Source organism: Arthrobacter sp. TJ-263, assembly GCF_058269155.1.
In genome coordinates, this window is record NZ_JBZCNE010000001.1 from 1,529,194 (window position 1) to 1,640,257 (window position 111,064).

The following is a 111,064-nucleotide window of genomic DNA, read 5'->3' on the forward strand; positions in this document are numbered from 1 at the left end:
GGCACCGACGTCGCGCTGTTCCAGTACGGCGCGTGCATCGCACGTGCGGCGGGCCCGGCTGCCCGCACCTCCGGCGGCGCAGCCGCCCCCCGGTCCCACGCGGTGGCACCGGATCCCAGGACGTGGCATCGGCTGCCGATCGCCACCGGCCTCAAGGACCGCTGCACTCTCGCCATCGCCGAGCCCTACGCCCGGACCGCCGTCGTCGACTACGCGCAGAGCCTGATCTCGGTCGAGCTCAGCAACCAGGCCAGGAACCGGACCGGCGCCCGCGCGGCGTCGGGCCAGTTGCTCGAGGACGTGGTGCGCGGCGCGCTCGCCGGCACCGAGGCGGCGGCCCGGCTCGCCAGTTCGGGTATCGATACGACGCTCCGGCACAGCGTGCTGATCGTCGACGTCGCCTCCGGTCAGCGACGCGCACTGCGGACCCTCCCGCTGCCCGACGGCTGGAACGGCGCCGCCACGGGGCTCGTCGACGACCGCCTCGTGCTCGTCCTCCCCGCCGGGGCGCCCGACCCCGCCGAGCTGAGCCGCTACCTGCATGGCGCCGGGCTGACGGCGCGGGTCGGTGTGGGCGGCACCTACGCGCAGCCGAACGGCCTGCGGTGGAGCTACTTCGAGGCACGCGAGGCGCTCCAGCGGGGCCAGCCCCTCAACTTCGCCGACCGCCTGAGCCTGACATCGCTGCTGATGGCCAGCGCGGACGTGCCGCTCGCCGACCTCGCCGCGGAGACCCTCCGGCCGCTCGAGGCCTTCGACAGCGCGCACGGCGCGGGCCTGCTGACCACGCTGCAGCGCTACCTCGACCTCGACGGCTCGGTGGCCGCCGTCGCCGCGGACCTCGACCTGCACCGCAACACCATCCGCTACCGGCTCCAGCAGGTCGTGGCGCTCACGGGCTACGATCCGGCGGTCACGGCGGACCGCGTGCACCTGTACCTGGCCCTGCGCGTCCGGGCCCTGGGCTGACGCGATCCACCCCTGCCACGGCACCATCCCGCTCGCCGGCCCACGGCCGTGCGATAGTTGACGCACGCACACCGGTCTCACTGTTCTTCGGGGGTATTCGTGACTCTGCTTTCTACCGACGAGGTCGACCTCCAGGAGCTCGCCCGCCAGGCGGTCCTGCAGGAATACCGGCTTCCCTACGGCGAGGCTGGCGGGAAGCCCGTGGAGAAGCCCGATTACGAGACACCGCCTGAACTGCTCAACCTCGTCAAGCTCGCGGTGCGGGTGAGCGGCATGGACGCCGGCGTCATCAACATCATCACCGCGGACCAGCAGCACCAGATCGCCGCCGTCGGAGTGGACGCCGCGGTGTGCTCGCGCGACGACTCGATGTGCTCCAAGGTGTTCACCAGCGGGGCGATCACCGCCCTGTCGGACGCCTCCCTCGACCCGCGGTTCGCCGACAACCCCTTCGTCAACGGCGGCATCGCCCACGTGCGCTCCTATGCGTCCGTCCCGCTCGTGACCGGGCGCGGGGCGGCCCTCGGCACCCTCTGCGTGTTCTCGCCGACGGTCCGGGCGTTCCAGGCGGAACAGCGGGAAGGGCTGGAGATCCTCGCACGGCAGGTCGTGGAGGTCCTCGAATTGCAGTTCAAGACACGTCAGCTCGTCGAGGCCCTCGAGGTGGTGCGGCGCAGCAACGAGGACCTCGCAGGATTCGCGGCGCGCGTCAGCCATGATCTCAAGAACCCGCTGACGGCGATCCTCGGCTACACCGAGCTCAGCGAACAGGACGACGACGTCGCACCCGCCGGACCGGCGGCGCGCTACTTCAGCATCATCCGGGGCAGCGCCAGCCGCATGCTGTCCACGGTGGAGGAGGTCCTCGAGTTCTCCCGCATCGGCGGGACCATCAATCGCCGGGCGGTCCGCCTGAACACGATGATGAACGCCGTGCTGCAGGACGTCCTGCCGCTCAGCAGCGCCTGCGACGCCGTGGTGACCGTGCAGGACGCCGAGCTGACGGTCGATCAGGCGCAGGTCACCGCGCTGCTGCAGAACCTGGTGGCGAACGGCATCAAGTACTCGACGCCCGGGTGTCCCCCGCGCGTCGAGGTGATCGCGAGCGTCGGTGAGACGCAGGTGCTGCGCGTCGTCGACCACGGCAAGGGCATCGACCCGGCGGACCGGCAGCGGGTCCTGGAACCCCTGGTGCGGCTGCACCGTGACGGCGATCCGGCCGGCAGCGGGATCGGCCTGGCGACGTGCGCACGCATCGCCGCGGCGCACGGAGGTTCGATCAGCCTCACGGAGACACCCGGCGGCGGCATCACGGCGACCGTGGATCTCGGGTCCGCCTGACCGGGTTCCCGGGTCCGGCACCCGGATCCTGCACCGTGCTGACGGGCCTGCGGTCGGCCTGCCCGGACGCTAGAGTCCCTGCGCCTGCAGTTCCTGGACCTGGTCCGCGCGGGCGAGCGGGAGGCGGAACGCGAAGGTGGACCCTTCGCCGACGACGCTCCGGCAGGTGATGGTCCCGCCATGGCGTTGGACGATCGCCTGGGAGATGGCGAGCCCGAGGCCCACCCCCGGGATCGCCGCATTGCGGGCTCCTGCGGTCCGGAAGAACTTGGAGAAGACGCCCTTCTGCTCCTCCGCCGTCATACCGCTGCCCTGGTCGGTCACGCTGCACTCCACCTCGCCCTCGACCTCGCGGGCGCGGATGGTCACGCGTCCACCGGCCGGGGAGTACTTGATCGCATTCGAGAGCAGGTTGTCCAGCACCTGGCCGATCCGGGAGGCGTCGCAGAGCGCGACGAGCCCCGGATCGGTGAGGTCCTCGAAACGCACCAGCGGGTTCGTGTTGCCCTGCTCGGCCGTGGACACGCGCCGGCCGACGAGGTCGGAGAAGTCCGTGGGCACCGGGCTGATCTCCGGGGACCCCTCCGCGGTGGAGAGCAGGTCCACCACGAGCTTGTGCAGCCGCTCGGAGTTCCGTGACACCACCTCGAGGCCGGAGGCGACCTCGGGGTCGAGGTCCGGCGTCCCCAGCAGCAGTTCGAGGTAGCCCCGGATCGCGGTCAGCGGGGTCCGCAGCTCGTGCGAGACGGTCGCCACGAACTCGTCCTTCGCGTTCAGGGCGGTGACGAGTTCCGTGACGTCGTTGAACGTCACCACGGACCCCTCGCGGTCCCCGGCCTGGTTGGTCATCAGCCGGGACGACGCCGAGAGCACCCGCTGTCCCGGTCGCTCGCCCCACCAGAGGAGGTAGTCGGAAAACACATGGCCCTCCGCCGCGCGCCGTGTCGGCCGTCGGGCCGCCGGCAGATCCGTCTCGCCGTCCTGCTGGAAGATCCGCAGGGCCGCCTCGTCGGACTCACCGGTCCCGCCGGCGAGCGCGCGGAACTGATCCAGCTTGCGGTTGGCGAGGACCGTCCGCCCGGCCTCGTCGACGGCGGTCACACCGATGTCCACGCTGTTGACCACGGTGTCCAGCAGCCGTTCGCGGCGCGCACTCTCCTCGAGCAGCACCCGCAGGGCGCGGTCCTTCTCCTCCACGACGGCCTGCTGCGCCATCATGCTCGCGGTCATCACGCGGATCGTCACGCCGATGGCGAGCATGATGAAGGGCAGGAGGAAGGACTGCGTCAGTGACTGCGACGTGACCTCGACGTCCGTGACGAAGACCGGCGCCCAGACGATGCCCAGCGAGGCGAGGAAACCTGCGGCGAGGAGGGCCCGCGGATACAGGCCGGACGCGGCGAGCCAGATGATGGGGAACACGGTGAGCAGACCCACCCCGGTGATGACCGTGCCTGCCCCGTAACGCATGAAGCCGATCGGGACGAAGTCGAGCAGCGGGATCACGAGGAAGGCGGCGTACGGGAGCCGGTCCCACGGCACGAGGACGCACAGCGCGAGCAGCACGGCCTGCAACCAGAGACCGATCATGAAGGACCGGCTGGTGAAGAGGTCCGAATGGAAGAGCAGGCCTCCGACGAGGATCAGCAGGACCGTGAGCGAGAGGGGCAGCTGGCTGAGGATCACGCGTGACCGCAGCGTGAGTTCGTGGAACTGCCTCGTGTCGAGCGTCAGGTAGGAGAGCACTCTGTCCATCTGATGGCCGCGCCCCCTGGTGCTCGTCGAACTCGTCCGTCGGAATGAACGGGGCGATTCCCGCCCGCAGCGAAAGAATAACGCGGCAGCCCCGTGATTCCGGGGCGTGAAAGACGGTCGACCCCTCAAGATCGCCTCAAGTTCGCCGCAACAACCCGGTGATTCGGGCGAAGCCGTGTGCCGCGTCCGGAAGGCCGCGCACCGTAGCGTTTAATGAGTACCATGACTGTCGCCCCGGAGATCCGCCGTGCCCTCGTTGTCGAGGACGACGTCGATATTCGGGGCCTGCTCGTCCAGATCCTGAAGCGCGAGGGCTTCGAGGTCACCGAAGCCGCGACCGCGCGCGAGGGGCTGCGCCTGGCACGCGCGGGTGCCGATCTCATCACCCTTGACCTCAACCTGCCCGACGGCGACGGCGTGGAGATCTGCCGCGAGGTCCGCACCTTCTCCGACGCCTACATCCTCATGATCACGGCCCGCACCGACGAGATCGAACGCCTCACAGGCCTCGAGACGGGCGCCGACGAATACATCAGCAAGCCCTTCAGCCCCCGGGAGCTGGTGGCCCGCATCAACTCGCTGTTCCGCCGCCAGAGCCACCAGTCCGCCGTCGACGTCGCGAACGCGGACGAACGCCAGCGTGCCGCCGAGGTGCAGCAGAACCTGCTCCCCCGCGACCGCCTCGTCCTCGACAAATTCGAACTGGCCGGGCGCTTCAGGCCGTCGAGGAGCGTCGGCGGTGACTTCTACGACTGGTACCCGACGCCGGACGGCCTGCACTTCACCGTCGCCGATGCCATGGGCAAGGGCATGGGCGCGGCGTTGGTCGCGGCGACCGTCCGCGCGATCATGCGCTCCGTCGCGTCCCAGCCGAGCCTCGAGACCGCGTTCGCGACGGCGGCGCGGGCCACGGAGGCCGACCTCGACCACACCAGTTCCTTCGTCACGCTGTTCCACGGCCGCCTCGATGCCGCCAGCGGCGTCGTCGGCTACGTCGACGCCGGGCACGGCCTCGCACTGCACGTCGCGGCGGACGGCACCGTGACCCGCCTGCCCTCGGCGGGGCCGCCCGTCGGTGCGTGGCCGGACCAGGTCTGGCCCGCCGCCACCCTGCGCCTCGAGCCCGGCGATTCGCTCGCGATCGTGAGCGACGGCCTGCTCGACATCTACGAGACGGTCGACCAGTTCACGGAGGCGGTGGCCGGCGTGGTCTCCGCGGCGGCGGGCGCCGAGGAGGCCTGCGCGGTGCTGCTGGGTCTGGCGGATGTCCCCGAGGTCGCCGACGACGTCACGGTCGTCATCCTGCGCCACGCGCGGGGCTGACACTCCCGGCCGGAACCGGGCCGGCAGGACCCGGCTCGCGCCCGACGCGCGCGACGATTCACGAGATCCAGCACATGCCGACAGGCAGCGGAAGAGGGAAGAGCAGATGCAATTCACGGTCCAGGACAAAGGCCATTACACCGAGGTCGCGGCGAACGGACGCTTGAACATGGTCGCGGCACCGAAGCTGCGCAAGGTCGTGGACGAGGTGGTCAACGGGGGCGGGAAGCGGATCGTCGTGAACCTGGCGGACACCAGCTTCATGGACTCCTCGGGCCTCGGCGCGCTCATCGGCTGCCTGAAGCTGGCCCGGCAGTCCGGCGGCGACCTGCGGATCGCCGCCGTCCAGCCGCAGGTCACCATGGTGCTCGAACTCACCAGCATGAACCGGGTGCTCACGCCCCATGCAACCGCCGGCGAAGCCTTCGGCAATGACTGACATCCTGGCACGGCGCACCCTCGAGGAACCCGCGGCGGAGCAGGCCATCGAGGACCTGCACGTCCTCCTGGAGCAGTTGTGGCTGGACGCCGCCTTCGTGCCGGCGCCGGACCAGATGGCCTTCACCACCGCGGTGATCGAGGCTGCGAGCAACGTCGTCCAGCACGGCGTCCCCACGGAGGGCGCCACCCTCCTCCTCGGCGTCGAGCTCACCGTCGCCGTCGAGAGGCTCCGCGCCGTCATCAGCGAGATCGGCGCCGCGCCGCTGGACCCTGTGCCCGACCTCGCGGGACCCTCCGACCTCCCCGGTCCGGACGACGACGCGCTGCTGGAGGACTACGACGAGTCCGGGCGCGGGCTCTCGATGATCCGCGCCCTCGTCACCACCGTGACGGTGGAGCGTGAGGGCGACACCAACGTCTGGGTCCTGTCCCGGGACTCCGGCCAGGGCTGACCCGTCGGCAGCCGGCTCTCCCGGGACTCAGGATTCGGGGGGCCTGTCACGGGAGGGCCGGCCTGCCGAGGAACGCGGCGATGTCCGCATAGACCTCCCGGGACTCCGGGAGGCGCGGGAACGCCGGGAACACGTGGAAGCCGCCGGGGTGGACCTTCATCTCGACGGCGGCACCGGCCGCGACCGCACGGTCCCGGAAGACCGCCGCGTCCGCCATGCAGACGTCGCGCGTGCCCTGGTAGATCCGTGTGCGCGGCAGGACCGCCAGCAGATCGTCCGGTGCGCAGGCAGGGCTGACGAGCGGCGTCCGGGGGTCGTCGCCGTCCGCCCACCACAGCCCCGCCTGCACGCCGCCCGCCACGGAGAGCATCGGATCGACGGCGTCGTAGGCCGGGATGTCGGGGTTGGTGGCGGTGACGTCGAGCCAGGGCGAGAAGGCGACGACACGACCGGGCGCGGGAAGCCCGGCGTCCCGGAACGCCCAGGTCTGTGCGACGGCGAGCGCGCCGCCCGCCGAGTCGCCCATCAGCGTGACGTCCTCGGGCGCCGACGTCGTCAGGACGTCGCGGAACACGGACACGAGGTACGGGAAGGCCTCCCGGTAGCTGCTCTCGGGTGCCAGCCTGTACAGGGGCACCGTGACGGCGGCGCCGGTCCGCTTCGTCAGTTCGGCGATGATCCACCAGTGCGGCCGGGCCAGCTCGTTGATGTAGATCCCGCCGTGCGTGTAGATGATGTGCGAGCGGGTCGCGCCGAGCAGCGGGCGGACCGTGATGGTCCTGATGCCGTCGATCCGCTTCTCCTGGATGGTGTGTGTCTGTTTCAGCGTCCACGGGATGGCGGCCGCCGCCGGGTAGCTGCGGCCCGGGTACTTCGCGTTCACCCAGTCGGTGCCGTCCAGGTTCCTCTTCGTCGGCAGGAGGCCGATCAGCCGGGCCGCCACGCGCATCGCGCGTGAGCCGTCCTTCGCCCTCGGCTCCGTCGTCGTCGTGCCGCCCGCGTCCGTGCTCGTCATGGGCCCAGCCTAGTGCCGGGCCGGCCCGGCCCGTCTGTCATGCTGGATGGGCCCTCCTGGCGCCCGTCCCCCGGGCCCCGCGGGCGCCCCCGCCGGAACGCCGAAGGATGAGATGGATACCGCTTCACACGTGGCGCTCGGCGCCGACCTCCTCGGCGTGTTCTTCTTCGCCGTCTCCGGATCCCTGCTGGCGGCCCGCAAGGGCTTCGACCTCGTGGGGTCGCTCCTGCTCGCGTCCCTGGCCTCGCTCGGCGGCGGGGTGGCCCGGGACCTGATCATCAACGTCCCGCCCGCAGCCTTCACGAATCCCGCCTACCTGGTGCCCCCACTGCTCGCCACCGTGCTCGTGTACTTCGTGTTCTCCGGCGTGGAACGCGGCATGCGCGTCCTGGTCGTCTTCGACGCCGGCGGGCTGGCCCTGTTCTGCATCACCGGCACCCTCAAGGCGCTCGATGCCGGCCTGCACCCGGTCTCCGCCGCCCTGCTGGGTGTTACCACCGCGGTCGGCGGCGGTCTGCTGCGCGACGTCGTCGCGAACGAGGTCCCGCAGCTCTTCGACCCACGGGACATCTATGCGCTCCCCGCCATGCTGGGCGCCGTCGTCGTCACCGTGCTCTACCTGACCGGGACCTTCACGCTCGTCACGGGGACGCTCGCCGCCTCCCTCGTGTTCTCCCTGCGGGTCCTCGCCTGGCGCTACGGCTGGCACGCGCCGCTCGCCGCGCGGACGCGGGACGTGCAGAGGTAGCCCGGGCGTCGGACGCGGCCGCTAGGATGGGGGTATCCCCAACCCCACTCCTGGAGTACTTGTGACTGAGCTGTTTTCCGACAAATTCCGCGCCCTGGTGCCCCAGTACTTCGAGGACGAGTGGGCCGAGGAGGACGGCCTGTCCGACGACGAGCTGGCCGAGATGCTCGAGGGCAAGGACTTCGACCTGCCCCTGGCCTTGCGCGACTTCTACCGTGCCGTGGGTGCCACCGAGGACATCATGGAGGCGTTCCACTTCTTCTGGGATCCCGACGAACTCGAGATCGAGGACGGCTTCCTGCTGTTCCTCGAGGACGAGGACGAGGAGTACACCTGGGGCATGCGGGCGGACCAGCTGGACGTCCCCGACCCCATCGTCTGGCGGCGCAACAACGTCCGCGGCGAATGGCAGAGCGAGGAGGGCACCTTCAGCGAATACGTGCTCGACCTGTTCGAGTGGGTCTTCGAGGAGGACGACGAGGACTGATGCCGTTCGCCCACCACGCGCCGGAGGGGTACCGGTGCCCGTTCTGCGATCTCGCGCGGGGGGACTTCGGCAACCCGAGGAACCTCTGCCGTCCGGGCGACGTCATCTACGCCGACGACCTCGCACTCGCGTTCATCGCCTCGCACGGCTTCGACCCGAACCCCGGCCACGTCCTGATCACCCCGCGTGAGCACGTCGAACTGCTGTACGAACTGCCGGACGACGCCGCCGCCCGCATCATGACGCTGACGCGCGACATCGCGATCGCCATCAAGCTCGCCTGGGAGCCCGACGGCGTCTCGACCCGGCAGCACAACGAGCCGGCCGGCAGCCAGCACGTGTGGCACTACCACCAGCACGTCCTGCCGCGCTGGCACGACGACGGCTTCTACTTCACCCCGAAGCGGCCGATCGTGGACCCGGAGATCAGGGCGCGGAAAGCCGACGAGCTGAGGGCCTTCCTGCCCCGCTGAACCACGGCGGGAGTCGGCGATGCGGGGAACGACGGCGGTGGCTAGACGTCCCGGCTGACCACGGCCTGCGCGAAGCTCGCCAGCGCGTGCTTGACCACGCTGTCCGGGAGCGGTTCCAGCGCGGCCACGGCCTCGTCAGCCCACTGCTGGGCCACGGCCCACGCCTCCTGGGTCTGCGGGTGCTCGCGCACGGCGGTGACGGCGGCGGCGAGGGCGTCGTCGGAGGACAGGTCGCCGTCGACGAGCGCGACGACGTCGGCGGCCGACCGGTCGCCCGCGGCCGCGGCGCGGCGCAGCAGGATGACCGGGAGGGTGGGGACGCCTTCGCGGAGGTCGGTGCCGGGAGCCTTGCCCGACGTCACCTTGCGGCCCGTCACGTCGATGACGTCGTCCGCCAGCTGGAACGCGACGCCGACCTTCTCCCCGTAGGAGACCATGACGTCGATGACCTCCCGCGGGGTGTCCGCGAAAAGGGCGCCGAGCTGCCCGGAGGCGGCCACGAGGGAGCCGGTCTTGTCCGCGATCACCGAGAGGTAGTGCTCGAGGGCGTCCTGGCCGTCGCGCGGGCCCACGGTCTCGTGGAGCTGGCCGAGGCAGAGACGTTCGAAGGTGCGCGCCTGGATGCCGAGGGCCTCACCGCCGAGTTCGGAGACGAGGATCGACGCCCGGGCGAAGATGAGGTCCCCCGTGAGGATGGCGACGGAGTTGCCCCACACCTCGTGCGCGGTCGGGGCGCCTCGGCGGTAGGGGGCGGAGTCCATGACGTCGTCGTGGTAGAGCGTGGCGAGGTGCGTCAGTTCGACGACGACGGCGGCCTGGACCACCTTGGCCCGCGCGGGGTTGCCGAGGTGCGAGGCGAGGATGGTCAGGAGCGGCCGGATACGCTTGCCGCCGGCCTCCACGAGGTGACGGCTCGTCGCGTCGGCCAGGGGGTCCGAGTGGGCGATGGCGCTGCGGAGCTGCTTCTCCACCTCGGCGAGGCAGGACGACACGGACGGTCCGAGCTCCGGGTCCTCGGCGATGAGGGCGAACCCGGGAGGCAGGCGCACGGCGTCGCCGGGGGTGTCCGCCGTGTCCAGCGCGCTGGTCACGCCCGCGCTGGCCCACCCGGAGTCGAAGGATTGTGTCACGGTCTAAGACTAACCAAGTGAGGCGGCGCTTTGCGCACGCAGGTGACCGGTCAGGGACGGCTGGTTGGAGGTGGGGGGCACCAGCGACTCGAGGAGGTGGATGACGCGGTCCTCGAAGCCCCGGCCGCCGGTGTCCGTGAGGTTGGCGAGCATGCGCACCACGAACCGCATGAGGAGGGGGACGGGCATGCCGGTGCGGAGGGCCAGCGACATGACGGCGGGCTTGCCGATCAGCTGCGCGAAGATGCGGCCGAGCGTGAAGTGGCTCCCCCACTGCTCACGCACGTAGGGCGCGTACCCGGACATGACCTGGTCGCGGCCGAGCGGCGAGCCCACGCCCTGCGCCCGCTCGATGAACTCCGCGGCGTACCGGGCGGACTCCATCGCGTAGGAGATGCCCTCACCGTTGAACGGCGACACCATGCCGCCGGCATCGCCGAGGAGCAGGAGCCCGGGGCTGTAGTGCGGAGTCCGGTTGAAGCCCATGGGCAGCGCCGCGCCACGGATCCCGCCCACCATGTTCGACGGCGTGAACCCCCACTCGGCGGGCATGCCCGCGGTCCAGTCCCGCAGCACCTGCTTGTAGTCCAGCTTGCCGAACTCGGCGGAGGAGTTCAGGATGCCGAGGCCCACGTTGGAGGTGCCGTCGCCGACGCCGAACACCCAGCCGTACCCGGGCAGGGGCCTGCCGCTGGCGTCGGGCAGCTCGAGCCAGCCCTCCATCCAGTCGTCGTCCGTGCGGGGGCTGGTGAAGTAGGTACGGACGGCGACGCCGAGCGGACGGTCGTCGCGCTTCTGCATGCCGAGGCTGACGGCGGTCCGCGTCGAGTTGCCGTCGGCGGCGAGGACGACGTCGGCCGTGAAGGTGCGGGTCCCGCCGGTCCTGCGGCCGTCGGCGTCGAGCAGGTTCACGGTGACGCCCGTGACGCGTCCGGCGTCGTCGCGCACGGCGGAGGACACGGAGTGGCCCTCGAGGATCGTGGCGCCGGCGGAGCGGGCATGCCGGGCCAGGGCCTCGTCGAAGCCGAGGCGCGTGCGGACCAGGCCGTAGTCGGGGAAGTCGCTGAGCTCGGGCCAGGGCACCTCGACGGTGCGCTTGCCGGCGATCAGGCGGAGGCCGCGGTTGCGGCGCCAGCCCTCGCTCTCGTCGTGCGGCAGGCCGAGCAGCTGTAGTTCCCGCGTGGCGCGGGGTGTCAGGCCGTCGCCGCAGACCTTCTCCCGGGGGAAGAACGTCTTCTCGAGGACCGTCACCTCGATCCCGGCGCTCGCGAGATAGTAGGCGGCGGTGGAACCGGCCGGGCCGGCCCCGACGATGAGGACCGACATCTAGTCGACCGCCGACGTCCGGCGGCGCAACCGCACCTGGCCCGGCAGGAGCGGTTCCTCGCCCGGCGCTGCGGACGCCTTCGTGGCACGGTGCACGGCGACGATGCCGCCGTTGAGGTTCCGGTACTCGACGTCGCCCCAGCCGCTGTCACCGATCCATGCGGCCAGCCGGTCCTGGTCGGGCCAGGCCCGGATGGACTCGGCGAGGTACACGTAGGCGTCCGGGTTGGAGCTGACCTTGCGGGCGATCGCGGGAAGTGCGCGCATGAGGTACTCGGTATAGGTGGTGCGCCAGAGCGCGACGGTGGGCTGGGAGAACTCCGCGACGACCAGGCGTCCGCCCGGCCGCGTGACGCGCAGCATCTCGGCGAGTGCCTTCTTCGGTTCGTTCACGTTGCGCAGGCCGAAGGAGATGGTGCATGCGTCGAAGGAGTTGTCCGCGAAGGGCAGGTTGGTGGCGTCCCCCGCCACGAAGTCGATGTCCGGGCGGCGTCGCTTGCCCACCTTCAGCATGCCGAGCGAGAAGTCGCAGGCCACGACGTCGATGCCAGCGTCCGCGTACGGCTCGCTCGACGTGCCGGTGCCGGCAGCGAGGTCCAGGACGCGTTGCCCCCGCTCCGCGCCGACGGCGTCCACGACGATGCGGCGCCATCGGCGCGTCTGCCCCATCGACAGGACGTCGTTGACGACGTCGTACTTGGGCGCCACGTCGTCGAACATGGCTGCTACTTCGTCAGGCCGCTTCTCCAGCGATGCACGATTCACCCGCTCATTGTCTCAAAGAAACTCCGATCGCCCGACCGGCGTCCTCCCGACGTGCCGAACCTCACGACCCCGCACGAATGCGGCGCCACGCCGCGGAGTACGCTTGAGGCATCATGAGCACTCCGTCCCTCACTGCGCTGCCCCCTGCGCCCGGACAGTCCCGCGGACTCCGCAGCATCACCGTGGCGCAGGCGGACATGGACCCGCGGACGGGTCTGCTCGAGTACGTGGTCCGCAACGACGCCCACACCTGGATCCGCCGCGGAGGCGGACTGGTGGCCTACGGTGAGACCGCCCGGTTCACGGTCACCGGCCCGGACCGCTTCACGCAGGCCCAGGAGTGGTGGCGCCGCGAACTCGCCGGCGCGGAGGTGCTGGACGATCTCGGCGTCCCGGGCAGCGGCCTCATCGCCTTCGGCTCCTTCGCCTTCTCCAAGACCTCGCCGCACGAATCGCGCCTGATCGTCCCTGCGGTGGTGGTGGGCTGCAGCGAGGGCCGGGCCTGGCTGACCCTCATCACCGACGACGCCGAGGCCGAGCTGAGCGCGGAGGCGGCGGAAGCGGCTCTCGCCGCCTACCTCATGGAGCCCGACGCCGGGCGTTCGCCCGGCCCCGGCGACCGCCTGGGCCCGGGCGTGCTCAGCGAGGACCAGTACCAGCGTGCGGTCGCCGAGGGCGTGAAGCACGTGCAGGCCGGCGAGCTGAGCAAGCTCGTGCTGGCGCGGGACGTCGTCGCGCACCTCGAGACGCCCGTCGCGACGGCGCAGGTGCTGCGTGAGCTCGCGGTGCGGTACGAGGACTGCTGGACGTACGCCGTCGACGGCCTGATCGGGTCGACGCCGGAGATGCTCATCAAGGTGGAGAACAACACGGCCCGCGCCCGCGTGCTCGCCGGGACCCTGGACCGGGCCAACGCCCCGGCCGGCGACCCCGGCTACGCCGACCGCGTCCTCGCGGGGTCCGAGAAGCAGCTCCACGAGCACCAGATCGCGATCGACTCGCTCACCGAGACCCTCCAGCCGTTCACGAGTTCCATGACCTCCCACAGCGAGCCGTTCGTGCTGCAGCTGCCCAACGTGTGGCACCTCGCCTCGGACGTCACGGCGCAGCTCGCCGCGGACGACGACGGCCGGGTGCCGACGTCGCTGGCCCTCGTCCAGGCGCTCCATCCCACGGCCGCGGTCTGCGGCACCCCCACGACGGTCGCCGGAGCGCTCATCCGCGAACTCGAGCACCTGCAGCGCGGTCCGTACGCCGGGCCGGTGGGCTGGATCGACGCCGGGGGCAACGGCGAGTGGGGCATCGCCCTCCGCGGCGCCGTCGTCGAGACGCCCACGCGCGTGCGGCTCTACGCGGGGTGCGGGATTGTCGAGGGTTCGCAGCCGGAGGCCGAGCTCGCGGAGACGTGGAGCAAGTTCCGGCCGATGATCGAGGCCCTCGGACTGTCCCGATGACAGGACCCGGATTACCGATGGGCAACCCCTGTCGCCTGTGATGCACCTCTCCTTGAGGCTAGAATCAGCAGGACCGTCCCCCGTTCCACCCCCGTCCGCCCAAGTGAGGTACCCATGCTTTCCAAGAAATCAGCACTGCTGGCCGCCATGGCCGCCGGCGCACTCGCGCTGAGCGCCTGTGGCGGAGGCTCCGACGACGCCGGGTCCGAGGAGGCGAGCGGCCTGAACCTCGTCTCCGAGGGTTCGCTCACCGTATGCTCGGACATCCCCTACCCGCCCTTCGAGTTCGAGGAGAACGGCGAGTACACCGGCTTCGACATGGACCTGATGAAGGAGATCGCCGCGGGCATGGACCTCGAGCTCTCCGTGCAGGACGTCGGTTTCGACGGCCTCCAGAGCGGCGCCGTCCTGGGCTCCCGCCAGTGCGACATCGGCGCCAGCGCCGTCACCATCACCGAGGAGCGCAAGGCGAACCTGGCGTTCTCGGACCCGTACTACGACTCCCTGCAGTCCATCCTCGTGCCGACCGACTCGGACATCGCCTCGATCGACGACCTCGCCGGCAAGCAGGTGGGCGTCCAGCAGGGCACCACCGGTGCCACCTACGCCGCAGAGAACGCACCCGAGGCGGAACTGGTCCAGTTCCCCTCGGACGCCGAGATGTTCGCCGCCATCCAGGCCGGGAACGTCGACGCCCTGCTGCAGGATCTCCCGGTGAACATCGGCCACACCGAGGACGGCGCGTTCACGATCGCCGAGGAACTGCCGACCGACGAGCAGTACGGCTTCATCATGGCCAAGACCGGCAGCGAGGAACTCGTGGCCGCCGTCAACGAACAGCTGGCCTCGCTGCGTGAGAACGGCAAGTACCAGGAAATCTACGACTCCTACTTCGCGGAGTAGCCCAGCCCTACCCGTGCGGCCCCGGATGTCCGACGACTCCGGGGCCGTACGGGTGCCACCTCCCGAAGGAAGGTAGATCCCCGCGTGAAACGTTCAACCCGCAGACGCCTCACCCAAGGCGTCCTCTACGCGGTCTTCGCCGCCGTCGTCGTCTTCGTGCTCCTCGCCGCCGACTGGGCGACGATCCGGGCGTACTTCTTCAACCTCGACGTGGCCATGGGAGTCTTCCCCGAGATCGTCACGATCGCGGCGAAGAACACGGTCGTCTACACGGCCATCGCCTTCGTCGGAGGCCTGCTGCTCGGCCTCCTGCTGGCACTCATGAAACTCTCCCCTGTGCTGCCGTACCGCTGGTTCGCGACCGGCTACATCGAGCTGTTCCGCGGCCTCCCGGCGCTGCTGGTCATCTTCGGGTTCGCGTACGCCATCCCCATCGCCTTCCAGTGGCGGGCGCCCGGCGGCAATGCCGGTGCGGGACTGATCGCCCTCATCATCGTCTCGTCCGCCTACATCGCCGAGACCATCCGGGCCGGCATCGAGGCCGTCCCCAAGGGGCAGGTCGAGGCGGCGCGCTCCCTCGGCATGAACGGGCCGTGGACCATGCTGACCGTGATCCTCCCCCAGGCCTTCCGCATCATCACGCCCCCGCTGACGAACGAGCTGGTCATCCTCATCAAGGACACCTCGCTCCTCTTCATCGCGGGCATGGCCATCGGCGACCGCGAACTGACCACGTTCTCGCGGGACGCCCTCACCAGCCAGGCCAACGCGACACCCCTCGTGGTCGCCGCGCTGCTGTACCTGGTGATCACGCTGCCGCTCACCCAGCTCGTGGCGAAGCTCGAACGACACAACAAGAGAGGCCGGTGATTCCGGTGGCACATCCAGCATCGGCCGCCGCGCGTTCGACGGTGGCCCCCGCCATCGAGGTCCGCGCCCTGTGCAAGAACTTCGGCACCAACGAGGTGCTCAAGGGCATCGACTTCCACGTGGACCACGGCGAGGTGGTGTGCGTCATCGGGCCCTCCGGCTCGGGCAAGTCCACCCTGCTGCGCTGCGTCAACCGGCTCGAGGAGCCCACCACCGGCACGGTCATGGTGGAGGGCGTGGACATCACGGACAGCGAGACGGACCTCGACGCCGTGCGCACGCGCATCGGCATGGTCTTCCAGCAGTTCAACCTCTTCCCGCACCTGAGCGTCCTGAAGAACCTCACCCTCGCCCAGCAGCGCGCCAAGAAGCGCGGCAAGGCCGAGGCGATCGAGGTGGCCCACCGGAACCTCGCCAAGGTGGGCCTCGCGGAGAAGGCCGACGCCTTCCCCGCGCAGCTCTCCGGCGGCCAGCAGCAGCGCGTCGCCATCGCCCGCGCCCTGTCGATGGACCCCGACATGATGCTGTTCGACGAGCCCACCAGCGCCCTGGACCCCGAGCTCGTCGGTGACGTCCTCGAGGTCATGAAGCAGCTGGCCAGGGAGGGCATGACCATGATGGTGGTCACGCACGAGATGGGCTTCGCCCGGGAGGTCGGCGACCGCGTGGTCTTCATGGACGGCGGCGTCGTCGTGGAGCAGGGCAAGCCCGAGGACGTGCTCGGGAACCCGCAGCACGAGCGCACGAAGCTCTTCCTCTCGAAGGTGCTCTAGGCGGGACGCACCGCGGACGCCACCGCCCGGCGGACGCGCGCGTGGAGGTCCCGGAGCGTCGAGCGCTCCGCCCGGACCTCGAGGATGGAGCGGCCCCTGATGGGCCGCTCCATCGCCGTATCCAGCTCCTGCAGCGTCGTCGCCCGCTCGTAGCGCATCCCGTAGGCGGCGGCGAGCGCGGCGAGGTCCACGGTGTGCGGCGTCCCGAACAGTCGCTCGACGGCGGGGCCGTAGCGCGCCGTCGTCCTTGGGGCCCCGTGCTCGAGCAGCCCGAAGATCCCGCCCCCGCCGTCGTTGAGGACCACGAGCTGCAGGTCGGGCTGCGGTTCGCCGCTGCCGAGCAGCAGCCCCCCGACGTCGTGCAGGAAGGTGAGGTCCCCCAGGAGGGCGCGCGTGGGGATGCCCGCCGCGAGGGCCACGCCAGTCGCCGTCGAGATGGTGCCGTCGATCCCGGCGAGCCCGCGGTTCGCGAAGACCTCCAGCGGATGCCAGTCCGTCGCGGCGACGAGGTCCACGTCCCGGATCGGATTGGACGAGCCGAGCACCAGGTTGCCGTCCGTGTGCTCCCAGACGGCGTCGGCCACATGCAGCCCGGACATGGACCGCTCGTCCGCCAGCAGCGACTGGAGGCGGGCCTCGGCCGCAGCCCCGGCCTCCCGCCACGACCGCAGCCAACCCTCCTCACCGCGCCCGGCGAACGCGAGCAGTTCAGGCAGGGAGTCGATGATGCGCTCGGGACGCCGGCCCTCCTCGAACCAGGCGGCGGGCACGGGCAGGTACAGCGCGTGCTCGACGTCGGCCCGGGCCAGCAGCGCCGTGACCGGGCGGGACAGCGTGGGGCGCCCGAAGACCACCACGCGTGTGATGGCGGGGCCGAGATGCTCCAGGAGCAGCCGGTACGGGGCGACGGCGCTGCTGCCGAACCGCGCGTTGGAGGACGGCTCCGCGAGCAGCGGGAGGTCGAGGTGCGCGGCGAACACCGCGGCGAGCTCCCCCGCGCCGTGACCGGCGACGACGACGGTCCTGCTGCCGGGCTGGGGGGCCACCGGCCCTGTCTCCTCGCGTGGCTCCTCCTGCGGCTCCTCCCGAGCGACCGTGCCGGCGGTGCCGGGGGCGACGGGGGCGACATCGGATCGGACATCGGGTGCGGGCTCCTCCGGGTGGTCCCCGGGCACCAGCGGATCGCGGAAGGCGAGGTTCAGGTGCACGGGACCGGGCGGCCGGGCGGCCTCGCTGCCCACGGGACGACCCACGGCGGCGCGCAGGGCATCCCCGATCGCGCCGGTCGGGTCCTCCCCCGCTCCGACGTCCACGCCCGCGCGTACATGCACGCCGAACAGGCCCGGCTGCACCGTGGTCTGATTGGCGCCGGTGCCGCGCAGCTCGCCGGGCCGGTCGGCGGAGACGACCACCAGGGGCACGGCGGCGTGGTTCGCCTCCATGACCGCGGGCAGGAGTTCGCCCACGGCCGTGCCCGACGTCGTGACCACCGCCGCCGGGCGCTGGGCACCGAGCGCGAGCCCCAGGGCGGTGAAGGCGCCGGACCGCTCGTCGATCCGCACGTGCAGCCGGACGAGCCCGGCGTCCTCCGCAGCGGACAGGGCGTAGGCGAGGGGGGCGCTGCGGGACCCGGGGGCGATGACGACGTCCCTCACGCCGCCGGCCACGAGGGCCCGGACGGCACGCGCGGCCGAGGTCGCGGAGTCGAGGGGTGTCGCTGTTGGTCCGGTCTCTGTGTCGCCCACGTGTGTCACCGTTCCATCCTTCCACCCCGACGGTGACGCGACCCCACCCGGGGGTGGGGTCGCGTCGGGGTGTCAGTGCCTACTTGGCGTCACGGCCGCCCCGGGTCTCGTTCGGGTTGCCCTTGGGGCGTGGCTTGCCGGGCTGCCGTCCGCGCCCCCGGCCCGAGTGGTCCTCGTCGCGGCGACCCTCGGACGCCTTGTAGACCTGGACGACCGACGGGCGCGGCAGCGCGGCGTCGCCCTTGCGGGGGCTGCCGCCCAGGGGCACGTAGTCGGGGAAGAGTGACGCCTGCGCCTCCCAGCTGCCGTCCTCGCCGGGGTGCTGCACCGCCACGAAGACGGTGCCGTCCTGGTCGTGGATGATGGGGCCGCAGGTCTCGGCGTCGCGGGGGACGGCGAGGAACTGCTGCACGCGGCCGCGCTCGGCACCCTCGAGTCCCACCTTGAACAGGCCGTCGGCGAAGCCGATGGCGCTCGGCTGGCCGTCCGTCGAGATCCACAGGTTGCCCGCCGAATCGAAGGCCACGTTGTCGGGGCAGGAGATGGGGGAGACCTTGTCCGTCGGGTAGCCCGCGAAGTAGGTGGTGGGGTTCCGGGCCGGATCACCGCAGACCAGCAGCAGGTTCCACGTGAAGCGGGTGCCGGTGGCATTGCCGCCCGTTTCCGTGAGCTCGACGACGTGCCCGTCACGATTCGCGGTGCGGGGGTTGGCCTCATCGGCGACGGCGCTGGTACCGACACCGCGGTTCGTGTTGTTGGTGCACGCCACGTACACCTTGCCGGTCCGCGGGTTCGGCTCGACGTCCTCGCACCGGTCCATCTTGGTGGCGCCCATCTTGTCCGCGGCGATCCGCGTGAAGACGGACACCTCGGCAGCGGTCATGCCCGCGACCACGGACGTGTTGTCGACGAGCAGCGGCAGCCACTCGCCCACGCCGTCGAACGCGCCGTCGGACGGGAGCGTGCCGGTGCCGTTGATCTCGGCCACGGAGTTGCCCTGGAAGCGGGCGACGTACAGCGAGCCCTCGCTCAGCAGCGTCATGTTGGCCCTGCGCGCGGCAGGGCTGGTGCCCGGCTGGACCTTCTTCGTGGACACGAACTTGTACAGGTAGTCGAAGCGCTCGTCGTCGCCCATGTAGGCGACGACGCGCCCGTCGGCGGCGACGGTCACGTTCGCGCCCTCGTGCTTGAAGCGTCCCAGCGCGGAGTGCTTCCTCGGCGTCGACGTGGGATCGAACGGGTCGACCTCCACGATGTAGCCGAAGCGGTGCTTCTCGTTCTCGTAGCCTGCGTTGCGGGTGTCCCAGCGCGGCTCGTCGATCTCCCAGCCGCGCGCCGTCGGCTTGCTGGTGATGCCGTAACGGCGGTCGCCGTCGCTGGTGCCGGCAGCCACGAAGTAGCCGTTGAAGTTCTCCTCGCCGGAGAGGATGGTGCCCCACGGCGTGGTGCCACCGGCGCAGTTGCCGAGGGTGCCGAGGATGGTGCGGCCTGCCGGGTCGTCCTTGGTCTTCAGCAGGTCCGATCCGGCGGCCGGGCCGGTCACCTCATAGGGGGTGGTGGTCAGGTAGCGCCGGTTGAGCGGGGCGCCCTGGACATAGGACCATGGCTTGTTCCTGTTCCTGCGCTCGAGTTCGACGACGGACAATCCGTGGGCCGCCTTGCCGATGCCGCGGACCTCAGCCGCGGGCGTCGTCGGGGGCACCATGATGTTCTCGTTCGTGTACTCGTGATTGGCGAACAGCACCGCACGGCGGCCCTTGCTCCCGGCGATCTCGAGGACGTCGGTGTAGTCGCAGTTGTAGCCGAACTGCAGCGCCTGCGCGGCGGCGGTCTGGTTGTTCGCGTCGAAGTCCGGTGACGTGCGGAAGAGCGGATCGCCCCACCGGATGACGGGCTTCCAGCCGTAGCCCTGCGGCACGGTCATGTCGTCGACCAGCGCGTCCACGGGCGCGATGGCGTTGAAGGCCAGTGCGTTCGCCCTCGCGCCGCCGGGGGCGGCCTGTGCTGAGCCCGCACCGGTCTGGCCCGCGACGAGGAGCGTGAGGGCACCTGCCGCTCCCGCGCCGAGAGCGCTGCGGCGTGAGAATTCGCGCGAGACGATGTCGCGGAAGTAGTTGTTGCCCGACGTGTTGCAGACGGCGTCGGCGCAGGCGTTGTCACACTTCAGGGCGCACGTGACGGCGCTGCGCTTTCCCTTGGTGTGGCCGAGCATGGGCAGCAGGCGGCGCGCGGTGTCAGTCATGGGGGTACCTCTCGACAGGATGAGCAGTGTTCCACCTCACCCTGTCGAGGGCAGCTGAACAGCCGCGGTGCCCGCCGGTGAACCGCCGGTGAACGGGACCGGAACAGGCATCAGCGCTGCCGGCCCGCGGCGAGCACCCCGTGGCACCGTGCCAGGCGGTCCAGCCACCAGCGCCGCCGGTCCTCGCCGGCCGCGTAGCGTTCCAGCCGCTCCTGGGAGACCTCGACGTCCCGCACCGGGAGGGAGCCGTGCTCGGGGACGAGGGAGGTATCGGTGACATCGCCGGCCATGAGCGAGACCGTGGCGAGGCCGCACGCGTACGGGAGTGCCGGGAGCGCGGCGGCGAGGGCCACCCCGGCGCGGATGCCCACGGAGGTGTCGAGGGCGGAGCTGACGACGGCGGGCAGCCCGGCGCGGTCGATGATGTCCAGGGCCCGCCGCACGCCGCCGAGCGGTGGAGCCTTGATGACGAGGACGTCGGCGGCGTCCTCGCGGGCCACCCGGAGCGGATCGTCCTGGCGCCGCACGCTCTCGTCGGCCGCGACGAGGACCGTCTCCCCCCGGCGGCGCAGTTCGAGCCGGACCGTGCGGAGCCCGGGGATGTCCGCCACCGGCTGCTCCACGTACTGCAGGCCGAACCGGCCGAGGGCGTCGAGGGCCCGGAGCGCCCCGCCCACGTCCCAGCCGCCGTTGGCGTCGATCTTGATGCCGGCCCCGGGAAGGAGGCGGCGCACCTCGGCGACCCGGGCGACGTCGTCGGCGAGTGACTGCCCCCGCTCGGCCACCTTCACCTTGACCGCGCCGACGTCCCCGAAGCGGGCCAGCACCCCCTCGACATCGGCGGCACCGACGGCCGGCACCGTCGCGTTCACCGGGACCGCGGACCGCACCGGGTCCGGGAAGCCGTGCCAGGCCGCTTCGAGGGCGCCTGCGAGCCACGGGGCGGATCCGGTGTCGTCGTACTCCAGGAACGGGCAGAACTCCCCCCAACCGGCCGGCCCCCGGACCAGCAGGGCCTCCCGGACGAGGACGCCGCGGAACTTCACGCGCATGGGCACCGAGACGATCCGCGCGGACGCGGCCACCTCCTCGAGGGCCGGTAGGGGAAGGGCGTCCGGCAGGGGCGGGTCCGAGGTGTGCACGCCCTCAGGCTACGGGAGCTGCCGGCCTCCTCGGAGGTCACGGGACGGTGACGGAGCCGGACGCATCGTGTGGAACGATGGACGGGATGACGTCCCAGCGAACCTCCACCGGATCGGCGCGGGCAGCACGCTCGCCGCTGTTGTTCGTGCTGGCCGCGGTCTTCTGCGCCTCGGCGCTCGGCTGGACCTACTGGGCCTTCGTCCGGACCACCAGGGGCCAGTTCGCGGACGAATCCGCCTGGCGCGAGGCCGACGTCGCCGCGCCCGACACGCAGCTCCCGTTCCTGCAGTTCCTCGACACCCTGCCGCTCGTCTCGGTGGTCGTCGCTGCCGCCGCCATCCTGTTCGTGGCCGTGGTGCGCCGGCGGGTCGCGGCCGCGGTGACCGCCGTCGGCGTCATCCTCGCCGCGAACCTGACCACGCAGCTGCTCAAGAACATCGTGTTCGACCGCCCGGACCGGGGCGTGGCGACACTCGCCTTCAATTCATTACCCTCCGGGCATACGACGCTCGCAGCCTCGGCGGCGGCCGCCGTCTTCATCATCGTGACCCCGCGGTGGCGGCCGTTCGCCGCGGCCGCCGGCGGGTCCTATTCCGTCCTGGCGGGCGCGGCCACGTTCTTCAACCTCTGGCACCGCCCGGCGGACGTCGTCGCCGCGCTCCTCGCCGTCGGGACCTGGACGCTCATCGGCGGCCTGATCATCATGCGGACCGGCGACCACTGGAACAGCTGGCACGGCTACAACGCACACTGGGCCTCCTGGCGCGGCTGGCTGGTGGCGTGCTGGGTGCTGGGGATCGGTGGTCTGGCGCTGTCCATGGTGCTCTACCTCTCCGTGCTGGCCCTCGGTCCGGCCCCCGAACCGGGAACCGCCGACGTCCCGCTGTTCTTCTGGTGGGGGCTCACCTGGATCATCGGTGTCGGCTTCACCCTCGCGGGCGCCGCCGGGTGGTTCTTCTCAGCGCAGGCCCGCGTGTCCGCCCCCGCACGCACCGCCCACTAACACCCCCGCCGCCGCCGCGCACGTCCTTTTCGGTGGGTCCGCCGAGCGTTGCCCCGCCGCAGCGGTGGTGCAACGCTGGCCGGACCAGCGACGAGGGAGGCGTCCGATGAGAGCCATGGTGTACCGCGGCCCGTACAAGATCCGGGTCGAGGAGAAGCCGATGCCGACGATCCAGCACCCGAACGACGCCATCATCCGGGTGACCACGGCCGCGATCTGCGGCTCGGACCTGCACCTGTACCACGGCCTCATGCCGGACACGCGGATCGGCCACACGTTCGGCCACGAGTTCATCGGCGTCGTCGAGGAGGTGGGCCCTTCGGTGCAGAACCGCACGCGCGGCGACCGCGTGATGGTGCCGTTCAACGTCTACTGCGGGTCCTGCTACTACTGCGCCCGCGGGCTGTTCTCCAACTGCCACAACGTCAATCCGAATGCCACGGCGGTGGGCGGCATCTACGGCTACTCGCACACCACGGGCGGGTACGACGGAGGCCAGGCCGAGTTCGTGCGCGTGCCGTTCGCCGACGTCGGACCGACGATCATCCCCGACTGGATGGACAGTGAGGACGCGGTGCTGCTCACGGACGCCCTGGCCACCGGGTACTTCGGAGCGCAGCTCGGCGACATCGTCGAGGGTGACACCGTGGTGGTGTTCGGTGCAGGACCCGTCGGGCTGTTCGCCGCCAAGTCCTCATGGCTCATGGGTGCCGGGAGGGTGATCGTCATCGACCACCTCGAGTACCGCCTGGAGAAGGCACGCGTCTTCGCGCAGGCCGAGACCTTCAACTTCGCGGAGTACCCCGACATCATCGTGGAGATGAAGAGGACCACGGACTACCTCGGCGCCGACGTCGTGATCGACGCCGTGGGTGCGGAGGCGGACGGCAGCTTCCTCCAGCAGGTCACGGGGACCAAGCTCAAACTGCAGGGCGGCTCCCCCGTGGCCCTGAACTGGGCCATCGACTCCGTGCGCAAAGGGGGCACGGTGTCCGTCGTCGGAGCCTACGGCCCGATCTTCAGCGCCGTGAAGTTCGGGGACGCGCTCAACAAGGGCCTGACCCTGCGCATGAACCAGACGCCGGTGAAGCGGCAGTGGCCGCGCCTGTTCGAGCACATCCGGAACGGCTACCTCAAACCCAATGACATCGTCACGCACCGGATCCCCCTGGAGCACATCGCCGAGGGATACCACATGTTCTCGGCGAAGCTCGACGGATGCATCAAACCGCTCATCATCGCGGACCCCAGCTAGGAGACCCCCATGTCCTCATCGACGCCCTCCACCCCCTACGTCGCGAACAAGCCCAGGGACATCCCCAGCGCCGAGGCCCTCCGGGCGAGGATCCCGGGCTGGGGCGTGGACCTGGACCCGAAGGACCGGCCCTCCTATCCGCGGGAGGTGTTCGATCCGGCCGGCACCGGTGCCCACTGGGACTACCCGGAGGAGCAGCAGGGCCGGGAGGGCCGTGAACGCTCGATCGAGCACGGACAGCTGACACCGGTCTTCGGGACGAGCGCGCCGCTGCATGGCGTCTCGGGGAGCATCCGGCGGTACGCCTACCGGTACGGCGAGGGGCGGGCCGCCCACTGGCTCATCCTTCTGGCCGGCGACCGTGTGGACGCCTGGGGTGCGCATCTGAGGTCGTTCGCCTCGCTGCGCCCGGACAACCCGGTCACCGAGACGGGCATCCTCGCGGAGCGGCGGCGGCACGGGATCGCGTCGCGCGTCGGCAGGAAACGCGTGGACGTCAACCACCTGTGGATCGACCCGATCGTCGTCGCCGGCCCCTGGGTGGCCGCGACGGCGGGGGCGGCGCTGGCGGCGCGGGCGATCGCCCGCAGGGCGCGGCGCTGAGGCCTGCGGCACCGCGACTCCTCCCACTGCACGACGACGGCGGGTGGGCATGGTCGAACAGTCCCCCTCCCGGCCCTGCTGCACCGGGAGGCATCGCTCGATGCGGCAGGACCCGGACGCCCTGACGCCGCGGGTCAACGCCGGGAACGCACGGGTGCGGCCGACCCAGGGGCCGCCCGCGGGATCCAGTACCAGAGGACCCCGGCCCCGAGGAAGCCGAGGACGGCCGTCGCCCAGATGCCGGCCGACAGGGTGGCCAGGGCGGTCACGAGGGCGAGCAGCCCGGGGCCGGTCATGGTCCCCACGTCCGTGAACAGGCGCCAGATACCGAGGAACTGCGGACGGCCGGGCGAGGGTGAGAAGTCCGCGCCGAGCGTCATGACGATGCCCGAGCCGATGCCGTTCCCGAACCCGATGAGCAGGGCCACCAGGAGCAGTCCGGTCGCGTCCCCGGTGAGCGGCAGGAGCGTGAGCGCGACGCCCATGATGAGCATGCAGGGGACCGCGATCCACCGGCGGCCCCGGACGTCCATGACCTTGCCGGACGGGTAGAAGATCAGCATGTCGATCGCGCCCGACAGTCCGTAGATCAGCGCCGTCGCCGAGGCGTCCAGGCCGATGTTCTCGGCCCACAGCGGCAGGACCGCCTGCCGGGTGGCCCGTACCGCCGCGATCAGCAGGACCCCGATCCCGACGGTGAGGAAGATCCGGGCGTGGCTGCGCATCATGGATCGCACCGTCGGCGGAGCCAGTACGGCCTCGATCGGCGTCCGGGCCGTCATCGCGACCCGCCCCGGGGCGTCGAGTTCGGGGACACGCCAGCTCAAGGCCGCCGCGGCGAGGCTCGCCACCCCGCCCACCCAGTAGGCGCCGTCGAGCCCGAGGGCGCTCATGGCGAGGGCCGCCGCGAAGGGCCCCGCGAAGACCCCGATGCGCGTGACGCCCCCGAGCGTGGACAGCGCGCGGGCGCGGAAGTACGCGGGCACGGCCTCGGTGAGGTAGCTCTGGCGCGCGAGCCCGAACACCGCGCCCGCCATGCCCACCATGAAGACGGCGGCCGCGAAGACGGGCAGCGTCGGGGCCGCGAGCGCGAGGAACATGGCCGCCGCGCACCAGAGCGCCGCTCCCACGAGGGCCTTGCGTTCGCCGAACCGCGTGGCGATCAGCGTCGCGGGGACATTGGTGACCAGGGACCCGATGCCGGAGAGCGTGATGACGAGGGCCGCCGTCGCGACGTCCGCGCCGAGATCGCGCGCCGTCAGCGCGATGACCGGCAGGATGGCGCCCGTGGCGACCCCGTACAGGAGCGACGGGCCGTAGGCCCCCACTGCGATCGCACGGAGGTCGAAGGTTTCCTGGGGCACCCTTCCACACTAGTGGGCAGGGCGACCGCCCGTCGTCCCGGTCTGGACAGCATCGGGCAGGTGCACTATTTTGTCGTACCATCGACCCGGCGCGCCCTACCCCGGCGGGAGTATCGCATGGCTATACCTACCTCAGGCTTCACCGGCAGGCGACAGAACCGGGACGCGAACCTCCCGCCCGGCCAGTACCTCACCGATGGTTTCCCCGTGCTGTCCGCGGGTCCCACGCCCCACGTCGTCCTCGCCGACTGGACCCTGCAGATCGCCGAAGGTCCGCGCACGATGCACCAGTGGACGTGGGAGCAGCTGCAGGCACTCCCCCAGGAGGACATCACCACCGACATCCACTGCGTGACGCGCTGGTCGAAGCTCGGCACCAGCTGGCGTGGCGTCTCCCTCGACACCCTGTTCGAGGACGTGGAGTCCGAGGCCGAGTACGCGATGGTGCACTCCTACGGCGGCTACACGACGAACGTCCCGCTGGACGACCTCCTCGACGGCAAGGCATGGATCGTCCATGAGTTCGACGGCGAGCCCCTCCCGCCCGCCCACGGCGGCCCCGCGAGGCTGCTGGTCCCGCACCTGTACTTCTGGAAGAGCGCCAAGTGGGTCAGCGGGATACGCCTGATGGACCAGGACCTGCCCGGTTTCTGGGAGAGCAACGGCTACAACATGTACGGGGACCCGTGGCGCGAGGAACGCTACTGGTGAGGCGGACGTGGCAGGACGTCGAGGTCAGCGCGGTCCGCCCCGAGACCGTCCGCGCGCGGACCGTGAGGCTCCGCTTCCCCGACGTCGTCACCGGCGTGCCCGGCCAGCACGTGGACCTGCGGCTCACCGCCGAGGACGGCTACCAGGCGGCGCGCTCGTACTCCGTGGCGGCTTGGGTGCCGCCCCGCGAGCTGGAACTGACGGTCGAGGAGCTCGACGACGGCGAGGTCTCTCCCTTCCTCGTCGGCGTCCTGTCGGTGGGCGACCGGCTGGAGGTCCGCGGCCCGGTGGGCGGCTGGTTCACCTGGACGCCGGACCTCGGCGGTCCGCTGCAGCTGATCGCCGGAGGCTCGGGCGTCGTCCCGCTCATGGCGATGCTCCGCTCGCACGCCGAGGCCCGGGCGATCGCACCGGCGCGACTGCTCTACTCGGTGCGCAGCCCCGACCATGTCTTCTACCGGGGTGAGCTCGCCGTGCTCGGGCAGGAGGATCCGCAGGTGACGATCGACATCGCCTACTCACGCGAGGCACCCGACGGCCGGGCGGCCGGCCGCCTCACGCACGACGCCGTCACGGCGTCCTGCTTTCCGCCGGACGAGGCTCCGGCCGTCTACATCTGCGGCTCGACGGGCTTCGTCGAGGCCGTCGCCGCGTGGCTCGTCGAGGACGGGCACGACGCCGGCCGCATCCGCACGGAGCGGTACGGCGGCTAGGAAAGGACTGCCATGGACAGCACGGAGCAGTACCACCCCGACCAGGACCACCTCGACGGCAACGCCCTCGCCGGGGCGCTCGACCAGTTCGTCTCCGACCTCACGAGCGCGGAGTGTATGTGCGCGGGCTGTGGCTCGTCCGGCCCGCTGGCCGCTGCGCTGCTCTACACGAATGCGCCCGGCATGGTGCTGCGCTGCCCTACGTGCAGGGCGGTGCTGCTCTGTCTCACGGACCAGGGCGATCGTCAGATCCTCACCCTCGACGGCGTCCGTCACCTGGTGATCGACACGGACCGAGAGGCACGACGCATCACGTAGCGATCACCACCCGTACCCCGGTGTGCACCGTGCGGAGTCCGATGAAGGTCAGGGTCCCACTACCCCTCCACAATGGCACCCCCGCCTCGATTATTCGAACACCCGTTCGATAATATCGAGTCATGGCCATCACATCGATCACCCGCTCCTCCCGGCCGGGATCCTCCCTGGAGGAGGCTCGTACCGTCCTCAGCGACTGTGCGCTCGGCCTGGCCCAGTACCACCACCTCCTGTCACGGCAGGACGCCCTCCGGTTCGTCGTCGATGTGGAGCAGGTGTCGAAGGTCGTCGATCACCTGCAGGTCCTCGCCGCCCGGGTGGCGGATCACCATGGCCTCTTCTCGGCACAGGGCGGCGGCCCCGGCGCATCCGGTCCTGCAGAAGCTGCGTCGGTGGCGCAGGACCCTGGGGCCACGTCATCCAGCTCGGCCGGTTCATCCAGCTCGGCCAGTTCATCCAGCTCGTCCAGCTCATCCAGCTCGTCCAGCTCGGCCGGTGATGCCGGTCATGGGTTCAGGAACTGTGCGGATTTCCTCCGGGAGACGCTGGGCATCAGCCGTACCGAGGCGAGACGTCGTCTGCATCTGGCGGCGGTCGTGCTGCCGAGCTTGTCACCCACCGGGAACCCGCTCCCTCCCCGGCTGGAAGTGCTGGGGGAAGCCGTGAACTCCTTCGTCATCAGCGCGCGTGCCGCCACCGTCGTGGCGCAGGCGATCGAGCGGGTGCAGTCCTTCGCGACGCCGGATCAGCTTGCGTCGATGGAGCAGCACCTCACCCGGCAGGCGGTCGAGTCCGACGAGGACATCCTCCGCGTCCTGGCGCGCCGCTGGGAATCAGTGCTGGACCAGGACGGGCAGGAACCCACGGAGAAGGTGCTTCGGGCGCGTCAGGGCGTCTTCCTCAAGGGACGACGCCATGGATTGCAGGTCCTGGAGATCGGCGCCACGGACGAGCAGTTCGAACAGCTCGCAACCGTCATGAATGCAGCCGCCAACCCGAGAGGATCCTCGGGGCATGCCGAACACCCGGTCGGCGGCGTAGTACCGGAGGTGACAGACCGGGAAGCACCCGGGTCAGCACGCGAGTCGGCTCCCGGGTCAGCACCCGCTTCGCAGGAGCCGTCGATCGACCGCGGTGATCCGACCCGGGCGCAGCAACTCCTCGACGGTCTGGTCTCGGCCTGCAGTATCGCCTTGTCGACCGGCGGCCTGCCCGCAACGGGTGGGCATCGTCCGCAGGTGATGGTGACCATCGACTACCAGGACCTGATCGGCGAGACCGACCGGGCCGGCGATGCCGTCTTCTCCGGACAGGTCGATGCGCGGACCATCAGGAGGCTGGCCTGTGACGCGGACATCATGCCGTTGGTCCTGGGCGGCGACGGGCAGGTGCTCGACGTGGGACGTGCGCAACGCCTGTTCCCACCACATCTCCGGCGAGCGCTCGTCGCCCGGGACAAGGGGTGCGCGTTCCCGGACTGCTCCATTCCGGCCAGCTGGTGTGAGGCACACCACCTGACACCGTGGTCGCAGGGTGGCGTGACCAGCGTCGACAACGGGGTGCTGCTGTGCTCGCGTCACCACCACGTCATCCATGAGGACCCGTGGACCGTCGAATCGCGTGGTGGCATCCCGTGGTTCACCCCGCCGGCTCATCGACGACGAACCGGCAACCCCCGAAGGAATCTGTACTGGCAGGCAGGGCGTACAGTTCGCGGCGAACTCGCCGCTACACCTGCGGACATCCCGACCCACCAGCCACCCGTTTCCGACCTGACGGATACGGGTGCTGGATGACGAGGGCGGCATGACCCGGGCCGTGTGACGAAGGCGGGATAACCCGGGGCGGACTTCAGTTCCCGCCCAGCCCGGCCACGAGGAAACCTACCCACAGACCCGACGCGGCTGCCGCGAGCGCCGCCAGTGCCGTGCCCGCTCCCGCGAGCACTGCGGCGCCGATGCGGTCCGCCTGCAGCAGACGGACCGTTTCGCTGCTCGCCGTGCTGAAGGTGGTGTAGCCGCCGAGGAAGCCGCCGCCGCAGATCAGGATCCACTCGGGCGTGAGGACACTGACCATTCCGAGCGCGGTGAGGAGACCGAGCAGGAATGAACCGGTGATATTGACGGTCATGGTCCCGATGGGGACCACGCCCCGGAGTGGGGCCCGGATGACGCCGTCGAGCACGAAGCGTGCCACCGCGCCCACCCCGCCCGCGACGCCGAGCGCGAGCACCACGGCGACGCTCACGCCCGTCCTCCGGCGAGACCTGACGACCGACGGCGGACCAGGCTGCCCGCAGCGATCCCGAGCACCGTCGCCCCGAGCCCCACGAGGACGGACACCGCGAGGTACCCCAGTCCCGCCGCAACCCGTCCGCCGCCCACAAGGAGCGCGGAGTCGACGGCGAGCGCGCTGTAGGTGGTGAAGCCGCCGAGGAATCCGGTGCCGAGGAGGAGCCGCAGCCCCCGGCGCCGGCCCGCATCGGGTCCCCTGCGTGCCAGGGTCTCGAGGAGCAGACCGAGGGCGAACGCTCCCGCGATGTTGATCAGGAAGATCCCGACCGGCAGACCCGCAGGGCTCGGGAGGACCTCGGACAGCCCGAACCGCGCGAGGGTCCCGCCCATGCCGCCCAGGAACACCAGCCCGAGGTACCCGGGCCGGAGGTGGGGTGGTGCCTCACCCCGAGGGTGACGGCCGGGGCCCTGCGGATCAGGCAACGTACCGGGCGAGGAAGTCCAGGGTCCGGCCCCATGCGTCCTGGGCCGCTTCGGGGCGGTAGGCGAAGCGGTTCGAGTCGTTGAAGAACGCGTGCCCTGCCCCCGGGTACACCGCGGCGGTGAAGTCGACGCCCGCCTCCGCCATCGCCGTCTCGAGTGCGGGCAGGCCGGTGATCAGGCCCTCGTCCTCCTCCCCGTAGAAGGCGAGGACGGGCGCCGTGATGCGGGACAGCTCCTCGCCGGAGAAGTCCGCGTGACCGTAGAACGGCACGCAGGCGAGCAGACGCGGCTCGTGGACGGCGAGCGAGAAGCTGTAGGTCCCGCCGAAGCAGAACCCGGTGATGCCCACGCGTCCTGCCACCTCGCCGTCGTCGTGCAGGAAGGTGAAGCACGCCCGGACGCGCTCCGTGGTGAGCGCCCCGAACGCGGGATCCCGCAGCGGTGCGAGAAGGGCGCGGAAGGTCGGCTGTGCCTCGTTGCGCGTCTCCTCGTCCGGCCCCATGAGGGCCTCGCCGAGCCGCGCGCCGTCCTCCTCCGCGATGCCGTGATCGGCCAGGAGATCAGGGGCGACGACGAGGTAGCCTTCGCGGGCGAACCGGTCCGCGACACCGCGGGTGTGGGAGACGAGCCCCCACACCTCGTGGATGAGGACGAGGCCGCCCCGCACCGGTCCGTCGGGTCGCGCCACGTAGGCCGAGAGGGGGCCGGTGGTGGTCGGGAGGTCCTGGAGCGGGCTCATCCGCCTAGGTTTGCACGCTTGGTGATGCTGCGCCAACCGCCGGCGCGGTTGTCCGCGATGATGGCCCGGAAGATCTCCCGGAGTGCGTCCTCGTTCACGGGACGATCCTCGTGGAGAGCGATCGTCCGTCCGGTCACATTGCCGTGGCCACCCGTGATGATGCCGTGCGGATCGGGCGCGAGGCCGCCGTCGTAGAGGAAGACGTTGACGTGGTCCCTGGCGGCGAGGAGGGCACACACGTTGCCCTGGAGCACGAAGTAGGGCTGGCGGGTGCGCTTGATCGTCTCCTCGACGTCCGGATCGGCCTCGTGCACCACCCGGCGGACGGTGCGGCAGATCTCCTGCTGCCAGCCGGGCAGCGCGGCGATGTAGTCGTCGATACGGGCATCAGGGGCTCCGGCCATGGGGACAGTCTGGCAGCGCGGAAGAGCGGCCGGAAGGGCCGGTATCCCCTGGGCGTGCGCGAAGTCGGCCGCGTCCGTGGGCGTCGCCCCACGGATGGCCCGGGTCCCGTCCATGCGTCCTCCTCTCCGCCGCTTCCCGCCCTGACCGGTGGCACCGGGCACCGCGGACTACAGTTACCGGGTGCCCCCACCCACCTTCCCATCAGGCGTGAGCCTGCGCCCCTTGAGGGCGACGGACGCGGCCGCTCTCGCACAGGCGTACCGGGACAACCGGGAGCACCTCGCGCCGTGGGAACCCCTGCGGGAGGACGGCTTCTTCACCGAGGCGGGCCAGGCGGAGCAGATTGCCCGGCGGCTCGAAGGCCGGGCGGCGGGCACCGACATGCCGTGGGTCCTGGCGACGGAGGAACGGATCATCGGCACGATGACTCTCTCCGGCATCGTCCATGGTCCGTTCCTCAGCGCCCATGTCGGCTACTGGGTGGCCCGATGGATGCAGGGTCGGGGCGTCTGCTCGACGGCCCTGCAGGACGTGCTGCGGCATGCCCGGGACGAACTGGGACTGCATCGCGTCCAGGCGTCCGTCCTGCCGCACAACACCGCGTCGACGACCGTCCTGCGACGGGCCGGATTCACGCTCATCGGGACGGCGCCGTCCTACCTCCGCATCGCGGGGTCCTGGCAGGACCACCTGCTGTACCAGCGCATCCTGCCCTGATCGGCAGCCCTCCCGGGCCGGCGCCGACCCCGTCCGTTCTTCCGCTTCCCCTTCGGCGGACGGGACGCGAGGACGATCGCCGCGGTGGACGACCTGGGGTAGGTCGCCGTCCGGTGGACCGTGGACACCCTGGGTTGGAAGGGCGCCAGTGGTGGCATCAGCACGCAGACGGTCACCGCCCGGGTGCTCGGCGGACTCCAGCCCGGCGAGATCGTCCCCATGCATGCCGGAGCCCGCCCGGACGACGGCAGCACCCTCGGCGCCGACGCACTGGCCCGGGTCGTCGATCGGATCAGCAGCGTCGGTTACGGCTTCGTCACCCTCGACCAGCTCCTGGGGTGAACTCCCTTCCCGCAGCCCTAGGACCGGCCCCTCGACCGGGGCCAGTAGCCCTCCACCTGGCTGACCGGGCGGACGGACGCCCCATCGGGGTTCTCGCCGTACTCCTTCTTGGCCCGGCGCTGCCGCAGCAGGTCCCAGCACTGGTCCAGGCTCTCCTCGATGCGGCGCAGGCGTCCCTCGTTCTCGTGGCCCCGGACGCTGGTGGCGGCGTTCTGCCGGAGCCGGTGCTCCTCCTCCACGAGGGAGCGGATGGTGGACAGGATGTCCTGGTCGTCCATGCCGGGCCTCCTCACCGTGCCTGGGGGTACCGTACCCGCGAACGCCGGACGGGACCAGAGTTCCCCGCGGCGGCGAGAGGGCGCAGCAGGACCTCCGCCGGTCCTACAGGGCCGAGATGGTCCAGCCCGTCCGGTGGGTCTCCCCGGGCTCGAGGACGATCAGGTCCTCGCCCGTGTTGAAGGCATCCGGCGGGCAGGTCATGGGTTCGACGGCGAGACCGAGGCGCGTGCTCTCCGGCTTCAGCGGCAGGTCGGCCGTGTGGATCTGGACCCACGGGCAGCTCCCGTCCCACACCATGGCGGTCCCGGTGCCGTGGGTCGGGTCGGTGACCCGCACCATGGCACGGCCGGCGGCGTCGCGCTCCAGGTCGGTGAACGCGTGGTCGATCTGCACGTCGCCGAGCGCGTGGGCCGTCCGGAAGTCGAACGGCGTCCCGGCGACGGCCTCCTTCGCCACGGGTAGCAGCCGGTCGGGCGTGACCGTGAGGACCGTGGCCGCGGGAAGTTCGAGCACCCAGGCGTCGAGGGGCGACGGCCCGGCGACGAGATACGGGTGCGGGCAGACGCCGTAGGGCGCGCGCCGACCACCGGTGTTGAGGGCCGTGACGTCCGTCCTGAAGCCCTCACCGCTGACGCTGAAGCGCACTTCGAGGGCCACCTCGAAGGGGTAGGCCGCGACCGGCTCGATGGCACACGCGAGCGTGACGGAGGACCCGGTGTGCTCCACGAGCGACCAGGGGACGTCGAAGACGAGCCCGTGGAGGGCCGCGCCGCGCTCGGGCTCGTTGATCGGCAACTCGTAGTGGGCACCGTCGAACGCGTACCGACCGTCCTCGATGCGGTTCGGCCACGGGGCGACGAAGGCGCCGCGGAAGTTGGGCATCGCCTCCTGTGCACCGAATCCGACCACGAGCGGACGGCCGTCATGGGTGAGTTCGCGGACGGCTGCGCCGAGCCCGAGGACGACGGCCGTGTACCCGCCACCCTGGATCCGGTATTCGATGGGAGCCTGGCGGTTCATGCGAGGGCTACGGCCGTCCAGGAGACGGGCGGGAGCGTGATGGTGACGGCGCCGCCGTCGAGCTTGGCGGAGGTGTTCGGTCTCATGGTCACGCGGTCGGGCTCCTCGAGAGTGTTCCGGGCATATACGTCCGTATCGTACAGCGACTCCGCGGTCACCCCGGTGATTCCGGGGAGCGCCGCGACATCGATGGTCACGGTCGTCTCCTCGGTCTGCGACCGGTTGACGAGGAACACGGCGGTGGCACCCGTCGCGTCGTCGTGCGTGGCCACGGCGTCCACGAGGGGCACGACGCCGTACTCGCCGGTCTCATACGTACCGGCGTCGAGCTTGAGCTCGAGGACCGAGCCCCGCGCCAGCTTCGAGGTGATGGAGAACGGGAAGAAGGTCGTCTGGCGCCACGCGGGACCGCCGGGCTCGGTCATGATCGGGGCGATCACGTTGACGAGCTGTGCCAGCGATGCGGAGGTGACGCGGTCCGCGTGCTTCAGCAGCGAGATCATCAGATTGCCGAACACGACGGCGTCCGCCACCGAGTAACAGTCCTCCAGCAGGCGCGGGGCGACGGGCCAGTTGTCGAGTCCCTCGATCTTGTCGACGTTCTCGAAGCGGCTGATATACCAGACGTTCCACTCGTCGAAGGAGATGTTGATGGTCTTCGTACTGCCGCGGACTGCCTTCACGTGGTCGGCGGTCGCGACGACGGACTCGATGAAGTGGTCCATGTCGACGGCGGACGCGAGGAAGGAGCCGAGGTCGCCGCCCTTCTCCTCGTAGTAGGCGTGGCAGGAGATGTAGTCGACGTCGTCGTACGTGTGCGAGAGGACCACGCGCTCCCACTCCCCGAAGGTGGGCATGTGCGCGCTGGAGGAGCCGCAGGCCACGAGTTCGATGGACGGGTCGAGCTGCCGCATCGCCTTCGCCGTGCGGGACGCGAGCTTGCCGTAGTCCTCGGCGGAGCGGTGGCCGAGCTGCCAGGGGCCGTCCATCTCGTTGCCGAGGCACCAGATCCTGACGGCGAACGGATCGGGCCGGCCGTTGGCCATGCGCTGGTCGGCGAGGGCGGTGCCCTTGGGCAGGTTGGAGTACTCGAGGAGTTCCAGGGCCTCGAGGGTGCCGCGGGTGCCGAGGTTCACGGCGAGCATGAGATCGCTGTCGACCTTCCGCAGCCAGGATGCGAATTCGTGCAGGCCCACCTGGTTGGTCTCGGTCGAATGCCAGGCCAGGTCCAGCCGCGTGGGGCGCTCCTCACGGGGCCCCACGCTGTCCTCCCACCGGAAGCCCGAGACGAAATTGCCTCCGGGGTACCGGATGGTCGAGACACCCATCTCGCGGACCAGGTCGATGACGTCCTGCCGGAAGCCCTCGTCGTCGGCCGTGGCATGCCCGGGCTCGTGGATGCCGTCGTAGACGTGGCGACCGAGATGTTCGACGAAGCCGCCGAAGATGTTGCGGTTGATGGGCCCGACTGCGAAGTGGGGGTCCAGCGTGAGGCGTGCGTTCTGCATGGGGCTGCTTTCTCTGGTGGGTGTCGTGGCGTGGAGAGGCGTGCGGGCTACTTGAGCGAGCCCAGCGACAGCCCGCCCTGCCAGTACTTCTGGAGGGACAGGAAGGCGATGATCAGCGGGATGATCGAGATGAAGGCACCCGTGGTGATCAGGTTCCACAGCGCCTCACCGCCGCTGCCGGCGTTCGAGAGCGCCTGCCAGCCGTTCAGCCCGACCGTGACGGGGAGCAGCAGCGGGTCGCTGAGGACCGCCAGCGGCAGGAAGAAGTTGTTCCAGGTCCCGACGACGGAGAGGAGGAGGACGGTGACGATGGCCGGCCGCAGCAGCGGCAGGGCGATTTGGAAGAAGGTGCGGATCTCCCCCGCACCGTCGATCCTGGCGGCGTCGAGCAACTCGTCCGGCACGGCTTCCTGGGCGAAGACCCTCATGAGGTAGACGCCGAAGGGGCTGAGCAGGGACGGCAGGATGACGGCCCAGATGGTGTTCACCAGGCCCACCGAGCTCAGGAGCACGAACGTGGGGATGACCAGCGCGGTGAGTGGCACCATGACCGCTCCGAGGAGGATCCCGAAGAAGGCTCCGCGGCCGCGGAAGTCGTACTTGGCGAAACCGTACCCCGCGAGGACGGCGAGGATCGTCGCTCCCACCCCTCCCGAGATCGCATACAGGAAGGAGTTGCCGAGCCAGCGCCAGTAGATGCCGTCCTGGCGTTCGAACAGGCCCTGGATGTTGCTGACGAAGTGGAACTCGTCGTCGAACCAGAGCGGTCCGCCGCTTCCTCCGAACAATCCGGCGGTGTCCTTGGTGCTTGCGACCGTCAGCCACCAGAGGGGGGTGATGAAGTAGATGACGAGGATGAGCAGGAAGATGTGCGAGCCGATGCGTGAGCCGCCGTTGCGGGCCCGGTTCCGCGATGCCGAACTGCGGGCCTTCTGGCCGCCCTGCCGGTGTGGAGTGTCTGTGACGAGTGCCATGGCTTATTTCAGTCCGCTCTGCTTGCGGGTCAGGAAGAGGAAGATGAAGGAGAAGACGAAGACCACGATCCCGAGCGCGAAGGAGATCGCGGAGGCGTAGTTGAACTGGCTGTAGGAGAAGGCCAGCGAGAACGCATACATGTTCGGCGTGTAGGACACCGGGATGGCTCCCTGCGCCACTCCCCTCAGGACCTGCGGTTCGGTGAAGAACTGCAGGGTGCCGATCAGGGCGAAGATGACCACCATGACCAGCGACGAGGAGATCATCGGGATCTTGATCCGCCAGGCGATCTGGCGGTCGGTGGCGCCGTCGAGCACCGCGGCCTCGTAGATTCCCGGATCGATGCCGCGGAGGGCGGCGTAGATGATGATCATGTAGTAGCCGGCCCACTGCCACGTCACGATGTTCACGAGGCTGCCGAAGATGTTGTCCTGCGAGAGGAACTCGGGCGCTGCGAGTCCGACGAGGTTGAAGAGGTCCGCTGCCGGGCCGAAGCGGGGGCTGTAGAGGAAGCCCCACATCAGGGCACCGATGACCACCGGCACCGCGTAGGGCACGAAGATCATCAGCCGGGAGAATTTCGAGGCCCAGGTAGCGAGGTTGTCGAGGACGAGCGCAGCGAGGAGGGCCACGATCATCTGCGCGGGGATCATGATGAGGGCGAACTTCGCGACGGTACCGAGTCCGCTGAGGAAGATCGGGTCGGTGAACGCCTTCACGTAGTTGTCGACACCCACGAAGTCGGTCCCGCTCGCGAGCGTGTTGGTGAACAGGCTCATCCTGAACGCGAAGAGCAGCGGCAGGATGAGGAAGCTCAGGAAGATCAGGGCGAAAGGTGCGACGAAGAGCCAGCCCCATCGCTGCCTGCGCCGGTAGTTCCGGTCGGGGCGGTGCTTACCCTGCTGTGATGCCTCGGCGCTCTGGGACGACGTCGGCGCGGTAGTCGTAGCCATGGAAAGTCCTTCTCGGGCTGGCGGATGTCACGGTGGGTGGGTCCGGGAAGGACCGGGAGGGAAGGTGCCCGCGCGGGACGCGGGCACCTTCCCGGCTGACTACTTCAGGGTGAAGCCCTGCTCGGTCGCGTACTGCTCGAGCGATGCCTGGAGATCGTCGAGCGCCTGGCCCGAGTCCTTCTCGCCCTGCACCATCGCGTAGATCTGCTCGGTGAGCTGGTCGTACGCGTAGTTCTGGAACGGGCTGAAGGTGGCTCCCTCGTAGCCGGCCGCAGCATCGAGGAACACGTCCTGGTTGATCTGCTGTCCGCCGAAGAACTCGTACTCCTTGGTGGCGAACTCGTCGGACTCGAGAACCGGTGCATAGGACGGGAAGAGCGCCCCCGCGTCCACACCGAGGTTCATGCCTTCCTCGTTGCCGAAGATGCCCATGGCCACCTTGGCTGCCAGCTCCTTGTCCCCGGCCTGTTCGGTCACGGCGAAGGTGGAACCACCCCAGTTCACCTGGACGGGGTTCGCTGCGTCCCACTGCGGCAGCGGAGCTGCACGCCAGATCGCCTCGGGATCGGCGTCGGACAGGCCCTGCAGGTATCCGGGGCCCCAGGCCGCCGCGAGGTAGACGGCGTAGGAGCCGTCGACGAGCTTGGTGTTGTAGTCGGCGGTGAAGGCGTCGTCGGTCGCGACGAGGCCGTCCTTGACGAGGCCGTCCCAGTAGTCGAGCACCTTCTTGGCGCCCTCGTCGTTGACCTTGATGCCGATCTCCTGCGGGTTCGCGGAGTCGTACACGAAGGGCTCGGAACCGGCCTGCGCGAACAGTGCCTGGTTGAACGCACGCCCGTTGGTCGGGAAGTCGGCGATGACGGCTTCGCTCCCGGATTCCTTGAGCGTCCGGGCCGCAGCCTCGAACTCCGCCCACGTGGTGGGCACCTCGATGCCGGCGGCGTCGAAGATGTCCTGCCGGTACAGCATGCCCATGGGTCCGCCATCGACCGGGATGGCGTAGACGGCGTCACCGCTCGAAGCGTCCTCCCAGGCGCCTGCGGCGTACTGGTCCTCGACCTCGTCGGCGCCGTACTCCGTCAGGTCCACGAGCGCGTCGCGGATCGTGAAGCTGGAGAGGACCTCGGACTCGAGCTGGATGACATCCGGGGCGCCGGAGCCGGACTCGATCGACGTGGAGAACTTCGTGTACTCGTCGTTGCCCTGACCCGCGTTCGTCCAGCAGATCTGGACGTCGTCGTTGGCGTTGTTGAATTGGTCGACCACCTGGTCGAACGCCGGGTACCAGGCCCAGACGGTCACCTGGGGAGCCTCGGTATTGACGATCGTGTTGGTGCAGGACGCGGCCTCGGAGCCGCCTCCGCTGTCGCTTCCTCCGGAGCAGCCGGTCAGTACTACGGCGGCGGCTGCGATGCCCGCCGTTGCCAGGTATGTGGCCTTCATATCTCTTGCTTCCTCTCGCGGTGGCATTCCACCGTGGTCCGCCCGGGGTGGCCGGTCCAGGTGCTGCAGGGAGGAGGATCGCCGGGGCACGAGGTGCCGAGCCCGCTCGAATCTTCCTTGATCCGGGTCCTTCCTCCTGCCGATCCGCCCGATCGGGCGGGTATCTGCGAGAGTCGGTTCCGTCATTTACATCGTTGTAGGTAAACGATGTAGAAACTATGCAGAGTAGCTCGGGCCGGTGTCAAGCATTCGCGGAAAAAGGCACACAGGCCTCAATGTGACCGGGCCAGCGCGGAGGACTCCCGCTCGATGACCTGGAAGTGCGCCTCGAACTCGCGGGGCGGGACGCCGCCGACACGTCCCGAGATACGCTCCTGCAGCACCCGCACCGCGGTGTCCGCGATCTCGTCCCTGCCCGGATCGATCGTGGACAGCGTCGGCAGCGAGTACCTGCCCTCGTCCAGGTCGTCGAAGCCGATCACCGCGACGTCGTCGGGGATCCGCAGCCCCGCCTCCTGCAGCACGCGCATCGCACCCAGCGCGAGGGTGTCGTTCATGCCGAACAGCGCATCGAATCCGACGCCGGAGGCGAGCAGTTCCCGCATGGAGGTGGCGCCGTTGGCCCGGTGCCAGAGTGTCGTGTACGCGACGAGGTCAGGATCGAACGGGATGCCTGCCGCGTCGAGAGCCTGCCGGTAGCCGCGCAGGCGCAGCCCGGCCGATCCGATCACCTCGCCCTCGTGGCCGCCGACGACGGCGATACGGCGCCGGCCCCGCGAGATCAGGTGTTCGGTCGCGGCGCGGGCGGAGTCGACGTTGCTCATGGTCACGTGGTCGGTGGGCCCGCCGAAGATCCGCTCCCCGAGCAGCACGAGCGGGAAGTTGACGTTCAGGTGGTCGGCGTCCTCGTTGGACATGCCGAGCGGGCTGAACAGCAGTCCGTCCGTCATCTGCAGCCGCGGACTGGACAGGATCTCGAGCTCGCGGGAGCGGTCGCCGCCGGTCTGCTCGATGAGCACCTTCAGCCCGCGCCGTTCCGCAGCCTTGATGGTCGAGTCGGCCAGTTCCGCGAAATAGCTGAGCGACAGCTCGGGGACGGCGAGCCCGATCACCCCGGTGCGGCCCGAGCGCAGGCTCCGCGCGGAGAGGTTGGGGCTGTAGCCGAGGTCGGCGATGGCGTCCATGACGCGCTGCTTCGTGTCGGCGCGGATGTGCTCGTAGTCGTTGATGACGTTGGAGACGGTCTTGATCGAAACGCCGGCTGCCAGTGCGACGTCCTTCAGTGTGGCCGCCATGCCGCTCCCTCGGGTCCTGTCGTGATGCCCTGCACGTCACGCGTGTGGTGATTCTACAACGTTGTAGGATAGGCGGGCACGCCTCTCGACGTGCCGCTGCGGCCCCGACGCCGGCCGCCGCGACACCGGCCAGACAGGGACCATCATGCTCGAGGAACAGGTACGCGACAGGCTCAACTGGGCGGGCAACTACGAGTACCGGGCCGGGACGATCCTGCACCCCACCTCGCTCGCCGACCTCCAGCGAGCCGTCGCGGGGGCCACCCGCATCCGCGCGCTCGGCTCGCGCCACTCCTTCAACGACATCGCGGACAGCCCCGGGACCCTCGTCTGCCTGGACGTACTCGACCCCGGGGTGCACATCGACGAGGACACCCTCACCGTCACGGTGGGCGCAGGCGTGCGCTACGGAGTCCTCGCCGAACACCTGCAGCGCCGCGGCTTCGCCCTGCACAACCTGGCCTCCCTCCCCCACATCTCGGTCGGAGGCGCCATCGCCACCGCCACCCACGGCTCCGGGGACGCGAACGGCAACCTCGCCACCGCCGTCGTCGGGCTCGAGCTCGTGACCGCGTCCGGCGACGTCCTGGTCCTGGCCGCAGGCGACGACGACTTCGACGGCGCCGTCGTGGGCCTCGGCGCCCTCGGCGTCGTCCACCGCGTGACCCTGCGCATCGAACCCTCCTTCGACGTGCGCCAGGACGTGTTCACGGACGTCCCGTGGGACGCGGTACTCGCGGACTACGACGCCGCCACGTCCGCCGCGTACAGCGTCAGCCTGTTCACGGACTGGGCGGGCGACACCATCGGCCAGGCGTGGCTGAAGAGCCGCGTCGACGGGGCCCGCCCCGTCCCGGATGCGTTCTACGGCGGTTCACCGGCGGACCGTGCCCACCATCCGGTGCCGGGGGTGGCCGCGGACCACTGCACGCAGCAACTCGGCGTCCCCGGACCGTGGTCGGACCGGCTGGCCCACTTCCGCCTCGCATTCACTCCCAGCAACGGGCAGGAGCTGCAGACGGAGTACCTCGTAGGCCGTGAGCACGCCGTCGAGGCGATCCAGGCGGTGCGCGCCCTGGCGCCGAGGATCGCGCCACTGCTGCTGGTCTCGGAGGTGCGCTCCATGGCGGCGGACGAGCTGTGGCTCAGCAGCAACTACCGCCGCGACGGGATCGGCCTCCACTTCACCTGGAAGCCGCTGCAGGACGAGGTCGAAGCACTGCTGCCGGAGCTCGAGGCGGCGCTGCTCCCCCTGGGTGCCCGCCCGCACTGGGGAAAGCTGTTCGCGGCCGACGCCGCCCAGCTGGCCCCGCTCTATCCCCGCTTCGAGGACTTCCGGCGCCTCGCCCGTCGCCTGGATCCCGAGGGTACGTTCCGCAACGCCTTCCTCGACCGCACGGTCTTCGGCGCCTAGGAGGACACCGCCTCAGTGCTTGCGCGCCGGCCACTTCCAGTGCGCGAGGGTGCGCAGGCGGATGAGCAGTGCCCGGGACTGCTCGGGGCCGTACGGCAGGAGCGGGATGGCCTTGGTCATGTCCACCGAGGCCTCGTCCATGGCCACCCGGGTCACCCGGATGGCGCTGCGCATCGTGTTCATCTGCGTGACGACGGCCTCGACGGCCACCGGCTCGCCGTGACCGGGCACGAACACGTCGTAGAGGTCCTCGAGGGCCACCATCTTGCCGAGGGTCCGCACCCAGTCCACGGGGAACGAGTCCTCGAAGACCGGATCCGCGCCTTCCTCCACGAGGTCCCCCGCGAAGAGCACGTTCCCGGCGCCCACCAGCAGGTCGTGGTCGGTGTGACCGCGTCCGAGGTGGAACAGCGTCACGGACTGGCCTCCCAGGTCGAGGTCCACGGGAGTGCCTTCCACGAGCCGGTTGGCGGGGACGATCCGGGTGTGCTCGCCGTCGCCCGCACCCATGGCCGGCTCGACGGAGGCGACCGGCGCCCGCTGGTCCTCGCCGTTCTCGGCCTGGACGGCGCTGCACCGCGCCGTGGCCCAGAACTCCTCGACGCCGTGCGCGGCGAAGTAGTCGTTGCCGAAGAAATGGTCCGCATGGGCGTGGGTGTTCACGACGACGAGCGGCAGGCCCGTGACGGCCCGCACCTGCGAGTACACCTCCGCCGCAGCGATCGGTCCTGGCCCCGTGTCGACGACCAGCGCCTGCTCGGAGCCGACGACGAGCCCGATATTGGTCCGGGAACCCGCAGTGCGCAGCACATGGATGCCCGGTCCGAGCTCCCGCCACGGGCCGCTGTTCTCGCTGGGGACGTCGGTGGTCATGGGGTCCTCTCTGACGGCAGGAGCTCCAGTCTAGGTCGGTGGCACGCGACCCGGCTGCACGGCGCGACCGCCGGCCGGTATGTGCCCGGTCCGTGCCCGGCGGCCGCGCGTCCGGTGCGTGCCCGGTCCGGCTCCGGCTGTCCGGTCAGGCGGCGCGGCCCAACCGGTCCGGCGCGTGCCCGGTCGGCCCGGACCGTCCGGTCAGACGGTGACGGCGGCGGGTGTCCGAGGGGCTCGCTCGGGCATACGGAAGATCGGCAGCGTGACGTTGATCAACGGCCCGATCAGCAGGGCGAAGGCGACCGTGCCGAGGCCGACCGACCCGCCGAGCAGCCAGCCGAGCAGCAGCACGGTCCCCTCGATGGCCGTGCGGACGAGCCAGATCGGCAGCCCGAAGCGGGCATGGAGGCCCGTCATGAGGCCGTCGCGCGGGCCCGGCCCGAGGCGGGCGCCGATGTAGAGGCCGCTGGCCACCGCCAGCAGCACCAGTCCGCCGGTGAACAGCAGGATCCGCCCCCACAGCTGGCTCGGCTCTCCGAGTACCGCGAGGCCGATCTCCGCACTGGGCCCCACGAGCAGGACGTTCAGGACGGTCCCGATGCCCGGACGCTGCCGGAGCGGGATCCAGAGCAGCAGGACGATCAGGCCGATGATGTTGGTCATGAAGCCGAACGGGATGCCGGTCTGGAGGGAGCCGCCCTGCCCCAGGACGTCCCAGGGCGAGACCCCGAGCGTGGCCCTGATCATCATCGCGAGCGAGAAACCGTAGAGGAAGAGGCCGAGCAGGAGCTGCAGCCCGCGCCGGGCGCCGAGGAACGTCATGGTCCCAGTACAACCGGGAATTGGACTTACATCAAGATGCCAATCGTGCCATGGTGGCTTCATGATGGTTCTTCCCGCCCGCCGCCTCGCGGCCGAACTCGGAGCGTGGCGCACCACGGGCCCGGCCTACGGGGCCCTGGCCGACCGCATCCGGCTGCTCACCCTCGACGGGCGCATCCCCCTGGGGACGCGCCTGCCGGCCGAACGCGAGCTGGCCGTGCAGCTCGGCGTCAGCAGGACCCTCGTGGCGGCCGCCTATGCACGGCTGCGGTCGGCCGGGTACGTGGAGAGCACGCGCGGCTCGGGCAGTGTCGTCGCCATGCCGGGACGGGAGGTACCGGCGCACGACGACGGCGGACCCGGCGTGGTCCTCGACCTCAGCAAGGCGGCACTCCCCGCGGCCCCGCAGGTCGGCGAGGCCGCGGCGAGAGCCGCGCAGGAGCTTCCCGCCTACCTGAACGGCAGCGGCTACGATCCGCTCGGCCTGCCCCGCCTGCGGCAGGCCCTCGCCGACCGGTATGCGGCGCGGGGCGTCCCCACCGAACCCGGGCAGATCATGGTCACCCTCGGAGCACAGCACGCCATCTCCCTCCTGGCACGCGCACTGCTCGGCCGCAGCGACTCGGCCCTCGTCGAAGCGCCGAGCTACCCCCACGCGTACGAGGCCCTGCGCGCCGCAGGCCGACGCCTCCTGCCGGTGGCCGTCGATGCCCGCGACGGCTGGGACGACGACGGCCTCGAGCAGGCGTTCCGGCGGGGGCGCCCGACGCTGGCCTACGTCATGCCGGACTTCCACAACCCCACCGGAGCGGTGATGCCTCCTGCGCAGCGCGACCGGCTGATGACGGCGGCGGCACGGCAGAACACGGTGGTCATCGCGGACGAGACGATGGCGGAGCTGCGGATCGACGCCGATCCCATGCCTCCCCTTGCGGCCTTCGGACCCGCCGTGCTGGTCGGATCGATGGGCAAGACCGTCTGGGGTGGACTGCGTATCGGGTGGATCCGGGCGGAGGAGGACCTCATCCTCCGGCTCGTCCAGTCCCGGTATGCGCAGGACCTCGGGACGCCGATCCTCGAGCAGCTCATCGCCCTCGAGATGCTGGGCACGTACGACGAGCTGCTGCTCCTCCGGTCCAGGCAACTGGCCGAGGGCCGCAGCCACCTCGAGGGGCTCCTTCACGACGCGCTACCTGCGTGGGACGTCCCCCACGTCCCGGGCGGACTGTGCACGTGGGTGAATCTGGGGGCGCCCGTCAGCTCGCAACTGGCCCTCGCTGCCCGGGACCGGGGCCTGCTGCTCGGCGCGGGTCCCCGCTTCGGCATGGACGGGGTGTTCGAGCGGTTCCTCCGCGTCCCCTTCAGCTACCCGCCCGAGGACACCCGCCGGGCGGTGGGCATCCTCTCCTCGGCCTGGCGGTCGCTGGATGCCCGGGCTCCCGTCGAGAACGACTTCGCGCCGGCACTGGTGTAGGTCCGCGCAGCACGGGCCGGGTTGCCGGTCAGGCTCCGCTCCGGGCTCCGAGGTGCTCGGCGAGGTACGGCGCCGTCGCGCTCACCTCGGGCGCGAGCCCCGCGATGTGCGCGGGTGTCCCGGAGGCGACGATCCTGCCGCCGGCAGAACCTCCGCCCGGACCGAGGTCGATCACCCAGTCGGCGGCCGCCACGACCGCCATCGTGTGTTCGACGACGACGACCGTGTTGCCGGCCTCGACCAGTTTCCGCAGCTGCGCGAGGAGCAGCACGACATCCGCGGGATGCAGTCCGGTGGTCGGCTCGTCCAGCAGGTAGAGGGTATGGCCGCGCCGGGCCCGCTGCAGCTCGGTGGCCAGCTTGATGCGCTGGGCCTCTCCCCCGGAGAGCTCCGTGGCCGGCTGCCCCAGCCGCAGGTACCCCAGGCCCACCTCCTGCAGCGTGGCGAGCGAGCGGGCCGCGGCCGGAATGTCCCGGAGGGCGGACGCGGCGTCGTCCACGGTCATCCCGAGGACGTCCGCGATGGTGCGGCCGTCCAGCGTGACCTCGAGGGTCTCCTCGTTGTAGCGGGACCCGGCGCAGGCCGGGCAGGGGCCGTAGCTCCCGGGCAGGAACAGGAGTTCGACCGCCACGAAGCCCTCGCCCTGGCAGGTCTCGCAGCGTCCACCCTGCACGTTGAAGGAGAACCGGCCGGCCCCGAAGCCCCGCGACCTCGCGGCGGGCGTCGCGGCGAACGCCTTCCGCACGGCGTCGAACAGTCCCGTGTAGGTCGCGAGGTTGGAGCGCGGTGTCCGCCCGATGGGCTTCTGGTCCACGCTGACCAGGCGGTCGAAGGCTTCCAGTCCGCCGATGCCCGCCACTGTGGAGCCCGTGTCTGCCTCGGGGGCCATCCCGTCGTCGACCGGTTCGAGGTCGGCGGGGGTGTCGTCGCGGACGTGCGCCCCGACCGCTTCGGCGAGGACCTTGCTGACGAGCGTCGACTTCCCCGATCCGGACACGCCCGTCACCGCGGTCAGGACGCCCACGGGAACGGCGGCGTCGAGACCCTGGAGGTTGTGGCGGCGGATGCCCTCGAGGCGCAGCCAGGCCGAGGGTTCCCGGGCGGCGCCGTCCACCGCCGCCGCCGGCGCGGTCCGGGCCAGGAACGGCGCCGTGAGGGAGGCCTGGACGTCCACGAGCCCGCCGGCTGGGCCGCTGTAGATGATTTCTCCCCCGCCCTCCCCGGCGAGCGGGCCGACGTCGACGATCCAGTCCGAGCGTCGGACGACGTCCATGTTGTGTTCGACGACGAACACCGAGTTCCCGGCGTCCTTGAGTGCTGCGAGGACGGCGAGGAGTGGCTCGACGTCGGCGGGGTGCAGTCCGGCGGACGGCTCGTCGAGCACGTAGACGACGCCGAACAGACCGGACCGGAGCTGCGTGGCGATGCGCAGTCGCTGCATCTCGCCGGGCGAGAGCGTGGGGGTGGCGCGGCTCAGGCTCAGGTAGCCCAGCCCGAGGTCCACGAGGACCCGGAGGCGCTGGACGAGGTCGCGACTGATGGTGACGGACACTTCCGTGCCCTCCCCCGAGGTCCACGACCCGTGCGCTGCGACCGGGTGCTCCAGCGTGGCCGCCGGCTCGAGGTGCGCGGCGAGATCCGCCAGGGGCAGGGCGTTCGCCTCCGCGATCGACAGTCCGGCGAAGGTCACCGCGAGCGCCTCGGGACGCAGTCCGCTCCCGCCGCACACCCCGCACGGGCCGGACTCCATAAAGGGCAGCACGCGGTCGCGCATCTGCTGGCTCTTCGAGTCGCGGAGGGTGTGCATGACGTAGCTCTTCGCACTCCAGAAACGGCCCTTGTACGGCTTGGCCACGCGGTCCCGCTGGGGCGTGACCTCGACGACGGGCTGCTCCTCGGTGAACAGCAGCCAGTCCCGCGCCTGCTGCGGCAGCTCCCGCCAGGGGACGTCGATGTCGTGGCCGAGCTCGCCGACGACGTCGCGGAGGTTCTTGCCCTGCCAGGCGCCCGGCCACGCGGCGATCGCACCCTCGCGGATGGTCAAGGAGGGGTCGGGGACGAGTGTGTCCTCGGTGACGTCCCGTGCGATGCCCAGCCCGTGGCACCGCGGACACGCTCCGCCGGCGGTGTTGGGCGAGAAGGCATCGGATTCCAGGCGTTCGACGGCGTCCGCCGGGTAGGTGCCCGCACGCGAGTAGAGCATCCGCAGCGAGTTGGAGAGGGTGGTGAGCGTCCCGACGGTCGAGCGCACGCTCGGCGTGCCGCGCCGCTGCTGGAGCGCGACGGCGGGAGGGAGCCCGGTGATCGAGCCGACGTGCGGGGAGTGCCCCTGCTGGATGAGCCTCCGCGCGTAGGGGGCGACCGATTCCAGGTAGCGGCGCTGCGCCTCGGCGTAGATCGTGCCGAACGCCAGCGAGGACTTGCCCGACCCCGAGACCCCGGTGAAGGCGACGACGGCGTCGCGCGGGACATCGACGTCGACGCCGCGCAGGTTGTTCTCGCCGGCGCCGCGGACGCTGACGAAGCCGTCCCGGACGATGGCGGACGGGGCGACGGCGGAGGGGGCAGGGGCGTTGTTCGGCGACTCGATCACCACCCCAACCCTACGGTTCTCCCGGAGGCGCAGGGGACCGGATTGCCCGGGCCGTGGTCGTGCTACCGGCCATGGCCCTACGAACGGGGCGGGACCGGAGACGCCTAGGACCTTTCGGGTCCCTCCAGCTCGTGCGGCTGCTCCCGCTCGTCCGGTTCTGCGGCCGCGGGCTGTGCCGGCTGGTGCTTCCGCACCGCATAGTGGTGCCCGAGGGAGTCCGTGTGGATCTCCATGGAGAGCAGGGCGCTGTCGGACAGATCCTCGGCGGCGTCGTGGCGGTGCACGACCGGCGTGCCCCCGTCGCTGCGCGCCGCCGGGCCGAGGAAGGTCCGCGCGGCGTTGTCGAGCCCGTCGAAGAAGGAACGGTGGGCGTGCGCCTCCGGGTGCGGCGGCTCCTGGACGGGCACACCCGGAGCGGTCGGCGCGAGCGGGGACGGCCGGGCGGACTGCTGGTCGTGCTTCCTGTGATTCCGGCGGATTTTCATCATGCACCTGATTCATCGTGGGACCCTCAGTCTACTCCGCCGGGTCCTCGGAGAACCCGGCGGACTGCTCCCACGCCTACAGGTCGGCGAGCATCCCGCCCGGGTTCTCCATTGCGTCCGCGACGAACCGCAGGAAGCCTCCCGCGGTTCCGCCGTCGCACACGCGGTGGTCGAACGCGAGCGTCAGCTCGGTCACCTTGCGCACCGCGAGCCCGCCGTCCACGACCCACGGGCGGTCGATGATCCGGCCCATCCCGAGGATCGCCGATTCCGGGTAGTTGATGATGGCCGCGCTGCCGTCCACGCCGAACACCCCGTAGTTGTTCAGGGTGAAGGTGCCGGAGGACAGGTCCGACGGCGTGGCCCTGCCCTCACGTGCCAGGGCGGCGAGGCGGCGGATCTCGGTGTCGAGCCCGCGGGCGGACAGGGTGTCGGCCCGTCGGATGCCCGGCACCACGAGGCCGCGGTCCGTCTGTGCTGCGATCCCGAGGTTCACGCCGTCGACCCGCACGATCTCCTGGGCGCCGTCGTCACCCGTCGCGATCCGGCTGTTCAGCTCCGGGTAGCGGGCCAGACCCGCCACGACGAACCGCGCCACGAAGGCCAGCAGGCCGGGCACCGCGTCCGGCGTCCTGCGCTTCATCTCCGCCCGCAGTTCCACGAGGGCGGTGGCGTCGACGTCCACCCAGACCGTGGCCTCGGGGATCTCGCGTCGGCTGCGGGTCATCGCATCGGCGATCGTCCGCCGGACTCCCCTCAGGGGGGTGCGTTCGAGGACCGTGAGCCCGGACCGCGGATCGAGCGGAGCGTCCGCGGCTCCCGTGGCGGCCGGCATGTCGCGGGTCACGGGGGAGGCACCGGGGACGGCGTCGGCAGGGACGGCGCCCTCAGGGACATCAGGGCCGGACGACGCCAGAGCCGCGATCGCCTGCTCCACGTCGCGACGGAGGATCAGCCCCTTCTCCCCCGACCCGCGGAGGTCGGCGAGCCGCACGCCGTTGTCGCGCGCGAGCTTCCGGACCAGGGGCGAGACACACAGCGGGGCCGTGCCGGCGTCGGACGCTGCCGTGCCGGTGGCGGAGGCCGCGACCGGATCGGTGGCCGCGGCGGCCTGGGGCGCGGGCGACGGCGTCGTCCGAACGGCGGGGGCCGCGGCCGCCGTAGCAGCCGAGGACGCAGCGGACGTAGCGGCTCCCGCCGTCGTGCCCTTGCGCGGCCGGGTGCGGCCACCGGTGAGACCACCCGGAGTGCCGTAACCGATCAGCACGTTCCCCGAGCCGCCGTCGGCCGCCGCGGCATCGTCCCCGATGGCGGCAGCAGGGACACCGGCATCCTCGCGGAGCTCCGCCGCGGCGGCTTCGACACCTGCAGTGGCGACTGCCGGTGAGGTGGCCGCAGGTCCGCCGCCGTCGGGCCGGACGGAGAGGAACGGCGCACCGACGTCGAGCACTTCACCGGGCCTGCCGTGCAGCACGGCGACTGTCCCCGCGAAGGGCGAGGGGACCTCGACGACCGACTTGGCGGTCTCGACCTCCGCGATGGGCTGGTCGACGGCCACGGGGTCGCCCTCGGCGACGAGCCAGGACACCAGCTCGGCCTCGGTCAGGCCCTCCCCGAGGTCGGGGAGGGCGAACACCTGGAGCCCGGAATCGACGGCGGGTGCACTCATGTCAGTCCTCCCACTGCAGGTCGTCCACGGCGTCGAGGATGCGGTCGACGCTCGGCAGGTAGAAATGTTCGAGCTTCGGCGAGGGATACGGGATGTCGAACCCGGTCACGCGGAGCACGGGGGCGGCGAGGGAATGGAAGCAGCGCTCCTGCACCCGGGCCACGATCTCCGACGCCACCGACACGAAGCCCGGAGCCTCCGCGACGACGACGGCGCGGCCGGTCCGTCGGACGCTGGCGCAGACGGTCTCGTCGTCGAACGGCACGATGGAGCGGAGGTCGATGACCTCGATGGACCGGCCCTCCTCGGCGGCCGCAGCGGCCGCGGCGAGCGCCGTCGGCACGGACGGGCCGTAGCTGATGAGGGTCGCATCGGTCCCGGGGCGGGCGACGACGGCCTTGCCGATGCGTCGGGGCGCCTGGCCGGCCTCGAAGGTCCTGCGCAGCTCGGCGAGGTCCACCTCCTCCTTGGACCAGTACAGCTTCTTCGGTTCCAGGAACACCACGGGGTCCGGGGACGCGATCGCCTCGCGCAGCATGAAGTAGGCGTCGCGGACGGTCGCGGGGGCCAGGACCGTGAGTCCGGGGGTGTGCGCGTAGTAGGCCTCCGAGGAATCACAGTGGTGCTCCACGCCGCCGATCCCGCCGGCGTACGGGATCCGGATGACGAGGGGCAGGCGGACCCTGCCCTTCGTACGGTTCGGCATCTTCGCGACGTGGCTGACCACCTGCTCGAAGGCCGGGTAGGCGAAGGCGTCGAACTGCATCTCGACGACGGGCTTCATGCCGTTCATCGCCATGCCGATGGCCATGCCCATGATGCCGGCCTCCGCGAGGGGGGTGTCGAAGCAGCGCTCCTCGCCGAAGCGGGCCGTCAGGCCGTCCGTGATGCGGAAGACGCCGCCGAGCGGTCCGACGTCCTCGCCGAACATCAGTACGGAGGCATCGGCTGCCATCGAGTCCGCGAGCGCGGCATTGAGGGCCCTGGCGAAGGTGGACGTCACGCGTCCCCCCGGCGCGGCGCCGGTCCGGTCCGCCACGCCCCCGGTGGGTGCCTCCGTGGTCTGCGTCATGGTCGGTCCGCCTTCGTGTCTGACGTGGGGTTTCCTGTGCCGGCGGCGTCGCGCGCCAGTTCCTCGCGAAGCTGCTCTGCCTGCTCGCGCAGCTGCGTCGTCTTCTCCGTGTACACGTACTCGAACAGTTCCGCAGGGTTCACTGTGACCTCCGTGTTGAGTCCCTTCCGGATGGCGGCGGCGATCGCGTCCGCCTCGTCGGCCAGGGCCCGCTCCAACTCGACCGTCAGCAGGTCCAGCGCGCGCAGGTAGGTGCGCAGGCGGGTGATCGGATCCTTCGGCACCCAGCGCTCGACGTCGTCGGCGGAACGGTAGCGCGTCGCGTCGTCCGCGTTGGTGTGCGCCTGCATCCGGTAGGTGTGTGCTTCGACGAGGGTGGGGCCGCCACCGTCGCGCGCCCGGTCCACGGCGCTTCCGAGCACGGCGAGGAGCGCGGCGAGGTCGTTGCCGTCCACGCGCTCACCGGGCATGCCGTACCCGATGGCCTTGTGGGCGAGGGACGGTGCGACGCTCTGGCTCCTGAGCGGCACCGAGATCGCGAACTCGTTGTTCTGGACGAAGAACACGACGGGGACGTGGAACACGGCAGCGAAGTTCAGGGCCTCGTGGAAGTCGCCCTCGCTGGTCGCACCGTCACCGCACATGGCGAGGACGACGGTCGACTCACCGCGCAGCTTGGCGGCATGGGCCACGCCGACGGCGTGGAGGAGTTGCGTGGCCAGCGGCGTGGCCTGGGTGGCGACGCGGTGCTCGTGCGGGTCGTAGCCGCCGTGCCAGTCGCCGCGGAGCAGCGTGAGGACCTGGAGCGGATCGACGCCGCGCGTGATGACGGCGACCGTGTCCCGATAGGTCGGGAAGAGCCAGTCCTCGGCACCGAGGACCACGGCGGCGGCGACCTGGCAGGCCTCCTGACCGTGGGAGGAGGGGTAGACGGCCATCCGGCCCTGGCGGACGAGGGCGTTGGCCTGGTCGTTGATACGGCGGCCGGCGATGAGGCGGCCGTAGGCGTCGAGCAGCCGGTCCCCGTCGGGGAGCGGGTAACGCTCGTCGGTGTGGTGATGACCGTCCGGGTCCACCAGCTGCACGGGCTCCACCGACGGGAGCAGGGCGCTGTCCGGCGTCGTGCCGCCGTCGCGCGCTCCGCCCCCGGGTGCACCGCCCAGCATGCCGTTGCGGCCCTCATTCGTTGCCGTACTCATTCCGCCTCCATCACCAGCCGCCGTAGCGGCCTTCTATTCTCGGCGCGGAGCGGTAGCTCCGGCACTGGATGCTGTGTGAGACCAGTATGGCCAGCCGGCATCTTTTGTATCCACGAAGTCGGCGAAGTGTGGATATTCGTTCAACGAGCGCGGTATTCTTTGGACGAATCGGCAGTGTGAGCTGGATTACGCGAAGGAGCGTGGACACGTGGTGGACGGAGTGCTCGACGACGTCGATCGGAAGATCCTCGCCGAACTCACGCGGGACGGGCGCCAGTCCGTGACCTCGGTGGCCGAGCGTGTGCACATCTCGCGGGCACACGCCTACTCCCGCATCGCGAAGCTGACCGAGGACGGCGTGCTGACGCGGTTCACGGCGATCATCGACCCGGCCAAGGCCGGCCTCCGGTCCTCCGCCTACGTGACCCTCAAGGTGCGGCAGCACTCCTGGCGCGAGCTCCGCGACAGGCTGCGCAGCGTCCCGGAGATCCACCACATCGCACTGGTCGGCGGGGACTTCGACGTCATCCTCCTGGTGCGGGCGGAGGACAACGTGGGGCTGCGACGGGTCATCTTCGACCAGCTGCAGTCGATGCCCGGCGTCCTCGACACCCAGACGTTCCTCGTCTTCGAGGATCTGGACACGCGCTGACCCGCCGTGGAGCATGGTCATCACCCGGTGGCCGTGCACTGCACAAGGAGATCCCATGTCCCTCGTCCGTGTCCACAACTTCTCCGTCTCCCTCGACGGCTTCGCCACCGGCGAGGGCCAGACCCTCGAGGCCCCGTTCGGCCATGCGGGCTCACGGCTCATGGAGTGGGCGATCGGGACCCGCACGTTCCGCGCGATGGGCCTCCACGGGGAGGGCCCGGGTTCCTCCGGCGTCGACGATGCCTTCGCCGCCGCGTGGGGGCCGGGGATCGGGGTGGAGATCATGGGGAGGAATAAGTTCGGCCCCCACCGCGGCCCCTGGGAGGACGAGGAATGGAAGGGCTGGTGGGGCAGGAACCCTGTCTTCCACACCCCCGTCGTGGTCCTGACGCATCACCCCCGACCGGTCCTCGAGATGGATGGCGGGACGACCTTCCACTTCGTCGACGCCGAGCCCGCGTCCGCACTGGAACAGGCCCGCGGCCTGGCCGGGGGCCTCGATGTCCGGATCGGCGGTGGCGCCATCACGGTCCGGCAGTTCCTCGAGGCCGACCTCATCGATCACCTGCACGTCGTCGTCGTACCGATCGTCCTGGGCAGGGGCGAACGCCTGTGGGACGGCCTCGAAGGGCTCGAGGAGCGCTTCGGGATCGAGACGACCCCCTCCCCGTCGGGGGTCGTGCACCTGGTCCTCACGCGCCGCGGGTCCCGGTAGTCGCCGACGGCCGCACCCCGGGGGCTCAGGCGCCGAAGCGCGGCGCCCGCTTCTCCTGGAACGCCTGGAGGCCCTCGCGGTAGTCGTCCGATGCCCCGAGCACACCCTGGACGTCGTTCTCGCCGCTGACGGCCTGCCACAGTCCGAGCCGCTCGTCACGGATCCGCGCGACGAGCTGCTTCGAGGCGACGAGCGCCTGCAGCGGACCGGTCGCCGCCCGCGCAGCCTTCGCCCGGGTGAACTCGAGCAGCTCCCCGGCAGGCACGGCGCGGCTGAAGAGTCCGCCGGCCACCGCCTCCGCTCCGGTCATGAGGTCCCCCGTGTACATCAGGTCCAGGGCCCGGTGCGGACCGAGCCGCTCGGTGAACAGCCAGTGTCCGCCGGAGTCCAGTGCCAGCCCGAGGGCGGCGAACGGCGAACCGATCTTCGCGGACTCCGCGACGTACACGACGTCCGTCGCGAGCAGCAGGCCCAGGCCGACGCCGAGGCACGCGCCCTGCGCCGCCGCGAAGGTCGGAGCCGGGAAGTCCGCCATCTTCCGCAGCAGCGGGGTGAGCGTGGCGTCGAGGAACCCGAAGGCGTCGTCGGCCCCGGGTTCGATGGATCCGAGGTCCCGGCCCGCACAGAAGGCGCGCCCCTCCCCGCGCAGCACGAGCGCACGGACGGTGCCGTCGCGCACGCCGGCGGCAGCGGCGTCGTAGGCGTCGGCGAGCTCGGCGAGCGCCTGCTCGTCGACGGCGTTGAGCCGGTACGGCGCGTCCAGCACCACCTCGGCGACCCCGCCGTCGATGCTGAGGCGGATCATGCCGGCGGAGGGTTCACTGCCCGACGGCGTCGCGGTGGAGGGGATGGTCATGGCTGCCTCTCAGGCGTCGTAGTCGACGGCGACGGCGTCGCTCGTGGGGTGGGCCTGGCAGGTGAGGACGAACCCTGCGGCGACCTCGTCGGGTTCGAGCGCGTAGTTCTCCTCCATCGCCACGGTCCCCTGGACGAGCTTCGCCCGGCACGTCCCGCACACCCCGCCGGCGCACGCGAACGGCACGTCGGGGCGCACCCTGAGGGCGGCGTTGAGGATCGACTCGCGGGCGTGGGTGGGGCTCTGCACCGAGCCCTGCAGGCCGTCCAGGTTGAAGGAGATGGTGTAGTTCTCCCCGTTGTCCGCCGCCACCACCGGGCGTCCGTGGCTGCCCTCCGGCCGGGTGGGTTCGCCGGTCGTGAACAGCTCGAAGCGCACCTTCTCCGCGGGCACGCCGCGCTCGGTGAGGAAGTCCCGGCAGAGCTGGACGAGCTCGAACGGTCCGCAGAGGAACCACTCGTCCACGCGGTCGGTGGCGATGACCGTGCCGAGCAGGCCCTCGAGTTTCTCGGCGTCGATCCTGCCCGAGAGCAGGGGCGAGATGCGCTGCTCGCGGGACAGGACGTGGTGCACCGCGAAGCGGGCGGGGTAGCGGTCCTTGAGGTCGGCGAGTTCCTCGAGGAACATGACGTCCATCGCGGCCCGGTTGGCGTAGACGAGGTCGAAGCGTACGTTCGGGCCGCCGGCGAGCATGGACCGGGCGATCGCGATCACCGGGGTGATGCCGGACCCGGCGGCGACGGCGACGAACGAGACGGGCTGCTCCCCCGGCGTCGTGCGCGGGGTGAACTGCCCGAGCGGGCTCATGACCTCGAGGGTGTCCCCCGCCGTCAGGGACTCGTTGACCCAGGTGGAGAAGACACCGCCGAGGTCGCGTTTCACGGCGACGCGCAGCTCCCCGGGGCGCGGGTCGGCGCAGATCGAGTAGCTGCGGCGGACCTCCCGCGGCACGCCGTCGACGTCGAGCGTGGTGCGCAGCGCCACGTACTGCCCGGGGAGGTACCCGAACGCGTCCTGCAGGCGGGGAGGGACGTCGAGGGTGACCTCGACGGCGTCCTCCGTCAGCCGGCGGACGCCGCGCACGGTGAGCGTGTGGAAGGCACTCCGCCGTTTGGTGGAGGGGGCGAGGACAACGGCCATCAGTGCACCTTGAAGTAGTCGAAGGGTTCCCTGCAGTCGTTGCACACGTACAGCGCCTTGCAGGAGGTGGACCCGAAGCGGGTCAGTTCGCGGGTGTTCAGGGACGAGCACTGGGGGCACTTGACGCTCAGGCCGATGCGCACCGGCCCGACGGCGGCCTTGCCCGTGGGTGGCGCGATGCCGTAACGGGCGAGCTTCGCCTTGCCGTCGTCGCTCAGCCAGTCGGTGGTCCAGGCGGGCGCGAGCACGAGCCGGACGGCGACGTCGTCGTAGCCCGCCGCGTGCAGCGCCGAGGTGACGTCGTCGCGGATGGCATCCATCGCCGGGCAGCCCGAGTAGGTGGGGGTGATCGCGACCTCGACCCGTCCCGACGGCGCCACGTGGGCTGCGCGCAGCACCCCGAGGTCCTCGATGGTGAGCACCGGGATCTCCGGGTCGCAGACCGTCGCCGCGACGTCCCAGGCCGCGGCGTCGGGGGCCGCCGAGGGCCGCAGGTCCGCTCCGGTCACCATGGGGACCCCATCAGGACACGCTCACCAGGACGCACCCGGATGCTCGCGGGCGAGGACCTGCATCTCGGCGAGCAGGTACCCGAGGTGCTCGCTGTGGCGCCCGAGGCGTCCGCCCCCGACGGCGCCGGGCACCGCGGGGACCTCGAGCTCGGCCTCGGTGAGGACCGTCCGTACCGCGCTGTCGAAGGACTCGCGGAGCCCGCTCGGGCGCACCCCGGCATCGCCCACCTCGTCGATGAGCGGGTAGTCGGTGAACAGTTCCTCCACATAGGGCCAGGTGAGCCGGAGGCCGGCGATCATCCTGCGGCGTGACTCCTCGGTCCCGAGCGCGAGGCGCAGGACCCACTGGGTGGCGTGGTCCCGGTGGTAGTCCACCTCCTTGACGGCCTTCGCGGCGATCGCGGCGAGGGTCGGGTCGCTCGAGTGGACGAGGCGGGAGTAGAGCTCCCACTGGTAGAGCGCGACGACGAACTGCCGGGCGATGGTGCGGGCGAAGTCCCCGTTGGGCTGCTCCACGAGGTGCACCGAGCGGAACTCGGGCTCGCGGCGGAAGTAGGCGAGGTCGTCCTCGGTCTTGTCCCAGGCGCGGCCGGCGTAGGTCAGGAAGGACCGGGCATGTCCGATCTCATCGAGCGCGATGTTCGCCAGCGCCACGTCCTCCTCGAGTTCGGGCGCCCTGGAGATCCACCAGCCGAGCCGCTGCGCGAGGATCAGGGCGTCGTCGCCCAGCCCCAGTGCGTACCGGGCGACGGCGTCGGCGGGCTTCGCTTCCTGGAGGGCGATGTCCTCGGGCCGCAGCGCGTTGCCCGGCGTGATGCGCGTGGCACTGGCGTTCGCCTCGCTCACAGGTGCTTCACTCCCTCGCTCTTCGTGTAGTACGTCGCGTGGCGGTAGTCCTTGCCCTGCGGCGACTCGAAGAAGGCGTCCTTCGCGTCGGGATCGCTCGTGATGATCGCCGACGCAGGGACCACCCACAGGCTCACGCCCTCGTTGCGGCGCGTGTAGAGGTCGCGCGCGTTGCGGACGGCCATCTCGGCGTCGGGCGCATGGAGCGATCCCGCATGCACGTGGGAGAGGCCGCGCGAGGACCGCACGAAGACTTCCCAGAGCGGCCAGGCCGCGCGCTCCTCGTGGAGGCCCGACGACGGCGCCGTCGCGCCGTCGTCGCCCGTCGTCGATCCGCCGGTCACCTAGGCCGCCTTCGTCGTCGTGGGCTTCGCGGCCTGCCGGGCGGCGTAGGCCGAGGCGGCGTCGCGGACCCAGGCGCCCTCCTCGTGGGCCTCCCGGCGTCGTTCCAGGCGCTGCGCGTTGCAGGGACCGCGGCCGGCGAGGACTTCCTTGAACTCGTTCCAGTCGAGGGGTCCGTACTGCCACCGGCCGGTCTCCTCGTCGAAGCGGACGTCCTTGTCCGGCAGGTCGAGTCCGAGGACCTTGATCTGTTCGACCATCATGCCGACGAAGCGGGACCGCAGCTCGTCGTTGGAGAAGCGCTTGATGTTCCACTCCATGGACTTCTGCGAATTGGGGGAATCCTCGTCCGGCGGGCCGAACATCATGAGCGACGGCGCGTACCAGCGGTTGACGGCGTCCTGGGCCATGGAGCGCTGCTCGGGGGTGCCGTTGGCCAGTTCGAGCAGGATCTCGAAGCCCTGCCGCTGGTGGAACGACTCCTCCTTGCAGATGCGGACCATCGCACGCCCGTACGGGCCGTAGGAGGCACGGCAGAGGGGCACCTGGTTGCAGATGGCTGCTCCGTCCACGAGCCAGCCGATGGCCCCGATGTCCGCCCAGGTCAGCACGGGGTAGTTGAAGATGCTCGAGTAGCGCGCCTTGCCGGCGATCAGGTCCTCGGTCATCTTCTCGCGCGGGGTCCCGAGGGTCTCCGCGGCGGAGTACAGGTAGAGTCCGTGGCCGGCCTCATCCTGGACCTTGGCCATGAGCACGGCCTTGCGCTTGAGGGACGGGGCGCGCGTGATCCAGTTCGCCTCCGGCTGCATGCCGATGATCTCGGAGTGCGCGTGCTGGGAGATCTGGCGGGTCAGCGACTTGCGGTAGTCGGCGGGCATCCAGTCGCGCGGTTCGATCCGGGAGTCCCGGGCGATGATGTCGTTGAAGACCTTCTCGCCGGCGTCGTCGTGGTCCGCACGGGTGTCGATCGCTGTCGCCGTCATGGTGCCTGCCTCGCTCGTCTGGACGTCCGGTTTAATTACCGACCGTTCGTTCAGTATAGGGAGGATGCGCGAGGACCGTCAACGGTTGGGGCCGTGCCGGGGACGGCGCCCGCCTGTGCGGCGCGGACGGGGTTCCCGGGACGACGAGGTGTCGGAAGGTGTTCCTGGTCCACGGTTCGTGGACGGGGAGCAGCAGAGGGCGGCGGTCAGCCGACCCGGGCCAGCGGCGCGTCCCGGCTGCCCTGGCTGCCGGCCACGATCTCCCGCAGCGCGCGGACGGGTCCGTTCTCCACGGCCCGCGAGGAGAGCTGGGCGTTCATCCAGGCGGCGAGCCGCTTCTCCCCGACGGATGCGGGGGACGAGAGCGATGGCAGCCGGCCCTCGTCCTCGAGGAATTCGGAGATGCTCTCGACCTTCAGCCAGGCGGCCCCGGTGCGCTCGCGCTCGACGGGCTCCTCGGAGAGCACCCCCGCGGCGCAGAGCTTCGCACGGTGCGCGGCCGTCAGGCGCCCGGCGCGGGCGGCCTTGCGCTGTTCGTCGAGCCACATGGCCATGCGGTGCTCGCCCGGAGTGGATGCTCTGAATGATGGATCACGGCCCTCGCTGTCACGGAAGGCGATGAGTGCCCGCAGGCGGAGATCCCAGGAAGTCGTTAGCACGGGGAGCGCCCTTTCAGACTGGAGCAGGTGATAGTAATAAGCCTACTACTTACTAGGCAAGCTAACTATCACCCGTTAAGAGTGATGCCTCGCTCGTCCCCTGCCACTCGACCGCCCGGACCGCCGTGCAAAAATGAGCGCATGACCGTCGATGGATCCCGCCCTGCCGCCACTGCCCGGCGCGGACGCCCCGGCTACGACCAGCAGTCGGTCCTCGCCGTCGCGGTCTCGGCCTTCAACCGGCACGGCTACGAAGCGACGTCGATGGGGATGCTCGCGGAGGAACTCGGCATCAGCAAGTCCGCGATCTACCACCATGTGCCGTCCAAGGGGGATCTCCTGCGGCTGGCCCTCGATCATGCGCTGGGTGGGCTGGAAGCCGTGCTGCAGGATCCGCGGGCGCACACCGGTCCCGCGGATGCCCGGCTCGAGTTCGTGCTGCGGGGGACCGTCGCCGTCCTGACCGAGCGGCTCCCCTTCGTCACGCTGCTGCTGCGGCTTCGCGGCAACACGGAGATCGAGCGTGAGGCGCTGGAGCGCCGCCGGGCCTTCGACCGGGAGGTGGCGGCCCTCGTCGATGCCGCGCGGCACGAGGGGTCCATCCGGAAGGACATCGACCCGAGGACCACCACGCGCCTGATCTTCGGCACCATCAACTCGATCGTCGAGTGGTACAAGCCGGGCGGGCCCCTGACCGCCGAGAAGCTCTCCGACGACGTCATCCACATGGTGTTCGACGGCCTGCACCGGCGCTGACCGCCTGGCCGCTCCTGCGTCCACTCCCTGTTCCGCTCCGCGGCGACGGTCCTGCCCACGGACGGGCGGTGCTCGGCGGGCAGGACGGCGAGGTCCCGTCCCCAGTGCTCGTCCACATAGGCCGTCCTCATGCGGTCACGAGGTCCGGGTGCGGGCAGGGTCCCCTCATGCAGCAGGACACTCGTCGCGGCCGGCTTCACCCCCTATCGGCTCAGGCAGGCGGTGGATCGGGGGGAGGTACTGCGACCGGTCCGCGGCGTGTATCGCCTGCCCGATCTGTACGTCGACGGCATCCTGGGCATCGAGGCGGACGGACGGCGGTACCACAGCGACCGCCGCGAGTTCGAGGAGGACCGCCGCCGCTGGAATCTGCTCACTACCCGGGGCGTCCCGGTCCTTCGGGTGACCCATGCCCTGCTGACGCGGCAACCGGACGACTTCCTGACGCTCGTGCGCGCGGCAATATCCGCACGACAACCCGGTGGCTGAGCGGCCCCAGTGGGCATGGATGCTGCTGCCCACCGGGACCTGCGGGTCGGCGGGCGGCAGCGAATGCGCCCGAGGGGCGGACTACTTCCGCACGAGGGTCAGGACGTCGTAGGTCGCCACGATCTCGTCGTCCTGGTTGTGCAGGACGGCGTCCCACGCGACCTCCCCGTACTCGTCCGTCTCGCGCGGCGTGATGCGCTTGGCCGTCAGGGTCACGCGGATGGAGTCCCCCGCGGCGACCGGCGTGATGAACCGGAGGTTCTCCAGGCCGTAGTTGGCGAGCACCGGCCCGGGCGCGGCATCCACGAACAGGCCGGCAGCCCAGGACAGCAGCAGGTACCCGTGGGCCACGATCCCGGGGAAGAACGGGTTCGCGGCCGCCGCCTCCTCGTCGGTGTGCGCGTAGAAAGTGTCCCCCGTGGTCTGCGCGAAGGCCTCGATGTCCTCCAGCGCCACCCGGCGCAGCCCGGACTTCACGGCGTCCCCGATGCGGAGCGTCGCCAGGTCCTTCCGGAACGGGTGGGTGTCGTCGAACCGGCGGTCCGCCCCGGTGTGCCACTCCCCCGTGATGCTCGTGAGCATGTTCGGCGAGCCCTGCACGGCGGTGCGCTGCATGTGGTGCAGCACCGAACGCATGCCCCCCAGTTCCTCGCCGCCGCCCGCGCGCCCGGGCCCTCCGTGCACGAGGTGCGGGACGGGCGACCCGTGGCCCGTGGAACTGCGGGCGTCCTCACGGTTGAGGATGAGGACGCGGCCGTGGTGCGCGGCGATCCCGAGCACGAGCTCCTGCGCCACCGCGGGGTCGTTGGTGCACACCGTGGCGACGAGGGAACCGGACCCGAGGGCGGCGAGGCGGACGGCGTGCGCGAGGTCGTCGTACCCGATGACGGACGCGACCGGCCCGAACGCCTCCACGGAGTGCAGGGCGCCGGCCTCGACGTCCTTCCAGGTGAGCAGCAACGGCGCCATGAACGCGCCGTCGGGTGCTTTCCCTGACGTGTTGTCGGCGAGCACGACGTCGGGCGCGTCCAGTGAGCCGAAGGCCAGGGAGGCCCCGCCGTCGAGCAGTTCGCGGACGGCGTCCTGCACGCCCTCGAGCTGCGCGAGGGACGCGAGCGCGCCCATGGTGACGCCGTCGGCCCGCGGGTCGCCCAGCGTCACCCGCTCGCGGATGCGGTCGCCGGCGGCACGCACGACGTCGTCGACCAGGTTCTCCGGCACGATGGACCGGCGGATGCTCGTGCACTTCTGGCCGGCCTTGACCGTCATCTCCGTGACGAGGGACTTGATGAAGGCCTCGAACTCCGGGGTGCCCGGCACGGCGTCCGGTCCGAGGATGGCGGCGTTGAGGGAATCGGTCTCGCACGTGAAGCGGACGCCACCGCGCTCGACCGACGGGTGGGACTTGAGGTGATTGGCGGTGGACGCCGAGCCGGTGAAGGACACGAGGTCGCGGTAGTCGAGGTGGTCGAGGATGTCGCGGGCCGGCCCCGAGACGAGCTGCAGGGACCCTTCGGGGAGGATGGCGGAGCCGATGATGAGCTTCACGACGGCGGCCGTCAGGAACCCGGTGGGCGTCGCGGGCTTCACGATCGTGGGAACGCCGGCGAGGAACGCGGGGGCGAGCTTCTCGAGCATGCCCCACACCGGGAAGTTGAACGCGTTGATCTGCACCGCGACACCCGGGATGCGCGTGTGGATGTGCGTGCCGAGGAAGGAACCGTCCTTCGACAGCACCTCGGGTGGGCCGTCCACGATCACGTGCGAGTTCGGCAGCTCGCGGCGTCCCTTCGACCCGAACGTGAAGAGCACGCCGATCCCGCCGTCGATGTCCACCATCGAGTCGACCCTCGTGGCGCCGGTCTTCGCCGACAGCTCGTACAGCGGCTCGCGCTGCGCGTTCAGGTACTGCGCGAGCTCCTTGAGCTTCAGCGCGCGTTCGTGGAAGGTGAACCGGCCGAGGGCCGTCTGGCCCGTGGTGCGCGCGAAGCGGACGGCGGCGGCGGTGTCGATGCCGGCCGTGCTGACGAGGGCGAGGTCCTCGCCGGTGCTGGCGTCGCGCACCACGGTGCCGTCGCCCTCCGCGGCGGTCCGGTCGGGCGTCCACCAGCCGTCCTCGAGGAAGCTGGGGACGACGTCGATCTGTACTCGTTCCGGGGCGGTTGTCATGGTCCGCTCGCCTTTCGCTGGTGCTGCCGGGATGGGTTCTGGTCGGTGGCGGCCGACGGCGGGGCGTCGTCCCAGGCGAAGAAGCCCCGTCCGCTCTTGCGGCCGAGTTCGCCGCGTGCCACCTTCTCGCGGAGGATCGCGGGCGGGCTGAAGCGGGGGCCGAGCGTGGCTTCGAGGTACTCGGCGATGCCGAGGCGGACGTCGAGGCCCACGAGATCCGTGGTGCGCAGCGGGCCCACAGGGTGCCGGTAGCCGAGGACCATCGCGGCGTCGATGTCCTCCGCCGTCGCGACGCCCTCCTCGACCATGCGCATCGCCTCCAGGGCGATGGCCACGCCGAGCCGCGAGCTCGCGAACCCGGGGGAATCGCGGACGACGACGGGCGTCTTGCCGAGCGCTGCCACCCAGGACCGGGCGGCCTCCTCGAGCTCGGCAGAGGTCTCCGTGCCGAGGACCACCTCGATCAGGGCCGACGCCGGGACGGGGTTGAAGAAGTGGAGCCCGCAGAAACGGGAGGGTCGCTGCAGGGCGCCCGCCAGTGCGTCGACGGAGAGGGAGGAGGTGTTCGTGGCGAGCCAGGCGCCGTCGTCGAGCACGTCCTCGACGGCGCGGAGCGCCTGCCGCTTCAGGGCGGGGTCCTCCGGCACGGCCTCCACCACGAGCCCGCATCCGGCGAAGTCCGCGTAGTCCGTGGACACGGCGATCCTGGCCCCGAGGTCGGCGAGCGGGGCCGTCGTCGTCCCTCGTCCGACGCTGTTCGCGAGGGCCCGGGTGACGCGGCCGAGGCCGGCCTCCGCGGCGGCGTCGTCCCGTTCGACGACGACGACGCTCGACCCGGCGAGGCAGAACGCGTGGGCGATGCCCGCGCCCATCCGGCCGCCGCCGAGGACGCCGACCCGCACGGGGAGGCCGGTGGGCCTGCTCGCGGGCGTGCCGGGGTCGCTGGTGGGGTCGCTGCTCATGAGCCCTTCTTCCGGTCGAGGAATCGCTGCATGCGGTCGAACTTCGCGTCGGACTCGAAGAGGACGGCCTGCGCCAGCTGGTCGATCATCGGGTGCGCGTCCCGGGGTGCGTGGAAGACGCTCTTGGTGATGCGGACGGCGAGCGGGTCCTGCCGCGCGATGCGGTCGGCGAGCGCGTGGGCCGCCGGCAGGAGGTCCTCGGGTGCGTTGATCTCCGTGATGAGGCGCGCGGCGAGGGCCTCCTCGGCGGAGAGGATGCGCCCGGCGAGCAGGATCTCCAGGGCGAGGGGCTCCCCCACCAGCTCCTTCAGCCGCCAGGTGGCGCCGGCGGCGGGGAGGATCCCGAGGCCGGTCTCCGGGTTGCCGATCCTCAGGCGCGGCGTCCCGAGGCGGAAGTCCGCCGCGAAGGCGAGTTCGGCGCCTCCGCCGAGTGCGAACCCGTCGAGCGCCGCGATGACGGGCATGGGCAGTGAGGCGATGCGCGCGAAGAGCGTCGAGTTGATGCCGGCCAGGGCGTCGTCGCGGCGGCGCTCACGCAGCTCGGCGATGTCGGCGCCCGAGGCGAAGACGCCGTCGGACCCGGTGAGGATGAGCGTGCGCGGGGACCCCTCGAGGTCCTGGCACACGGCGTGCAGCTCGTCGACCATCCGGCGGTCGATCGCGTTGCGGGCCTCCGGCCGGTGCAGTTCGACGACGAGGCGGCCGGGTGCGTCGGTGAGCTTCAGCGACGACGGCATCAGACGGCCTCGACGAGCAGGGCGGTGCCTTGGCCGACGCCGACGCACATGGTCGCGAGGCCCAGGCGCCGGGACGGGCCGGCGAGTTCGCGCTCGAGCCTGCCGAGCAGGGTGACGGCGATCCGGGCGCCCGAGGACCCGAGGGGGTGGCCGAGCGCGATCGCCCCGCCGTCGCGGTTCACGATCTCCTCGTCGAGCCCGAGCCGGCGGATACACGCGAGCGACTGGGTCGCGAACGCCTCGTTGAGCTCGACGGCGCCGAGCTCCGCGACGGTGAGGCCGGTGCGCTCGAGCACCTTCTGCGTGGCCGGCACCGGGCCGATGCCCATGATCTCCGGCGGGACGCCCGCGGAGGCGCCGTCGAGGATCCGGGCACGCGGCGTCAGCCCGTACCGCTCGATCGCCGCCTCCGAGGCGACGATGACGGCGGAGGCGCCGTCGTTCAGGGAGCTCGAGTTGCCGGCGGTGACGATGCCGTCCGGGCGGACCACGGGACGGAGTCCTGCGAGGACCTCGAGGGTCGTGTCGGCCCGCGGGCCCTCGTCGGTGTCCACGGAGAAGGACGTCCTGCCGCGGTTCACCTGCACGGGGACGATCTCGTCCGCGAAGCGCCCGGCGTCGATGGCCGCGAGGGCCCGCTGGTGGGACCGGAGCGCGAAGGCGTCGGCGTCGTCGCGCGTGATGCGGTCCAGCGTCGCCAGTTCCTCCGCCGTCTCGGGCATCGAGTAGGTGACCTTGTCGCGGGCGGCGAGCAGCGGGTTGGTGAAGCGCCACCCGATGGAGGTGTCCACGACGGCGCCGGGCTTCGCGAACGCCTTCGCGGGCTTCTCCATGACCCACGGCGCACGGCTCATGGACTCGACCCCGCCGGCGATGACGACGTCCGCGGCCCCGGCCCTGACCATGTGGGACGCCATGATGATGGCCGACAGACCCGAGGCGCAGAGCCGGTTGACGGTGATGCCGGGCACGCTGTCGGGGAACCCCGCGAGGAGGGACGCGAGCCGTGCGACGTTGCGGTTCTCCTCCCCCGCACCGTTGGCGTTGCCGAGGATCACCTCGTCCACAGTGGCCGGGTCGAGGCCGGCGCGCTGCACGACGGCGGAGAGCACGAGCGCCGCGAGGTCGTCCGGGCGGATGCTCGAGAGGGCCCCGCCGTACCGCCCCACGGGGGTGCGGACACCACCCACCAGGAAAGCCTCGGCCATGTTCGTCTCCCTCGTCGTCGTGGTGGGCCCGCTCCGGTCGAACGAATTACCGAACGTTCGTTCTGTAAAGGCCTGCTCCAGAATTGCACGGCCGCCCAGCACGGTCAACCGGCCGGGGCTGCGGGGCGGCGGACCGGCAGTGGCAAGATGGAAGCCATGACCGCTGACGCCACCGTGACCGAGATCCCCCTCCCCTCGCCCGCCCGGAAAGTGCCCTCCGAGCGCACCCACCACGGGGACACGTTCGTCGACCACTACGAGTGGATGCGCGACAAGGAGAGCCCGGAGCTGATCGAGCACCTGAAGCGCGAGAACGCCTACACCGAGGCCGTCACCCGCAGCCAGGAGCCGCTGCGCGAGGCCATCTTCGGCGAGATCAGGGACCGGACGCAGGAGACGGACCTGTCCGTCCCTGCCCGGAAGAAGGGGTGGTGGTACTACTCCCGCACCGAGGAGGGCAAGCAGTACGGCATCCAGTGCCGGGTGGCCGCGGAGGACACCGGCGATCTCAGCCGCGACTGGACGCCGCCCGTGGTGGTCCCCGGGCAGCCTGTCCCCGGCGAGCAGATCATGCTCGACGGCAACGAACTCGCCGAGAGCAAGCCGTTCTTCTCCCTCGGCGGCCTGTCCGTCACCGAGGACGGCACGCTGCTCGCCTACAGCGAGGACAACGCCGGCGACGAGCGCTTCACGCTGCGCATCAAGAACCTCGGGACCGGGGAACTGCTGCCGGACGCCGTGCCGAACGTCTTCTACGGCCTGGCCTTCTCCCCGGACGGCGCGCGGGTCTACTACACCGTCGTCGACGACTCCTGGCGCCCCTACCAGGTGCGCGCGCACACGCTGGGCACGCCCGTCGAGGAGGACGACGTCGTCTTCCAGGAGGACGACGTGGCCCTGTGGACCGGCTTCGAGGTGTCCGCGGACCGCACGCAGCTGCTCATCAGCATCGGGTGCTCCGAGTACAGCGAGTACCGCGTCCTGGACCTCGCCACGCCGGAGCGGGGGCTGACCACGCTGCTCTCCCGTGACGAGCGCATCCTGTACGACGCCGAGCCCGTGACCGTCGACGGCGCACCGTACTACCTGCTCACGCACGACCGCGACGCGAAGAACTCGATGGTGAGCTTGGTGGCGGCTGGCGAGTTCGCCAAACCGCTCGCCGAGCAGGCGTGGACGACGGTCGTCGCGCACGACGACGCCGTCCGCGTCGAGGGTGCCACCGTCACCCGCACCCACCTCGTCCTGTCGGTGCGCAAGGACACCATCGAGCGCGTGCAGGTCCTGCCCCTGGCGGGTCTCGGGACGCCGGCGCAGGGCGTGCCGGCGGAACCCGGCTTCGACGAGGAGCTGTTCACGAGCAACCTCGCCAACGCCGAGTTCGACTCCCCGATCATCCGCCTCTCCTACACCTCCTACCTCACGCCGCCGCGCGTCTACGACTACGTGCTGGAGGACGGCGCGCTGGAGCTGCGGAAGGAGACCGAGGTGCGCGGCGGCTACGATCCCGCCGACTACGTCGCCGAACGGCACTGGGCGCCGGCCGCGGACGGCACGCTGATCCCGCTGTCCGTGATCCGCCGCGCGGACCTCGCCCGGGACGGGTCCAACCCGGCCCTGATCTACGCGTACGGCAGCTACGAGGTCAGCATGGACCCGGCGTTCTCCATCGCCCGGCTCTCCCTGCTGGACCGGGGCATCGTCTTCGTCGTCGCGCACATCCGCGGCGGCGGCGAGATGGGCCGCAGCTGGTACGAGCAGGGCAAGAAGCTCGCCAAGAAGAACACGTTCACGGACTTCGTGGACGCCACGACCTACCTCGGCACCTCGGGATGGGTGGACGCCGGCCGGGTCGCGGCGATGGGCGGGTCCGCGGGAGGGCTGCTCATGGGCGCCGTCGCGAACCTCGCCCCGGAGAAGTACCGGGCGATCGTGGCGCAGGTGCCCTTCGTGGACGCCCTCACGACGATCCTCGACCCGGAGTTGCCGCTCTCCGCGCTCGAGTGGGAGGAATGGGGCAACCCGATCACGGACCCGGCGGTGTACCGGTACATGAAGGAGTACACGCCCTACGAGAGCGTGCGCCCCGTGCCCTATCCGCGCATCGCCGCGGTGACGAGCTTCAACGACACGCGGGTGCTCTACGTGGAGCCCGCGAAGTGGGTGGCCCAGCTGCGCGAGACCACCACGGGCACCGAACCGATCGTGCTGAAGACCGAGATGGACGGCGGCCACGGCGGCGCCAGCGGCCGCTATTCGCGCTGGCGCGACATCGCCTGGGACTACGCGTTCGCCGCGGACGCGGTGGGCGCGACGGCGGTGCCGGCCCGCTCGACGAGCTCCGTCGAGTAGATGACGGGCTCCGGGTGCGAGCCCGGGGCCTCGATCTCCTCGGGGAGCATCGTCCCCGCCCGGACGGCCATCCCGACCATGGGCTGCATGATCGTGGTGAGGGGTGTCGGCGCCGTGTCCCACGGCCGGCCGAGGAGGATGATGGGGAGGCCGTCGAACGGGAGCGCTGCTGGAGGCGGGGCCGCGCGGCGCTAGAGTGGCGGACGACCCACGAACCCGGACCCAGGAGCAGCACGCCGTGACGCATGAACCCCTACCGCCCTGGACCATCACCCTCGGAGAGCTGGACGAGCGGATGGGAGTCGCCATCGTCGAACAGTCGGTCGAGCGGGTGGTCGCGACCATGCCCGTCGAGGGGAACCGCCAGTCCTTCGGGCTCCTCCACGGCGGTGCGTCCCTCGCCGTCGGTGAGGCCGTGGGGTCCTGGGCTGCCGTGATCCACGCGTCCACCCTCGGCAGGACGGCGGTAGGCGTCGATGTGTCCGCGACCCACCACCGGAGCGTGAGGGACGGCACCGTCACCGTCACCGCGACGCCGATCCACCTCGGCCGGACCCTCACCACGCACGAGGTGCTGATCACCGACGACGCCGGTCGGCGCCTGTGCACGCTGCGCATCACGAACCTGCTGCTGGACCGCCCAATCCCCGGTACCGTGAGCCCATGAACCTCGCACAGCACTCCACCGGGATCCGGCCCAGGCTCGTCGCCCTCGCCGCGGCTGCCGCGGCAGCCCTGATCGGGGGCACCGCCGGCCCCGTGGCGGCCGCCCCGCCGACACCGCTGTCCTATGTGGCGCTCGGGGACTCGTACGCCTCGGGGTTCGGCGCCGGGTCCTACGTGAATGCGTGCGGCCAGACGCCCCTCGGACTGCCCGGGATCCTCGACACGAAGAAGCAGGTGGATCTGGTGGCCGACGCCACCTGCGCCGGCGCCACGGTGGCCGTGGAGCCCGGCGGCGCCCTGGACCTGCCGGAGCAGGTAGCACGCGCCGTCGCCTCGGGCGCCCTCTCCCCGTCCACGGACCTCGTCACCGTCTCCGCGGGCGGCAACGATGCGGGCTTCGGGCAGGTCGCCGGAGTGTGTGCCACCCGTCCCACCGCTGAGTGCGAGCAGTTCATCGCCGTCCAGAACGCCACGGCCCTGCCGGCGCTGGAGCGCGCCCTCGACGCGCTGTACGGCACCATCGGTTCCGCGGCACCCTGTGCAACCGTGGTGGTCACCGGCTATCCGCATCTTTTCTCCCCCGAGGAGGAGACGCCCGTCCTCCTGCCCGTCGCCTCGCAGACCGCGTTCAACGAGGGCACGGACGCCGTGAACACCGTGATCAGGAGCCGGGCCGAGGCGCACGGCTTCACGTTCGTGGACCTGGTGCAGAAGTTCGAAGGGCACGGGCTCGGCTCCACGGACCCCTGGATCACCTTCGAGCCCGGCGCCGCCGACAACTTGCACCCTACTGCCGAGGGCTACCGGTCCGGCTACTTCCCTGCCGTGCGCAGCTCCGTGAACTTCTCGCAGCTCCAGCGCTAGCCGGGCCAGGACGGGTGTGTCAGGCGCGCCTTCAGGGCGGCGAGTTCCGTCGCCGTCAGGCCGGCGTCGCGGAGGTAGCGCACGGCGTCGAACGATGACAGCAGGTCCTCGAGCTGCCTCCCTGCGTGCGTGAGCCACACCGCGAGTTCGTCCTCCGTCCTCGGCGTCTCGCGCGGCGCCTCCTGGCCGCGGTACCGCTCATTCATGGCGGTGACGGCCCGCGCGTAGTCGGCGCTGATCGCCGCGGGCCCTATTCCCGCCGCGCTGAGCAGCAGGGCGACCACGAGTCCCGTACGGTCCCTCCCGGCGGCGCAATGGATCACCACTCCCCCGGCGGGAGCCGTCACGAACGCGCGGGCCACGCGGGCGAACTTCTCCGGCCATCGCCTGAGGTTCTCGCCGTAGTGCTCCGGCGAGCTGAGATACGGCCCGCAGAGCGCCATGAATTCCTCGTCCGACGGGTCCTCCGTCGGGAGGTTGAGGAGAACGAACCGGTCGACGGCGCGCGGGCCGACGAGCGGGTCCGTTCCCCGGCGGCCGAGCTCGGAAGGGTGCCGCAGATCGACGACGGTCCGGACGCCCTGCTCCCAGGCCTGACGCCACCCCGCCTCCGTGAGCCACTCGCTCCGGCCCATCCGGTAGAGCCTGCCCGGCTGGATGGATCCTTCGATACCCCCGAGGTCCCGTGCGTTCACCGCGCCCTCCCACGGGGCGTCTGGTGCCGCCGGTCCGGGGGCAGGGGCATCGACCGTGAGGTCGTCTCCGGAGAGCGGAGCGGCGTCCATGGCCGAAAGCGTAGCAATCCCCCGGCGCGCAGGCCGGGCCGCCGACGCGAGGCGGTGCGATCCCACGACCCTTCCCATCCTGCGCCGGAGGTCCTAGCCTTCCGTCATGCCTTTCTCCATCCAGGTCTCGATCGACTGCAGGGATCCCCACGCCCAGGCGGACTGGTGGGCGGAGACGCTCGACTGGGTCGTCGAACCGACCGACGAGGCGTTCCTCGACCGGATGATCGCGGAGGGTTACGCGCGGGAGTCGGACGTCATCACGCACAACGGCACGCGCGTCTGGAAGGACGGCACCGCCATCTGCCGGGCGGACGACGTCGGCCGCCCGGGCCGCGAGCGCATCCTCTTCCAGCCGGTGCCCGAACCGAAGATCACCAAGAATCGCGTACATCTCGACGTCAACCTGGCCGGCGCCGACCGCGATGCCCAGCGGGCGCGGCTCGAGGCGCGGGGTGCGCGGTACGTGGAGCAGCACTCCCAGGGCCCGCATGCCTGGTACGTCATGCTCGATCCCGAGGGCAACGAGTTCTGCATCGCCTGACGGGCGAGGGCCGCGGCACCCGGCCGGGCCCGCGCCGCTAGACTCGACGGGTGACTTCAGAGCTCCCCGCCAAGGTATCCGACATCTTCGACCCCACCCGCTGGCGGGTCGTCACGGGCTTCGAGGAGTTCACGGACCTCACGTACCACCGCCAGGTGGAGCGCGACGCCGACGGCGGGATCGTCCGTGACCTGCCCACCGTGAGGATCGCCTTCGACCGCCCCGAGGTACGCAACGCGTTCCGGCCCGGGACCGTCGACGAGCTCTACCGGGCCCTCGACCACGCCCGCATGACGCCCGACGTCGCCACCGTCCTGCTCACGGGCAACGGGCCCAGCCCGCGCGACGGCGGCCACTCGTTCTGTTCGGGTGGCGACCAACGGATCCGTGGCCGCGACGGCTATCGGTACGCGGAGGGCGAGACGAGGGAGACGATCGACCCGGCGCGGGCCGGGCGGCTCCACATCCTCGAGGTGCAACGGCTGATCCGCACCATGCCGAAGGTGGTCATCGCCGTCGTCAACGGGTGGGCCGCCGGCGGTGGGCACAGCCTGCACGTCGTCGCGGACCTGACCATCGCCTCGGCGCAGCACGGCAGGTTCAAGCAGACGGACGCCACCGTGGGCAGCTTCGACGCCGGCTACGGCTCCGCCCTCCTGGCCCGGCAGATCGGCCAGAAGAAGGCGCGGGAGATCTTCTTCCTCGCCCGCGAATATTCCGCGCGGGACATGGTGGAGATGGGCGCGGTCAACGAGGCCGTCGACCATGCGGAACTCGAGGTGACCGCCCTCGCGTACGCCGCGGACATCGCCCGCCAGAGCCCGCAGGCCCTCAGAATGCTCAAGTTCGCCTTCAACCTCGCGGACGACGGCCTCGCCGGCCAGCAGGTCTTCGCAGGTGAGGCGACCCGCCTCGCCTACATGACGGATGAGGCGGTGGAGGGCAAGGAGGCATTCCTCGAGAAGCGCTCCCCGGACTGGTCCTCCTTCCCCTACTACTTCTAGGAGCGGCGTGGAACTCCTCCCCGTGCACACCCCCGACGGCTTCGACGCCCTCGGACTGCTCAAGCCCCTCGCCGCTGCCCTCGCCGGTGATGGTCCAGCCGTCGCCCCGCACGTGATGCCCGATCAGGTGTTCTCCGGGGAACTGCCCAACGACGACATCGCGGCGGTCATCAGCACCTCGGGATCGACCGGGACCCCCAAGCAGACCATGCTCAGTGTCGACGCGCTCGCGGCCTCGGCCATGGGCACCGCGTTCGCCCTGAAGGCGGAGGGCCAGTGGCTCCTCACGCTGCCGGTGCACTACGTCGCGGGCTTCCAGGTCCTCGTACGCTCCCTGTATGCCGGGACGCAGCCCTGGGTCATGGACACCTCCGCGGGGTTCACGCCGCAGGCCTTCACCGACGCCGCAGCCGAGCTGACCGACCGCGTACGGTTCACCTCCCTGGTTCCCACGCAGCTCCACCGATTGCTGGCCGGCCCGTCGCCCGAGACGCTCCGCCTCCTGCGGCGCTTCGACGCCATTCTGCTCGGCGGAGCGCCGGCCGGGGCGTCCCTGCGGTCCCTCGCCCGCAGCCAGGACCTGAAGATCGTCGAGACCTACGGCATGAGCGAGACCTGCGGCGGGTGCGTCTACGACGGGACGCCGCTGGACGGCGTCGAGCTCCGCTCGGTGGAGGGCCGCCTGCGCATCGGCGGCCCGGTCCTCGCCGACGGATATCTCGACGCACCAGGGACCACCGAGGAGAAGTTCGTCTTCAATTCCGGTCAGCGCTGGTTCGTGACCGACGACGCCGGAGAAGTGGCGACGGACGGCTCCGTGACGGTGCACGGCCGGCTCGACGACGTCATCATCACCGGTGCCCTGAAGGTCTCGGCGACGAGGGTCTCCGACGTCATCCAGGCCCTGCCCGGCGTCGAACAGGCCATGGTGCTCGGGATCCGCAGCGAGGAGTGGGGCACGGCTGTCGCCGCGGCGATCGTCGGCGATGTCGACGCCGACGTCATCCGGCAGGCCGTCCACGTCGAGCTGGGGGCGCATGCCGTTCCCAAGGCCATCGTGACGCTCGACGCCCTTCCCCTGCTCCCGGGCGGGAAGCCCGATCGCCGGACCATCCATACGCTCCTCGAACGCGCCTAGGCGTTCGACGGACACCCCGCACCACCTACCCGACCTGAAGGACTGACCCGTGGCGACTGCCGCCCAGTGGCTCGAAGGAGCCCGCCCCCGCACCCTGCCGATGGCCTTCGCCCCCGTGATCGTCGGAAGCGCTGCCGCCGTCGGGCTCGGTTCCTTCAGGCCCCTCCATGCGACGCTCGCGTTGATCGTGTCGGTGCTGCTGCAGGTCGGCGTGAACTTTGCCAACGACTACTCGGACGGCATCCGCGGCACGGACGACGTCCGGGTGGGTCCGCTGCGCCTGACGGGGTCGGGCGCGGCCCAGCCCCGGCAGGTGAAGCTCGCCGCGTTCGCCTGCTTCGGTCTCGCCGTGCTCGCCGGGCTGGTCCTGATCGTGCTGTCGCAGGCGTGGTTCCTGCTGCTCGTCGGCGCGGGCTGCATCGCCGCCGCGTGGGGCTACACGGGCGGCAAGAACCCGTACGGCTATCGCGGGCTGGGCGACGTGTTCGTCTTCGTGTTCTTCGGACTGGTGGCGACCCTCGGTACCACGTTCACGCAGGCGGGTGGGCTCAGTGCGGCCGCGTGGATCGGCTCAGTGAGCACGGGACTGATCGCCACGGCCCTGCTGATGGCCAACAACGTCCGGGACATCCCGACCGACACCGCCGTGGGGAAGAAGACCCTGGCCGTGAGGCTCGGCGACAAGGCCGCGCGGGTCGGCTACGTGGTGATGCTCGCCGCCGCCGTCCTGCTGCCGCTGTTGCTGAGCGGCGAGTACCCGTGGATGCTGCTGGTCCTGCTGCTCGTCCCGGCCTGCCTCGTGCCGAGCCGCCTGATGCTCACGGGCACCCAGCGCATGAGCCTGATCCCCGTCCTCAAGCAGACGGGGCTGATCAGCCTGGCGTTCAGCATCCTGTTCGCGGCGGGCATCGTGATCACGCGGGCCCTCGCCTAGCAGTCGTCCCGATCACGACGGCGACACCAGGACCCTCGGCATCACGCGGGTCACACGGCATCAGGGTGCGGCGGGCGGTCGGCTCGACGGGCGTGTTCGCTCAGGCGGCGTCGCGGCGGGGCTTTCGATCGGCGTTGACGGGCGTATTGGGGTCCAGTGCGTCCTCGGCGGCGGCGTCGTCGAGCTCGACGGCCGTCCGGACCGGAGGGGCGCCCGGTGCCATGCGGCGCTGCAGGGTGGCCGCGGCGGCATCCCTGAGATCCCGGGCGAACAGGTAGGTCACGCACCACGCGAGGACGGCGGCCACGACCGCCGAGAGGAAGAGCCCGAGCCCCAGCAGGACGCACGCCACATAGAAGACGACGATCAGGAGCAGTCGGAGGGCGGTGAATTTGAGGAAGGCCACTCTCCGAGTTTACTCGCCTACAATTGGCGCATGCCCCGCCTCCTGCTGTTCGCCGCGATCCTCGGAGTCGCCGTCATCATCTACGCGCTCATCGACTGCGTCCTGAGCCGAAAACACGAAGTGCGGAGCATCTCGAAGACCGCGTGGTTCATCACCATCCTGCTCCTGCCGCTCATCGGAGCGGGCATGTGGTTCCTGTTCGGCCGTCCGCGCAGCGAACGGCCCCCGGGCCCGCGCCGCCCGGCACCCCGCCAGCCGACGGCCCCCGACGACGATCCCGCCTTCCTGCAGAACCTCGAGACCCAGCGATGGCAGCAGGCCCGCGAGCAGGAGAGGCGCCGCCGCGAGCAGGAGGAGAAGGAGCGCGAGGCGAAGGCCCGCGACGCCGGGAAGAACAAGCCGGCACAGGACGACAAGCACGACGGCGACGGCAACGGCAACGACGACGCCGGACCGGGCACCACAGGAGCGCACCGGCCCTGACCCGCAGTGCCGTGCACTCGCGATGATCGAGCACGGCCGTCCGCCGGCCCTGCCCACCGGTGGCACGGAGTGCCAGGGTACGGACCGGCGTCCGGACACACGAGAGCCCCGCAGCAGGAGCTGCGGGGCTCTCGTGTGTCCGGGGCCGAGGCCCCGGAGCAGCGGTCGTCAGACCCCCGAGTAGCTGTGGAGGCCCGAGAAGTAGATGTTGACGATCGTGAAGTTGAAGACGATGCAGAGGTAGCCGACGATCGAGAGCCACGCGGCGCGCGTCCCCGTCCAGCCGCGCGTCGCACGGGCGTGCAGGTAGCCGGCGTACACGGTCCAGATCACGAAGGTCCAGACCTCCTTGGTGTCCCAGCCCCAGTACCTGCCCCAGGCCTGCTCGGCCCAGATGGCACCGGCCATGAGGGTGAAGGTCCAGCCCACGAACGCGATGGCGTTCAGGCGGTAGGCGAGGTTCTCGAGGCTCAGCGCGGACGGTACCAGGCGCAGGAAACGGGCCGAGTCCACCTTGCCCGCGAGCAGCTTGGCCTCACGGGAGGACTGGAGGAGCTGCAGCACCGACATCGCGAAGGTGATGGTGAACAGCGCGGAGGAGGCCACCGCGATGGAGACATGCACGATCAGCCAGTAGCTCTGCAGCGCCGGGATCAGCCGGGCCACAGGCGTGGGGAAACCGACGGTGGCCGCGCACAGCATGACGACGACGAGGCCGACCACGAAGGACCCGACGAAGCGGAGGTCCTTGCGGGTGAGCGTGACCAGGAAGATGGCTGCGACCAGGAACGCACCCGTGGTGCAGAACTCGTACATGTTGCCCCACGGCACGCGGTTCGCGGCGACGCCGCGGGTGATGACGGCGGCACCGTGGATGACCGCGGCGAGCACGGTCAGCGCAACGGCGATGCGCGCCGCACCCCGCCGCGGTCCGGAGCCGTAGTCCATCGAGTCGTCGGCGGTGGCGGGACCGGTCGGCGCAGCGGTCGACGTCGAACCCCCGCGCGCCCCGATGCCGGCGAGGGCGGGCGTGGCCTTCTCCCGGGCGAGCCGGGTCTCGAGCGAGCCGATGGTCGTGCTTGATCGCACGAGGTCGAGCACGAAGAAGATCAGGGCCGCCACGTAGGCGATGGAGGCCAGCAGCATGAAGAGCTCACTGACCTGCCCGAGCTCTGCGTTGACTGGTTGTGGCATCAGTTGTCCTTTGAGTTGTGGTGCGACTGCCCCGTGCCCGCTGCCGACGACGCGGCCTCCGGCACCTTATTTTCCCCTGTGCCGCTGTCCGGCACCAACCAGCGGTCCATGAGCAGCTTCTCGACGGCCTGGCCCTCGGCGGGCAGCCGGTGGTCCTCGCCGCGTGCGAGCAGGCCGTACTCGACCATGAGGCGGCCGTCGGGGTGCTCCGCCGTGCGGACCCAGAGCCTGCGGCGTCCGATGAACAGCGACGCCGTCAGGCCGAGCAGCGCGAGGGTCGAGAAGACGAGCGCGCCGACCTCCCCCGGGTCGTGGTGGATGTCGAGGGCCACGTACCGCTTCAGCCCGTCGAACGTGACCGAGCCCTTGCCCTCGGGCAGGTCGTAGCTCTGGCCCACGCCGAGCACGATCCCGCCGTCGTCGCTGGTGCGGCTGTTCAGCTCCGTCAGGTTCTCGGTGTCCAGGACGTACACGTTCTCGGGGGTGCCGTCGTCGAGCCCCAGGTCACCGTAGTAGGAGTTGAGGTTGAGCTGGGGGTTGAAGGGGTCGGGGTCCCGCGAGAAGGACACCCCCTGCTCGTCGACGAACGCGGTGGGGAGGAAGAATCCCACGAACCCGAGCTGGTCCGGCTTGGCGTCCGGGGCCTTGATGACGATGAGCGACGTGTAGAGGCCGTCCGACGGGACCGAGACGACAGGACCCTGCGAGGCGATGTTGCCCTCGCCGTCGCGGACCGTCACCACCGGCGCGTAGCCGTTGCCGACGAGGTACACGTTCGTCCCGCCGATCGTGATCGGCGCATTGACCTTGAGGACCTGGGACTCCTCGTCCGCGCCCGGACCGTCCTGCGTGGTCACCTCGGCGGTGAAGTCCAGCGGCTGACCGTAGTGGCTCTCCTGGTCGCGGTCGAAGCGGACGTCGAAGGAGTCCAGCCGGAGGGAGTACGGCTCGAGCCGGTCGTCGGAGAAGTTGGAGCCCGGGTTGAAGGAGTCGTAGCCGATCAGGGTGTTGACGAAGCTGTCACCCTCGACGACGACCTTCTGGCCGTTGTAGCCGAACAGCCCTCCGACGGCGACCGAGACCAGGACCCCGATGAGGGAGGTGTGGAACACGAGGTTGCCGAGTTCCTTGGCGAGTCCGCGTTCGGCACCGACCGAGGGATGGTCGGTGCCGGCGTCCCGCACGTCCACGCGGTAGCCGCGCTTCCGGAGGACGGCCGCGGCCTGCTCGGCGGCGGCGGCCGGGGTGAGCCCCGACCGGTGCGCCTGGTCCGCCGGCACGTCGAACGTGCCGTGGACGGGCAGGCGCGAGAGCCGCTTCGGTGTGCGCGGCGGCGTGGAGCGCACCGCCCTGAAGTGCGCGATAGCGCGCGGGATCACACAGCCGATGAGCGAGACGAAGAGCAGGAGGTAGATGGCGGAGAACCAGACCGACGAGTAGACGTCGAAGAGCTGGAACCAGTCGAGGACGGGCCCCGTGTCCGGGTTGTCCTCGATGTACTGCGTGACGACGGCCGGGTTGGCGGGGCGCTGCGGGAACAGCGACCCGGGAACCGCGGCGACGGCGAGCAGCAGGAGCAGGAACAGCGCGGTGCGCATGCTCGTGAGCTGCGTCCAGGCCCACCGGAGGGTTCCGAGGAACCCGAGGGAGGGCAGGACGACGTCGGACCGGGCCGTCGAGGCTCCCGGCCTGTCCCTCGTGTCCTGTGTGACGTCCTGCTTCACTGTGGGCCTTCCATCAAGTCGATTCGATTCCGTGCCGTGCGCGCCCGCCGATCAGATCGGGAGGACGACGTTGCCGATCAGGAGATCCTGCAGCTGGGTGATCCAGAGGTTCCAGACGCCCGTGACCATGAGGACGCCCACGAGCACGAGGAGCCCTCCCCCGGAACGCTGCAGCAGGAGCCGGTGCTTCCGGAAGAACGCGAGCGCGCCCATACCGCGCCGCACGCCGAGTGCGATCAGCAGGAACGGCAGCCCGAGCCCGAGGCAATAGACGAACGTGAGGACGGCACCCTTCAGGGCCGTGGCGTCGTTGCCGGAGATGGCGAGCAGCTGCACCGCACCCAGGGTGGGCCCGATGCACGGAGCCCAGCCGAGCCCGAAGGTCACCCCGAGCAGAGGTGCACCGAGGAGCCCGGCCGGGACCCTCGCATGGAGGCGGCTCTCCCGCTGGAACCAGGAGAGACCGCCCATGAAGATGATGCCCAGGAGGATCACGACGACGCCGAGGCCCTGGAGGAGCCACCCCTGCGAGACCCGCAGGAAGGCCCCCAGCTGGCCGAAGAGTGTCCCGTACGCCATGAAGACCACCGAGAACCCGACGACGAACAGGCCGATCCCCGCGAGCATGCGGCCCTTCTTCTGCTGCTCGAGGTCGACGCCGGTCAGGCCCGTCACGTACCCGAGATAGCCGGGAACCAGGGGCAGGACGCAGGGAGAGACGAAGGAGACGAGACCCGCCAGGAGGGCGACCGGCAGCGCCAGGAGCATGGAGCCGTTCAGGACGGCGTCGGCGAAGGCGTTGCCGACGGCGAGGGGCATCGACGCGGCCGGCGGCCCCGTCATCGGCATGCCCGGCGCGGCGCGCTATTCGGCGAGGGCATCGGAGATCAGGGCCTTGAGCGTGCTGCGGTCCGCGAGTCCGAGGATCCGCGCCGAGACGCGCCCCTCGCGGTCCAGCACGATCGTGGTGGGAACCGCCTGCGGCGGGACGTACTGCGTCATGTCCAGCAGGACGCCGCCGTCCTTGTCGTCGAAGCTCTGGTACGGGATGCCGAAGCTGCGTTCGAAGGCTTCTGCCGTGGCCTGCTCGTCGCGGATGTTCACGCCGTAGAAAGCGGCCCCCTGCGGCGCGTAGTCGTCGTGCAGCGAGACGAGATCGGGGGCTTCCTCGCGGCAGGGTGCACACGAGGCGTACCAGAAGTTGAGCACGGTGACCTGGCCCACCCAGTCGGAACTCGCAACGGAGGTGCCGTCGAACAGGGTGCCGGAGACCTCGATGGGCTCTCCCCGGTCGCTCGCCGCGTATTCGGTGACCGAGCCGTCTCCCGCGATGTAGTTCTTGCCGTCTCCCGCGGCGGCCTGCTGCGCCAGGGGGTCATCCGCCGCGCAGGACGTCATCGCGAGCGAGACCGGCACGGCGAACGCCAGCGCCAGGCGCAGCGTGAGCAGGCGACGGCGCGGTGCGGGACGGGCAGGTGTGGTCACGGCTTCTTCCGTTGATTTCTACGACGTGTAGTAATCCTATTATGCGCCGGGGACATTCGCCGCCTCGGGCAGCAGGTCGGCACACGGCTCGGCATAGCGCACGCGCCGGATGGTCTCGCCGTCGAAGTCGAGGGAGGTGACGGACGTGAGCGTGCACTCGCGCTGGCGCGGGTCGTGCCAGAGCCGGCGGTGTTCGGCGGCGAGCCTCGTCACCCAGATCGGGAGCTGGTGGCTGACCAGGATGACCTCCGCGGGGCGGCCCCGACCTTCGTCGGCGCTGAGCTCGAGGGCCAGACGCCGCGCGTCATGGACTCCGGCCATCATGCGTTCGACCTGCCGACGGTAGGGCTCGCCCCAGGAGGGGCGGAGGGGGTTGACGAGGAGGGGCCAGTTGCGGGGCTGCCGGAGCCTGCTCTTGATCCCCGACATCCCTTCGAAGCGGTTCTCCGCCTCGATGATGCGCTCGTCGGTGGAGACGGGAAGCCCGAGGGTCTCCGCCAGCGGCCGGGCGGTCTCCTGCGCACGGTCCAGCGGCGAGGCCACGAGATGCACGATATCGGCACCTTCGTCGCGCCGCTCCTGGAAGTGCCGGGCCATCTGGACGGCCATCTGACGGCCCAGATCCGAAAGGTGGAACTCGGGGAGCCGCCCGTAGAGGACTCCATCGGGGTTGTGGACCTCACCGTGGCGCACCAGGTGGACGGTTGATCGCTGCATCCTTCCAGTTTCGCGCATGCTGCGTGCGACGGCCAATCGGCATCCGGGCAAGGGTTGGTTGAACATTTTACCGATCTGTGGAATAAAACATGCATATGCATGCTTCTAATCCCTGTAAGCATCCGCACGCCACCTTTCTCAGGAGCTCTTCATGACTGTCCCCTCAGGCCTCACCTCCGGCACCTGGTCCTTCGACCCCTCCCACAGCGAGGTGGGCTTCAGCGTCCGCCACGCCGGCATCAGCAAAGTCCGCGGCTCGTTCCAGGACGTCGACGCCGCGCTCACCGTCGGCTCGTCCCTCGAGGACTCGAGCATCTCGGCGACCATCAGGACCGCCTCCTTCACCTCCGGTGACGAGAACCGCGACGGCCACGTCAAGGGCGCCGACTTCTTCGACGTCGAGCAGTTCCCCGAGATGACCTTCGTGTCCACCTCCCACGAGGGCTCCGGCGAGACGTACAGGATCAACGGTGACCTGACCATCCGCGGCATCACCAAGTCCGTGGTCCTCGACGCCGAGTTCAACGGCGTGGCCGTGGACCCCTTCGGCGCCACCCGCGCCGGGGTCTCCGCCTCCACGAGCATCTCGCGCAAGGACTTCGGCCTCACCTGGAACGCCGCACTCGAAGCCGGCGGTGTCCTCGTGGGCGACAAGGTGACCATCACCATCGAAGCCGCTTTCGTGGCTCCCGCGGTCGCCACGGTCTGATCCGCCACCCGGGGCCACCGCCCGCCCGCAGGCCCCGACGGCCGGCGTCGTCCTCCCGACGACGCCGGCCGTCGGCGTTTCGTCCCGCCCCCACCGGGAGCCGACGATCTAGGCTGACGGTGACCACATCCACGAGGGGCGCGTCCATGGGGGCACCACCGGGCGGATGACCACCACTGATCAGCGAAGGACGCGATGATGAGCACACCACAGGACAACCCGAACGGGCAGGACAACGGGCCCGCCTGGAATCCTCCGGGATCGGGCAGCAGCGGCCAGAACCCCTATCCCCCGCAGGGCCAGCCGTCGTACGGCGGGCAGGACGACGGGAACCGGGCTGCCCAGCCCCCGGGGTACGCCTACCCGACGTCGGCCGCACCGGGTCCCGCCGAGAAGGGGCCGGCCCCCAAGGAGGTCCACCGGGCCTACTACCTCATCCTCGCCGCGGGCATCGTCTACCTGCTGTCCTCCGTCGTCTCCCTGCTGACGACCGATGTGCCGGACATGGCCGGAGCCGCGGTCGGGGTGGGCGTCGGACTCGTCGTCTCGGTGATCATCGCGGCCCTGTACGTGGTCCTGGCCGTCTTCATCCGCAGGGGCCGGAACTGGGCGCGCATCACCGCGACGGTCCTCGCCGCACTCAACGTGGTGGGCACACTCGGCATCCTCTTCCTGACGCCCGTACTCACCGCCGCCGCGGAATCGGCCGGACAGCCCGTGGCCGAAACGTCCGCGATCTCGACGGTGGCCAGCGTGCTGGTCATGCTGCTGGGCGTGGCCGGCGTCGTCCTGACCTACCTCAAGCCCGCGCGGCCATACTTCGCACCGCAGAAGCTCGGGTACTGAACGCGCAGTCGCGCGTAACCCTGCCTACTGGGCGCGGGAGATCGGACCGAGGTCCGGCTCCTGCGCCCTTTGCGCGTGGTAGGCCAGGATCTGCAGCTCCGTGGACAGGTCCACCTTGCGCAGCTGGACATGCGGTGGCACCTGCAGCACCACGGGCGCGAAGCTGAGGATGCTGGAGATCCCGGCCGCGACGAGGCGGTCACACAGTTCCTGGGCGACCCCCGCAGGAACCGCGAGCACCGCCATGTTGGTGCGGGTGCGTTCCAGCACCGCCTCGAGGTCGTCGACGGCGCTGACCCGGAGGTAGCCCACCTCGGAGCCGACGACCAGCTGGTCGGCGTCGAAGAGCGCCACGATCTCGAAGCCCCGCGAGCCGAACCCCGAATAGCCGGCGAGTGCCCGTCCGAGGTTGCCCACGCCGAGGATGGCGACGCGCCAGTCGAGCGTCAGCCCGAGGGCCACCGAGATCTGCCGGTTGAGGAACTGCACGTCGTACCCGACGCCCCGGGTGCCGTAGGACCCGAGGTAGGAGAGGTCCTTGCGGAGCTTGGGGGAATTCACTCCGGCGGCATCCGCGAGCTCCTCGGAGGACACCCGTTCGATGCCCTCGGCGAGCAGGGAATTCAGCGCCCGCAGGTAGATGGTGAGACGGGCGACAGACGCCGGAGGGATATGGCGCGCCGCATCGTCCACGGGGTGAAGGCCTGGCATGTCCGGCGGTGTCACTGTCATCGGCTCCGTTGCTAGCACCGCCGCGCCCGGTGCGGGAGCCGCGGTTCCGGGGTCCCTCGGCGTCGGGGGCGGAAGTACCACCACTGTATGCCGACGGCGCGGGGCCTCCAAGCCGGACGGCGGGCGGCCGTCAGCGCGGCTGCAGGGCTGGGCCGGCCGTCGCTCGTCGGGGATGTCAGGTGCCGGCCAGCAGCCGCCTCAGCCTCGACTCGTCGATCGACCAGAAGTCCCGCTGCACCCCGTCGATGAACAGGACGGGCAGCTCCTCCGCGAACCGGGCGCCGAGCGCGGGAACCTCGGCCGCGCTCACCTCGCGCCAGCCCAGACCCAGGTCGGCGGTCACCCGCCGCACGACGGCGCGGGCGTCCTCGCAGAGATGACACCCGGGGCGGGTGAGGAGTACGACGCCGGCACCGGGCGCCTCCGCGGGGGATTCCATCCCTCCACGGTACTGCGCCCGTGCGGCGCGGGCGGCGGGAAGCAGCACCGGCGGGAGATCACGCCGGGGGGAGGAGTCGAAGAACTAGACTCGGAGCATGCCGGACGCCGCCCGGGTCACGCACCCCACCCTCCAGCCTCCGGCGACCGTCGCGGGCGAAGCAGCCTTCTTCGACGTGGACAACACGCTGATGCGCGGCGCGAGCCTCTTCCACGTGGCCCGCAAGATGTACCAGCGCAAGGCCTTCACACTGCGCTTCGCCGCAGGACTGGCCTGGAAGCAGCTCCGCTTCATCATGCGTGGCGAGACGATGACGGATGTGAACTCGGTGCGGGACGCCGCCCTCGCGTTCGCCATCGGGATCGCCCACGAGGACATCCTGGCCCTGGGCGAGGAGGTCTACGACGAGATGATCGCGTCGAAGATCTGGCCCGGCGCGCGTGCCCTCGCCGAGCAGCACCTGAGCTCGCACCGGCAGGTCTGGCTGGTGACCGGCACCCCGGTGGAGGTGGCCGGCGTGATCGCCAGCCGCCTCGGCCTCACCGGAGCGCTCGGCACCGTGGGGGAGGTGGCCGACGGCCTGTACACCGGCAAGCTGGTCGGCGACTTCCTGCACGGGCCGGCCAAGGCCGCAGCCGTGCTGGGACTGGCCCGGCGGGAGAACCTGGACCTCTCGCGCTGCTGGGGCTACAGCGACTCCTACAACGACATCCCCCTGCTGACCGCCGTCGGGCATCCGGTGGCCATCAACCCGGACAGCCGGCTCCGCCGCCATGCCCGTGCGAACAACTGGCCCGTCTACGATTTCCGCAGCGGGCGACGGGCGGCGACCCTGGGCCTCCGCGCGGCCACCGTCATCGGATCCGTCTACGGACTGTGGCGCGGGTACTCACGGTTCAGGAGTTCCTGACCCGCGGATCCGCCCGGGAAGCCCGCCGGACGACAACGGCCCGGGTTCCACGCATGGAGCGGGAATCCGGGCCGGTCAGCACACTCCGGCTCGCGGCCGGGCGCCTGCCTACTTCTTGTTGCGGCGCTGGTGACGGGTCTTGCGAAGCAGCTTGCGGTGCTTCTTCTTTGCCATACGCTTGCGGCGCTTCTTGATTACTGAACCCATAGAGTCCTCACAAACTGTTGTGTTGCCAGGGCGGACTGCGGCGAGGTGCCACGGGGGAAGCCCTGGTGATGACGAAAGGCGCGTGCCTGGTGGCAGTTGCCCGTTTGATGCAATAAGTCGAGCGGGCTCGGAACCCGCCCAAAACGCTCCTTAACAGGGTACATCCGTTTGAGGAGCCCACGGACGACGGGCGATCAGGCGCTCTCGGACTGTCCGTCGACCTGCGCCCGGTGGAGGAACCCCTCGACCGCGGACTCGGGGACACGGTAGGAACGGCCGAACTGCACAGCCGGCAGCTCTCCTGCATGGACGAGCCTGTACACGGTCATCTTCGATACGCGCATGAGCTCGGCCACTTCCGCGACCGTCAGGAACCGCACGTCCGAGAAGTGATTCCCGTCGGCCATCTCACCACTATTCCTTTGCATGGAGGCTTGCACGTCACCCTGGGACCGGCATCGCGGAAGCGATCCGGGGGCAACCGTTCGGCGTGTCGCCCTGTAGCCAGAGGACAATCCGCCCAAGGATCCACTCTAGTGGCAGATGTGACGCAAGTGAAAGATGGTCGACAGTGAAAGATGGTCGACAGTGAAAGATGGTCGACAGTGAAAGATGGTCGACAGTGAAAGATGGTCGACGAAGAGGCCCTACGACGACGGATCGCGCCGACGGCGCAGTTGGGACAGGAGGTCCGCGGCGCGCTCCGCCGCCCGGCCCATGGTCCGGCCCATCGGGGGACGCGGTGCATCAGGCCCGCCGGACACAGGAGGTGCTGCCAGGACCGCTGCGGCCAGCGCCGTCGTGCCTGCGGTGACCGATGCCTCGGCGGTCTCCGGTTCGAGCGCCGCGACGACGTCCTCCACCGTCGTCACCTCGGAGGAGTGACCGTCCTGAAGGAGGTCCCCGGAGGCCGCGACGGACACCGGATCGGCGGCCGGCTCGAATCCGGCGAGCCAGTCGCGCACGCGGCCGAGCGGTGCGGTGTCGAGCGAGTAGTAGCGCTTCTGCCCCTGCGCGCGCATGCTCACCAGACCCGCCTCCCGCAGCACCTTCAGGTGCTTCGACACCGTGGGCTGGCTGACCTGCAGCTCGATCACGAGCTCCCCCACCGCCTTGTCGCCGTCCCGCAGATTCTCGAGGATCTGCCGGCGTGTTCCTTCGGCGATGACGGCGAATACATCATCGATTCCCATTCGCCTACCCTAACGACATATACGCCGCGCGGCATCATGACGCGATCGGCGGGTCCCGGTCAGTCGAACCAGGGGTCCAGCCCGTGCAGCGGGAAGAGGGCCTTCCGGGTCGCCATCACCGTCCGGTCGAGGTCGTCGTTCGGGTCGTAGCCGATCTCCCACGACCGCCACCAGATGTCCGCTCCGTCGCCCATCAGGCGCGGCGCCTCGACGCCGTGCCGCTCGAGCACGTACTCCCGCCAGGCAGCCGGGACGGGGGTGGCCGGGCCCATCGGCGCGCCGGCAGCCACCGCCACGAGCAACGACCAGGACCGCGGCACCACGCTCGCGAGGGCGTAGCCGCCTCCGCCGGTCGCGATCCACCGCCCCTCGCACAGGCGGTCCGCCAGTTCCCGCACGCCCACCATCAGGGCATGCTGGGCGTCGACACTGACGCGCAGGTTCGTGAGGGGGTCCTCGCGATGGGAGTCACAGCCGTGCTGGCTCACGATGACCCCGGGCGCGAAGGCCGCGGCGAGTTGCGGCACGACGGCGTGGAAGGCCCGCAGCACCGCCGCGTCCCCGGCGACGGTGGGCAGGGCCACGTTCACGGCATACCCCTCCGCGCCGGGCCCCCCGGTCTCGCTGGCGAAGCCCGTGCCCGGAAAGAGGCTCATGCCCGTCTCGTGCAGGGAGATCGTCATGACGCGCGGATCGTCCCAGAAGATGCTCTGCGTCCCGTCGCCGTGGTGTGCATCGACGTCGATGTAGAGGACGCGCGGGACGCCGCGGTCGAGCAGCCGCTGGATGGAGGCCGCGGCGTCGTTGTAGATGCAGAAGCCGCTGGCCCGGGACCGCGCCGCGTGGTGCATGCCGCCGCCGAAATTCACCGCCCGGACGGCGGAGCCCCGGATGATCGCCTCGGCCGCGTCGAGGGACCCGCCGGCAAGCCGGGCACTGGCCTCGTGCATCCCGGCGAAGGCGGGGGTGTCCTCCGTGCCGAGGCCCCTGGCCTCGTCCGAGGTGTCAGGGTTGCTGCTGATCCGACGGACCGCCCCGATGTAGTCCGGGCTGTGGACCGCTGCCAGGTCGTCGTCCGAGGCCACGGGGGGAGCGGCGACCGTCACGCCGTCGAGCTCCAACAGCCCGCAATCACGCGCGAGCCGCGCCGTCAGGTGCAGCCGCTCCGGGTTCATGGGGTGCTGCCCGCCGAAGTCGTAGGCCAGCATCGACTCGTCCCAGGCGACCTGGAGGGGCACCGCCGACCTTGAGTGCGTAGACATTCCTGAAAGGCTACGCGATGCGGGATAGTCCGACGACGCACACCGGTGAGATGCTTTACTACTGCAAGGGACAATTCAGGCATGGTTGTGCGCCGGTGCGGCGGAAGGACCAGCGGACAGGGCAGAGCGGACGTCAATGTTAGGTCAACAGCCACGATGGCTGACGGACGATCGCCGCGGGTACATCAGGCTGCTGGCCTCGATCCGCGACTTCGCCGACTCCTTCGCGAACAGTTCGCCCGCGCGCCTGGCCCTCTTCATCTTCACCGCCGTGATCCTGGTGTTCACCGCGCTGCTGAGCCTGCCGATGGCCGCCAGCAGCGGTACCGTGACGCCCCTGCACGACGCCTTCTTCACGGCGGTGTCCGCCGTGTGCGTCACGGGCCTCACCGTGGTGTCCACCGCCACCCACTGGTCCTTCTTCGGCCAGCTCGTGATCCTGCTGGGCATCTTCATCGGAGGCCTCGGCACACTGACACTGGCCTCGTTGCTCGCGCTGATCGTGAGCAAGCGGCTCGGGGTGCGCGGCAAGCTGCTGGCCCAGGAGGCCCTCAACAACGCGAGCCGCCTCGGCGAGATCGGCACACTCCTGCGGATCGTCATCACGACGTCGGTGCTGATCGAGATCGTGCTCGCCGTCGTCCTGATCCCCCGGTTCATGCTGCTCGGCGAGCCCTGGTGGCAGGCCCTCTGGCACGGCATCTTCTACTCCATCTCGGCCTTCAACAACGCCGGCTTCACCCCGCACAGCGACGGCCTGGTCCCGTACGAGACGGACCTCTGGATCCTGACCCCGCTCATGGTCGGCGTGTTCCTCGGGAGCCTCGGGTTCCCGGTGATCATGGTCCTCGTGCAGGTGCGCCACCGCTTCAACAAGTGGACGCTGCACGCCAAGCTCACGATGTCCGTGTCGCTGATCCTGCTCGTGGCCGGGACGTTCGCCTGGGGCTTCCTGGAATGGGAGAACTCCGACACCATCGGCACGCTGAGCGTCACGGACCGGGTGATCCATGCCCTCTTCGCCTCGGTCATGACCCGCTCCGGCGGTTTCAACCTCGTGGACCAGAACGACATGACGACCACGACGATGCTCCTGACGGACGCCCTCATGTTCGCCGGAGGAGGTTCAGCGTCCACGGCCGGCGGTATCAAGGTGACCACCATCGCGGTCATGTTCCTCGCCATCGTGGCCGAGGCCCGCGGCGACTCGGACGTCCGTGCGTGGGGCCGGACCATCCCCTCCGGCGTGATGCGGGTCGCGATCTCCGTGATCTTCATGGGCGCCACCCTCGTCCTGATCGGTAGCGGCCTGCTCCTCCGCATGACGGACGAGCCGCTCGACAAGGTGGTCTTCGAGGTCATCTCCGCCTTCGCGACCTGCGGCCTCAGCACCAACCTGAGCGCCGAACTGCCGCCCGAAGGAAAATACGTCCTGTCCGCCCTGATGTTCGCCGGGCGCATGGGCACCATCACCCTCGCCTCCGCCCTCGCGCTGAGGCAACGCAGCACGCTGTACCGCTACCCCGACGAGAGGCCGATCATTGGCTGAAAGACCCGCCCACAACGCACCTGTCCTCGTGATCGGCCTCGGCCGGTTCGGCGCGGCGACCGCGGAACAGCTCGTCCGGCAGGGACGGGAGGTGTTGGCCATCGAACGGGACCCCCAGCTCGTGCAGAAGTTCTCGGGCATCCTCACGCACGTGGTCGAGGCCGACGCGACGAACCTCGACGCCCTCCGACAGCTCGGTGCCCAGGAGTTCTCGGCCGCCGTGGTGGGGGTGGGAACCTCGATCGAATCGAGCGTGCTGATCACCGCGAACCTCGTGGACCTCGGCATCGACCACCTGTGGGTCAAGGCCATCACGCCCTCGCACGGCAAGATCCTCAAGCGCATCGGCGCAAACCACGTGATCTACCCGGAGGCGGACGCCGGCCAGCGCGCCGCGCACCTCGTCGGCGGCCGCATGCTCGACTTCATCGAGTTCGACGACGGCTTCGCGATCGTGAAGATGTACCCGCCGAAGGAGACCCAGGGCTTCACGCTCGCGGAGTCGTCGGTGCGATCGAAGTACGGCGTCACCGTGGTCGGCGTGAAGTCGCCGGGCGAGGACTTCACCTACGCGCGCCCCGACACCAAGGTGTCCAGCCGCGACATGCTGATCGTGTCCGGTCACGTGGACCTGCTGGAGCGTTTTGCCGGCCGGCCCTAGCCGCATGGAGGAGACCACCGGGGCGCCCGTGCGGCGGAGGCGCAGCTCCGGTGGGTCCCGCCGTCGGACACCCGCCACCGCTGCGCGTTCGGCGGTAGGCCGGTGGGCCGCCGGGCTCGTCGGTGCCCTCGTGCTCGCCGTCGTCCTGCTCGCCGCCGGGATCCACGGCCTCGACCTCTCGGTGTACCGCGAGGGGGCCCTCGCCCTGCTCGGCCGCGCAGGCGAGAAGACCCTGTACGACGACGCCCTGATCCAGACCGACACGCGGGGGCTGCCCTTCACGTACCCGCCCTTCGCCGCCCTCCTCTTCGTGCCCCTCGCGCTGGTCCCCGAGGCCCTCGCCCTCGGCATCGTGACCGCGCTGACGTGCGTGTGCCTCGTGGGCGTGGCGGTCGTCGTGGTGCGCTACCTGCGCGCGTCGGGGGTCGTGTCGGGGGCGGGGACCCGGGCCGGCTGGCGGGGTCCCGTCCCCGTCCTCGCCGCCCTGCTGCTCATCGGCGTCAGCGGGCCGTGGCGTGAGGGCCTCGGGTTCGGGCAGGTCAACGCCCTGCTGATGGTGCTGATCCTGGCCGACCTGCTGCGCTCCACCAGGCTTCCCTCGGGCGTGCTCATCGGCATCGCCGCCGGGATCAAGCTGACACCGCTCGCGTTCGGCCTGGTGTTCCTCGCACGCCGCGACTGGCGGTCCCTGGCGTGGCTCGGGGCGTCCTTCACAGCGACGGTGGCCGTCGGCTGGTTCCTGGCACCGCGCGAGTCCGCGATCTTCTGGCTGGACGCACTCTTCGACGCCTCGCGGGTGGGGGCGACGGCCGACCTCTACAACGTGTCCCTGAACTCGATCGTCGCGCAGTCGGGCATGGCGGAGGGCGTGCAGCGGCCCGTGTGGGTCCTGGCGTCGCTGGCGGTGATCGCGGTCGGCTACCTGGCGATCCGTCGGGCGGACGACGACGGCGACCCCGTCCGGGCGATCGCCGCGAACGCGGTCGTCATGCTCGCGATCTCACCCATCTCGTGGTTCCACCACTGGGTGTGGATCGCCCTCGTGTTCCCGGCCGGCTGGGTCCTCGCCCGGCAGCAGGCCGGCATGCCACGCGCGGCGGGACGGGCGCTCCTGGCGCTCCTGGTGCCCGTGATGATGTTCTCCTCGATCACCGTCACCCTCACCCTCACCGGCACGGTCTCCGGCGAGGGGCCGCTGCCGCTCCGGCTCTTCACCGGCCTCGGAGTGGTCCTGCCCGTCGCCCTGCTGATCCTGTGGGCGCTCCGGCCCGTCAGCCGGCAGGAAGCGTCAGTTCGCGGGTGATCTCCGCCGCACGTGCCGTGGCGGCGCGGGCGCCGTCCGCGACGATGCCGGGAAGACGGAGCTCCTCGAAGGTCTCGATGGCGCTCTGCGTGGTCCCGTTGGGGCTGGTGACGGCACGGCGGAGGGTGGCGGCGTCCGCCCCCTCCTCGGCGAGCATGAAGCCGGCGCCCGCAACGGTCTCCCGGGCGATCAGCGCGGCCAGATCGGCATCGAGACCCAGGTCGACGCCGGCGGCGGCCATCGCTTCCGCCAGGTAGAACGTGTAGGCCGGTCCGGACCCGCTGACGGCGGAGAGGGCGTCCACCTGGTCCTCGGGGATCTCGACGACGGTCCCGGCGGATGCCAGGAGCTCCCGGGCCTGTGCCATCTGCCCGGGACCGGCTGCGGTCCCGGCGGAGATCGAGAGCACCCCCCTGCCGACCCGCGACGGGGTGTTGGGCATCGAGCGGATGACAGGCTGGCCCTCGGGGAGGGCGGCCTCGATCATCGCGATCGTCACGGCCGCGGCGACGCTGAGGACGAGGGCGGTCGGCTGCAGGGACGGGCTGATCCCGCGGGCCAGCGCGACGATGCCGGCGGGCTTCACCCCGAGGATGACGACGTCGGCATCCTGCGCGGCGACGGTGTTCGCGGCGGCGTCCTCGGACGTCGCGAGGGCCGTGACGCCGTGGCGCCGCCGGAGCTCCGCCGCGCGCTCGGCGCGTCGGACCGTGGCGGTGACCCGCCGGGGGTCGAGGCCCGCGGCGAGGAGACCGGCCAGGATGGACTCGTTCATGGATCCGCAGCCGAGGAAGGCGATGCGCGGGGCGCCCGGGGTAGTCATGATCCCATCCTGCCACGGGGCCTCACAGGCTACTCCCAGCCCCTGTGGTGTTGCAGCACAAGGAGGGGCCCTAGTGTTGCTACTACCTCATAAGGGTGCGAGTGATGCGGCCGGAACTTCCTGATCCGGCCCGGCGTCGGTGGCACCGGATGGATTCCCCCACCATCCGGCCCGTCCACCGGCGCCATTCCTCGTTCAGCGCCCTGTTCAGCCCCTGGTCCGGCTCCTGGTCGACCGGCGCGGCCCGTCAGTGGCCCAGGTGCTCCCGGGCGAAACGCAGCGTCTCCGCGAGCCAGTCCTCGCGCTCCCCGGCGGCCCGGGCGCGGCGCGTGCTCACCTCGACGGCGACCACGCCGTCCCACTCCGACTCCGCGAGGTGCCCCAGCGCCTCCGCGCACCGCTGCTGCCCCTGGCCGGGGAGGAGGTGTTCGTCCTTGCCGTTGGGCGTGCCGTCCGTCAGGTGCACGTGCGCGAGCCTGTCGCCGAGCGTCCGGATCTCCTCGTAGGAGTCCATGCCGGCGATCGCCGCATGCGAGAAGTCCCAGGTGATCCGCTCGTAGGGCTCGGGGATCGGGTTCCAGTGCGGCAGATAGGCCTTCGCCTCGCGGCCACGGACCTTCCACGGGTACATGTTCTCGACGGCGATGTCGACGCCGTACTCGGTCGCGATACGCGCGATGCCCTCGGGAAACGCCTCGGCGTACCCCGTCTGCCAGCGGAACGGCGGGTGGGTCACGACGGTCGCGGCACCCACCTCCGCGGCCATCGCCGCGGACATCTCGATCTTCGTCCAGGCCTTGCCCCACACCTGCTGGGTCAGGAGCAGGGTCGGGGCATGGATGGCGAGGATCGGGAGCTCATAGCGTTCGCTCAGCGTGGAGAGCTGGTTCGGGTCCTGGCTGACCGAGTTGTTGGTGACCATCACCTCGACGCCGTCGTACCCGAGGTCCTGGGCCAGAGCGAAGGCGTCGTGGACGGCGAGCGGGTAGACCGACGCGCTGGAGAGGGCGACGGGGATGGAGGGCAGGCTGCCGGCGCGCGCCACGTCAGGCTCCCCGGGCCACAGGGGTGCGCGACGTCGCGTCGAGCTGGGTGTGTCCCACCCCGGCTCCCGGGAGGGGCTCGTCGGCGTCGAACATCTTGGTGTCGAAGCGCCGCAGCAGCAGTCCCTCGCGCAGCGCCCACGGGCAGATGCTGATCGATGGGACGCCGAACAGGTCGAGCGCGGCCTCGGCCACGAGCGCGCCCGCGAGCACCTGCGGGGCGCGCAGTTCGGAGACGCCGTCCAGGTGGGTGCGGTCCTCCACGGTCATGGCGGCGAGTCGCTTGGTCCACAGGCCGAGGTCCTCGAGGCGCAGCTCACGGCGGACGAACGGCCCGGCGGCCGAGGGTGCGGCCCCCGCGATCCGGGCCAGGGAGCGGAAGGTCTTCGATGTGCCCGCGACCAGGTGCGGCGTGCCGAGGTGGGCGAAGCGGGGGACGGCCTCGCGCAGGGTCGCCCGGATGTAGCGGCGCAGCTCCTTCACGCTCTTGGCCGACGGCGGGTCCCCGTGCAGCCAGTCACGCGTGAGCCTGCCCGCGCCCAGCGGCACGGAGAGGGCTACCTCGGGCAGTTCGTCCGTGCCCATGGCCATCTCGAAGGAGCCGCCGCCGATGTCCAGGTTGAGGATGGACTCCGAGCCCCAGCCGTACCAGCGGCGCACGGCCTGGAAGGTCACCGCGGCCTCCTGGTCCCCGGAGAGTTCCTGGAGGTCGACGCCGGTCTCCCGGCGCACGCGATCGAGGACCTCACGGCCGTTGGCAGCCTCCCTGATCGCGGACGTGCAGAACGCGAGGAAGTCTTCGGCGTCGTGCCCTGCCGCGAACGCGCGGGCCTCGCGGACGAAGCCGACCAGCTCGTCCTGGCCCCGCCGCGAGATGCCGCCGTCCTCCTCCAGGTAGGCCACGAGCTGCAGGGGCCTCTTGTGGCTCGCGAAGGGCACGGGCCGCCCCCCGGGATGGGCATCCACGAGGAGCAGATGAACCGTGTTCGACCCTATGTCCAGTACGCCTAGCCGCATTGTTCCCGCGCTTCCAGCTCATCCCCCGCCAACGTGTGTGTTCCTGCCGTGCCGTCCGGGCTACTTGCCCGCGGCGACCTTGCGCTTCGCGGGCGCCCGGCGGGTCGTCTTCTTCGGGGCCGGACCCTTGGCGCGCTTCTCGGCGAGCATGTCGATCGCCTGTTCGCGCGTCAGTTCCTCGATCGCCATCGACCCGGGCACCGTGATGTTCGTGTCGCCGTCGGTGATGTAGGGGCCGAAGCGGCCGTCCTTCACCACGATCGGCTTCTCGCTCACGGGATCGTCGCCGAATTCGGCCAGCGGTGGCGTGACGGCTCGGCCGCCACGCTGCTTGGGCTGCTTGTAGATCTCCAGCGCCTGCTCGAGGGTGATCGTGAAGATCTCCTCCTCCGAGCCGATGGAGCGGGAGTCGCTGCCCTTCTTCAGGTACGGGCCGAACCGGCCGTTCTGCACCGTGACCTCCTTGCCCTCCTCGTCCGTGCCGAGGACCCGCGGCAGGTTCATGAGCCGGAGGGCGTCCTCGAGGGTCACGGTGTCCACGGACATGGACTTGAAGAGGGACCCGGTGCGGGGCTTGACCTTCGCGGGCTTCTTCGGGGGCTTGGGCTTGCCGTTCTTGTAGTACTCGACCGGCTGGCCGGCGAGTTCCTCCGCCGTCGGCTCGGTGATCAGTTCGATCACGTACGGTCCGTAGCGGCCGTCGCGTGCCACGATGCTCCGACCCGTTTCCGGGTCGGTGCCCAGGACGCGCTCCTGCGACGTCGGGGCCTCCATCAGTTCGATGGCCTTCTCGGCCGTCAGTTCGTCCGGCGCGAGGTCCTCCGGGACGTTCGCGCGCTGCGGCTCCGTGCCCTCGGGCGCGTCGGCCGGCAGGGGCTTCTCGAGGTACGGACCGAACTTGCCCACCCGGAGCGTGATGCCCTCGGCGATCTCCACCGAGTTGATGCGCCGCGCGTCGATCTCCCCGAGGTCGTTGACGATGGTGTGCAGCCCGGTGTCCTTGCGGTCGCCGTAGTAGAACCGGTTGAGCCACTCCACACGGCCCGCCTCGCCGCGGGAGATGCGGTCGAGGTCCTCCTCGAGCTCGGCGGTGAAGTCGTAGTCGACGTAGTCGTTGAAGTGCTCCTCGAGCAGGCGGACCACCGAGAACGCGATCCAGCTCGGTACGAGGGCCTGCCCTCGGGTGCGGACGTAGCCCCGGTCCATGATGGTGGACATCGTCGCGGCGTACGTCGAGGGACGGCCGATGCCGCGCTCGTCGAGCACCTTGACGAGCGAGGCCTCCGTGTAGCGCGGGGGCGGCGACGTCTCGTGGCCGATGGCCTCGATGGCCGTCGCGCCGAGCGCGTCGCCCTGGGCGACGTTCGGCAGGCGCGTGCCCTGGGCGTCGTCGCCCGTGGCCTCCTCGTCGCGGCCCGCGTCGCGGCCTTCCTCGTAGGCGGCCATGAAGCCGCGGAAGGTGATGACGGTGCCGGAGGCCGCGAACTCCGCGTCCCGGCCGTCCGCGCTCTTCGCGCCGAGACGCAGTGACGCCGTCGACCCCTTGGCGTCGGCCATCTGCGAGGCGACGGTGCGCTTCCAGATCAATTCGTACAGGCGGAACTCGTCGCCGCGCAGGGACTGGGCCACCTGGGCGGGTGTCCGGAAGGAATCACCGGCGGGGCGGATGGCCTCGTGGGCCTCCTGCGCGTTCTTGGCCTTGCCCTTGTAGACGCGCGGGGATTCGGGGACGTATTCGGGACCGTACAGCTCGGAGGCCTGGCGGCGGGCGGCGTTGATCGCCTGGTCCGAGAGCGCCGACGAGTCGGTTCGCATGTACGTGATGTAGCCGTTCTCGTACAGCCGCTGCGCCACCTGCATGGTGACCTTCGAGCTGAAGCGCAGCTTGCGGGCCGCCTCCTGCTGCAGGGTCGACGTCGTGAACGGTGCGGCGGGGCGGCGCGTGTAGGGCTTGGTCTCGACGGAGCGCACCGCGAAGACGGCGCCCTCGAGCCCGGTGACGAGTGAGCGCGCGGCCTCCTCGTCGAGCGGCACGACATTGGCGGCCTTCAGCTCGCCACGGTCGGAGAAATCCTTGCCCAAGGCGATCCGGCTGCCGTCGACGGCCACGAGCTTGGCCGGGAAGGTGCTGCCCTTGCTCGCGTCCTCGGGCGTGAAGGTGCCGGTCAGGTCCCAGTACGACGCCGCGCGGAACGCCATGCGCTCACGCTCCCGTTCCACGACGAGGCGGGTGGCGACGGACTGCACGCGTCCGGCGGACAGGCCGCGGGCCACCTTGCGCCACAGCACCGGCGAGATCTCGTAGCCGTACAGGCGGTCGAGGATACGCCGGGTCTCCTGGGCGTCGACCATGGGGATGTCGACGTCGCGCAGCTCACCCATGGCGCGGGTCACGGCTTCCTTGGTGATCTCGCCGAAGGTCAGCCGGTAGACGGGGACCTTCGGCTTCAGGACCTGCAGCAGGTGCCACGCGATGGCCTCGCCCTCGCGGTCGTTATCCGTGGCGAGGTAGAGCTCGTCGGCGTCCTTGAGCGCGGCCTTCAGCTCGGCGACGGTCTTCCGCTTCTCCGGGGAGACCACGTAGTAGGGCTCGAAGTCCTTGTCGAGGTCCACCGCGAACTTGCCCACCGAGGACTTCTTCAGCTCGGCAGGGAGGTCGGACGGCTGGGGGAGGTCGCGGATATGCCCCATGGACGCGGCCACCTGGAAACCCTCGCCGAGATAGCCCGAGATGCTCTTGATCTTGCTGGGGGACTCAACGATGACGAGTTTCTTGCCGTGCTTCTTGTCCGTGGCCTTGGTCGGCACTTCTCTCCTATATATACGGGTGGATGCCGCGGCAGATCCTGGGTATCCGGTCCGGATCCCGCTGCCGGGCTCACCTCACAGTATGCGCCATGAGTACCTGCACAAGACTAATGGCAGGTTTCAGGGGGCCGGTAGGAGGAAGCCCTCGCGGACGAGCTGCTCGACATCGAGCAGCAGTTCCGAGGTGAACGCGGCGTCGGGCCGGTCCAGCAGCATGGCGAGGGCTCCCGCGATCTGCCCGGCCGTGAGGTCGCCGTCGCACGTGGAGACGAACCCGGCCAGTTCGGTGCTGAGCAGGCTGGTCCGCCGGAAACCTGCACCCTGCCGCAGCAGGATGACCCCGGGGTGCTCGGCGCCGGGCCGCTGGTGGCGTTCCTCGGTGACGTCCTCGGCGACGAGCAGGAACTCGTCGGCGATGCCGACCCCGGTCGCGGCCTGCTCGGTGTGGGCGGCGAGCCAGTCGCTGCGGCCGATCGCTGCAGCGAGGTGCGGTCCCACGGGCTGTTCAATGTCGTGGGTGATCTCCTCGAGCGTCACCCGGACGAGGTCGCTCGGCTTCCGGGGGCGCCGCAGCCAGACGGACCCGAAGCCGATGCCCTCGACGTCCCGGGCGGCGAAGTCGTCGAGATAGGCGGCGAAGCTCGCCGCGTAGGCCTCACGGTCGCGGTTCTCGGCGGCGTCCCGCAGCCAGGTCTCGGCGTACTGGACCGGCGTCAGCTGCTCGCGCTGGATGATCCACGCGTCGACGCCGGGAGGTACGAACGTTCGGATGCGGCGGTCCCACGGCGTCCCCTCGGTGATCTCCCAGTTGCCGAGCAGTTGCGCCGACCCGCCCGGCGCGAGGATGCCCGGAAGCTCCCGGACGAGTGTGCTGACGATGGCGTCGCCCGCGAGACCGCCGTCCCGGTAGGTGTACGCCCGGCCCGGGCTCCCCGTGCGGGGCGTGATGACGAAGGGAGGATTGGACACCACGAGGTCGAACTCCTCCCCGCGGACCGGTTCGAGGAGGCTGCCGCGCCGGAGGCTGACCCGCGGGCCGGGCCGGTGGGGATCGATGTCCAGCGCGGACGCGTTCAGGAGGAGGTTGAAGCTGGCGAAGGCCAGGGCACGGTCCGAGATGTCGGTCACCGTCACGTGGCCGGCGTGTGCCAGCAGGTGGAAGGCCTGGATGCCGCAGCCCGTCCCCAGGTCCAGCGCCCGACCGACCGGCGTCCTCATGACGGTCCGGGCGAGGGTCAGCGAGGCTCCGCCGATCCCGAGGACGTGGTCGTGCCGCAGGGGCCCGGGGCGCTGCTCCGAGCCGAGGTCGCTCGCCACCCAGAGGCTCCCTCCGACGTCCGAGCCGTAGGGGCGGAGCTCGACGGCGGCACGCCAGCGGCGCTCGCGGGCAGGGTCGGTGACAGCAGTGGTCCCTGCTGTGCTTCCGGCGGGGTGGTCCGCAGTGTCCTCCGCCGTCCTCTTCGCGGTGCTTCCTCCGGCACTGTCCGCTGCGTGCTCGATGAGCCTCAGCTGCTCGAGGCCCGCCACGCCGGTGCGGGGGAAGGCCTGCCCGAGTTCCTGTTCCGTCACGGTCTCGCCGAGCAGCCACAGCAGCACGGGGATGGCGCGGGCGCCGTCCCCTGATTCGGAGCCACCGTCGGCGAGGCGGCGGCATGCCAGCAGTGCCGGGACCAGCTGGTCCCGGCCGAGGGCCGCGTACGCCGCCGCACCGAGGAGCGCTTCGACGCCATCGACCGTGTAGTCGAGGGCCGTCAGGTCATCGGCGAGGACCGCGAGCGCCGCGAGGTCGCGGCTCGACGGCGCCGACGCGACGTCGTCGTCGAACTCCGGCCAGGCCGGGGCATCGGCCGGCATCACGCGGCACCCGCGGCCGTCGCCTCGGCCTCGTCCGCCTCGCAGCCCTGCGGGCAGCGGAGGGTCGAGGGGTCGGCCGCGCAGGCGGCGCAGTACAGGGTGAGGTTGCGGCAGGACGGGTTGGAGCAGTTCTCGAACTTGTTGGTGGGCGCCTGGCAGCGCACGCACTTGCCGATCGTCACGGCGTCGTCGCTGAACTCGAGGTGCATCCGCTTGTCGAAGACGTACAGTGAGCCCTCCCACAATCCCGCGTCCCGGTACTTCTCGCCGTAGCGGACGATCCCGCCGTCGAGCTGGTAGACCTCCCGGAAACCCCGGTTGACCATGAGGCTGGACAGCACCTCGCAGCGGATCCCGCCCGTGCAGTAGGTGACCACGGGCTTGTCCTTCAGGTCGTCGTACTTGCCCGAATCGAGTTCACGGACGAAGTCGTGCGTCGTCCGGACGTCGGGGACGACGGCGCCCTTGAAACGCCCGATCTGCGCCTCGAAGGCGTTCCGCCCGTCGAAGAAGACGACCTCCTCCCCCGCCTCGCGCCTGGCGTCGACGAGCGCGTGCAGTTCGTCCGGGGCGAGGTGGACGCCGCCGCCCACGACGCCGTTCCCGTCGACCTCCAGCTCGCCGGGAGCACCGAAGGAGACGATCTCGTCGCGCACCTTGACGCTGAGCCGCGGGAAGTCCTCCGCACCGCCGTCGGACCACTTGATCTCCAGACCTTTGAAGGCCGGATATTCGCGCGTGGTCTTGACGTACTGCTTCACGGCACCGATCTCGCCGCCCACCGTGCCGTTGATCCCGTCCTTCGAGATGAGGATCCTGCCGCGCAGCCCCCATTTCTCACAGAGGGCCCGCTGCCACAGCCTGACGGCTTCGGGATCGGGCAGCGGCGCAAAGGCGTAATACAGGGCAATCCGGTTCATCGACACGGGTCAAAGCCTACTTCGCGACTCATAACGGTCACCTCGGGACCGCCTATACCATCGGCGACGCGGGGCTACTATCGTCAGCACATGAATGCTCATGCAGACGCCCAACTTCTCCAGACCTGGATCACGGGATGGTCCAGATGCCGGGGCTACGAGCGTCATGATGACGGACGCAGCACCTCCGTCCTGCTCACCGACCAGCAGAACCAGACGGAGCATTTCCTGTTCGAGCCGACGACCGAGCAGTTCCTCGAGCTGGCCACCGACACGAAGCGGGACCCGACGCGGATCCTGACGGTCGTCACCAACCGGATGCGGGAGCTGATCGACGCGGCCCACCCGCTCGGCATGCGGGTCACGGACCGGCAGCAGGCCCTGATGAGCGTCGACATGAGCGGCCAGGACGTCGAGGATCCGCGTCCGCCCGGTGACGATTTCACGCTGGAGCATGCCCGCGACGGCGAATGCCGCCGTGTCCTGGTGCGGGCCCATGGGGAGCTCGCAGCCCGCGGGTCCGTGTCGGCCGTGGGCGACTACGCGGTCTATGACCGCATCATCACGGAAGAGGGTTTCCGACGGCGGGGCCTGGGCAGCTTCGTCATGCGCGCGCTCACGGCAGGGGTCCTGGAGGACGACGTCACCACAGGCCTGCTCATGGCCTCGGCCGACGGTCGCGCGCTCTACGCGTTCCTCGGCTGGGAGCACCTCGCCGACGTGTTCGTCATCAGAGGATAGGGCGCGTTTCCGCGGTTCCGCCCCTGCGCCGATGGGAGAATGGCACGGTGGCTGCGCGCGATTCCCTCATCGACCTGCTCGGGGGTGGACCCGACCCCGAGCAGCTGCTGCATGTCCGTGAGATTCCCGCCCGCGACGCGGAGCATGCACCGTGGCCCGCCTGGGCGCACCCGGACGTCGTCGAGGCGTTCACCCGGCGCGGCGTGCATCAGCCGTGGCGTCACCAGGTCGAGGGTGCCACCTCCGCCCACGACGGAGCACACACCATCATCGCGACGGGGACCGCGTCGGGGAAGTCCCTGTGCTACCAGCTGCCGGTGCTCGACGAGATCCACCGCAGCGAACTGCTGGACCGCGCCACGCTGGCGCCCACCGGGTCCGTCGCCCTGTACCTGGCCCCCACGAAGGCGCTGGCCGCCGACCAGTTGTCGGCCATCAACGCACTGGGCATCCCCACTGTCCGCGCCGAGACCTACGACGGCGACACGGAGTCGGGTGCCCGCCGCTGGATCCGCGACCACGCCAACCTGGTCCTCGCGAACCCCGACATGCTCCACTACGGCATCCTGCCCAACCACACCTGGTGGGCCAGGTTCTTCCGCCGACTGAAATACGTGATCATCGACGAGGCCCACAGCTACCGGGGCGTGTTCGGGTCCCACGTCGCGAATCTCCTGCGCCGCCTGCGGCGCATCTGCGCGAGCTACGGGGCGGATCCCGTGTTCGTCGGGGCGTCCGCGACGTCGGCCGAGCCCGCCGCGTCCTTCGGGAAGCTGATCGGTGCCCCGGTGCGCGCCGTCGACCGGGACAGCTCGCCGCACGGCTCCACGACGGTCGCGTTCTGGGAGCCGCAGCTCACCGGCAGGAAGGGCGAGAACGGGGCGCCCACCCGACGGACCGTGATCGCCGAGACCTCGGACCTCCTGGCCAATCTCGTCTCCTCCTCCGTCCGCACCATCGCGTTCATCAAGTCGAGGCGGGGCGCGGAGAGTATCGCGCAGACCTCGCGGCGCATGCTCGAGGACGTGCATCCGAGCCTGCCCCACCGCATCGCCGCCTACCGTTCGGGGTACCTGCCGGAGGAACGGCGCGCCCTCGAGGCGTCGCTGCGCAGCGGTGAACTGCTGGGCGTGGCGAGCACCTCGGCCCTGGAACTCGGGATCGACATCTCCGGCCTCGATGCGGTCCTCGTGGCGGGGTGGCCCGGGACCCGCGCGTCCCTCATGCAGCAGATCGGCCGGGCGGGCCGCTCCGGCCAGGACGCCATCGCGGCCTTCGTGGCGAGCGACGACCCCCTCGACACCTATCTCGTCCACCACCCGGAAGCGGTGTTCGACCTCGCCGTCGAAGCCACCGTCTTCGACCCGTCGAACCCCTACGTGCTCGGCCCGCACCTCTGTGCCGCCGCAGCCGAGCTGCCGTTGACGGAGAAGGACCTGCCCCTGTTCGGTCCGACCTCGGAGGCCCTGCTCGGCACGCTGTGCGAGCAGGGCTTCCTGCGGCGTCGCCCCGCCGGCTGGTTCTGGACGCACCCCCAGAGTGCCGCCGGGATGGTGAACCTCAGGGCCGACGGCGGTGGCCCGATCAACATCGTCGAGGAGGAGTCGGGCGCCCTGCTCGGGACGATGGACTCGCCGCAGAGCCACTACCAGGCCCACCCCGGCGCCGTGTACGTGCACCAGGGACGGACGTACGTGGTGCAGGACCTCGACGAGCAGGACCACTGTGCCGTGGTGGCCCGCGCCCAGCCGGACTACTACACGCAGGCGCGGGACGTCACGCAGATCGAGGTCCTCGACCGGGACGTGAGCCGCCTGTGGGGTGGCGTCCTCGCGAATTTCGGGGATGTGAAGGTGACGACCCAGGTGGTGTCCTTCCAGCGCAAGGCCTTCTCCTCGAACGAGATCCTCGGCGAGGAGCCGCTCGAGCTGGCGGCGCGCGACCTCTTCACGAAGAGCGTGTGGTTCGAGATCAGCCCGGAACTGCTCGAGGCCGAAGGCATCCTCGCCGAGGAACTCCCGGGGGCGCTCCACGCCGCCGAGCATGCAGCGATCGGGCTGCTGCCTCTCGTCGCCTCGAGCGACCGCTGGGACATCGGGGGCGTGTCGACGGCCCTGCATGCCGACACCGGCCTGCCGACCATCTTCGTGTACGACGGCCACCCCGGGGGCGCCGGGTTCGCCGAGCGGGGCTTCGAGGCCGCCCGCACCTGGCTGGGGGCGACCCGCGACGCCATCGAGGCCTGCGAGTGCGAGTCCGGCTGCCCGTCCTGCGTCCAGTCCCCCAAGTGCGGCAACCGGAACAACCCGTTGAGCAAGGGCGGTGCCGTGGCGGTGCTGTCGCTGATCCTGCGGCAGGCTGCCGGCAGCGTCGCCCCGGCGGGTGGCGTCTCCGACACCTCCGGATCGGACGTCCCATCGGAGCTGGACACCGGAACCAGGACCGCCGGGTCCTGACGTATCGGGTCGGGCGGCATCCACCCGACCCGGAACCAGGACCCGCCTGGCAGCCCTCCGCCCTCACGGCGGCGGTCCGGCCCGGGCCGCACCGACGGCATCCGGAAGCAGGCCGGGCATCCCCACGGACACCCGGATGACCGCGGTCCCCGGGCCGGTCGCGCCGATCTCGCAGTCCTCGACCACGGCACCGTGCTGGTCCGCCACTGCTGCGGCCGCCGGGCAGGGGTCCTCGGAGGACAGTCCCCGGGCGGCGTCCGCGGCGGCGAGCGCCGCGAGGTCGGCCGCCGTCGCTGCCCTCGAGGCCGCTGATGCGGCCTGGAGCAGGAGTACCGCCGACGCGATCAGCAGCAGCGCCAGGAGGGCGAGAGCCCCCATCAGGACCGTGCCGGCGCCGCGCTCGGAATCGACGGGTCTCCGCGGCGCCGCGTCCTCCCGCGCATCCTCCCGCGGATCACCCATCGTGTTCCTTCCTTCCCGACGCCGACGCGTGCAGTTCGAAGTCCATGAGCTCGACGAGGGGACCCTCCACGCGTGCCCGCACCTCGATGGTCGTCCAGTCCCCGGCCGACCCCACCTGCGCCGTGGCGTTGTCCCCGGCGAGGCGTTGCACGGTCCGTTGCACGCTCGCGCTGCTCTCGCCCCGCATCACCTCGCGGGCTCCGGCCCGTGCGGCCTCCTCCAGGCGCAGTTGCACGGTCCCGACGTGGGCTGTGGCGAGCAGGAGCGCGAGCAGGACGACCAGGGCGGGGAGCACGACGGCGACCTCGGCTGTGACGGATCCCCGCTGCGGGCCCGCTGGACGTTCCCGTTGCGCGCACCACGCGTGGAGAACCCCGACGAGCACCCCGGAGCGCGGCACGGAGGGGCGCCGGTGCTTCCGTGCCGGTGGCGCGGATTCCCCGTCGTCGCAGGTGGTCCCACCCTGGCCGGTCCGCATCAGCCGAAATTCAGCGCCGAGGTGATGAGGGACATCAGGAGTCCCCTGATCTCGCCGCTGGACAGGACTGCGGCGAGGAGCGCGGCGAATCCGACGGCGGCAAGGGTGGCGATGGCGTAGGCAGTTATTAACTCAAGTTACTTGCACTGGTAAAGTTGGTTTATGGAGTCAGACAACAGAAAACGGGCGGCGATATACACCCGCATCAGCCGCGACACCGAAGGCCAAGGGCTCGGCGTACAGCGGCAGCTTGACGACTGCCGGGCGATGGCCGACCGGCTGGGCATGAACATTGTGGCGGAGTACAGCGACAACGACATTTCGGCCTTCAGCGGGCGCAAGCGGCCCGACTATGAGAAGCTGCTCGACGCCATCCGTCAGAACCGTGTGGACGCGGTGCTCTGTTGGAACATTGACCGGCTGCTGCGGCAGACTAAAGAGCTAGAGCAGTTCATGGACTTGTGTGAACCGCGCAGCGTCGCGACCTACGAAGTGACGGCGGGCGAACTGGACCTTGCCACCCCGTCGGGCAGAGCAACGGCGAAAACTCGCGGCGCGTGGGCTCAGTTTGAATCCGAGCACAAGGCCGAGCGCATCAAGCGGCAGAAGGCCCAAGCGGCGAAGGCCGGAAAGTGGCTGGGCGGCCCGATGCCGTTTGGCTGGCACAAGGTGGACGGCGAGATACAGCCGGACCCCGTCGCCGCCGAGCTTATCCGCAGGGGGACAGACTCGATCATCGCTGGACGGTCGCTGATCAGCGTCACACGAGACTGGGCCGACGCTGGTGCCACCAACGGCGGCGGCAAGCGGCGCAACACGACCGAAGTACGGCGAACCCTGCTGAGACACCGCAACGCGGGGCTTATGACGTTCCACGGCGAGATCGTCTCAGACGGGTGGCCAGCGATTGTGTCGCTGGACAAGTTCCGCAAGTGTGAAGCCATCCTGACCAGTGACGACCGGCCCAAGCAGTCGGAAAACAAGTTCAAGTACCTTCTGTCCGGCATCGCCAAGTGCTACTGCGGCCTGTACGTGACCGGCTTCGGTGCCGAGTCGCGGCGCTCGTACAGGTGCAAGGTTCATCAGGAGGGCGGGCGGTATATCCCCGGCCATGCCAACCGGGCGATGGGGCCGCTGGATAGCTACGTGCGGCAGGCCGTCGCCGCGTACCTAGACCGTGCTGACGTGAGGGCCAAGCTGCTGGCCGCGCTGCAAAAGATCGAGGATGACAGCCAGCCCGTGCAATCCGCGGACATCTCGGACCTGCTGGACCGGAAGCACTCGCTGGTGCGGCTGTATGCCCAAGGGGCCATCACCGAGAGCCAACTGGTGGAGGGTACCCAGGAAATCGTCTCCAGGATCAGCGCTTTGGAATCGATGGCCGTCACCAACGGTGGGTCCCGCGCGGTCACCGGGATGCTACTGGACGACAACCCCGGCGCGGCATTCCTCGGGTCGGCTGTTGACCTCCAGCGGGAGGTACTGCGGGCACTGGTCAGCATTGAGCTACAACCGACTGGGGCGTACCGGGGGCAGTTCGATCCTGAGTCTCTAAGAGTTATTTTTGGACTCGTTGGGATCCCCCAATGAGGCCCTGACAAGGCCCTTTACTACTACAGAGCTCGCTAATGGCTGATTGGCGCGAAACCGGAGCGACGGCACTTGCACAAGTGGTCCAGGGAGTGCTTGAGTTCCTCTTAGTCATTGCGACTTAGCCGGAGCCTAGAACTCTCCAGCCGGACAAAAACCGACAGCACAGATGGCACTACCGAACCGAATCGCCTGACCCCCGTTCTAGGAAGGGGCAGCTCAGGGAGCCACGGGACCCGACTTTCCTTATGGAGAGAAACGTTCCTCATGGAGAGAAACCGTGGCTACCACTGTAAAAAATCCTGTCGTCCAAGCCCGCAACCGTCTGGGCTACGCCACCCGGATGCACGATCACGAGGGCGCTGCTCGAGCCCGGCTGGCCCTGACCGCCGCCAAGCTGGAGCGGGCCATCACTGACGCCCTTGCTGCCGGTATCTCGGACGACGACCGCGAAGGGCTCGCCCGCCTGCTCAACGGTGATGCCAAGTGAAGCAGCAGGCATCCCTCCAGGAGTACATCGACCGAATGGTCGCCGCCGCTCCACCACTAAGCGATGAGCAGGCCGCGAGGATTGCCGCGCTGCTGCGGGCTGGCGGTGGTAGCCAACATGGCTGAGCACGACGAAGGCCCCCAGATCGCTCCAGAGGCCCTCATCCAACAAGAAGTAGCCGGTTACCAAGCGACCACGAGGTCAAGGTTAACTCCGGGTGCCGACAATCCGCTCGCTATCTCTATCGGTAATCGGCCCGGAACCGATTCCACGACTTGGTCGGATGAAAGCATCTCGTGGGGTGGATTCTGCGGCTTGCTGGAAGAACCCGCTGACCGGAAGAACTGTGGCAGTTACGTCTTCGGGGCGTTGGCTGACGGCAAGCGCAACAAGAAGTCCGTACTCAGCCGCTCGGCTCTCACGCTGGACGTGGACAGCCCGAAGGCCGATTTCCTACACCGGTTGGAAGAGTTCATGGCCGGGCGTGCCTACGCATGGCATACGACGTACAGCAGCACAGCCGAGGCCCCCCGCTACCGGGTGATCATCCCGCTAGTCGCTGCGCTGTCCGCTGAGGACTACCGGGTGGCTGCTGGTGAAGTCATGCGCCGGGTGTCCCCGGACCGCGGGGAGTTCGATCCCAGCTCCGATGAGCCCGAGCGTCTGATGCTGAAGCCCTCGGCGCAAGCAGGACACAGGGCCGCGTACCGTCACGATGCCCCTGCGGGGGACTGGGTGGACGCCGCCCCCTATTTGGAGGCTGCCCAAGCGGTCGAGGACTTGATCGGCACGGCGAACGCTGCGCCGCCAGCGCGGGAGGAAGTGCCCGTAGAACCCTACGACCGTGCAAGGCCGGAACGTCAACGCCGGGTCGATGCCTACGTGGGCGCAATCGTGGACCGCGTGGTGTGGGAGTTGGAATCGTCCTCAAGCATGGCCAGCAGTACCAAGGACGACAAGGGGCGGTCGTGGGACAAGATTCAGGCCGACGCCGCCCGTGACCTGATCGCCGTGGCACTTGCCGGATGGAACGACTACACGCTGGAGGACGCTCTCAGGGACTACACCGACCACGCCCCCATGGATGAAGGGTGGGACGACTCCAATGTGCAGGAGAAGTGGGACCAAGAGCGTCGCAAGGGTAAGCCCGAACCAATGCCGGCTTCTAAGGACCTCGGGACGACAGATGAACGTCTTGAGAAAGATGGCATCGCCGCTGGCGGCTGGGAGCCGGTAGACCTGACGCCATTCTTGGATGGGTCGTATGTGCCGTTGGTTCCCACGGTGATGACCCGGACCGACGGGCAGTCCTTGCTCTACGCAGGCAGGACTCATTCCATTCACGGAGAGTCCGAGTCGGGCAAGTCGATGGTCGTCCAGGCTGTCGCTGCCGCTCTGCTCGTAGACGGCGAACGGGTGCTGTACATGGACTACGAGGACGAACCGGGGTCTGTGACGGAGCGGCTGACGCTGATGGGCGTACCGCCGGACATGATCCGGGCCAATTTCACGTACACCCAGCCCGCCACGGACTACGACAGTAGCCCGGAAGCTCGCGCTGCGTTTGAACGGCTGCTGGACCAGCGGTACGCGCTCGCCGTGGTGGATGGAGTGACTGAAGCGCTCACGCAGGCACCGACGAACCAGCGGTCTACCGGGGGGCTCGGTGGGAATGACGACGTGGCCAACTGGCACAACCGTCTCCCACGGCGAATCGCACAGCGGACCGGCGCGGCTGTGGTGCAGATTGACCACGTCGCCAAGTCGGCAGAACTCACTCGGTTCGCCCTTGGCGGGCAGGCCAAGATGGCATCTCTCACTGGGGCGGCGTATCACGTCAAGCCGGTGGAGTCGCTGGGGAGGGGCCGCGTAGGCACGATCCAGATCCACGTTGCCAAGGACCGCCCCGGCTTCGTCCGTGGACAGGCTGAGGGCGCGTTTGATCCAGCGGTGCGGATGCAGTTGGTGGCCGTGGCCGTGGTGGACGGCACCGGTGGGCGTATCACGATGCAGCTGAATCCGCCGGTGGTCCAGCCGACCAAGGGTGCGGACTCCGAGCTGATGGAACGCATCAGCCGCTACTTGGAACGGTTGCCAGCCACCCACGAGGGAGCCAGCCGCACGCTCGTCAATGCAGAAGTGAAGGGCAGGCGGGACAGAATCTACGCCGCGCTCGACGCACTCGTGGCGGGCGGCTTCGTCTCACGGAGGTTGAACACCGACAAGTCGCAAACCTCCTACTACCTGTCTGTCCGGCCCTACACGGACTTCGAGGAGACGCCATGAGGACGTTTCCCCTAGTCAAAGTCTCAATCGGAGCACCTGTAGGGGACTGCTCATTTCGGATGAGCAGGGCAGTGTTTTCGGCCCCCCACCCCTGCACGCCGTGTTCACTGCCCTGCTCATCCGATAGCCGAGTAAACACGGGGAACTGTCCACCCCTGCTCATGCCCTGTTCACGTCCGGCCCATAGCCCTGCTCACTGTCCCACTCCTTATAGGGGACAGGGGGCACAGGGGCAGCGCGAACAACTCCTCAATTTCACTCTCTGGCAAGCAACTTCAGTCCCACAGCAGGAAGAGGTAGCGCGTCGGTCCGACGAGTCGCTTTGCAAGGAGGTCTTCCACGGGCAGCCCTAAGCAGTCCCCGAGCATCCTTTCCAACTCCTACACCCGAGGACAGAGAAATGAAATGTCGTTCAGCACCATCCCACCCGAGGTCTGGGACGGGCCGCGCCGGAAGCCCGAGCCAGAGCCGGACCCGACCCGTGTTCGCTACCACCGCCCCGGCAAGCCAAGACCAGAACAGCTCCTCATCTACTGGCAGGCACGGGCACTCCGGGCTGAAGCCGAATTGAAGATGTGGCGCGAGCTAGAGCAAATCAGAGAAGGGAAGAAACAACAATGACACCGGAAACCTGCCCAGAGTGCGGAGCCCGCAGAGTGCGGAACTGGGTCTACGACCACCGCCGCGCCAACCCCGCGTGCAGCATCGGCAACCGTGAGGACGCCACCCAAGCCGCCGACTTCGAGAAGTTCAGTCAGGGCTGGCCCTGGACGCCCAGCTTTCTCAGGCCGGCGACCAACGCCGAATTGATCTTGGCCGGGGTAGCCCAGCCGACGGGCAACGAGGAAACCCTCGTTCGTCAACGAGTCAACGGAATCCATCACCGAGTAATCGCAGGAGTAGATGCACCATGAAACCCACCCTCCACGAGATCGCCCAGCGAGTAATGAGCGATACCCGGTACCAGAACCCGCCAGTGAAGGGCGACTTCGTCGCACTGCTCGGGCACATCGGCGCTCTCCAGCAGATAGCAGATGCAGACGAGCAGGCCGACGGACTCCGCGCTCTGTGTAACCGGCTGGAGACCCTCCAGGCAAATCAGCCGCGACCACAGACGTGGGCCATCGCTTGGCTGGATGCGCACGGGGAAGAGCAGAGGGAATTCTTCCCGGCTGAACAGCGAGACGCCGCGGAAACCCTCTACAACCGACTGGACGCCACGGGCGTCCAAACCATTGAGATGTCGCAGATCTCGCTAACCAAAGAGAAGAAGGAGAACTAGTCATGACTACCAATGAGCAGCAGGAGCCCCAGCAGGACGTCCCCGAGGTAAACACCCCGACGACGCCCCAGCAGGACGGTACGCCCGACCAGCCGGACGCCACGGGTGACGGCAAGGGCACCGGCAACAAGGAGGCGGCCAAGTACCGCCGTCAGCTCCGCGAGACGGAAACTGAGCGGGATGCCTTGGTCGAAACCGTGGGCGGGCTACAGCGGCAGCTCGTGGCTGGCAACCTGCCGCACGGTGCCACCCTGAGCGCCGATGCGCTGTGGACAGTAGGGCGAAAGCCCGGCGACTTCTTCGACGAGAAGGGACTGCTCGACACCGAGAAGTTGACCGTCGCCATGCGAGAAACCCATGTGGCGCTGGGCGTGCGCTTCGGCCCAGCGCCAGTGCCCGATTCCGGTAAGGGGACAGGCGTCGGCCTTTCAGGAGAGCGAGCAACGCTGGCCAGCGAAGCGCGGAAGCGGCAGGGCTAACCACTCTCAGGCGAAGCCCCGGGAGTCCGCGCTCCCGGGGCTTTTCCATGCCTAGGAAGCGATACGCCGCGTAATTAGAAAGGCGTAATTTGCTTGTCCTGCGGGAGGCAGTGAATCGCGGGGGTATCTGCCGCTATGCCGAGGGGGGCGGGCGTGCCGGGTGGGGAGGGTCTACCCCGCACCCCCTTCCACTCGTAGATGACCCTGTTGAAATAGCCCTGCCAGTTAGACTCGGCATGAGTTAGAAGGTCCAGCGGATCAGGTCCGCAATGGAGGTAGGGAAGGTACTGGGGATGATTCGCAGGGCTGACAATGTCACGTTCAGGCACCGGCCAGGATTTTGGACCGGCAGGGGTCCCGGCGTCCTGAGGATAGGCAAGAAGAGTTACCTGCTAGGCAAGTTCAGCCGAGCGGAATGGCAGGAGTTCCAGGGCCGTCAGGTCGAGCAACCAATGCCCCTCACCAAAGTTGGGGGGAGGAGGTACTGGAAGTATAAGAACAACTGTTACTGGGAGAACGAGGGTCTTTCTGCCCGCCAGGTCTATGCGTTGCTTGAGACGCGCGAACAGCGCAAGCAGCAGAGACTTGATGTGGCGGAGGCAACCGTGGCGATGGGGTCGATGCCGCGCACCGCGTCTACTCGGCGTGCCATCCCCGACGACGTGAAGACATTTGTGTGGCGCAGGGATGGGGGCCAGTGCGTCCACTGCGGTGTCACGTATGAGTTGCAGTACGACCACATAATTCCGCTGGCAATGGGCGGCAGTAGCAATACGGAGAATCTGCAACTTCTCTGTGGTCCCTGTAATCGGGCCAAGGGCGCGGGGTTGACTATTCGTACCCGATAGTCCGATATCGGGTAGGCAACTTATGAACAGGGTTATGAACCGTTTGGAGTCGGCTTCTGAACAGTTCTTCGGCGGTTATGAACAGGCAACACCTCGGTCCTAATTCCTTTCCACAGAATTAGTTGCTCACTTTCCATAACGGGGAGTAGCTTGAGCCCCTCAAGCACCCAATCCCACCGTTAGGAACCCCGACATGAGCACCATGACCAGCACCACGGCAGCCGTTTCCAGCACCAAGGCAGCAGCACCCAAGCCAGTCACCACAGCAGCAGCACCCAAGCCAGTCACCACAGCAGCGGCACCCAAGCCCGTCACCACAGCAGCGGCACCCAAGGCCAGCACCACCACCACCACCACTAAGGCGACGGGCACCACCAAGGCAGCATCGAAGGCCAGCCCTGCCAAGACAGCACCCGCTGGTGAGCTCCGTAAGAACGCGGCCCGTAACGCAGACCGCTCGCCCGATCTGGGCACGTTCAAGGCGGGCGACAAGGTGGCCACTGCAGACGGCCGCGAGTGGACCGTGGTCGGCCCGGCGCAGGGCAACACCACCCTGAAGTTGACCCGTGAGCAGGACGGCAATAAGGAATCCGTGTTCCGCTTCGCCCGCAACATCAAGCCCGCTGGCAAGTAGCTAGGCCGGATCAGCCCCGTCGCCCCTAGGGTGGCGGGGCTTCTTCATGCTCCGTGTGTGATCCGTACGCGGCCCTGTAGGTGCTGCCCGCCCGTGGGGGTCGGGCTGATTGTGGGGAAGCCGTGGCGAACTCGTTGTAAGCGCAAAAGCTTGGCACGATCAGGGCATGACATCGGATAAGGAAGCTAAGAAGCATTTCGGACGACTGATCAGTAAGGGCTTGCAAGATGCGGGGCTTACGCAGGCTATGGCTGCTGAGAAGTTAGGGACGTCGCGGCGTTCGGTTTCCAATTGGGCTGCGGGTGATGCATGGCCGACTGCGAAGGTTCGTGCTGAGCTTGAGCAGATTCTGGGTTGGAAGGAGCACGCTTTGCAGGAGGCGTTGGCTTCCTCCCTTGGTGAGCATGGTGTTCCGTTGTCGACGTTTACCGACGCTCATATGAGGGGTCAGGGATCGTCTGAGACGTGGCCGCAGGCGTCTACGGAGGCGTTGGTGTCGGAGTTGCTGAGGAGGTATCAAAGGCAGGAGGACGTGATCACGGCGTTGAATCGTGAGTTGGCTTCGGTGAAGTTGTTCTCGCCGCCCAAAGCGCCAGATCGTTCCTAGCCTGAAATCCGGTAGATCGGCTCCGTGTGTGGTCCGTAGGTGGCTCCGTAGGCGCTGGCCGCCCGTGTGGGTCAGGCTGGCAACTGCGGAGCCGCTGGCGGTCCGCCTACCAGCGGCGGCTGGTCTTCAGCGGCTTGGGTGCCACGGGCGCCGGGCGGGGCGCAGACTTCGGCAGGAAGCCGTTGCCCTTGCTTTGGTTACAGCGACGACAGATGACCTGAATATTTTCCAGCGTGTCTGTCCCGCCGCGAGCGTGGGGGATGATGTGGTCCGGCTCTGCGCTGTTGGGCTGGCGACTGACGTCGTAGTCCATTAGGACATTGCAGAAGCGGCACCGGGCCACCCCCTGCGCTCGGGCCTGCCGTAGAGCAATCTTGGATCGCGTTATCCATGTGGTCGTACCGGTGCGGCTGCCAGCCACGACTACCCCCTTGGGAAGTGAGAAGCCCCGCCGCGCGTTGGTTCGGGATCAACACGCGGCAGGGCTGGTCGGCGTGGTTACGCGGTGACCGTGATCCGGTTGATGACGGTCGGCTTCGGGAAGCCGAACCCAATGCGGGCAGTCGAGCGGATGGCGATCCGGTCGCTGGTGAAGTACGCGTCCGCGCTGATGGCCAGTTCCAGGTCCTCGCGGAGAACCGTCACGGCGGTTGCGGCGGCAACACCCCACGCGGTCCCCTGCGGGACGTTGGAGTTCACGAAGACCGGGCGGCCGAGGATCTCCCGTGGCGTCTGGGTCAGCGTCTGGTTGCTGCCACTGCCCGTCTTCAGGGTTGCCACCGTGAGCGCCTCAGCTGGGCTGAGAACCCATCCGGTGATGGTGCCACCGGCGCTCTCGGCTTGGGCCACGGCTACCGCGAACGGGTCCAGGTTCTGCAGACCGCCAGCAGCAGTGATTACCTGCGACGCATTCAGCGAAGCGAGACCCTTGGGCGCGGGGCCTGCGAGGTTGCCCAGCCATGCGGCGTTGATCTGCCGCACGATGGACCGCGCCAGCCCGTCGGCCACGATCTGCTGAGCGTCCGGGCTGGAGTCCATAGCGAGTTCGCGGGAGATGATCGTGAGCCCGGCGGCCTTGGCAGGCGTGACGGGCAGTTCGCTGAGCGTGGGGTCGTCCGGGGTGATCTCGCTTCCCTCCGCGACCCACGATGCTGCGGCGTCTTCATCCACGACGGGGATGTTGAACGTGGCGCGGTTGGTGGTGACCAGTGTTGCGAGCGCGGCATTGAACGGGAGTGCTTCGGCGGCGATGGCTTTGATGACCAGATCGCTGTATTCCTGAGGGAGAATGCCGGTTGCTGCGGCTTCGAGAAGTGTCATGGCGGTATGCCTTTCATAGAGAAATGGATTGTTTTTCTCTGGAAAGGCTCTGCCGTTTTCCAGCTGCCCCACTGGGGCGGCTTGACGCTGGAATAGGCCACGGACCATAAACTCTGCGTCGATTGAAGTGTACGGCCTTCGGCCCTGTAGGGAAAACCCTTACGAATCCTCTGGGGCCGGGTAGAAGTCAAGAGTGCCTTTTGCGCCGAAGGAGGCACGGGCGGTATTAATCATGACTTCCTCGAGGTAGTCAAACCTTTGTTCAATTGCATCAAGCCCTCGGTCTCGTTCTGGGCCACGGGGCGATCTGATGAGGGTCATCTTTTCCGTCAGACACTCCTGTGCCGCCTCAGCATGACCGATAAGCTGTCTTGAAGCGACCAGCCTGAAAGTTGGATCAGCCGCTTCGAGCAATCGGTTTTTGAGGTTCCGGCCTCGCTCCGCTTTGTCCGGATGGTCGTGCGTCACGTTTACGAG

114 protein-coding genes (2 of these 114 running past the window's edge) are annotated in these 111,064 nt (G+C 69.9%); 51 read left to right on the forward strand and 63 right to left on the reverse strand.

Features of this window, described 5'->3' with window-relative positions:
• Together AC4D2F_RS07265 and AC4D2F_RS07270 are read left to right on the forward strand one after the other, a co-directional pair.
• Positions 1-969, forward strand: partial view of a PucR family transcriptional regulator gene (locus AC4D2F_RS07265; protein WP_490909990.1) — the 3' portion only. It extends 489 nt beyond the left edge of the window; the window shows 969 of its 1,458 coding nt (coding positions 490-1,458); its start codon lies beyond the left edge, outside the window; it ends in the stop codon at positions 967-969.
• Positions 970-1,068: 99 nt separating this feature from the next.
• Positions 1,069-2,310, forward strand: coding sequence for a GAF domain-containing sensor histidine kinase (locus tag AC4D2F_RS07270; RefSeq protein ID WP_490909991.1), 1,242 nt, complete (start codon positions 1,069-1,071; stop codon positions 2,308-2,310).
• Positions 2,311-2,379: 69 nt separating this feature from the next.
• On the opposite strand, the gene AC4D2F_RS07275 is transcribed toward AC4D2F_RS07270, so the two are convergent.
• Entirely contained in the window at positions 2,380-4,065 is a 1,686-nt protein-coding gene (locus AC4D2F_RS07275) for a sensor histidine kinase (RefSeq protein WP_490909992.1), read from the reverse strand.
• Positions 4,066-4,287: 222 nt separating this feature from the next.
• Here AC4D2F_RS07275 and AC4D2F_RS07280 point away from each other — a divergent pair, with 222 nt between their 5' ends.
• The 3 genes from AC4D2F_RS07280 to AC4D2F_RS07290 all read left to right on the forward strand — a co-directional run bounded on the left by AC4D2F_RS07280 (position 4,288) and on the right by AC4D2F_RS07290 (position 6,281).
• Positions 4,288-5,388 carry a PP2C family protein-serine/threonine phosphatase gene (locus AC4D2F_RS07280; RefSeq protein WP_490909993.1) on the forward strand — a complete coding sequence of 367 codons (1,101 nt, stop codon included), beginning with the start codon at positions 4,288-4,290 and terminating at the stop codon, positions 5,386-5,388.
• Positions 5,389-5,494: 106 nt separating this feature from the next.
• Positions 5,495-5,827, forward strand: a complete 333-nt coding sequence (locus AC4D2F_RS07285; protein ID WP_490909994.1) for an STAS domain-containing protein — start codon at positions 5,495-5,497, stop codon at positions 5,825-5,827.
• Positions 5,820-6,281, forward strand: a complete 462-nt coding sequence (locus AC4D2F_RS07290; RefSeq protein WP_104168124.1) for an ATP-binding protein — start codon at positions 5,820-5,822, stop codon at positions 6,279-6,281. The genes AC4D2F_RS07285 and AC4D2F_RS07290 overlap by 8 nt, the downstream gene beginning before the upstream one ends.
• A gap of 46 nt (positions 6,282-6,327) precedes the next feature.
• On the opposite strand, the gene AC4D2F_RS07295 is transcribed toward AC4D2F_RS07290, so the two are convergent.
• The gene (locus AC4D2F_RS07295; protein WP_490909995.1) at positions 6,328-7,296 is read right to left on the reverse strand and encodes an alpha/beta hydrolase; all 969 of its coding nucleotides are present in this window, start codon (positions 7,294-7,296) and stop codon (positions 6,328-6,330) included.
• Between the two features lie 112 nt (positions 7,297-7,408).
• Between AC4D2F_RS07295 and AC4D2F_RS07300 the strand changes: the two genes are divergently transcribed.
• From AC4D2F_RS07300 to AC4D2F_RS07310, 3 genes are all read left to right on the forward strand, one after another.
• Complete coding sequence (locus tag AC4D2F_RS07300; RefSeq protein WP_490909996.1) at positions 7,409-8,044, forward strand: trimeric intracellular cation channel family protein; 636 nt, start codon at positions 7,409-7,411, stop codon at positions 8,042-8,044.
• A 61-nt stretch (positions 8,045-8,105) separates the two neighbouring features.
• Positions 8,106-8,531 carry a hypothetical protein gene (locus AC4D2F_RS07305; RefSeq protein ID WP_104168121.1) on the forward strand — a complete coding sequence of 142 codons (426 nt, stop codon included), beginning with the start codon at positions 8,106-8,108 and terminating at the stop codon, positions 8,529-8,531.
• Entirely contained in the window at positions 8,531-9,004 is a 474-nt protein-coding gene (locus AC4D2F_RS07310; protein ID WP_490909997.1) for an HIT family protein, read from the forward strand. Before AC4D2F_RS07305 ends, AC4D2F_RS07310 begins: the two co-directional genes overlap by 1 nt.
• 41 nt (positions 9,005-9,045) lie before the next feature.
• Here AC4D2F_RS07310 and AC4D2F_RS07315 read toward each other — a convergent pair whose 3' ends face one another.
• From AC4D2F_RS07315 to AC4D2F_RS07325, 3 genes are read right to left on the reverse strand one after another with little or no spacing between them, the layout of a single operon-like run.
• Positions 9,046-10,134 (reverse strand): polyprenyl synthetase family protein, encoded by a 1,089-nt coding sequence (locus AC4D2F_RS07315; RefSeq protein ID WP_104168119.1) that lies wholly within the window; start codon positions 10,132-10,134, stop codon positions 9,046-9,048.
• A 9-nt stretch (positions 10,135-10,143) separates the two neighbouring features.
• The gene (locus tag AC4D2F_RS07320) at positions 10,144-11,460 is read right to left on the reverse strand and encodes a geranylgeranyl reductase family protein (protein ID WP_490909998.1); all 1,317 of its coding nucleotides are present in this window, start codon (positions 11,458-11,460) and stop codon (positions 10,144-10,146) included.
• Positions 11,461-12,225 (reverse strand): demethylmenaquinone methyltransferase, encoded by a 765-nt coding sequence (locus tag AC4D2F_RS07325; RefSeq protein WP_104168117.1) that lies wholly within the window; start codon positions 12,223-12,225, stop codon positions 11,461-11,463.
• Between the two features lie 113 nt (positions 12,226-12,338).
• Between AC4D2F_RS07325 and AC4D2F_RS07330 the strand changes: the two genes are divergently transcribed.
• From AC4D2F_RS07330 to AC4D2F_RS07345, 4 genes are all read left to right on the forward strand, one after another.
• Positions 12,339-13,679: an isochorismate synthase gene (locus tag AC4D2F_RS07330; RefSeq protein WP_490909999.1), complete on the forward strand. Its 1,341-nt coding sequence runs from the start codon at positions 12,339-12,341 to the stop codon at positions 13,677-13,679.
• A 114-nt stretch (positions 13,680-13,793) separates the two neighbouring features.
• Complete coding sequence (locus tag AC4D2F_RS07335) at positions 13,794-14,582, forward strand: basic amino acid ABC transporter substrate-binding protein (RefSeq protein WP_490910000.1); 789 nt, start codon at positions 13,794-13,796, stop codon at positions 14,580-14,582.
• An 84-nt stretch (positions 14,583-14,666) separates the two neighbouring features.
• Positions 14,667-15,452 carry an amino acid ABC transporter permease gene (locus AC4D2F_RS07340; RefSeq protein ID WP_104168114.1) on the forward strand — a complete coding sequence of 262 codons (786 nt, stop codon included), beginning with the start codon at positions 14,667-14,669 and terminating at the stop codon, positions 15,450-15,452.
• Positions 15,453-15,457: 5 nt separating this feature from the next.
• A complete protein-coding gene (locus AC4D2F_RS07345; RefSeq protein WP_490910001.1) occupies positions 15,458-16,225 on the forward strand; it encodes an amino acid ABC transporter ATP-binding protein in 768 nt (255 codons plus the stop codon).
• On the opposite strand, the gene menD is transcribed toward AC4D2F_RS07345, so the two are convergent.
• The 3 genes from menD to AC4D2F_RS07360 all read right to left on the reverse strand — a co-directional run bounded on the left by menD (position 16,222) and on the right by AC4D2F_RS07360 (position 21,354).
• Entirely contained in the window at positions 16,222-17,979 is a 1,758-nt protein-coding gene (gene menD / locus AC4D2F_RS07350) for a 2-succinyl-5-enolpyruvyl-6-hydroxy-3-cyclohexene-1-carboxylic-acid synthase (protein ID WP_490910002.1), read from the reverse strand. The two genes, AC4D2F_RS07345 and menD, sit on opposite strands and share 4 nt — an antisense overlap.
• A 70-nt stretch (positions 17,980-18,049) precedes the next feature.
• On the reverse strand, positions 18,050-20,212 hold the full coding sequence (locus AC4D2F_RS07355; RefSeq protein ID WP_490910003.1) for a PhoX family protein: 2,163 nt from the start codon (positions 20,210-20,212) through the stop codon (positions 18,050-18,052).
• Positions 20,213-20,322: 110 nt separating this feature from the next.
• Complete coding sequence (locus tag AC4D2F_RS07360) at positions 20,323-21,354, reverse strand: o-succinylbenzoate synthase (protein WP_490910004.1); 1,032 nt, start codon at positions 21,352-21,354, stop codon at positions 20,323-20,325.
• Between the two features lie 86 nt (positions 21,355-21,440).
• On the opposite strand from AC4D2F_RS07360, the gene AC4D2F_RS07365 reads away from it, so the two are divergent.
• From AC4D2F_RS07365 to AC4D2F_RS07375, 3 genes are all read left to right on the forward strand, one after another.
• The gene (locus tag AC4D2F_RS07365; protein WP_490910005.1) at positions 21,441-22,358 is read left to right on the forward strand and encodes a phosphatase PAP2 family protein; all 918 of its coding nucleotides are present in this window, start codon (positions 21,441-21,443) and stop codon (positions 22,356-22,358) included.
• Positions 22,359-22,464: 106 nt separating this feature from the next.
• Complete coding sequence (locus AC4D2F_RS07370; RefSeq protein ID WP_490910006.1) at positions 22,465-23,613, forward strand: zinc-dependent alcohol dehydrogenase; 1,149 nt, start codon at positions 22,465-22,467, stop codon at positions 23,611-23,613.
• Positions 23,614-23,622: 9 nt separating this feature from the next.
• Positions 23,623-24,216, forward strand: coding sequence for a hypothetical protein (locus AC4D2F_RS07375; RefSeq protein ID WP_104168108.1), 594 nt, complete (start codon positions 23,623-23,625; stop codon positions 24,214-24,216).
• A 134-nt stretch (positions 24,217-24,350) separates the two neighbouring features.
• Here AC4D2F_RS07375 and AC4D2F_RS07380 read toward each other — a convergent pair whose 3' ends face one another.
• Positions 24,351-25,580, reverse strand: coding sequence for an MFS transporter (locus AC4D2F_RS07380; RefSeq protein WP_490910007.1), 1,230 nt, complete (start codon positions 25,578-25,580; stop codon positions 24,351-24,353).
• Positions 25,581-25,697: 117 nt separating this feature from the next.
• Between AC4D2F_RS07380 and AC4D2F_RS07385 the strand changes: the two genes are divergently transcribed.
• The 4 genes from AC4D2F_RS07385 to AC4D2F_RS07400 all read left to right on the forward strand — a co-directional run bounded on the left by AC4D2F_RS07385 (position 25,698) and on the right by AC4D2F_RS07400 (position 29,118).
• Complete coding sequence (locus AC4D2F_RS07385) at positions 25,698-26,291, forward strand: sulfite oxidase-like oxidoreductase (RefSeq protein ID WP_490910008.1); 594 nt, start codon at positions 25,698-25,700, stop codon at positions 26,289-26,291.
• A complete protein-coding gene (locus AC4D2F_RS07390) occupies positions 26,288-27,004 on the forward strand; it encodes an FAD-binding oxidoreductase (RefSeq protein WP_490910009.1) in 717 nt (238 codons plus the stop codon). The genes AC4D2F_RS07385 and AC4D2F_RS07390 overlap by 4 nt, the downstream gene beginning before the upstream one ends.
• Positions 27,005-27,016: 12 nt before the next feature.
• Positions 27,017-27,322: a DUF6510 family protein gene (locus tag AC4D2F_RS07395; RefSeq protein WP_490910010.1), complete on the forward strand. Its 306-nt coding sequence runs from the start codon at positions 27,017-27,019 to the stop codon at positions 27,320-27,322.
• Between the two features lie 122 nt (positions 27,323-27,444).
• Positions 27,445-29,118 carry an HNH endonuclease signature motif containing protein gene (locus AC4D2F_RS07400; RefSeq protein WP_490910011.1) on the forward strand — a complete coding sequence of 558 codons (1,674 nt, stop codon included), beginning with the start codon at positions 27,445-27,447 and terminating at the stop codon, positions 29,116-29,118.
• 55 nt (positions 29,119-29,173) lie between these two features.
• Here AC4D2F_RS07400 and crcB read toward each other — a convergent pair whose 3' ends face one another.
• From crcB to AC4D2F_RS07420, 4 genes are read right to left on the reverse strand one after another with little or no spacing between them, the layout of a single operon-like run.
• Positions 29,174-29,569, reverse strand: coding sequence for a fluoride efflux transporter CrcB (gene crcB, locus AC4D2F_RS07405; protein WP_490910012.1), 396 nt, complete (start codon positions 29,567-29,569; stop codon positions 29,174-29,176).
• A complete protein-coding gene (locus AC4D2F_RS07410; protein ID WP_490910013.1) occupies positions 29,566-30,039 on the reverse strand; it encodes a fluoride efflux transporter FluC in 474 nt (157 codons plus the stop codon). Before AC4D2F_RS07410 ends, crcB begins: the two co-directional genes overlap by 4 nt.
• Positions 30,032-30,778: a dienelactone hydrolase family protein gene (locus tag AC4D2F_RS07415; protein WP_490910014.1), complete on the reverse strand. Its 747-nt coding sequence runs from the start codon at positions 30,776-30,778 to the stop codon at positions 30,032-30,034. Before AC4D2F_RS07415 ends, AC4D2F_RS07410 begins: the two co-directional genes overlap by 8 nt.
• On the reverse strand, positions 30,775-31,296 hold the full coding sequence (locus AC4D2F_RS07420) for a DUF1801 domain-containing protein (protein ID WP_490910015.1): 522 nt from the start codon (positions 31,294-31,296) through the stop codon (positions 30,775-30,777). The genes AC4D2F_RS07415 and AC4D2F_RS07420 overlap by 4 nt, the downstream gene beginning before the upstream one ends.
• Before the next feature lie 67 nt (positions 31,297-31,363).
• Between AC4D2F_RS07420 and AC4D2F_RS07425 the strand changes: the two genes are divergently transcribed.
• Positions 31,364-31,900: a GNAT family N-acetyltransferase gene (locus AC4D2F_RS07425; protein ID WP_490910016.1), complete on the forward strand. Its 537-nt coding sequence runs from the start codon at positions 31,364-31,366 to the stop codon at positions 31,898-31,900.
• A gap of 120 nt (positions 31,901-32,020) precedes the next feature.
• The gene (locus AC4D2F_RS07430) at positions 32,021-32,242 is read left to right on the forward strand and encodes a hypothetical protein (RefSeq protein WP_490910017.1); all 222 of its coding nucleotides are present in this window, start codon (positions 32,021-32,023) and stop codon (positions 32,240-32,242) included.
• A 17-nt stretch (positions 32,243-32,259) separates the two neighbouring features.
• Here the strand turns inward: AC4D2F_RS07430 and AC4D2F_RS07435 are convergent, their stop codons facing one another.
• The 7 genes from AC4D2F_RS07435 to AC4D2F_RS07465 all read right to left on the reverse strand — a co-directional run bounded on the left by AC4D2F_RS07435 (position 32,260) and on the right by AC4D2F_RS07465 (position 39,715).
• Entirely contained in the window at positions 32,260-32,520 is a 261-nt protein-coding gene (locus tag AC4D2F_RS07435) for a DUF2630 family protein (protein ID WP_104168099.1), read from the reverse strand.
• Positions 32,521-32,623: 103 nt separating this feature from the next.
• Positions 32,624-33,541, reverse strand: a complete 918-nt coding sequence (locus AC4D2F_RS07440) for an aldose 1-epimerase family protein (RefSeq protein ID WP_490910018.1) — start codon at positions 33,539-33,541, stop codon at positions 32,624-32,626.
• Positions 33,538-35,049 carry an arabinosylfuranosidase ArfA gene (gene arfA, locus AC4D2F_RS07445; protein WP_490910019.1) on the reverse strand — a complete coding sequence of 504 codons (1,512 nt, stop codon included), beginning with the start codon at positions 35,047-35,049 and terminating at the stop codon, positions 33,538-33,540. The genes AC4D2F_RS07440 and arfA overlap by 4 nt, the downstream gene beginning before the upstream one ends.
• A gap of 47 nt (positions 35,050-35,096) precedes the next feature.
• Positions 35,097-36,023, reverse strand: a complete 927-nt coding sequence (locus AC4D2F_RS07450; protein ID WP_490910020.1) for a carbohydrate ABC transporter permease — start codon at positions 36,021-36,023, stop codon at positions 35,097-35,099.
• 3 nt (positions 36,024-36,026) lie between these two features.
• Entirely contained in the window at positions 36,027-36,977 is a 951-nt protein-coding gene (locus tag AC4D2F_RS07455; RefSeq protein ID WP_490910021.1) for a carbohydrate ABC transporter permease, read from the reverse strand.
• 99 nt (positions 36,978-37,076) lie between these two features.
• The gene (locus AC4D2F_RS07460; protein WP_490910022.1) at positions 37,077-38,420 is read right to left on the reverse strand and encodes an ABC transporter substrate-binding protein; all 1,344 of its coding nucleotides are present in this window, start codon (positions 38,418-38,420) and stop codon (positions 37,077-37,079) included.
• A gap of 272 nt (positions 38,421-38,692) precedes the next feature.
• Positions 38,693-39,715, reverse strand: a complete 1,023-nt coding sequence (locus tag AC4D2F_RS07465; protein ID WP_490910023.1) for a LacI family DNA-binding transcriptional regulator — start codon at positions 39,713-39,715, stop codon at positions 38,693-38,695.
• 145 nt (positions 39,716-39,860) lie between these two features.
• Between AC4D2F_RS07465 and AC4D2F_RS07470 the strand changes: the two genes are divergently transcribed.
• On the forward strand, positions 39,861-41,129 hold the full coding sequence (locus tag AC4D2F_RS07470; RefSeq protein ID WP_104168093.1) for an FAD-binding protein: 1,269 nt from the start codon (positions 39,861-39,863) through the stop codon (positions 41,127-41,129).
• A 12-nt stretch (positions 41,130-41,141) separates the two neighbouring features.
• Here AC4D2F_RS07470 and AC4D2F_RS07475 read toward each other — a convergent pair whose 3' ends face one another.
• Positions 41,142-42,002, reverse strand: a complete 861-nt coding sequence (locus tag AC4D2F_RS07475; RefSeq protein WP_490910024.1) for an MBL fold metallo-hydrolase — start codon at positions 42,000-42,002, stop codon at positions 41,142-41,144.
• Between the two features lie 201 nt (positions 42,003-42,203).
• On the reverse strand, positions 42,204-42,824 hold the full coding sequence (gene yczE / locus AC4D2F_RS07480; RefSeq protein ID WP_104168091.1) for a membrane protein YczE: 621 nt from the start codon (positions 42,822-42,824) through the stop codon (positions 42,204-42,206).
• Between the two features lie 61 nt (positions 42,825-42,885).
• Between yczE and yczR the strand changes: the two genes are divergently transcribed.
• Complete coding sequence (gene yczR / locus AC4D2F_RS07485) at positions 42,886-44,298, forward strand: MocR-like transcription factor YczR (RefSeq protein ID WP_490910025.1); 1,413 nt, start codon at positions 42,886-42,888, stop codon at positions 44,296-44,298.
• Positions 44,299-44,326: 28 nt separating this feature from the next.
• Here the strand turns inward: yczR and AC4D2F_RS07490 are convergent, their stop codons facing one another.
• From AC4D2F_RS07490 to pdhA, 5 genes are all read right to left on the reverse strand, one after another.
• Complete coding sequence (locus AC4D2F_RS07490; RefSeq protein WP_490910531.1) at positions 44,327-46,888, reverse strand: excinuclease ABC subunit UvrA; 2,562 nt, start codon at positions 46,886-46,888, stop codon at positions 44,327-44,329.
• Positions 46,889-46,995: 107 nt separating this feature from the next.
• Positions 46,996-47,379, reverse strand: coding sequence for a hypothetical protein (locus AC4D2F_RS07495; RefSeq protein WP_490910026.1), 384 nt, complete (start codon positions 47,377-47,379; stop codon positions 46,996-46,998).
• Between the two features lie 73 nt (positions 47,380-47,452).
• Positions 47,453-49,045: a dihydrolipoamide acetyltransferase family protein gene (locus tag AC4D2F_RS07500; protein WP_490910027.1), complete on the reverse strand. Its 1,593-nt coding sequence runs from the start codon at positions 49,043-49,045 to the stop codon at positions 47,453-47,455.
• 1 nt (position 49,046) lies between these two features.
• Entirely contained in the window at positions 49,047-50,117 is a 1,071-nt protein-coding gene (locus tag AC4D2F_RS07505; RefSeq protein WP_490910028.1) for an alpha-ketoacid dehydrogenase subunit beta, read from the reverse strand.
• The gene (pdhA, locus tag AC4D2F_RS07510; RefSeq protein ID WP_490910532.1) at positions 50,114-51,283 is read right to left on the reverse strand and encodes a pyruvate dehydrogenase (acetyl-transferring) E1 component subunit alpha; all 1,170 of its coding nucleotides are present in this window, start codon (positions 51,281-51,283) and stop codon (positions 50,114-50,116) included. Before pdhA ends, AC4D2F_RS07505 begins: the two co-directional genes overlap by 4 nt.
• A gap of 241 nt (positions 51,284-51,524) precedes the next feature.
• Here pdhA and AC4D2F_RS07515 point away from each other — a divergent pair, with 241 nt between their 5' ends.
• Together AC4D2F_RS07515 and AC4D2F_RS07520 are read left to right on the forward strand one after the other, a co-directional pair.
• Complete coding sequence (locus tag AC4D2F_RS07515; protein ID WP_043441957.1) at positions 51,525-51,968, forward strand: Lrp/AsnC family transcriptional regulator; 444 nt, start codon at positions 51,525-51,527, stop codon at positions 51,966-51,968.
• A 55-nt stretch (positions 51,969-52,023) separates the two neighbouring features.
• A complete protein-coding gene (locus AC4D2F_RS07520) occupies positions 52,024-52,683 on the forward strand; it encodes a dihydrofolate reductase family protein (RefSeq protein WP_490910029.1) in 660 nt (219 codons plus the stop codon).
• Positions 52,684-52,708: 25 nt separating this feature from the next.
• On the opposite strand, the gene AC4D2F_RS07525 is transcribed toward AC4D2F_RS07520, so the two are convergent.
• The 7 genes from AC4D2F_RS07525 to AC4D2F_RS07555 all read right to left on the reverse strand — a co-directional run bounded on the left by AC4D2F_RS07525 (position 52,709) and on the right by AC4D2F_RS07555 (position 58,021).
• Positions 52,709-53,488: an enoyl-CoA hydratase/isomerase family protein gene (locus tag AC4D2F_RS07525; RefSeq protein WP_490910533.1), complete on the reverse strand. Its 780-nt coding sequence runs from the start codon at positions 53,486-53,488 to the stop codon at positions 52,709-52,711.
• A gap of 60 nt (positions 53,489-53,548) precedes the next feature.
• Positions 53,549-54,679 (reverse strand): 1,2-phenylacetyl-CoA epoxidase subunit PaaE, encoded by a 1,131-nt coding sequence (paaE, locus tag AC4D2F_RS07530; protein WP_104168084.1) that lies wholly within the window; start codon positions 54,677-54,679, stop codon positions 53,549-53,551.
• A complete protein-coding gene (gene paaD, locus AC4D2F_RS07535) occupies positions 54,679-55,191 on the reverse strand; it encodes a 1,2-phenylacetyl-CoA epoxidase subunit PaaD (protein WP_104168083.1) in 513 nt (170 codons plus the stop codon). The genes paaE and paaD overlap by 1 nt, the downstream gene beginning before the upstream one ends.
• 21 nt (positions 55,192-55,212) lie before the next feature.
• Positions 55,213-56,037 carry a 1,2-phenylacetyl-CoA epoxidase subunit PaaC gene (gene paaC / locus AC4D2F_RS07540; protein ID WP_490910030.1) on the reverse strand — a complete coding sequence of 275 codons (825 nt, stop codon included), beginning with the start codon at positions 56,035-56,037 and terminating at the stop codon, positions 55,213-55,215.
• Positions 56,034-56,381: a 1,2-phenylacetyl-CoA epoxidase subunit PaaB gene (gene paaB / locus AC4D2F_RS07545; protein ID WP_104168081.1), complete on the reverse strand. Its 348-nt coding sequence runs from the start codon at positions 56,379-56,381 to the stop codon at positions 56,034-56,036. The genes paaC and paaB overlap by 4 nt, the downstream gene beginning before the upstream one ends.
• On the reverse strand, positions 56,382-57,362 hold the full coding sequence (gene paaA / locus AC4D2F_RS07550) for a 1,2-phenylacetyl-CoA epoxidase subunit PaaA (RefSeq protein ID WP_490910031.1): 981 nt from the start codon (positions 57,360-57,362) through the stop codon (positions 56,382-56,384).
• A 206-nt stretch (positions 57,363-57,568) separates the two neighbouring features.
• Entirely contained in the window at positions 57,569-58,021 is a 453-nt protein-coding gene (locus AC4D2F_RS07555; RefSeq protein WP_146067467.1) for a helicase associated domain-containing protein, read from the reverse strand.
• An 81-nt stretch (positions 58,022-58,102) separates the two neighbouring features.
• Between AC4D2F_RS07555 and AC4D2F_RS07560 the strand changes: the two genes are divergently transcribed.
• Together AC4D2F_RS07560 and AC4D2F_RS07565 are read left to right on the forward strand one after the other, a co-directional pair.
• Complete coding sequence (locus AC4D2F_RS07560) at positions 58,103-58,777, forward strand: TetR/AcrR family transcriptional regulator (RefSeq protein ID WP_258069903.1); 675 nt, start codon at positions 58,103-58,105, stop codon at positions 58,775-58,777.
• Positions 58,778-58,906: 129 nt separating this feature from the next.
• Positions 58,907-59,266, forward strand: a complete 360-nt coding sequence (locus AC4D2F_RS07565; protein ID WP_490910032.1) for a type IV toxin-antitoxin system AbiEi family antitoxin domain-containing protein — start codon at positions 58,907-58,909, stop codon at positions 59,264-59,266.
• 81 nt (positions 59,267-59,347) lie between these two features.
• Here the strand turns inward: AC4D2F_RS07565 and paaZ are convergent, their stop codons facing one another.
• The 4 genes from paaZ to AC4D2F_RS07585 are packed head-to-tail and all read right to left on the reverse strand — an operon-like array spanning position 59,348 to position 64,342.
• On the reverse strand, positions 59,348-61,435 hold the full coding sequence (paaZ, locus tag AC4D2F_RS07570; RefSeq protein WP_490910033.1) for a phenylacetic acid degradation bifunctional protein PaaZ: 2,088 nt from the start codon (positions 61,433-61,435) through the stop codon (positions 59,348-59,350).
• Positions 61,432-62,397, reverse strand: coding sequence for a 3-hydroxyacyl-CoA dehydrogenase family protein (locus tag AC4D2F_RS07575; RefSeq protein WP_490910034.1), 966 nt, complete (start codon positions 62,395-62,397; stop codon positions 61,432-61,434). The genes paaZ and AC4D2F_RS07575 overlap by 4 nt, the downstream gene beginning before the upstream one ends.
• Positions 62,394-63,134: an enoyl-CoA hydratase/isomerase family protein gene (locus tag AC4D2F_RS07580; RefSeq protein WP_490910035.1), complete on the reverse strand. Its 741-nt coding sequence runs from the start codon at positions 63,132-63,134 to the stop codon at positions 62,394-62,396. Before AC4D2F_RS07580 ends, AC4D2F_RS07575 begins: the two co-directional genes overlap by 4 nt.
• Entirely contained in the window at positions 63,134-64,342 is a 1,209-nt protein-coding gene (locus tag AC4D2F_RS07585) for a thiolase family protein (protein WP_490910036.1), read from the reverse strand. Before AC4D2F_RS07585 ends, AC4D2F_RS07580 begins: the two co-directional genes overlap by 1 nt.
• Positions 64,343-64,498: 156 nt before the next feature.
• On the opposite strand from AC4D2F_RS07585, the gene AC4D2F_RS07590 reads away from it, so the two are divergent.
• From AC4D2F_RS07590 to AC4D2F_RS07600, 3 genes are all read left to right on the forward strand, one after another.
• Positions 64,499-66,694, forward strand: a complete 2,196-nt coding sequence (locus tag AC4D2F_RS07590; protein ID WP_490910037.1) for a S9 family peptidase — start codon at positions 64,499-64,501, stop codon at positions 66,692-66,694.
• A gap of 295 nt (positions 66,695-66,989) precedes the next feature.
• Entirely contained in the window at positions 66,990-67,361 is a 372-nt protein-coding gene (locus tag AC4D2F_RS07595) for a hotdog fold thioesterase (RefSeq protein ID WP_258069934.1), read from the forward strand.
• Positions 67,358-68,224 (forward strand): SGNH/GDSL hydrolase family protein, encoded by an 867-nt coding sequence (locus tag AC4D2F_RS07600; protein WP_104168070.1) that lies wholly within the window; start codon positions 67,358-67,360, stop codon positions 68,222-68,224. Before AC4D2F_RS07595 ends, AC4D2F_RS07600 begins: the two co-directional genes overlap by 4 nt.
• Here the strand turns inward: AC4D2F_RS07600 and AC4D2F_RS07605 are convergent.
• Positions 68,221-69,009, reverse strand: a complete 789-nt coding sequence (locus AC4D2F_RS07605; RefSeq protein ID WP_490910038.1) for a tyrosine-protein phosphatase — start codon at positions 69,007-69,009, stop codon at positions 68,221-68,223. The genes AC4D2F_RS07600 and AC4D2F_RS07605 overlap by 4 nt on opposite strands.
• A 106-nt stretch (positions 69,010-69,115) precedes the next feature.
• Between AC4D2F_RS07605 and AC4D2F_RS07610 the strand changes: the two genes are divergently transcribed.
• The 4 genes from AC4D2F_RS07610 to AC4D2F_RS07625 are packed head-to-tail and all read left to right on the forward strand — an operon-like array spanning position 69,116 to position 72,629.
• Positions 69,116-69,553 (forward strand): VOC family protein, encoded by a 438-nt coding sequence (locus tag AC4D2F_RS07610; RefSeq protein ID WP_490910039.1) that lies wholly within the window; start codon positions 69,116-69,118, stop codon positions 69,551-69,553.
• Between the two features lie 50 nt (positions 69,554-69,603).
• Entirely contained in the window at positions 69,604-70,557 is a 954-nt protein-coding gene (locus AC4D2F_RS07615) for a 1,4-dihydroxy-2-naphthoyl-CoA synthase (protein WP_104168067.1), read from the forward strand.
• Positions 70,558-70,564: 7 nt separating this feature from the next.
• Entirely contained in the window at positions 70,565-71,695 is a 1,131-nt protein-coding gene (locus tag AC4D2F_RS07620) for an AMP-binding protein (RefSeq protein WP_490910040.1), read from the forward strand.
• 49 nt (positions 71,696-71,744) lie between these two features.
• A complete protein-coding gene (locus tag AC4D2F_RS07625) occupies positions 71,745-72,629 on the forward strand; it encodes a 1,4-dihydroxy-2-naphthoate polyprenyltransferase (protein WP_490910041.1) in 885 nt (294 codons plus the stop codon).
• Between the two features lie 100 nt (positions 72,630-72,729).
• Here the strand turns inward: AC4D2F_RS07625 and AC4D2F_RS07630 are convergent, their stop codons facing one another.
• Positions 72,730-73,035, reverse strand: coding sequence for a DUF4229 domain-containing protein (locus tag AC4D2F_RS07630; protein ID WP_490910042.1), 306 nt, complete (start codon positions 73,033-73,035; stop codon positions 72,730-72,732).
• A gap of 30 nt (positions 73,036-73,065) precedes the next feature.
• On the opposite strand from AC4D2F_RS07630, the gene AC4D2F_RS07635 reads away from it, so the two are divergent.
• On the forward strand, positions 73,066-73,518 hold the full coding sequence (locus AC4D2F_RS07635) for a PLD nuclease N-terminal domain-containing protein (RefSeq protein ID WP_490910043.1): 453 nt from the start codon (positions 73,066-73,068) through the stop codon (positions 73,516-73,518).
• Between the two features lie 168 nt (positions 73,519-73,686).
• On the opposite strand, the gene ccsB is transcribed toward AC4D2F_RS07635, so the two are convergent.
• Genes ccsB through AC4D2F_RS07660 form a run of 5 tightly spaced genes read right to left on the reverse strand, consistent with a single transcriptional unit; the run spans position 73,687 to position 78,638 of the window.
• Entirely contained in the window at positions 73,687-74,712 is a 1,026-nt protein-coding gene (gene ccsB / locus AC4D2F_RS07640) for a c-type cytochrome biogenesis protein CcsB (RefSeq protein WP_490910044.1), read from the reverse strand.
• On the reverse strand, positions 74,712-76,436 hold the full coding sequence (gene resB / locus AC4D2F_RS07645) for a cytochrome c biogenesis protein ResB (RefSeq protein WP_490910045.1): 1,725 nt from the start codon (positions 76,434-76,436) through the stop codon (positions 74,712-74,714). Before resB ends, ccsB begins: the two co-directional genes overlap by 1 nt.
• A 51-nt stretch (positions 76,437-76,487) precedes the next feature.
• Entirely contained in the window at positions 76,488-77,279 is a 792-nt protein-coding gene (locus AC4D2F_RS07650; RefSeq protein ID WP_258069900.1) for a cytochrome c biogenesis CcdA family protein, read from the reverse strand.
• A 21-nt stretch (positions 77,280-77,300) separates the two neighbouring features.
• Positions 77,301-77,921, reverse strand: coding sequence for a TlpA family protein disulfide reductase (locus AC4D2F_RS07655; RefSeq protein ID WP_490910046.1), 621 nt, complete (start codon positions 77,919-77,921; stop codon positions 77,301-77,303).
• A 39-nt stretch (positions 77,922-77,960) separates the two neighbouring features.
• Positions 77,961-78,638 (reverse strand): histidine phosphatase family protein, encoded by a 678-nt coding sequence (locus AC4D2F_RS07660; protein WP_490910047.1) that lies wholly within the window; start codon positions 78,636-78,638, stop codon positions 77,961-77,963.
• A 151-nt stretch (positions 78,639-78,789) separates the two neighbouring features.
• On the opposite strand from AC4D2F_RS07660, the gene AC4D2F_RS07665 reads away from it, so the two are divergent.
• Entirely contained in the window at positions 78,790-79,347 is a 558-nt protein-coding gene (locus AC4D2F_RS07665) for a YceI family protein (protein WP_104168060.1), read from the forward strand.
• Between the two features lie 198 nt (positions 79,348-79,545).
• Positions 79,546-80,193 (forward strand): hypothetical protein, encoded by a 648-nt coding sequence (locus AC4D2F_RS07670; RefSeq protein WP_490910048.1) that lies wholly within the window; start codon positions 79,546-79,548, stop codon positions 80,191-80,193.
• A gap of 24 nt (positions 80,194-80,217) precedes the next feature.
• On the opposite strand, the gene AC4D2F_RS07675 is transcribed toward AC4D2F_RS07670, so the two are convergent.
• Both AC4D2F_RS07675 and AC4D2F_RS07680 read right to left on the reverse strand, forming a co-directional pair.
• Positions 80,218-80,904, reverse strand: a complete 687-nt coding sequence (locus AC4D2F_RS07675; protein WP_258069899.1) for a redox-sensing transcriptional repressor Rex — start codon at positions 80,902-80,904, stop codon at positions 80,218-80,220.
• 196 nt (positions 80,905-81,100) lie between these two features.
• Positions 81,101-81,364 carry a glutaredoxin family protein gene (locus AC4D2F_RS07680; RefSeq protein WP_490910049.1) on the reverse strand — a complete coding sequence of 88 codons (264 nt, stop codon included), beginning with the start codon at positions 81,362-81,364 and terminating at the stop codon, positions 81,101-81,103.
• A 97-nt stretch (positions 81,365-81,461) separates the two neighbouring features.
• On the opposite strand from AC4D2F_RS07680, the gene AC4D2F_RS07685 reads away from it, so the two are divergent.
• On the forward strand, positions 81,462-82,274 hold the full coding sequence (locus AC4D2F_RS07685; protein WP_490910050.1) for an HAD family hydrolase: 813 nt from the start codon (positions 81,462-81,464) through the stop codon (positions 82,272-82,274).
• A gap of 108 nt (positions 82,275-82,382) precedes the next feature.
• On the opposite strand, the gene AC4D2F_RS07690 is transcribed toward AC4D2F_RS07685, so the two are convergent.
• From AC4D2F_RS07690 to AC4D2F_RS07705, 4 genes are all read right to left on the reverse strand, one after another.
• A complete protein-coding gene (locus tag AC4D2F_RS07690) occupies positions 82,383-82,481 on the reverse strand; it encodes a 30S ribosomal protein bS22 (RefSeq protein ID WP_003792170.1) in 99 nt (32 codons plus the stop codon).
• Between the two features lie 194 nt (positions 82,482-82,675).
• On the reverse strand, positions 82,676-82,888 hold the full coding sequence (locus AC4D2F_RS07695) for a helix-turn-helix domain-containing protein (protein ID WP_104168055.1): 213 nt from the start codon (positions 82,886-82,888) through the stop codon (positions 82,676-82,678).
• Between the two features lie 240 nt (positions 82,889-83,128).
• Positions 83,129-83,674 (reverse strand): ArsR/SmtB family transcription factor, encoded by a 546-nt coding sequence (locus AC4D2F_RS07700; protein WP_104168054.1) that lies wholly within the window; start codon positions 83,672-83,674, stop codon positions 83,129-83,131.
• A 59-nt stretch (positions 83,675-83,733) separates the two neighbouring features.
• Entirely contained in the window at positions 83,734-84,936 is a 1,203-nt protein-coding gene (locus AC4D2F_RS07705; RefSeq protein ID WP_258069898.1) for an acetoin utilization protein AcuC, read from the reverse strand.
• Positions 84,937-85,072: 136 nt separating this feature from the next.
• On the opposite strand from AC4D2F_RS07705, the gene AC4D2F_RS07710 reads away from it, so the two are divergent.
• The 3 genes from AC4D2F_RS07710 to AC4D2F_RS07720 are packed head-to-tail and all read left to right on the forward strand — an operon-like array spanning position 85,073 to position 88,449.
• Entirely contained in the window at positions 85,073-86,485 is a 1,413-nt protein-coding gene (locus AC4D2F_RS07710) for a TrkH family potassium uptake protein (RefSeq protein WP_104168053.1), read from the forward strand.
• Entirely contained in the window at positions 86,478-87,146 is a 669-nt protein-coding gene (locus AC4D2F_RS07715; protein WP_043441864.1) for a potassium channel family protein, read from the forward strand. The genes AC4D2F_RS07710 and AC4D2F_RS07715 overlap by 8 nt, the downstream gene beginning before the upstream one ends.
• 4 nt (positions 87,147-87,150) lie before the next feature.
• Positions 87,151-88,449 (forward strand): glycosyltransferase 87 family protein, encoded by a 1,299-nt coding sequence (locus AC4D2F_RS07720; protein WP_490910051.1) that lies wholly within the window; start codon positions 87,151-87,153, stop codon positions 88,447-88,449.
• Here AC4D2F_RS07720 and proC read toward each other — a convergent pair.
• The 6 genes from proC to trhO form a co-directional block, all read right to left on the reverse strand.
• Positions 88,418-89,272, reverse strand: a complete 855-nt coding sequence (gene proC / locus AC4D2F_RS07725; RefSeq protein ID WP_490910052.1) for a pyrroline-5-carboxylate reductase — start codon at positions 89,270-89,272, stop codon at positions 88,418-88,420. The two genes, AC4D2F_RS07720 and proC, sit on opposite strands and share 32 nt — an antisense overlap.
• Positions 89,273-89,519: 247 nt before the next feature.
• On the reverse strand, positions 89,520-90,317 hold the full coding sequence (locus AC4D2F_RS07730; RefSeq protein WP_104168050.1) for a sugar phosphate isomerase/epimerase family protein: 798 nt from the start codon (positions 90,315-90,317) through the stop codon (positions 89,520-89,522).
• A 1-nt stretch (position 90,318) separates the two neighbouring features.
• Entirely contained in the window at positions 90,319-91,332 is a 1,014-nt protein-coding gene (locus tag AC4D2F_RS07735) for a Ppx/GppA phosphatase family protein (RefSeq protein WP_104168049.1), read from the reverse strand.
• Positions 91,333-91,392: 60 nt separating this feature from the next.
• Positions 91,393-94,140, reverse strand: a complete 2,748-nt coding sequence (gene topA, locus AC4D2F_RS07740; protein WP_490910053.1) for a type I DNA topoisomerase — start codon at positions 94,138-94,140, stop codon at positions 91,393-91,395.
• 120 nt (positions 94,141-94,260) lie between these two features.
• Complete coding sequence (locus AC4D2F_RS07745; RefSeq protein WP_490910054.1) at positions 94,261-95,994, reverse strand: DUF7059 domain-containing protein; 1,734 nt, start codon at positions 95,992-95,994, stop codon at positions 94,261-94,263.
• Positions 95,994-96,920, reverse strand: a complete 927-nt coding sequence (gene trhO / locus AC4D2F_RS07750) for an oxygen-dependent tRNA uridine(34) hydroxylase TrhO (RefSeq protein WP_490910055.1) — start codon at positions 96,918-96,920, stop codon at positions 95,994-95,996. The genes AC4D2F_RS07745 and trhO overlap by 1 nt, the downstream gene beginning before the upstream one ends.
• An 84-nt stretch (positions 96,921-97,004) precedes the next feature.
• Here trhO and AC4D2F_RS07755 point away from each other — a divergent pair, with 84 nt between their 5' ends.
• Positions 97,005-97,655 (forward strand): GNAT family N-acetyltransferase, encoded by a 651-nt coding sequence (locus tag AC4D2F_RS07755; protein WP_104168046.1) that lies wholly within the window; start codon positions 97,005-97,007, stop codon positions 97,653-97,655.
• A gap of 47 nt (positions 97,656-97,702) precedes the next feature.
• Positions 97,703-100,111, forward strand: a complete 2,409-nt coding sequence (locus AC4D2F_RS07760; RefSeq protein WP_104168045.1) for a DEAD/DEAH box helicase — start codon at positions 97,703-97,705, stop codon at positions 100,109-100,111.
• A 63-nt stretch (positions 100,112-100,174) separates the two neighbouring features.
• On the opposite strand, the gene AC4D2F_RS07765 is transcribed toward AC4D2F_RS07760, so the two are convergent.
• From AC4D2F_RS07765 to AC4D2F_RS07775, 3 genes are read right to left on the reverse strand one after another with little or no spacing between them, the layout of a single operon-like run.
• Positions 100,175-100,573 (reverse strand): Rv3654c family TadE-like protein, encoded by a 399-nt coding sequence (locus tag AC4D2F_RS07765; protein ID WP_490910056.1) that lies wholly within the window; start codon positions 100,571-100,573, stop codon positions 100,175-100,177.
• Positions 100,566-101,051, reverse strand: coding sequence for a TadE family type IV pilus minor pilin (locus AC4D2F_RS07770; RefSeq protein ID WP_490910057.1), 486 nt, complete (start codon positions 101,049-101,051; stop codon positions 100,566-100,568). Before AC4D2F_RS07770 ends, AC4D2F_RS07765 begins: the two co-directional genes overlap by 8 nt.
• Positions 101,051-101,179: a DUF4244 domain-containing protein gene (locus tag AC4D2F_RS07775; protein WP_490910534.1), complete on the reverse strand. Its 129-nt coding sequence runs from the start codon at positions 101,177-101,179 to the stop codon at positions 101,051-101,053. Before AC4D2F_RS07775 ends, AC4D2F_RS07770 begins: the two co-directional genes overlap by 1 nt.
• Positions 101,180-101,213: 34 nt before the next feature.
• On the opposite strand from AC4D2F_RS07775, the gene AC4D2F_RS07780 reads away from it, so the two are divergent.
• The 8 genes from AC4D2F_RS07780 to AC4D2F_RS07815 all read left to right on the forward strand — a co-directional run bounded on the left by AC4D2F_RS07780 (position 101,214) and on the right by AC4D2F_RS07815 (position 109,267).
• Positions 101,214-102,641 carry a recombinase family protein gene (locus AC4D2F_RS07780; protein ID WP_490910059.1) on the forward strand — a complete coding sequence of 476 codons (1,428 nt, stop codon included), beginning with the start codon at positions 101,214-101,216 and terminating at the stop codon, positions 102,639-102,641.
• 280 nt (positions 102,642-102,921) lie between these two features.
• Positions 102,922-103,131 carry a hypothetical protein gene (locus tag AC4D2F_RS07785; RefSeq protein ID WP_490910060.1) on the forward strand — a complete coding sequence of 70 codons (210 nt, stop codon included), beginning with the start codon at positions 102,922-102,924 and terminating at the stop codon, positions 103,129-103,131.
• Positions 103,132-103,248: 117 nt separating this feature from the next.
• On the forward strand, positions 103,249-105,417 hold the full coding sequence (locus AC4D2F_RS07790) for an AAA family ATPase (protein WP_490910061.1): 2,169 nt from the start codon (positions 103,249-103,251) through the stop codon (positions 105,415-105,417).
• A gap of 910 nt (positions 105,418-106,327) precedes the next feature.
• On the forward strand, positions 106,328-106,699 hold the full coding sequence (locus tag AC4D2F_RS07795) for a hypothetical protein (protein ID WP_490910062.1): 372 nt from the start codon (positions 106,328-106,330) through the stop codon (positions 106,697-106,699).
• A 2-nt stretch (positions 106,700-106,701) separates the two neighbouring features.
• Entirely contained in the window at positions 106,702-107,178 is a 477-nt protein-coding gene (locus tag AC4D2F_RS07800) for a hypothetical protein (protein WP_490910063.1), read from the forward strand.
• A 269-nt stretch (positions 107,179-107,447) separates the two neighbouring features.
• On the forward strand, positions 107,448-108,026 hold the full coding sequence (locus AC4D2F_RS07805) for an HNH endonuclease (protein ID WP_490910064.1): 579 nt from the start codon (positions 107,448-107,450) through the stop codon (positions 108,024-108,026).
• A 193-nt stretch (positions 108,027-108,219) separates the two neighbouring features.
• Positions 108,220-108,660: a hypothetical protein gene (locus tag AC4D2F_RS07810; RefSeq protein ID WP_490910065.1), complete on the forward strand. Its 441-nt coding sequence runs from the start codon at positions 108,220-108,222 to the stop codon at positions 108,658-108,660.
• 166 nt (positions 108,661-108,826) lie between these two features.
• Entirely contained in the window at positions 108,827-109,267 is a 441-nt protein-coding gene (locus AC4D2F_RS07815; protein ID WP_490910066.1) for a helix-turn-helix domain-containing protein, read from the forward strand.
• Between the two features lie 106 nt (positions 109,268-109,373).
• On the opposite strand, the gene AC4D2F_RS07820 is transcribed toward AC4D2F_RS07815, so the two are convergent.
• The 3 genes from AC4D2F_RS07820 to AC4D2F_RS07830 form a co-directional block, all read right to left on the reverse strand.
• Complete coding sequence (locus AC4D2F_RS07820) at positions 109,374-109,580, reverse strand: HNH endonuclease (protein ID WP_490910067.1); 207 nt, start codon at positions 109,578-109,580, stop codon at positions 109,374-109,376.
• A 185-nt stretch (positions 109,581-109,765) separates the two neighbouring features.
• Positions 109,766-110,659 (reverse strand): phage major capsid protein, encoded by an 894-nt coding sequence (locus AC4D2F_RS07825; RefSeq protein ID WP_490910068.1) that lies wholly within the window; start codon positions 110,657-110,659, stop codon positions 109,766-109,768.
• Between the two features lie 87 nt (positions 110,660-110,746).
• On the reverse strand, positions 110,747-111,064 hold the 3' portion of the coding sequence (locus AC4D2F_RS07830; protein WP_490910069.1) for a hypothetical protein. Its footprint extends 204 nt past the window's final position; 318 of the gene's 522 nt are visible here — the last part of the coding sequence; the start codon falls outside the window, past its right edge; the stop codon is at positions 110,747-110,749.

Bases quoted from the DNA above. Each gene is read 5' to 3' on its own strand.
- AC4D2F_RS07275 (WP_490909992.1), bottom strand. From the start codon at position 4,065: ATGGACAGAGTGCTCTCCTACCTGACGCTCGACACGAGGCAGTTCCAC.
- AC4D2F_RS07280 (WP_490909993.1), top strand. From the start codon at position 4,288: ATGACTGTCGCCCCGGAGATCCGCCGTGCCCTCGTTGTCGAGGACGAC.
- AC4D2F_RS07285 (WP_490909994.1), top strand. From the start codon at position 5,495: ATGCAATTCACGGTCCAGGACAAAGGCCATTACACCGAGGTCGCGGCG.
- AC4D2F_RS07290 (WP_104168124.1), top strand. From the start codon at position 5,820: ATGACTGACATCCTGGCACGGCGCACCCTCGAGGAACCCGCGGCGGAG.
- AC4D2F_RS07295 (WP_490909995.1), bottom strand. From the start codon at position 7,296: ATGACGAGCACGGACGCGGGCGGCACGACGACGACGGAGCCGAGGGCG.
- AC4D2F_RS07300 (WP_490909996.1), top strand. From the start codon at position 7,409: ATGGATACCGCTTCACACGTGGCGCTCGGCGCCGACCTCCTCGGCGTG.
- AC4D2F_RS07310 (WP_490909997.1), top strand. From the start codon at position 8,531: ATGCCGTTCGCCCACCACGCGCCGGAGGGGTACCGGTGCCCGTTCTGC.
- AC4D2F_RS07320 (WP_490909998.1), bottom strand. From the start codon at position 11,460: ATGTCGGTCCTCATCGTCGGGGCCGGCCCGGCCGGTTCCACCGCCGCC.
- AC4D2F_RS07330 (WP_490909999.1), top strand. From the start codon at position 12,339: ATGAGCACTCCGTCCCTCACTGCGCTGCCCCCTGCGCCCGGACAGTCC.
- AC4D2F_RS07335 (WP_490910000.1), top strand. From the start codon at position 13,794: ATGCTTTCCAAGAAATCAGCACTGCTGGCCGCCATGGCCGCCGGCGCA.
- AC4D2F_RS07355 (WP_490910003.1), bottom strand. From the start codon at position 20,212: ATGACTGACACCGCGCGCCGCCTGCTGCCCATGCTCGGCCACACCAAG.
- AC4D2F_RS07365 (WP_490910005.1), top strand. From the start codon at position 21,441: ATGACGTCCCAGCGAACCTCCACCGGATCGGCGCGGGCAGCACGCTCG.
- AC4D2F_RS07370 (WP_490910006.1), top strand. From the start codon at position 22,465: ATGAGAGCCATGGTGTACCGCGGCCCGTACAAGATCCGGGTCGAGGAG.
- AC4D2F_RS07375 (WP_104168108.1), top strand. From the start codon at position 23,623: ATGTCCTCATCGACGCCCTCCACCCCCTACGTCGCGAACAAGCCCAGG.
- AC4D2F_RS07385 (WP_490910008.1), top strand. From the start codon at position 25,698: ATGGCTATACCTACCTCAGGCTTCACCGGCAGGCGACAGAACCGGGAC.
- AC4D2F_RS07395 (WP_490910010.1), top strand. From the start codon at position 27,017: ATGGACAGCACGGAGCAGTACCACCCCGACCAGGACCACCTCGACGGC.
- AC4D2F_RS07400 (WP_490910011.1), top strand. From the start codon at position 27,445: ATGGCCATCACATCGATCACCCGCTCCTCCCGGCCGGGATCCTCCCTG.
- AC4D2F_RS07415 (WP_490910014.1), bottom strand. From the start codon at position 30,778: ATGAGCCCGCTCCAGGACCTCCCGACCACCACCGGCCCCCTCTCGGCC.
- AC4D2F_RS07420 (WP_490910015.1), bottom strand. From the start codon at position 31,296: ATGGACGGGACCCGGGCCATCCGTGGGGCGACGCCCACGGACGCGGCC.
- AC4D2F_RS07435 (WP_104168099.1), bottom strand. From the start codon at position 32,520: ATGGACGACCAGGACATCCTGTCCACCATCCGCTCCCTCGTGGAGGAG.
- AC4D2F_RS07440 (WP_490910018.1), bottom strand. From the start codon at position 33,541: ATGAACCGCCAGGCTCCCATCGAATACCGGATCCAGGGTGGCGGGTAC.
- arfA (WP_490910019.1), bottom strand. From the start codon at position 35,049: ATGCAGAACGCACGCCTCACGCTGGACCCCCACTTCGCAGTCGGGCCC.
- AC4D2F_RS07450 (WP_490910020.1), bottom strand. From the start codon at position 36,023: ATGGCACTCGTCACAGACACTCCACACCGGCAGGGCGGCCAGAAGGCC.
- AC4D2F_RS07455 (WP_490910021.1), bottom strand. From the start codon at position 36,977: ATGGCTACGACTACCGCGCCGACGTCGTCCCAGAGCGCCGAGGCATCA.
- AC4D2F_RS07460 (WP_490910022.1), bottom strand. From the start codon at position 38,420: ATGAAGGCCACATACCTGGCAACGGCGGGCATCGCAGCCGCCGCCGTA.
- AC4D2F_RS07465 (WP_490910023.1), bottom strand. From the start codon at position 39,715: ATGGCGGCCACACTGAAGGACGTCGCACTGGCAGCCGGCGTTTCGATC.
- AC4D2F_RS07470 (WP_104168093.1), top strand. From the start codon at position 39,861: ATGCTCGAGGAACAGGTACGCGACAGGCTCAACTGGGCGGGCAACTAC.
- AC4D2F_RS07475 (WP_490910024.1), bottom strand. From the start codon at position 42,002: ATGACCACCGACGTCCCCAGCGAGAACAGCGGCCCGTGGCGGGAGCTC.
- yczE (WP_104168091.1), bottom strand. From the start codon at position 42,824: ATGACGTTCCTCGGCGCCCGGCGCGGGCTGCAGCTCCTGCTCGGCCTC.
- yczR (WP_490910025.1), top strand. From the start codon at position 42,886: ATGATGGTTCTTCCCGCCCGCCGCCTCGCGGCCGAACTCGGAGCGTGG.
- AC4D2F_RS07495 (WP_490910026.1), bottom strand. From the start codon at position 47,379: ATGATGAAAATCCGCCGGAATCACAGGAAGCACGACCAGCAGTCCGCC.
- AC4D2F_RS07500 (WP_490910027.1), bottom strand. From the start codon at position 49,045: ATGAGTGCACCCGCCGTCGATTCCGGGCTCCAGGTGTTCGCCCTCCCC.
- AC4D2F_RS07505 (WP_490910028.1), bottom strand. From the start codon at position 50,117: ATGACGCAGACCACGGAGGCACCCACCGGGGGCGTGGCGGACCGGACC.
- pdhA (WP_490910532.1), bottom strand. From the start codon at position 51,283: ATGCTGGGCGGTGCACCCGGGGGCGGAGCGCGCGACGGCGGCACGACG.
- AC4D2F_RS07520 (WP_490910029.1), top strand. From the start codon at position 52,024: ATGTCCCTCGTCCGTGTCCACAACTTCTCCGTCTCCCTCGACGGCTTC.
- AC4D2F_RS07525 (WP_490910533.1), bottom strand. From the start codon at position 53,488: ATGATCCGCCTCAGCATCGACGGCGGGGTCGCCGAGGTGGTGCTGGAC.
- paaE (WP_104168084.1), bottom strand. From the start codon at position 54,679: ATGGCCGTTGTCCTCGCCCCCTCCACCAAACGGCGGAGTGCCTTCCAC.
- paaD (WP_104168083.1), bottom strand. From the start codon at position 55,191: ATGGTGACCGGAGCGGACCTGCGGCCCTCGGCGGCCCCCGACGCCGCG.
- paaA (WP_490910031.1), bottom strand. From the start codon at position 57,362: ATGACGGCGACAGCGATCGACACCCGTGCGGACCACGACGACGCCGGC.
- AC4D2F_RS07565 (WP_490910032.1), top strand. From the start codon at position 58,907: ATGCGGTCACGAGGTCCGGGTGCGGGCAGGGTCCCCTCATGCAGCAGG.
- paaZ (WP_490910033.1), bottom strand. From the start codon at position 61,435: ATGACAACCGCCCCGGAACGAGTACAGATCGACGTCGTCCCCAGCTTC.
- AC4D2F_RS07575 (WP_490910034.1), bottom strand. From the start codon at position 62,397: ATGAGCAGCGACCCCACCAGCGACCCCGGCACGCCCGCGAGCAGGCCC.
- AC4D2F_RS07580 (WP_490910035.1), bottom strand. From the start codon at position 63,134: ATGCCGTCGTCGCTGAAGCTCACCGACGCACCCGGCCGCCTCGTCGTC.
- AC4D2F_RS07585 (WP_490910036.1), bottom strand. From the start codon at position 64,342: ATGGCCGAGGCTTTCCTGGTGGGTGGTGTCCGCACCCCCGTGGGGCGG.
- AC4D2F_RS07590 (WP_490910037.1), top strand. From the start codon at position 64,499: ATGACCGCTGACGCCACCGTGACCGAGATCCCCCTCCCCTCGCCCGCC.
- AC4D2F_RS07595 (WP_258069934.1), top strand. From the start codon at position 66,990: ATGGGAGTCGCCATCGTCGAACAGTCGGTCGAGCGGGTGGTCGCGACC.
- AC4D2F_RS07600 (WP_104168070.1), top strand. From the start codon at position 67,358: ATGAACCTCGCACAGCACTCCACCGGGATCCGGCCCAGGCTCGTCGCC.
- AC4D2F_RS07605 (WP_490910038.1), bottom strand. From the start codon at position 69,009: ATGGACGCCGCTCCGCTCTCCGGAGACGACCTCACGGTCGATGCCCCT.
- AC4D2F_RS07610 (WP_490910039.1), top strand. From the start codon at position 69,116: ATGCCTTTCTCCATCCAGGTCTCGATCGACTGCAGGGATCCCCACGCC.
- AC4D2F_RS07635 (WP_490910043.1), top strand. From the start codon at position 73,066: ATGCCCCGCCTCCTGCTGTTCGCCGCGATCCTCGGAGTCGCCGTCATC.
- ccsB (WP_490910044.1), bottom strand. From the start codon at position 74,712: ATGCCACAACCAGTCAACGCAGAGCTCGGGCAGGTCAGTGAGCTCTTC.
- AC4D2F_RS07650 (WP_258069900.1), bottom strand. From the start codon at position 77,279: ATGACGGGGCCGCCGGCCGCGTCGATGCCCCTCGCCGTCGGCAACGCC.
- AC4D2F_RS07660 (WP_490910047.1), bottom strand. From the start codon at position 78,638: ATGCAGCGATCAACCGTCCACCTGGTGCGCCACGGTGAGGTCCACAAC.
- AC4D2F_RS07665 (WP_104168060.1), top strand. From the start codon at position 78,790: ATGACTGTCCCCTCAGGCCTCACCTCCGGCACCTGGTCCTTCGACCCC.
- AC4D2F_RS07670 (WP_490910048.1), top strand. From the start codon at position 79,546: ATGAGCACACCACAGGACAACCCGAACGGGCAGGACAACGGGCCCGCC.
- AC4D2F_RS07675 (WP_258069899.1), bottom strand. From the start codon at position 80,904: ATGCCAGGCCTTCACCCCGTGGACGATGCGGCGCGCCATATCCCTCCG.
- AC4D2F_RS07680 (WP_490910049.1), bottom strand. From the start codon at position 81,364: ATGGAATCCCCCGCGGAGGCGCCCGGTGCCGGCGTCGTACTCCTCACC.
- AC4D2F_RS07685 (WP_490910050.1), top strand. From the start codon at position 81,462: ATGCCGGACGCCGCCCGGGTCACGCACCCCACCCTCCAGCCTCCGGCG.
- AC4D2F_RS07690 (WP_003792170.1), bottom strand. From the start codon at position 82,481: ATGGGTTCAGTAATCAAGAAGCGCCGCAAGCGTATGGCAAAGAAGAAG.
- AC4D2F_RS07695 (WP_104168055.1), bottom strand. From the start codon at position 82,888: ATGGCCGACGGGAATCACTTCTCGGACGTGCGGTTCCTGACGGTCGCG.
- AC4D2F_RS07700 (WP_104168054.1), bottom strand. From the start codon at position 83,674: ATGGGAATCGATGATGTATTCGCCGTCATCGCCGAAGGAACACGCCGG.
- AC4D2F_RS07705 (WP_258069898.1), bottom strand. From the start codon at position 84,936: ATGTCTACGCACTCAAGGTCGGCGGTGCCCCTCCAGGTCGCCTGGGAC.
- AC4D2F_RS07710 (WP_104168053.1), top strand. From the start codon at position 85,073: ATGTTAGGTCAACAGCCACGATGGCTGACGGACGATCGCCGCGGGTAC.
- AC4D2F_RS07720 (WP_490910051.1), top strand. From the start codon at position 87,151: ATGGAGGAGACCACCGGGGCGCCCGTGCGGCGGAGGCGCAGCTCCGGT.
- proC (WP_490910052.1), bottom strand. From the start codon at position 89,272: ATGACTACCCCGGGCGCCCCGCGCATCGCCTTCCTCGGCTGCGGATCC.
- AC4D2F_RS07735 (WP_104168049.1), bottom strand. From the start codon at position 91,332: ATGCGGCTAGGCGTACTGGACATAGGGTCGAACACGGTTCATCTGCTC.
- AC4D2F_RS07745 (WP_490910054.1), bottom strand. From the start codon at position 95,994: ATGCCGGCCGATGCCCCGGCCTGGCCGGAGTTCGACGACGACGTCGCG.
- AC4D2F_RS07755 (WP_104168046.1), top strand. From the start codon at position 97,005: ATGAATGCTCATGCAGACGCCCAACTTCTCCAGACCTGGATCACGGGA.
- AC4D2F_RS07765 (WP_490910056.1), bottom strand. From the start codon at position 100,573: ATGGGTGATCCGCGGGAGGATGCGCGGGAGGACGCGGCGCCGCGGAGA.
- AC4D2F_RS07770 (WP_490910057.1), bottom strand. From the start codon at position 101,051: ATGCGGACCGGCCAGGGTGGGACCACCTGCGACGACGGGGAATCCGCG.
- AC4D2F_RS07780 (WP_490910059.1), top strand. From the start codon at position 101,214: ATGGAGTCAGACAACAGAAAACGGGCGGCGATATACACCCGCATCAGC.
- AC4D2F_RS07790 (WP_490910061.1), top strand. From the start codon at position 103,249: ATGGCTGAGCACGACGAAGGCCCCCAGATCGCTCCAGAGGCCCTCATC.
- AC4D2F_RS07795 (WP_490910062.1), top strand. From the start codon at position 106,328: ATGAAACCCACCCTCCACGAGATCGCCCAGCGAGTAATGAGCGATACC.
- AC4D2F_RS07800 (WP_490910063.1), top strand. From the start codon at position 106,702: ATGACTACCAATGAGCAGCAGGAGCCCCAGCAGGACGTCCCCGAGGTA.
- AC4D2F_RS07805 (WP_490910064.1), top strand. From the start codon at position 107,448: ATGGAGGTAGGGAAGGTACTGGGGATGATTCGCAGGGCTGACAATGTC.
- AC4D2F_RS07810 (WP_490910065.1), top strand. From the start codon at position 108,220: ATGAGCACCATGACCAGCACCACGGCAGCCGTTTCCAGCACCAAGGCA.
- AC4D2F_RS07815 (WP_490910066.1), top strand. From the start codon at position 108,827: ATGACATCGGATAAGGAAGCTAAGAAGCATTTCGGACGACTGATCAGT.
- AC4D2F_RS07820 (WP_490910067.1), bottom strand. From the start codon at position 109,580: ATGGACTACGACGTCAGTCGCCAGCCCAACAGCGCAGAGCCGGACCAC.